Genomic DNA, 115,343 nt, shown 5'->3' with positions numbered 1-115,343 from the left:
GTTAAGAGTCACATTGGTCATGGTTTGGTTTCCTCCAGAATTAGATTAGTTGAGACAAAAAGCTTGTCCCGTACTGCGGCGCCTTCGCCCCGAAGTTATCGGCGATTGTGGCGGCCACATCCGAGAAGGTCTGGCGGATGCCCAGACTGCCTGGAGTCTTGAATCGCGGGCTGTAGACCAGGAGCGGCACATACTCGCGCGTGTGGTCCGTTCCGGCATGGATCGGGTCATTGCCATGGTCTGCGGAGATGATTAGCAGATCATCCTCACCGAGCGTACTGAGCAGCTCAGGCAACGCCTGATCGAATACCTCCAGCGCGCGGCCGTAGCCTTCCGGATCACGGCGGTGGCCGTAGAGGGAATCGAAGTCCACCAGATTGGTGAACAGGAATCCATTGAACGGTTTGCGCAACTCGTCGATCGTAATCTGGATGCCGTGTTCATTGCTTTTGGTCGGATAGGTTGCGGTTACCCCTTCGCCGGTAAAAATATCATTGATCTTACCCACAGCAATCACATCCTTGCCGATATCCTCCAGTGCATTCATCACCGTCGGCTCGGGCGGCTTCACCGCATAATCATGGCGGTTAGGTGTGCGCACGAAGTTGCCCGGCTCGCCCACATAAGGGCGGGCAATCACGCGGCCTACGGAGAACTCGGGAGCCATCGTCAGCTCACGGGCGATTTTACAAGCGCTGTACAGCTCCTCCAGAGGGATGATATCTTCATGCGCTGCAAGCTGGAACACGCTGTCCGCCGAAGTATAGACAATCCATGCGCCCGTCTTCATCTGCTCCTCGCCGTATTCCACAAGAATCTCCGTGCCGGAGGCCGGCTTGTTACCGATGACCTTGCGTCCGGTAGCCGCCTCGAATTTCTCGATCAGCTCCGCAGGGAAGCCGTCGAAATAGGTGTTAAAAGGAACCTCGATCTTCAGTCCCATCAGCTCCCAGTGGCCGGTCATGGTGTCCTTGCCTACGGATACCTCCTGCATTTTGCCGTAGTAGGCTGTAGGGGCCGTTACCGGTTCAAGCGGCGGCAGCGGGGCAATATTCGCCAGCCCGAGCTGCTGCAGATTCGGAAGCTTAAGACCCGGAACCCGTTCCAGAATATGGCCCAGCGTATGGGAGCCTGTATCTCCGAAATTAGCGGCATCCGGCGCTTCACCGATACCTACACTGTCCAGAACAATAAATCCGATGCGTTTAAATGAGGACATTGCCGTCTTCACTCCTTTTATAGTTTGCATAATCTTCTCGTCTGCTCTAAGCATGAAGAAACTCCGGGAGAACCTCTCCCGGGAGCGATTTCTTCAGTATGATTCCATCATAACTTTCTTACTCACAAAAAGCATCTTTTCGGCCTAATCCGATCCGCCCGCCCGTATTCCTAAGGTCCCTCATCCCTGTACAGCCGGCTATTTCGCCCGGGGATGATGATTCTCGTAGACCTCCTTCATATTCTTGCGGGCAATTCCGCTGTAGATCTGAGTGGTCGAACTATCGGAATGGCCCAGCATCTGCTGCACAGAGCGCAGGTCCGCCCCGCCTTCAAGCAGATGCGCAGCGAAGGAGTGGCGCAGAGTATGCGGTGTGATGTCCTGCTCAATCTGAGCTTCACGCGCGTATTTTTTGATGATTTTCCAAAAGCCCTGACGGGTCAGCCGTCCGCCCAGACTATTCAGGAACAGCGCAGGCTCCTCCCGACTCGCACGCAGCAGCTTGTCCCTCATCCCCGAGGTATAACGGGCTACGCAATCAGCCGCAATCACGCCGATCGGGACCACACGCTCCTTGCCGGAGGCGCCGCTGCAGCGTGCGAACCGCAAGGATGTGTTCACATCCTCCACATTCATCGAGATCAGCTCCGTCACACGGATACCCGTCGCATACAGCAGCTCCAGCATAGCCTTATCGCGCATCCCCTGGGGAGCAGCTTCATCCGGAGCCGCCAGCAGACGCTCGATCTCCGCAATGCTGAGAATGACCGGCGGCTTGTGACTCGGCTTAATGGCTTCCATATCCAGCGTAGGATCTTGGACAATCAGCCGTTCCTTCAGCAAAAAATGAAAATAGGCGCGCAGCGATACCGTATTCCGGTTCACCGTGGCTGCTGCCTTCCCTGCTCCGCGCAGGGCACCCAGATAGAGCATAATATGCGTTCTTCTAATATCTTCGGCCGCGTCCAGGCCCCGCTCTTCCGTAAACTCCAGAAACTGCGAAATATCCCGTCCATAGGATTCCAGCGTACTAGGAGACAATCCTTTGTCCCCGGACAAATACTGCATAAACGGCTGTAAGTATGACTTCATCAATTCACGCTCCTGTCAGACTCAGGCTGCTTCATGCGGCTTCGCAGCAGGTTGAGATCCAGCAGCCGGAACAGCGTTGTTCCATGACATGCTATAGATTGATTCGACATACTTCTCCCTTAATCCTGCAATCCGGCCCGTTACTCCCCGTACCAGTAAAAAAGGCGCAGGCGATCCCCCGCACTTATCCCCTGTTCCCCATACTGGACATCCTGAAACGCCCGGACGGCGGTTCCTTCCGGAATCTCAACATTGCGGGCCGGGCTGATCCATGCGCTGACCCAGCTCAAAACATAATACAGCACACAGCTTACCGCCACAAGCATCGTCATGAAATACAGCCGGCGCACCGTGCGGGGCAGAGAAATAATCATCCAGGCAGCCTCCTCAAAATGATATCAGCATCTGCATCATCATCCTGCATATGCTCCCCTTCTGCTGCACTTGGGTAAGCGCACGCAAGTGCGGCGGGTAGAAAGAATGCGGGCAGAAGGAATGTGAGCAGAACTCGTCCTTCACTTTATGCGCCGGAGGGCCGTGTTATGTATGTTAAGTAATATTTGGCTCCCTGGCCGCTCTCACTGAGACGGCTCTGCCGAAATCAGGTGCACTTTTACACCTTATTCCCCTGTTTAGTCCACGTTTGCCAAAATCAGGTGCACTAATGCTCTTCATTTGCTCAATATAGCGTACTTGGACTGGATTCAGGTGCACTTGTGCTCTTCATTTGCCCGTTTAGCCGACTTTGGCTGAATTCAGGGGTACTTGTGCTCTTCATTACTCTCCTTCAACTGCCCGTCCAGCACACTTTTAGTGAATTTAGTGGGATTTATCCCTTTCATTTCCTCATCCAGCCCACTTTCAGCGAATTCAAAGGGATTTATCCCTTTCTTTTCCTCGTCCTGTCCACTTTCATCCAATTCAAAGGGATTTATCCCTTTCTTTTCCTCATCCAGCTCACTTTCAGCCAATTCAAAGGGATTTATCCCTTTCATCCCGCTCTACAGCCCACTATCCTTGCTCTCCAGGCAATCAAAAAGCTCCCCTCCAGCCATTCAGCCGGGGGAGAGCTTGCGCGGTCATTCCTCATTTGAAGATGAGCTTAGGAATTTCGCAATGAAGCATTCTTAAGTCCACGTTCTATATACGCTTATTCGGGAGTATTATCCTCTGCCGGGTTCTTATCCTTGCAGCGGTGGCATATTCCGTGAAAATCAAGTCTATGATCAACCACCGTGAAGTTGTATTCCTGCTCCAGCCGCTCTTCCAGCGGTCCGAGCCAATCCTCACGAATCTCATCCATACTTCCGCACTGCACACAAATCAAATGATGATGATGATGCTTCGCCGTATCCGTACGCAGATCATAGCGGGCCACACCGTCTCCGAAATTGATCTTCTCCACGACATGAAGCTCGCTAAGCAGTTCCAGGGTACGATACACGGTGGCAAGACCGATCTCGGGCGCCTTTTCTTTCACAAGCATGAATACATCTTCCGCACTTAAATGATCATCCTCGTTCTCCAGGAGAACTCTTAAGGTCGCTTCCCGTTGAGGTGTAAGCTTGTATCCTTGGGATTGTAGTTGTTGCTTAATCTTGTCTATTCGGGCTTCCATTGTCTGCCTCCCCCTTGGAAAATTACCACACCGGGCTTCAAGCCACTTCTTCCATTATAGGGGGATTTCCTTTAAGAAGTCAAACGGTTTTAGCATCTCGACAGGGCTGGCCCATTCATTCACAGATCCTCCATATTTGAAAATTCTTCCTCATCCGGCTGACACCAGAAGAGGCGTCACCCAGCGCATCATCACCGGTGTCACCCAAGCCTCGAAGCCCGAGATTCCCATCACCAGCAGCGCCATCCCCAGCGAGAGCAGCGTATACATCATGAACGGATGAGTCACCTGCGTGCGGCGCTGCTGTCCCAGCACCCGGCTGCGGATCATTAGCAGAGAGAAACCGAGAGCCGCCGCACTGCATACCAGCAGCACCGGAATCAGCACCAGATTATGCGGAGCGACGGAGACCAGGGCAAACAGCATGCCGTGCCAGGAATATTGGCTGACGAGCGTGCCGACGGTGAAGCCGATCAGCACGCCTTTGAGGAAATCCAGAATCAGAATTCCCGGAAGTCCGATCACGGACAAGCCGAGCACCCAGATCAGGCCAACCCACTTCAGATGAAAGGCGGCGATGCTCCAGTATGAATCCTGCGCGGCAGGCAGTCCCTGCTGATCGACCGTCACGAAGAAATTGCTTAAGTAATCGCCCAGCTCCTGCTGCTGATCCAGCGTAAGCGCAGTGACGATAAGCGCTCCGAAGACCACCCCGACCAGAAATAATACCGCGACAAAAATATAAAGAGGCGTCTGTTCCTTCACCATCAGCTTTAAACTGCGCACCCTGACATTCCCCTTTCCGGTCACATGTTACACCATATGAGGGAATGTCCTGATCTATGACTTGTCCTTAGCTCTTGAGCACCTTGCCGTAGGTGCCTCCGCCTCCCGAGGAGAGGACGAGCTGCCCGCTGCGGGCCAGCACGATCAGCCCGGCCAGCTCTGCCCCCGCTACAGCGGCAAGCTCAGCTTCTCCAGCCCGGTGCAGAATGTTCATCTCTGTGCCAAAAGCCTCCAGCAGCAGGTTCAGCTTACGCTTGCCGAGGCCGGGAATGAACTCCAGCGGCACCTGGTAATGGTAAGGCGGCCGATATTCCGGAACCTGCGGCAGCGGACGGTCGGCAATGTGCAGGATGCGGTCCAGCACACCCTGGACCAGCTTCGGACTGCCGCAATACGGGCAGCGCTCCGAGGTGCTGTAGGCTTCATCGATGATGCTGCCGCAGCCGCCGCAGTAGGTCCGGTGATATTTGCCCAGCCGGGGATTCAGCCCGAAATTGGCGCTGACCCTGCGTCCTGCCGAGCGCTGGAGCGCCAGCTTCAGCTCCTCGAAGGAGGGCTCCCGCATCTCGATGACATTGTACTCGCGGCCGATTTTGCCGAGGGAATGGGCATCGGAATTGGTCAGGAAGCTGTAACGGTCAAGCTCCGAGATATACCCTGCCATCTCTGAATCCGCACTGAGGCCAAGCTCCACCGCCGCGATGCGGTCCAGATCGAATAACTCAGCCATCCGCTCGGCCGCACATCCATAGAGTCCCTTGTGAGGCGTGAAAATATGGGCCGGAATCAGCAGCCCGCCCCGCCCGGTAATCTCGTCCTGCAGCACCCTGGAAGGGGCGTACAGGCGCTGGGAGCTGAGATTCACATTACGCATATGGGCGCTCATCCAGGTGCTGAAATCCTCCATTGTCCCGAGGTCCGGCATGAAGGCCAAAACATGGCACTCCCGCCGCCCGGGCTCACGGATCTCAATCTCGGTTCCCAGCAGGATCGTTGTCCCCCGGTACGCAATTCCGCCGCCTGAGGCTATCGTCATTTCACCGGAATCCAGCGCGGTATGAATATCACGCAGCACGCCCGGTGAGTGGCTGTCGATGATGCCGATCAGGCCGATCCCCTTGCGCTCCGCCGCTTCCCGGGCAATTCCGGCGAAGGTCAGATCACGGCTGCCGCTGATTTTGACCGCCTGGCCCTCCGAGGTCCGTCCGATATGCACATGCAGATCGCAGTAGATGCTGCTGAGCTCCGCCGCTAGTGCCATTGGCCTGTCAGCGTGTAGAGATGCCAGGCATAGACCGCCATCATCGTTTTCGCATCGGCAATACGTCCGTCCGCAATGTACTGGTAGGCTTCCTCCAGCGTCAGCTCGGAGACCTCCAGGAACTCATCCTCATCCAGCGCCATCTCGCCCGGCTGGGCATCCTCGGTCACATAGAGGTGAATGATCTCGTCGGCGAAGCCGGGAGAGGTGTAGAACGACTTCAGCAGCTTCAGCCCCCCGCTATGAAATCCGGTCTCCTCCTGAAGCTCACGGCCCGCAGCCGCCAGCGGATCTTCACCCGGGTCCAGCTTCCCTGCCGGAATCTCCACCTCGGTACGGTGCATCGGCTGACGGTACTGCTCCACGACCAGCATTTTACCTTGATTCAAAGCCAGCACAGCTACAGCTCCAGGGTGCTTCACGACCTCACGGGTTGCAGTGTTGCCGTCTGGCAGTCTCACAATATCCACCTGAAGCGAAATAATGTGGCCTGCAAAAATCGGCTTCGTTGACAATGTTTCTTCATCCAATGCGGGGTTGCGGTTGATTTCATCTTTTTTCATAGATTTGTGGTCTCCTTTGGCATCGTTATGCATAGGGTGTATTATAGCAAACTTAAGAAGAAAGAAGGAATGCAGGCATGAATAACATCCTTGTCCAAGCAAGCTCATCCGCAGTTACAATGGTAGGTAAACCGGAACAGATTATGGCCGTAATGGCCGGGTGGATGAAGCAATACGGGCGCGATATGCCCCTCTCTTACATCCTGCTGCTCCAGGCAGATTCGCGGATCAAAGCTTCCAAGGCTGGATAATGCCGCTTCGTTCTTCCGGTCAGCGTCTATAATATTCCAGAGTATAAGAAGGAGCTGTCTCCCGGATCATCCCGGAAGCAGCTCCTGTTTATTATTTGTTATGCGGCAGCAGACCGCCTTGGTACTATCCTTGGCATGAACGGGTCCCTGCTGCACAGTGTCTTGATCGGCTCAACCCTTCTGGCTCTCGGCCACAATGGCTACAACCAGGCTGGCCACCTTGACGATGTCTGCGGCCTTGATCCGCTCCTTCGTGGTGTGGATATCCTCGTAGCCAACCGCCAGATTCACAACCGGAACGTTCAGCCCGTTGAACACATTGGCATCACTGCCGCCGCCGGAAGCGAACAGCCGGGTCGTCAGACCCAGCGAAGTGATCGCCCGGTCAGCCAATTGAACAACCGGATCATTCCCATTAAAGCTGAACGCCGGATAGATCATCTCGCTGCGGAATTCACTCTGCGCACCGTGGTCGCGTGCGGTAGTCTCCAGCGCCTCACGCATAGAGGCAATCTGCTTCTCTACCTTCTCCTGCACAATACTGCGGGCCTCCGCATCCAGCTGCACATGATCGCAGACCACATTCGTCGGTCCGCCGCCGGCGAACTTGCCGATATTCGCTGTCGTCTCGTTGTCGATCCGTCCAAGCTTCATAGCCGAGATCGCTTTGCTCGCTACCTGAATGGCGCTGATACCATCCTCCGGGTTCACGCCTGCATGGGCGGATTTGCCGAAGATCTGCATCGTTACCTTCGCCTGTGCCGGTGCTGCAATCGCGATGGCTCCCACTTCTCCGTTGGAATCCAGCGCGAAGCCCATATCTGCATCCAGATGCGCCGGGTCCATGGCGCGTGCGCCCATCAGCCCCGACTCTTCGCCTGCCGTAATGACGAACTGAATCTGGCCGTGCGGCAGCTTCTGCTCCTGAATGACCCGGATCGCTTCGAACAGGGCAGCCAGTCCCGCTTTGTCATCCGCTCCAAGAATGGTGCTGCCATCACTTCGAATCCAGCCGTCTTCCCCCAGGGCAGGCTTGATCTTCTGGCCGGGTACCACGGTATCCATATGGCACGTGAACAGCAGCTTCGGCGCGCTCACTCCGCTGTCCGCAGGCCAGGTCACGAACAGGTTGCCGGCTCCGTGCCCCGTTCTCTCCTGCGAATCGTCCTCCACCGCAGTCAGCCCCAGGCTGCTGAACTTCTCCTTGAGCACATCGGCAATCTGCCGTTCATTCCGGGTCTCACTGTCAATCTGGACAAGCTCCATGAACTCATGGATCAATCGGTCTTCTGATATCATATGGACTTCCCTCTCTTTCTCAGATACGTTACAATGGTTGTACTGCGTTCAATTGTGGGCTTATGCTCATAACTTAAACTAATCTCAAAGGAGTCACTCATGCAACGACAAAAATGGTTCCGCATTATCATCTACATCATGCTGTTCGCTATGATCGCCTCTACGGTGCTGTTCGTCATCGAACCGTTTATGGCCGGTTAATCACGCTTAGCGCTTAAGTAACAGCGTCCGGGTTCCCCGGGCGCTGTTTGGCTATACGGAAACTGCTCCAGGAAATAAGGCACCAGCTCTTCAGCGACCGTCCCGATGTCAAAAGCGCGCCCTGTACATTCCTCAAGCGAGGTCACTCCGTATTCCGCAATCCCGCAAGGGATAATGCCTGTGAAGCCGCTTTGCCCGATCCCGGCCGATACGTTGAAGGCAAAGCCATGACTGGTGACAAACCCACGGCGGAATTTACACTTGTTGAACTTTACGCCGATGGCACAGATTTTCTCATCACCGACCCACACCCCGGTATACCCCTGCTTGCGGGTTCCCGCAATGCCATAGGCCTCCAGATACGCAATAATCACCGACTCCAGCTTGCGCAGATAGCCGTGCAGATCAACCTTGCCGTGCTCGCCCAGCTTCAAAAGCGGGTACCCGACCAGCTGGCCGGGCCCGTGATATGTAATATCTCCCCCGCGGTCAATCTCAAACAGCGCAATGCCCTGCTGCCTGAGCTGTTCCCCGCTGAGGAGCAGATGCTCCGGATGATTCTGTGAACCGATGGTGTATGTGGGCGGATGCTGCAAAAGAATCAGCTGCTCGGAAGCAGTGCCCGCGTCAATCGCATGCACCGCTTCCTTTTGCAGCTCCCAGGCCGCCCCGTACTCCATCACCGGAAGAATGGTAACTGTAAGTTTGCTTAGGTTCAGGTTCTCCATCATCGTAAGTTCCCCTTTGCTTCTCATTCTCCCTGTCCCAGGAGTCCGCAGCCGCCTTACTTAGTAGAGCTTCGTCTCCGGGGTGTAGCCTTCCACATTATCCTTCACGCGCTGCAGGAACCGTCCGCTGATGACTCCGTCCAGAATCCGGTGATCCAGCGACAGACAGATATTCGCCATCGAACGTACGGCAATCATATCATTGATGACGACAGGCTTTTTGACAATGGATTCAAAAGTCAGAATTGCCGCCTGCGGATAGTTGATAATCGGGTAAGACAGAATCGAGCCGAACGAGCCGGTGTTGTTCACCGTGAACGTACCGCCCTGCATATCGTCCAGGCGCAGCTTGCCCTCCCGTGTCTTGAGTGCCAGTTCGTCGATCTCGCGGGCCAGCCCGGCGACATTCTTCTGATCGGCTTTTTTGATGACCGGCGTCATGACCGAATCCTCTGTGCCTACGGCCAGCGAGATGTTGATGTCGCGTTTGACGATGATTTTGTCAACGGCCCAGACCGAGTTCATGATCGGGTAATCCTTAATTGCACTGACCACAGCCTTCATCAGAAAAGCGAGATAGGTCAGGTTAATGCCCTCTTTGCGCTTGAACTCATCCTTCAGCTTGTTGCGCAGCACCACCAGATTGGTCACATCGACCTCGATCATCGTCCAGGCATGCGGGATCTCCGAGACGCTCTGGCGCATTCTGGTAGCAATCGTATTACGGATCGGCGTAACGTCGATCAGATATTCCGAGCTGCTGCCCCGTCCGCCTTCGATCTCAATCGTCGGAATCTTCGGCGATTCGCTGAGGTGCAGGCCGGAATTGCGCACCGGCTGAAATTCATCCTGCACCGGCTGGAACACAGGCTGCTGTGCAGCGGGTGCAGGGACGGCGTCAGGTACAGGCGCAGCAGCAGGGGCTGCTGCGGGTGCCGGCGGCTGCACGGAGGCGCCGTTCTCCAGGAACGTGAGCACATCCTTGCGTGTGATACGTCCGCCCAGGCCGGTGCCCGGCACGGCCGCCAGGTTGATGCCGTGCTCGGCGGCCAGCGTCTGCACAGCCGGAGAGTAACGGGCCCGCATTGGAGCTGCGGCGTCATAAGCCGCTGCGGGCACGGGCGGCCGTGCGGCGGCGTGGGCCGCCTGCGGGGCGTCACCGGAAGCTGCCGGTGACGGGGCCGCCGCGGCTGGCGCAGCGGAGCCAGCCACTGCGATGCGGGCAATGATCTCGCCGACACTGACCGTCTGGCCCTCTTCGGCCAGCAGCTCGGCCATGGTGCCATCTACCGTTGCAGGCAGCTCCGCGTTCACCTTATCCGTGATCAGCTCGCAGATCGGCTCATATTGCTCTATCGGATCGCCCGGCTGCTTCAGCCATTTCCCGATGGTCGCCGAGACCAGCGATTCAGCCAGCTGCGGCATAATTACATCCGTCAGCGTTGTATTGTCAGACATAATGTCACTCCTTAATGGTTTGTAAGCGTGGACTTCTTGAATTTACTTCGTACAGAACTGGCTTCGGAAGCATACGCTTAGTTTGGTAAGCATTAGCTTCCTGGCTCCCGAACGGATAGTCAGCCATGAAATCCTGCACTAAATGCAACATTCGCTCATAAAAATCTGCCCAAAATTAAAAATGTTGCATGAAATGCAGCATTCCTGTTCATACAGGCGGCAAAGCGGATATTTTGTTGTATTTCCTGCAGCATTCTGCCTAATCCACTATTTATTTCGTATCTAAAGCTGCACTTTCTGCAGGCGTGTTGATTACCCATATTATGGGATGACAAAAACACCTAAATGTTCTTTACGCCTGAGCAGATTAAACTGAACCTGCCACTCCAGCGGAAGATTAAATATACGCCAGTGCTGCATAAATTCCCAAAGAGTCAGCTCAGCAAAGACCGGTACCTTCGGGTGAATTTCATCAAAAATGTATTTCAAAAGCACATACGTGGCAAGGGCTACAAACAATTGGCTATATACTGCATTTTCGGTGGTTCCAAATAGACAAGGGACATTCAAATGCTGTTTCACCCAGCGGAAAAAGACTTCAATTTCCCAGCGTGCTTTGTACATTTCAGCAATCACATGAGCGGACTCTTTTCTCAAATCGGTCACAATTCGTACCACTTCACCCCGGTCATTTTCAAATTCAACGACGCGGTGGCGCTGGGCGGATTGGTGTTTGCCTTGACCAATATAACAGGTGATATCGCGTACAATTTTGGTGTCTCCCTCCGCCGGTCGCTGAAGCTTTCGCGGCATCACCAAATGGAGATTGTCTTTCAGACGAATCACAAAGGACTGACCTTGCTGCACATATTGATCCAATCGACCGATTTTTCCATACGCCCGATCCTGAACTAAAAGGTAGTCCTTATCGGCCAAAACTTCTCCAAATGGAGCGTCATTGCGCCTGGCAATCGATTCGACCACATTCACGGGTGAATGCTGTCCATGTGAAAGAGCGACATGCAGCTTGATGCCTCCTCTGAATTTTTTATACGGAGCCCAAGACATGCGGGAGTTTGCCGCCGTAACCGTCGTAGAGTCAATCAGTAGAAGATCTTTAGGCAGATTTAGGTGCCGACGGGTTTGCCGATTACATTTCTGGACGAGCAGTTGAAACAAACGCTTGAAGATATCGTAAGGCACTTCACCGGCTTTGCCCGAAAGGGTGGAGTAATGAACCTTGGGCAAATCGTAGTTCGAGCCCACCCGAGCACTTTGACGAAAGCCATCCCATTGGTGGTAGCAGGCTTGGATAAAGTAATCGAACAACACACCCACGGTCATTTTGGTTCCGGTATCCTCGTAGTCCTTGGTTTGCCCGGTCACCCTTTGGACTTCTTCTGAAGTTAATACTTGTTTGAACACGGCCAAGAATGGGGTATTATTATTCATGAGGTCGCCTCATTTCGGTTTGGTTTGGTCGTACTTACCATTACCCGAAATGGCGGCCTTTTTTGTCCCTTTTTTTGGGAAATCAACACGCTTACACTTTCTGCAACATTCTTGCCCGGGTCCGGGTCGCGGTGTCCAGGCAGGATGAATTATTGAACTTAGTACTGCGCCAGACGCAGCATCTCAGCCTTGACCTTGTCCTTGCTGAGCAGGAAGAATTTCTCCATCGGCGGTGAGATCGGCATCGCCGGGACATCGGGTCCGCACAGGCGGAAGATTGGCGCATCGAGGTCGAACAGACAATGCTCGGCGATGATCGCCGCCACTTCAGCGCCGATGCCTCCGGTCTTGTTGTCCTCATGGACAATCAGCACCTTGCCGGTCTGCCGGACAGCGGCAATAATCGCCTCACGGTCCAGCGGCTGGAGGGTGCGCAGATCCAGGATATGCGCGGTGAGGCCATGCTCCTTCTCCAGCTCCTCCGCAGCCTGCATCGCAAAATGCAGCGGCAGGCTATACCCGATCACCGTAATATCGCTGCCTTCACGCAGCAGATTCGCTTCACCAATCGGCACCGTGTAGTCGCCTTCCGGCACATCGCCCTTGATCAGCTTGTAGCACTTCTTGTTCTCGAAGAACAGCACCGGATCAGGATCGCGGACAGCGGCCTTGAGCAGGCCCTTGGCATCTGCAGCCGAATAAGGAGCCACAATCTTAAGTCCCGGCGTGCCGAAGAAGATCGATTCCGGACACTGCGAGTGGTACAGCCCGCCGAAGATGCCGCCGCCGATCGGCGCACGGATGACGACCGGACAGTTCCAGTCATTATTGGAACGGTAGCGGATTTTGGCGGCTTCACTTATAATCTGGTTCGTTGCGGGCAGCATGAAATCCGAGTACTGCATCTCAGCAATCGGCTTCATACCGTACATTGCAGCACCGATAGCCACCCCTGCAATAGCAGATTCCGCAAGCGGTGTGTCCAGCACCCGTTCTGCGCCGAACTGCTCCTGCAAGCCTTTGGTTGTTGTGAAGACGCCGCCCTTCACGCCGACATCCTCACCCAGTACGAACACCGACTCGTCACGTTCCATCTCTTCCTTCATTGCCAGCCGGATTGCATCGATATATTCCATCATCGCCATGGCTTAAGCGCCTCCCTTCAGGCCGGTTTCATCGTAGACATGCAGCAGCGTATCTTCCGGTTTCGGGAACGGCGCATTCTCCGCGTAGGTTATAGCCTCTTTCAGTTCAAGATTATATTCGGCAGCCAGATCACGCTCCTGCTCATCACTCCACAGACCGAGTCCGGTCAGATAGGTGCGGAATGCGGCGATGCCGTCTTTTGCCCAGTTCTCATCGACTTCCTCCTGGGTCCGGTAAGCCAGATCATTATCCGAAGTGGAGTGCGGCGACAAGCGGTACATCATCGCTTCAATCAAGGTCGGGCCTTCACCGGCAAGCGCGCGTTCACGGGCTTCCTTCACCACACGGTAGACCTCCAACGGATCATTGCCGTCCACCCGGACACCCGGGAAGCCGTAGCCCAGCGCCCGGTCGCTGACCTTGCCGCCAAGCTGCTTGTGGGCCGGAATCGAGATGGCATACTGATTGTTCTGGCAAAAAATAATCATAGGCAGCTTATTCACACCGGCAAAGTTACACGCTTCATGGAAATCCCCCTGGTTGCTGGAGCCTTCCCCGAAGGTAACGAAGGAGACGAACTTCTTCTTCTGCATCTTCGCCGCCAGCGCGAAGCCTGCCGCATGTGGTACCTGGGTCGTGACCGGGCTTGAGCCCGTTACAATCCGCAGGCGCTTGCTGCCGAAGTGACCCGGCATTTGCCGGCCGCCGCTGTTGGGATCTTCCGCCTTGGCGAAGACGGAGAGCATCAGCTCGCGTGTGGTCATTCCGACAGAGAGGACAAACGCATAGTCCCGGTAATAGGGCAGGAAATAGTCATTCTCCCGGTCCAGTGCAAATGCCGCCGCGACCTGTGCCGCCTCCTGCCCGATGCCGGATACATGGAAATTGATCTTGCCCGCACGCTGCAACAGCAGACTGCGCTCATCATATTTCCGTCCGAGCTGCATGAATCTGTACATATCGATAACCTGGCCGTCTGTGAGTCCAAGCTGCTTATGTCTGTTAACGGTGTCTACAGTACCTTGGGATTCCATATAAGAGGTACCTCCTAAAAAGTATTGCCGGCGCTCAGCTTCCAGCCCCGCTATCTCTAACAGGTTCAGGATGCATCCGCCAGGCGGGTTGACCCTAATACTAAATATATATGCCCTGATCCTATCACCAGGTACTAAATCCATTATAATCTTTTTCGCGGCAAAAAGAAAAGCCAAAATCCCTCCGCCAAGGCAAGGCTCTGGAACCGAACAAATATAGCCGGTATGGAGCGATATCGGCGCATTACGCGCCTTCCGCTCCCTCCGGCCTTCTTGTTAAGCTCTCTATCGCACGCTAGAATCCGATTGCTCTTCCATCCACCGCCAGCATCGCCTCGCCCAGCACCTCCGACAGTGTCGGATGAGCATGTACAGCCTCCCCGACCTCCCAAGGCGTAGCATCCAGGATCTGGGCCAGCGCCGCTTCGCCGATCAGATCGGTCACATGCGGGCCGATCATCTGCACGCCGAGGATATCCCCGTTCTTCGCGTCAGCCACCACCTTCACGAAGCCGTCCTTCATGCCGTAGACAATGGCTTTGCCGATGGCGGAGAACGGGAATTTGCCGGTCACCGTCTCACGGCCGAGCTCCTTCGCTTCCTTCTCTGTGTAACCGACACTTGCCACTTCCGGCCGTGTATAGACACAGCGGGGAACCAGATGCGCTTCATACGGATGGAGCGCTTCACCCGCCAGATGGTTAACGGCACGGATGCCCTCATGGCTGGCGGCATGAGCCAGCTGCAGACCGCCGATACAATCGCCAATCGCATAGATATGCGGTTCACCTGTCTGCATATTGGTATTCACCGCAATGACACCTGTATCGAAGCGGATGTCTGTATTTTCCAGTCCGAGATTCTCGATGTTCGCCACGCGTCCCACGGATACGAGCAGCTTATCCGCCGATAGACTCTGGCTCTGCTCCCCCTTGCGGGCTTCAATCGTAATCCCTGTCTCCGACACTGTACAGGTCTCTGCATCCACCGTTGTTCCGGTGAGCACCCGGACTCCGCGTTTCTTCAGCAGACGCAGCAGCTCGCGGGCCACTTCTTCATCCTCCTGCGGCAACAGCTGCCCGGCTGCCTCGACGACCGTCACCTGCACTCCGAAATCAGCCAGCATGGATGCCCACTCCACTCCGATTACCCCGCCGCCCACAATAATAATCGAGGCCGGCAGCTCCTCAAGCGTCAACGCTTCCTCACTGCTCAGAATTACCTTGCCGTCGGGCACCAGGCCCGGAAGAACACGCGGACGCGAGCCGGTAGCAATGATGAGATTCGTAGAGACCACAGTCTCCATCTCTCCATTCTCCAGTTCTACAGCCACTGCGCCGCTTCGCGGGGAGAAGATCGAAGGCCCGATGATCCGGCCTTTGCCCTTCAGCACCTGAATCTTGTGCTTGCGCATCAGATACTGCACCCCCTGATGAAGCTGCTCCACTACCGCTTCCTTGCGTTGCTGCACTTTGGGGAACACCAGCTTGGTGCCCGTAGTCTCTATACCGTAGCTTTCGCTCTCGTTGATTTCAGCCAATACCTCTGCACTGCGCAGCAGTGATTTGCTGGGAATACAGCCGCGGTGCAGGCAGGTTCCGCCCAGCTTGTCCATTTCAATAACGACAACGGATTTGCCCAGCTGCGCAGCGCGGATCGCTGCCACATAACCGCCGGTGCCTCCCCCAAGTATCGCCACATCACAGGTCATTGTCATGATATGTATCCTCCAGTCATTCCTCTTGAATTCAGTTCAATCTATTATATTGTACTCTCTTTCGGGAGTAATACAAAACTTACAAACGTCATGTATTCATGGACTTTTGCAGGTTAAAGCGTTATCATATGGGTGAATTCAAAGAGCTGCGAAGAGGAGCGACTGTGATGAAACTGCTGATTTCACGCTTCATTGCCATCCTTATTCTGGTGATCCCCGGCCTCCTGGCGATGACGGGCTTCCTGATGATGAAAGATGATCTGTTCAACTATTTCGCGATGCATGGAGACGATACTGCTGTGCCGGAGTTCGCCTGGCTGCATTTCGGCGGCGGTCTGCTCTTATTCCTGGCCGGAATGACCTTCCTCGGCGGCTGGATTCTGGCCCGTGACCGCAAAAAGAACTACGTCGGCCCCCGCTTCCGGGAGAAGCAGCAAACGCAGCAGCCCCCGTCCTCCGAAGCCCGCTCCTAATTATATTCCATTGAAACAGGGGATGCCTCAAGCCATGAACGAACCGGCTGCTGAGGCATCCCCTTGTTGTTAGCTATCGAACTTTTAACTGGAGGACTCCCGATTCACACCAGACGCCGCGTGAACCGCACGCTGTACTCTGTGAGAGTGCGCTAAGAGTCTATCGCTACAACCACTACGTGCCTGTCACTCAAGTGCTAAGTGCAGTTTGTACAACTAAAATGCTCGGATCAGGCCCATTGTGAGGTTTAGCTGCACTTCGTACACTTATAAATCTCTACATTGCGTTTAAAGACTAATGTGCCTGATCTTAGTTGTACGGAATACATCTATGCCAGCTTATTCGTTAATCCGCAGCATTATAGCTGCACGAAATACAACTATCCGCGAGATAAGAGATACGGTTCACAGTATGTGGTACGATATTAGAGCTTACCAACAGCGCAATTGCACAATGTACAACAGAAATGGGTAATCTCCAGCAGAATTCAATAGCTATTGCACTTCGTACAATAGAATTCGAACAAACCCCACTTTTCTGCTCAAATCAGCAAAATCTAATGTACCAAATACAGTAGAATACCATTTCCCACTCAAAAATCAGATTTCTATTGCACAATATACAGTTACCTTACCAATTCCACCGCCGTAGCCCCTACGTACAGCCTTCAACGCAAGGGTGAGCATTAGTGTGAGCTCCTGCGTCTGCGCCAGCATCAGCGCCAGCGTCACACTTCCTTGCCTCACCCTCACCATGCCTCAACCATCCCTCACCCTTACTCCCCGGCCGCTTCCTTACTTCCCCGCACCAGCTCACTGTAGAGGCCGCCCTGCCGGAGCAGCTCCTCATGCGAGCCCTGCTGAAGCAGGCGTCCGCCCTCAAGCACCAGAATGCGGTCGGCTGCGCGGATCGTGCCCAGCCGGTGGGCGATCACGAAGCTGGTCCGGCCGCGCATCAGTGCCTGGAGCCCCTCCTGAATCTTGATCTCGGTGACCGTATCGATGCTGCTCGTCGCTTCATCCAGCACCAGCATGGACGGATTCGCCAGAATTGCCCGGGCAATAGCCAAGAGCTGCTTCTGTCCCTGGCTGATGCCGCTGCCGTCCACAGACAGCATCCGGTCGTAGCCGTCCTGGAGTCTCATGATGAAGGCATGGGCATTGGCCAGCTTCGCAGCCTCCTCCACCTCTTCATCGGTTGCATCCAGCCGGCCGTAGCGGATATTATCGCGGATCGTACCTTTGAACAGGAAGGAGTCCTGCAGGACGAAGGCCATATGGCTGCGCAGACTCTCACGGGTGACCGTTGACAGCTCCCGCCCGTCAAGTGTAATGCTGCCCCGGCTCGGATCGTAGAAGCGGGACAGCAGGCCGATTAGCGTCGTTTTGCCCGCACCGGTAGGTCCGACCAGCGCAATCATCTCACCGGGCTTCGCTTCAAATGAAATATCCTGCAGCGTATCCGCCCCCCCATCATAGGAGAAGGAGACCTCCGAGAACTTCACAGCGCCCTCAACACGCGCAAGCTTCACCGCCGCGCCCTCATCCCGGGCTTCCGTCTCTTCATCCAGCACCTCGAAGACGCGCTCCGCACCGGCGATCGCCGACAGCAGGGTGTTCCACTGGTTCGCCAGATCATTCAGCGGCCGGGTGAACTGGCGGGCATATTCGGCAAAAGCGATAATAATCCCCACCGTCACCAGCCCGCGGATCGCAAGCAGCCCCCCGACTCCGGCCACGATGGCAAAGCTCAGATTGTTCAAACCATTCATCAGCTTGGGAATGAAGCCTGAAATCGCTTGCGCCCAATACCCCGACAGCATAATCCGTGTATTGCGCTCTCTGAAGCCGCTAATCACCCGCTCCTCCTGCGAGAAGGCTTTGATAATCCGCTGTCCGGACAAGGTCTCTTCGATGAACCCGTTCAGCTCACCCATATTCCGCTGCCGCTCCTTGAACAGCGGGCCGGTCCGCCGGGTAATCCAGCGCATCCCCAGCATCATCAGCGGCACCACAATGAAGGTTAGCAGCGTCAAGAGCGGGCTGAGCCACAGCATCACGCCAACCGTGCCCACCAGCGTCAGGATACTGGAAAAGATCTGAATCGCCGAGCTGTTCAGCGTCGAGCTGATATTCTCGATATCATTGGTCAGACGGCTCATAATCTCTCCCTGCTGCCTGCGGTTGAAGAAGGAGATCGGCAGGCGGTGCAGGTGTGAGAACAGATCCGTCCGCATCCGGTAGACCGTCTCCTGGGCCACTTCGATCATCCAGACATTTTGCAGCCAGGAGACCAGGGAATTCAGCAGGTAGACGAGCGCCAGCACCAGCAGGAAGACGCCCCACGTTCTGCCGCCCTCCCCGCCCAGATAATCGTCCACTGCCCGGCTGATCAGGTAGGGTCCAAGGAGCGACAAGGCTGAGCTTAGTAGAACCATGAACAGCACCAAGATCAGCTTTGTCCGGCGTTCGGCGAGATAAGTCCATATGCGGCCTAATGTGCCAGACCAGTTCTTGGCCTTCGCCTTCGGCTTCCGGCTGCCCATCGCCCCGAAGACCTTGGCTTCGCCGTGGCCTACATCCAGCTTCGGATAGCGGAACGGCTCAATGAGTGCTTTGAACATGCTGCCCCTCCCCTGTCTGCGATTGATAGATTTTGCGGTACAGCGCGGACTCATCCATTAGTTCCGAATGGGTACCCTGCGCAATGAGCCGGCCTTCGTCCAGCAGCAGAATCAGATCCGCCGAGGCGGTGGAGCTGATTTTCTGTGTGATCAGGAAGGTCGTGCAGGACAGCTTCTTCAACTCCGCCAGCAAAAGCCCCTCCGTCACCGCATCAAGCGCACTGGTGCTGTCATCCAGAATCAGGATCGCCGGTCTGCGCACCAGCGCCCGTGCAATGCTCAGACGCTGCTTCTGCCCGCCCGACAGATTAACTCCGCGTTGCCCAAGGGCAGTATCGTAGCCCTGTGGCAGCCGGGCAACTGTGTCATGAATCTGCGCTGCCGCTGCTGCCTGCTCAATCTCTGCCTGACTCGCCGCTGCATTTCCCCAGGCTATATTCTCCCGGATCGAGCCGGTGAATAGCAGTACCTCCTGAGGTACATAGCCAATCGAGCCCCGTAAGGTCTGCATATCCATCTCCGTATGCTTCTGTCCGTCCACCAGGATGCTCCCGCTGCCGCATTCATACAGCCTGGGAATCAGCGTGACCAGAGAGGATTTGCCTGAGCCGGTCGCGCCCATAATCGCCACGCGTTCCCCCGGCTGCACCGTGAAGGAGATATCGTCAAGCACCTTAATGTCACTGCCGGCATAACTGAAGCTGACCTGCTGGAATTCAACCTTGCCTTGAACAGCTGACGCAAGATCTTCTCCAGAAGTCATACCCAGCTCGCCCGGGCCATCGCTTGCCGCCATCACTTCAGTGACCCGTCCCGAAGACGCCCGTGCGCGCGAGAAGCTGACCATAATCCAGGATAGCGCTGACAGCGCTCCCATCGTCCGCAGCGAGTAGTTAATGACAGCAACCGTCTGCCCCAGCGTCGCATCCCCTGTAGAGATCTCTATCCGCCCAAACCATAACACGGCCAGAATCCCGGCGTTGACAATGATCATAATGAACGGGGTTGAGGTCTCGGTAAGCCGTAGCGCAGCAATAGTCGATCTCATCAGCTCTCCGCTGAAGGTTGCGAACCGTCCAATCTCATGGCCCATCCGCACAAATACACGGATCAGCCGGATTCCGGTCAAATTCTCCTGAATCACACCATTCACGCCGTCGAGCCGGCTCTGCACATTGCGGAACAGCTCGGACGCTCTGCGCATCAGCCAGATCATGAAAATCACCAAAAACGGCAGCGTCACGGTCAGCAGCAGCCCCAGCTTGATATGTACAACAAGCGCCATAATCACGCTTCCGATCACAACCAGCGGAATACGGGTCATGAACCGCAGTCCCATGAAGATCGTATCCTGCATCTGCGATACATCGCCGGTAAGGCGGGTGATCAGGGATGAGGTCGGGAAGCGGCTAAAAATATCGTAAGAGAACGACTGTACCTTTTCATACAGCTTGTCACGCAGGTCGAATGCGAACCCCTGACTGGCATGCGACGCAAAAAAGGAGCTGAGTATTCCCGCCAGAAACGCCACAGCGGCACTCCCTACCAGCACCCCGCCCCACAGCCAGACGACAGCCGTGTCCTGTTGCCGGATACCGTCATCAATGATTTTGGAGATCAGCAGCGGCTGCGACAGCTCCACGGCCAGCTCAATCAGCATCATGACCAGCGCGGCAATGGCGGCGACCCGGTATTTTTTAAGAAAAGTCAACATTAGCTTCATCGAAGATACCCCATTTGCTTATTCGTAGAGCGCATCCCGCAGGCGGGTAGACATGGCAGAGCCTTGCCCCGACTTCAAAATGACCCGGCGCAGCGCCTTGTTGCTGCGGTTCAGCTCGGTGAGCTCGGCCAGCATGTCTTCCAGTAAATTCTCCGTATCGGGGATGAGCTCCCCCTTCTCCTTCAGCGCATTGATCTGTTCCTTATATTGCTCCAATTTCTCTGTCACCTGACTAACTTCCCTTCTGTTCACTATATTACCCTGCTGAAGACACAATTGCGTTCATTATAGCACATCCCGGGCGGAAGCAATGTTTGCACTGGCTACTCCGGTCCCGAGTATGATACTCTAGTAAGGTCGATTTTTTGGTCGTGTAGCAGATTAGCTGAACAGTGAAAGGATAGATGGACGTGGCACAATTATTTTTCAGGTATGGAGCTATGAACAGCGGCAAATCCATTGAGATTCTCAAGGTTGCACATAATTATGAAGAGCAGGGCAAGTCGGTGCTTCTCTTCACACCTTCCATTGATAACCGGGATGAAGTGGGATATATCTCCTCCCGGATCGGACTGCGCAAGCAGGCCATTCCGATCGACGAACAGACCGATATCTACAGCATAGTCAGCAGCAGTCTGCCGAAGCCGCACTGTGTACTGATCGACGAGTGCCAGTTCCTGAGCAAGGACTGCATCCTGCAGCTGGTGCGTATTGTGGATGAGCTGGACATTCCGGTGATGGCCTTCGGCCTCAAAAATGATTTCCAGAACAATCTGTTCGAAGGCAGCAAATACATGCTGATCTACGCCGACAAGATTGAAGAAATGAAGACCATCTGCTGGTTCTGCGCACGGAAAGCCACCATGGCGCTGCGGGTCGAGAACGGCAAGCCGGTATACAGCGGCAAACAGATCCAGATCGGCGGCAATGAAGCCTATTATCCGGTCTGCCGTAAATGCCACAAGAATCCCCCATTGTAAAATACCCAGCCTGGGAATTGCAAAACGCATTTCGGCCCTAAGAAAGGCTGAAATGCGTTTTTTCATAACCTCTATCTTCAGATCAGTACAGAATCTCAATCTGTCTATATTCCTTCACAGGTTCAGTGCTTATGAATACATCCGGTTCCGTATGGCCGGTTACAAGCGCATTCAGCGTGTTCAGCTCATAATACCATTCTCCCGTATCCTGATAGAGATGTCTGCCGTTATAAGAGATTCTGCCAGATTCATTGGGACCCAGTCCAAAGGCCCGCTCGCTCAAAGGATTATACCGCTGGTCATACCGTACGGGCTTGCCGCAAGCCATGGAGTAGTGATAACTAAACAGGTATTCCCGTTCAAGCTTGTCCACTTTGACACAGCCTATAGTCCAAGACTCAGCCCCGGGATCCAGGATGACGCTCTTGTTTTGAACAAGCTCGAACCCTGTCTTGTTCTGCGCAATCACTAAATGATGGAAGGGAAGACCATAAGACAAATCGTAACTGAACAAGGTATCCGGCAGAGAAAAGTTAGCCCTGTAATTGTTGCGCGCAGTTGAAAAAGGAGCGCCCCTCACTTCCTTCTCCCACCTGATGGTCGTAAATTGTAAGAGCAATCTCACTTCGTTCCGGCGGCCTTTATGCCAGGTCTTGTACATTTCCTCCCACCTTTATTTAAGACTTGTGAATCGCTCCCAGCGCCCGGTGCTCATCCTCCTTGCGGACGAACAGGTCATACTGAACGTTAACCTTACCGCCGAAGTTAGCACGCTGGGTTGTCGCCTTCATTCCGCCGTTCATCCGGGAACGGTGCGGGATGCCCGCTACTGCAAGGCGGCTTTTGACCTGAAGATATTGTCCTTGATCGAAAGTAGTGTACACTAATGTGCGCTCCCTCGGGACGAAGAAATGCCAGATGCTTCTTAGTAAGCCCACATGCGTCACCTCCCTCTAGTTCAGATAACGTTCATGAAGAACCCGCAGATGATGCAGCTCATGTCCGATGATTAGACAAAGCTGAGCTCGCACAGACATGGCAGTCCCGCCAAAGTTACCTGTACGGGCATAGGTGTCCTCAGCAAGACTGTCTGCCAGCGCCAAGGTGGACTCCCGGACGATCCGGTAGTGTGCAATCATCTCTTGCAGGGTGAAGCGGTCAAACGCCCCGGCAGCCGCATAATCATTCTCCTCATAGCCCGGCAGCGGCGCCTGCTCCCCTCTCGCAAAACACAGCAAGCGGTAAGACATAATACGGTCATTATCCGTCAGATGCCCTAGCATTTCCTTGATACTCCACTTCCCGAGGGCATAGCGGTAGGCCCCTTGCTCCTCTGTCAGCCCGCCAAGCAAAGTCAGCACCTGCTGTGTCTGCTCTCTTAGAATGACGCGAAGTTCTCCCTCCGGCGGCACCAGTGAAATATATCTGGACTGAAATTCGGTATACTCTCCTTGCGCAGGACGCTGAATCATGGTAAAAACCCCTCTCCAAACCAATTTTTAAGAAATATTTGCCGGATTGTGTCAAAAGCTGTTGTTGTATCTTAGCCTATTATGTATAATATCACCAGGATTACAGATTAGTTAATCTATTTCCCGGGAGTGTAAGCATGCTGGATTTTGTGCTTTATATGGTATTTTCAGTATTAGAGAGTTCCGCTTTATTCTATATTGCATTTAAAATTTTTAAACTCGACATTTATCCGAAGGAAATTGTGTTTGCAGGCCTAATTATGGCATTCATTTCTTACACGCTCCGTAATAATTATGGGCTCTCTAAAACAGACGTTTTTCTCCAGTATACTTTAACCTTCCTTTTTATTTGGCTTTTGTTCCGGATTCATATATTTTTTGCTGTTATTGTAACAGGCGTTGCTTATCAAGCATATATGTTAATCCAATCAGTTCTATATTTATTTATGAATAGTACCGGTATTTATGAACTACAATTCCCTTCCATATCTATAGGAATATATATTTTGCAGATTTTAACTTCAGCAACAGCATTCATTGTTGCTTATAATATAGGCGTCAGAAGAAAAGGCTTTGACTTCATTCCTGATAAACCTGAGGGAAGAGTTACTATTAGCAAAAGTGATAAAATATTATTTGCTTTGTGTATCCCTTCTGTTCTCGTAGTAATACTGATGCTTTACCTTATTGAGTACTTACCTCACTTTTTCTTTGTTATACCTTTATTTTATGGTTTTCTATTATTCGGATATCTCTATTTATCAAGTCAAAAAAATCGTGGTGGAATCTATTGAATACTCTTGCTTTAAAAATTTCGACGGCTATTAAGAACGCAAATCCAGAAGAAACAGGTTCTATCGAGGTCTTGCAATACTCTCTTAATATTATTCTAAATACTTTTCTTATAATTACTTGTTCATTATTTTTTGGCTGGTTGCTGAACAATGCAACAGCTACGCTATTATTTTTCGCAAGCTTCTCTATACTAAGAATTTTTTCAGGCGGATTTCATTTAAGAACAGCTACTGCATGCAATGTAGTGACCACCCTGCTTTGTGTGCTTACCCCATACTTTTTTAATTTAAAGGGCACTTTACTTCTGACGGTCCTCAACATGATTAGCTTTATTATGATGTGCTTTTTTGCACCTAATCCAGATAAAAATGCCCGAATTCCATATCATTGGTTTCCTCATTTAAAAATAATATCTATTTTTTTAGTAGCATCTAATTTTTTTATTGGCTCATCGGTTTTAGGACTGGCTTTTTTTGTTCAATCATTAACCGTATTACCCTGGAAAAGGAGGTTAAAATTATGAAAGCCATGACAGCTAAATACGTTTCAAAAGCGTTAGAATCTTCCGCACGCTTCTTTGTTTCCATTATGAAGATTAGTCTGCACAGCCCTGAAGCTCCACAAGAACTGCGTAAGTAATCATACAAGGATGGGGACTACATGCGTGTTCTACTAAATGACGGTTCTTCCCGTGATATCCTGGAAGAAGATATATTGTATTTCTCTAATTATAAAAATACAATATTCGTCCATACGAAAGAAGGCGAATTTGTTTTCCCCACCACTCTTTCCGATCTCTTATCAGCTTATAGAGATGAAGGATTCGAACGGCTAGATCGCAGTAATGTAGTGAGTCTAAGCAACATTGAAGCTTATGATTCGGAGCGTAAGATCGTTCTGTTTAATCAAGGAAAACAGTTTGCCCATGTATCAGAGTCCAATGAATCCAGAATTAAGAAATACTTGATTAATCGCAAATTCGATGATTAATTCATCATAGAATGTAAAGAGAGCAGCGATTCCCTTTTCAAAGGGGGGCGCTGCTTTTTTTGTAGTCATGACAGGCTAAGAAAAACAAATTCAATCATTATCACATATTATCCAACTTATGTAAAGATAAATTCAGAGGGCGAATGACAGCAGACGGATTATATTCCAGATGGTACCATTTACATAGAAGCATTTCATTAATATCTTAATTATCTTGTCCACTACTCTCAACCATGATGGAGGAATACAATGGATACTTACTTTCATCCTTCTCCGCGCCCCTCATCACTTGAGCTATTGTCTGACGAACAATTAATGAACATCTACGAATTGGCGCTGGAAGCCAAGGCTTCACCGGATTTTATCCAGATTATCAGGAATGTACTCACCACGCGGAATCTTTCAGGTACCCAACATCATTAGAAGGCGAAGCTCTCCACCCATATGGTATACCTCCACAGATGCCAAAAAACCATCCTCCACAATGTGCGGGGATGGTTTTTGGTGTGTAAACAAACTTTTGTCTACTCGATAATTTCAGTCTTGAACACATTCTCCAGCTTCCCGCCAAGCCGCTTCTTGAGGGGAACCTTGATATCGCGTCCCAGCTCCTTGAAGAAGGTCTCGGCATCACATTTGACGTTCTGGGCCATAGCAATGACGGTTCCATCGGCAACGATATTCTGGTTCACTTCAAGCGGCACATCTACTTCAATATCGTATTTTTTGGTCAGTGTCTTGATGTATCTTGCAAAAATCTCCAACAGCTCTTCGTTGTTGAAATTCTCGATGGCCGCTTTCCCTTTGCTGGTGAACTTCATATTGATTCTCATGATTCTTATCCCCTTTTCTGTCTAACCATTTGTTGTTTGTTTATGGATCAAGATGAATAGATGGCTGCAAATAAGGGCAACATTATTCATTTTGCAAGCACGCTAAGCCGGGCCCTTCTTTACTTGTACACGCCCTTGATCTGTTGTACTTTGAACTGGGTGAATTCCTTCAAGGCCTGAATCACCTGGTCCTGTTCCTCTTCCTTCAGCTCAAAGATGCCTTCACGCAGCCATTCTCCGAATAAGTATGCCTGACGCCCTTGGCGCGGCTGCCTGCGGAGACTGTCCAGACTTCCCTCGAATATATCGTTCAGCACATCGGTCAGGTTGTACTTCTCGATCTTCTCTATAACCATTCCTGCCCCATATTCCGTCTCATAAACGATGACCTCGTCAGAATCAAAGGAAACATATGACGTTTCTTTGTCTTCCTTCGCCCGGAATTCCTTCAGCTTGTTGAACGCCGTCTCGTAAATGTAGTCCTGGGACTGATTATGCTTAGGCAGCTTGTAGCCCTGCTTCAGTGTCTTGATGTACTCAATATCAGGCATATAGTCGGCCAAATGATACATCCGGTTCTTGAGATCCCCTCCGAGTGCTTCAATGATCTTATCCAGGTTATCCTTAAGCGGGATACTCTCTCCCCGTTCAATCTTGCTGAGCTGTGAATAACTGATGCCGCTCTTCTCTTCCAGCCCCCTGAGCGTTAACCCGCGGGCCTTCCTGAAGTGCCGGATGAAATTCCCCAGCTCATCGGGGTAATTATCGAAATCGTTCATAAGAGCCACCTCTACCTATATCATAACACAAGACAACAATTTGTGTTTCATAATAACAATTGTTTGTGTAAATTCTTTGGATCAGAAGCGTAAAACCCTCCATATCCCCTTAATATATGGGGTTAATTCCCATAAATGAGAGGCGATCCATTCCGTTTTCCTTATTCTCTCAAAAACACCCCAATCTTATCCGATATACTCTAATGTAAACTTAATACCACAACTGGAGGAATGTTCATGTCTTACACAATGGAAGTCAATATTGCAAAAAACCAGGTGATCGTCAGAGCCTACGGCCTGACTGAGAGTGACGTACCCGCCTACATAGCAGATTTTGAGAACGCTCTGAAGCAGCTGAAGCCAGGCTTTACCGGAGTAACAGATGTGACAGGTTCCCCAAACGTGCTCTCTCCTGAAGTAGCCGCAATGCTCGCTCCCACCGGTGACCGCGCGATAGAAGCAGGGGTAGGCGGCTGGGTATACGTTGCAGACTCCCCGGTCTGGAAAATGCAAATGAAAAGACTGTTCGGCAAATTTGCCGTACATTATCCTACATATCAGGAAGCCGATGCTTACCTGAGCAGTCTGGGCAACCAGTCCGTTAACTGACCAGGAGGAGGGATTCCAACATCCTCAGGAACGACATATTCAGGTATGGCTGCACATGTCAAAACCGTTCCTTACCGGAACGGTTTTGTGTGTTGTTTGCGGATTCACCACGTATAATAACCCAAGTGTTTTTTGTTATTTAGCAAGATCTTCGTCAATGCTGCAACACACAATATAATATAGATTGCCAGGAAAACCGGCATGGAAAGGAACCCCTTCCTTTCAACAATTCCCATCCCGGTAAAAGTTATACTCAGTAAAAGGTATGGCAGGACCAGCCCTCTTTGATAAGAGGCTCGCCCATCCCTACTCAAAGTATTCATTACCGATTGCCGAAGAAGCACATTGAGTTTAAAAAAATGACAAACCGCTTGTACGAACATCCAGAGCCCTAAAATAATCTGAGCTATGATTTCTCCCACCTCCTTTGCTTATCCCTTCATTATAAACTAAAAAAAGCCACTCAATGAAGGAGTGACTTGATTTGTTACTTATTCAATTGACGCAGCTTCACTATCTTATATATATATATCCTGCTTCTCTTACCAACCGCTTGTATGGAGCCTCATTGTTGCATATTTTGCAGGATTCCACTCAAAAATATTAATGGCCACGGTACATTGTTGCATTAATTGCAGTAATTCCATTGTTTAGAGCAAGTTAGCGTTGGTTTTGTTGCATTTCATGCAGAATTTCAGCATCGGTTGCTTCTATTGGGCAGTATTGTTGCATTTCATGCAGGATTTCTCTACTACAAAGGTACAGGCTGTAGAGCATTAGGCGCACCAGTTTTTTTGCATACAGACGGATTGGCTTCAGTGAAACAAAATACCACTTGCTATTGGGGAATACAATTTCCCATTAGCAAGTGGTATTTATTTTTTATCCAGCCCCTAACCCTTTCAACCCACCTTATGCTCAATCCGCAGCTTATCGGCTACCATGGCAATAAATTCTGAGTTAGTTGGCTTGGATTTGGAGATATTAATGGTATAGCCAAACAGGTGGGAGATGCTGTCGATATTGCCACGGGTCCAGGCGACTTCAATCGCATGGCGGATGGCGCGTTCTACGCGGGAAGGCGTGGTCTTGAACTTCTCGGCTATAGCCGGATACAGTGTCTTGGTGATGGCACCAAGAATCTCAATGTTGTTATAGACCATGGTGATGGCTTCACGCAGGTACTGATAGCCTTTGATATGCGCAGGGACGCCGATTTCATGAATAATTGAGGTAATATTCGCATCCAGGTTCTTGCCCTTGGACAGCGGAACCACATTACTGGAAGATCTGGAAGAAGAATAGCCGGACATGCTTCCGGAAGTGCTCATACTGCCCTGCGTGCCGACCAGCTGGCGCACACGGTTCGCCAGAACCTCCATGTCAAACGGTTTCAGAATATAATAAGAGGCGCCCAGCTGAACGGCTCTCTGCGTAATATTCTCCTGGCCAAAAGCGGTCAGCATAATGATCTTGGGCTGCGGGTTCAAATCCATATCACGCAGGCGTTCCAGCACGCCGAGGCCGTCCAGATGCGGCATAATGATATCAAGGATAAGGACATCGGGGATCTTGCGTGCTCCGCTGAGCATCTGTAGTACCTCTTCCCCATTATAGGCAATGCCTGTCACGGTCATATCTTCTTGTTCAGTAATGTACTCGGCGAGCAAATTCGTGAACTCCCTGTTATCATCGGCCAACAACACTTCAATATTCTGCACTGGCTACTTCCTCCTTATATATCTGCTATTCAGAAAATAATGATCATCTTCTCTCCCTATAACTTTCGACATCAGGTTTTAATATCCTTCTGTCGAAAATTATTTTTCTTTATTTTTTTTCGGTGTTGATTTATAATTAAATATTTTGTTTCATGTTTCGAGGATAATCGCTGCCCTTCGACAAAAAAATCTTAAGGCTAAACCGCCTTAAGATTGTATTGAGGCTCCTGATCCTGTTGAACCACACCGGAGTCCCTAAGCATCCACTCAATGAAGCAGCCATACCCTGACTTGGGATCATTGACGAACACATGGGTCACTGCACCGATTAGACGGCCGTTCTGGACAATCGGGCTGCCGCTCATTCCCTGGACAATCCCTCCGGTCTTATCGAGCAGACGCGGATCGGTGATGCGCAGCACCATACCCTTAGTAGCAGGGGTCTGCTGACGGGCCACATGGATGATCTCTACGTTGAAGCGTTCGACCTGCTGACCATCGACAACGGTAAGAATTTGCGCCGGTCCTTCCTTCACATCAGTGCTCATGGCCACCGGAATCGGCTCCTGATATAGGCTGTGCTCAGGATTACGGGTCATTTTACCGAATATTCCGAAATCCGTGTTGCTCTCCACATTCCCGAGAACCTGGCTTTCCTTCAGAAAATGGGCCCGTTTCTCCCCAGGATCGCCATCCTGGCTCTTGGAGATTGAAGTGACGCTGGACTGCACGATATGGCCGCTGCCGACCACAATCGGCGTACCTGTGTTCATGTCGGTGATGACATGCCCAAGAGCCCCGTACACACCCTGCTTCGGGGCGTAGAAAGTGAGGGTCCCTACACCTGCTGCAGAATCACGGATGTAGAGCCCGAGCCGCCACACCTTGTCTGTGCGGTCATACGCGGGCTTTAGCTGAGCTGTGTGCTCTTTACCGCCGCGTTTGTAAACGATGCTTAAGGAATCATTGCTCCGGCCGGCTTGCTCGACCAGCCTTGCTACCTTCGATACCTCGTCCAGCTTCACCCCGTTGATGGAGATCATCAGATCGCCGGGCAGGATGCCGCTGTTCTCGCCTGGTGAAATCTTGGACTGCTCCGACACTTCAATCAGATGATGACCTACAACCAGCACGCCTGCCGACTTCACCTTCACGCCAATCGTCTGACCTCCGGGGATGACCTTAAGTTCATTCTCGGTTCCCTGTACCGCCCTAAGCGGCTGATGTTCAAGCGGTGCTGCGTGGATCTGTGAGGGTCCCGTTATGCCTGATAAACTGAGAAAGAAGGCAAATAAAAGGCCGGGCATTAACTTCCTGAGGTTAGGCTTCAATGGCTGTCACACTCCCTTTTGCTTCTTTCGCTTGACGAAAAAGGTGGTCGCCAATTGCGTACCTATAAGATAACCTTGCCCCCAGGCTTTTATTACTGTCAATCATTGTCCCGCTTAGCTTGCAGCTGCCTTGCTGGCCTCGGCCAGACCCAGCATCTCCTGCGCGTGATGCAATGTTTTTTCGGTAATTTCCACACCGCCCAGCATCCGGGCCAGCTCCATTACGCGGCCTTCGGCCGAGAGGGAGTCCACCTCAGTCATCGTGCGTCCGTCTTCGACTTTTTTGGCAATCAGGTATTGATGATCCGCCATACAGGCCACCTGCGGCAGGTGGGTAATGGAGAACACCTGGCAGGTGGAGGACAGCTTATACAGCTTGTCCGCGATGGACTGGGCCGCCCGTCCGCTGACCCCGGTATCCACCTCATCGAAGATAAGGACAGGAATCGCATCATGCCGCGCAAAAATACTCTTCATCGCCAGCATGATCCGCGACAGCTCTCCGCCGGAGGCAATCTTGCCCAGCGGACGCAGCGGCTCGCCGGGATTCGGGGAGATCATGAATTCAGCACTGTCGATCCCCTGCCGGGTCAGACGGTACCGCCGTCCCTGATACTCCATGCCGCGCGGATCTTCGAGCGTCTCCATCTTCACCTGAAGGGAGGTCCGCTCCATCTGCAGGTCCTTCAGCTCCCCTTCGACCTGTGAAGCAAGCTCCGTCGCACACTGCCGCCGCGCTCCGCTCAGCGATTCGGCTGACTCCATTAAGATATGAAGCAGGCCATCGCGTTTGGCCGTTAATTTCTCAATATATTCGTCCTTATTCTCCAGCAGATCCGTCTCCCGCTCAATCTGCTGATAATACTCCAGAATCTGCTCCACGCTATCCCCGTATTTGCGCTGCAGTCCGGTGATCAGATCCAGCCGGTTCTCAATATCCTCCAGCCGTGCCGGATTGAACTCGATCTCTTCACGGTAGTCGCGCAGCTGAAACGCCGCATCCTCCAGCTGGTAATAAGCCGACTGCAATTGCTCGAAGACGGCCCGCAGACCCTTCTCGTCATACCGCACCGCATCTTCAAGCCTGGAGATTACATTGCCAATGGACTCCAGCCCTTGCCTGTCATACAGCAGCTCGTATGCGCCGGATACTGAATCCATCATTTTCTCACTGTGGGATAGTTTTACCCGTTCTTCGGCAAGTAATTCATCTTCTCCCGGTTTTAGTCCCGCAGCAGAAATTTCCTCCAGCTGAAAACGGTACAAATCCAGCATCTGATACGCCTTTTGGCTGGATTCCTGAAGTTCCCGGAGTTCTTTTTCCACTTTGGCGAAGGCTGTATATTTCTCCTGATAATCCGCTTTGAGCGGTCCGATCACCGCTTCCCCATAGGTATCCAGCAGCCCCAGGTGACGTTCAGCCTTCAGCAGGTTCTGATGCTCATGCTGTCCATGAATATTGACCAGCTGCTCCCCGATTTCGCGCAGCATGCTCAGATTAACCATTTGGCCATTCACGCGCGAGGTGCTTTTGCCCTGGGAGGTAATCTCCCTGCGGATCACCAGATGCTCCTCACGCTGCGCACTGATGCCCAGCCGCTCCAGCGTATCCCAGACCGGATGGCTTCCCGGCAGACTGAAAAGCGCTTCCATTTCGGCTTTCTCGCACCCATACCGGATGGAGTCAGCGGAACCGCGTCCCCCGGCAATGAGTGCGAGTGCATCGATAATAATTGATTTCCCGGCACCGGTCTCCCCTGTAAGGACATGGAACCCCGGATAAAAATGCACATCCACCGCCTCAACCACGGCCAGATTGCGTATAGACAATGTCTCTAACACGAATACAGCACCTCCGACATGATGATTGCCTGTCTGCCCGTAAGCAGAACTACGATATATAACCCATAATTTGTGAAATAACGTCCTTGCTGTCCTCCGGCTGGCGGCAGATTATCAGAATGGTGTCGTCTCCTGAGATCGTACCCATAATTTGCGGCCAGTCAATATTATCGATCAGCGCAGCCACGGAATTGGCCGTTCCCGGCAGACATTTCATCACCACAAGATTCGCGGAATAGTCGATTTGCACAAAATTGTCCACCAGCACCCGCTTCAGCTTCTGGGTCGGGTTATAACGCTGGTCGGTGGGCAGGGAATACTTGTAACGCCCGTCATCCATCGGAACCTTGATCAGCAGCAGTTCCTTGATATCGCGGGATACGGTAGCCTGTGTTACTTGAAAACCCGATTCACGCAATGCCTCCACCAGATCATCCTGGGTTTCGATTTCCTTTTGCGAGATAATTTCTCTAATCTTGATATGCCTGTGTCCCTTCATTGTTGCCTCCCGTATTTATATAGTGCTTAACTGGATTCTCCGTCGTCCTTGCCGAAATTAATTACATGAATGTTGGAATTCACCGTATCCACATAGAGTACCCCGCTGCAATCCGGGTAGATCAGCAGATAGGGGAGGATGTGGTCCCGGAGTCCGCTGCCGGTGAATTCAAGCTCCTTGCGGGGGCGGGACAGGATGACCAGATAGTAATGCTCCTCATTCCTGCTGGCTACATAATCAATAAACAGCCTGCTGTACATCGGTGCCCCATTCACCTGAAAAGACAGCGGAATCTTCAGCTTGCCGCCGATGACCTCGTACCCCGCATCCTCCAGCAGAGCGATGGACGGATGGGACTGAATGACTTTGTTGAGCGGCACCCGGTCCTTCATGAAGGAACCCGGGGACCCCTGCAGCCAAATATAGATTCTATAAACGATAAAGACTGCCGCCGCCAGTCCCATAAGTGCCACTACAGCCTTGTCCGAGCTCGCCACTCCCATCACCTCGCTGAATCTATTCGCGTGCGGGCGGGTGAAATCCTGCTTCGGACTGACAATCTGCCGCTAATTTCCGGTTCGGGGAGACCAATAAATTCTTATATTAGGCAGCAAAAGAAACTCATCGCTTCGATGAGTTTCCTTGGCCCGCAGCGCTGAAGGTTGCATTCGCTTCCTTAATGACAGAGTCGGCAAGCGCGGCGAAATTATTCGGCTGTGCTTCAGCCGCAGAAGTCTGCTCCGCTGAAGGCTGCTCCGCAGCTTCTGCAGGCAGCAGCTTCCAGTGTGCCAGAAATTCGATATTACCTTCCCCGCCGGTAATGGGGGAATACGTTAGTCCTGCAAGCGTGTAGCCCAGCTCGGCTGCCATGGACAGTACGTTCACCAGCACCTCCCGGTGGACAGCCGGTTCGCGTACGACTCCAGACTTGCCCACCTTCTCGCGTCCAGCCTCGAACTGCGGCTTAATCAGCGCCGCGATATCAGCAGGACGGCTGAGCAGCGCCATAAGCGGCGGCAGGATGATTTTCAGTGAAATGAAGGAGACATCAATACTCGCAAAGTCTGGTACCGGTCCCTTCAAATCAGGCGGGGTCATGTAACGGAAGTTGGTCTGCTCCATTACAGTTACCCGGTCATCATTACGCAGGCTCCAGTCGAGCTGGTTATGTCCCACATCGATAGCGTACACATGGGCCGCGCCGTTCTGAAGTGCACAATCGGTGAAGCCTCCTGTAGAGGAGCCGATATCCAGCATGTTGCGGCCGGTCAGCTCGATGCCGAACTGCCGCAAGGCCTTCTCCAGCTTCAAGCCGCCGCGGCTGACATAGGGGTGCAGTGCTCCCTTGACTCTGAGGGCAGAGCTGCGGAGCACCTTCATCCCCGGCTTTTCAATCCGTTCTTCGTTCGCAAGCACAAGCCCCGCCATAATGGCAGCCTTGGCCTTCTCCCGGCTGTCGTAGAAGCCTTGCTCCACCAACAGCACATCAATTCGTTCCTTAGGGTGTTCCATGTTCATCTCCTGATCACTTCGGTCCGCCCTCCGCCCCTGTCTTACGAGGTGGAAGTTGACTTATAGGTATAAGTGCTAAGCCCCTTCATCGATCTTATGCGTGCGCACACGGCTTCAACGGTAAGGCCGGTTTCCTGGCGTTGCTCCTTAATCGACCCATGCTCGACGAAAATATCCGGCACTCCCATCAGGTGGACATGCGCATCATATATTTCATGCTCTGCAAAGAACTCCAGCACCGCACTGCCAAGGCTGCCGGCCTGGCTCGCTTCTTCCAGCACCACCATCCCTGTTCCGGCATGTGCCAGATCAAGCAGCATGGTGTTATCCAGCGGCTTCAGGAAGCGTGCATTCACCACACCGACCTGAATCCCTTCACGCTTCAGCACTTCAGCCGCCTCTTCAGCAACCTGAACCATCGGGCCGCAGGCAAGCACGGCATAATCCTCACCAGGACGCAGGCGTTCCCAGGTGCCGATAGGAAGACTGTGCAGCTCTGCATCCAGAGCCACACCGGTGCCGTTAATCCGCGGATAACGGTAAGCAATCGGTCCTTCATTATAGTCCAGCGCCGTCTTCATCATGTGGCGCAGCTCATTCTCATCCTTCGGCATCATAAGCACCATGTTCGGGATATGACGCATAAAAGCGATATCGTACACGCCCTGATGGGTCTCCCCGTCCGCGCCGACGAAGCCCGCACGGTCGATGGCGAACATAACATTGGCATTATGGCGGCAAATATCATGGACAATCTGATCATAAGCACGCTGCATGAAGGTGGAATAAACTGCATACACCGGCTTCATTCCTTCCATCGCCAGCGCCGCACACAGGGTGGCGGCATGCTGCTCAGCAATCCCGACGTCAATCATCCGGTCCGGGAATTCCTTGGCGAACGGGAAGAGCCCCGAGCCGCCCGGCATCGCCGGTGTGACGGCAATCAGTCTTTGATCCTGCCGTCCGAGCTCAATCAGCGTTTCCCCGAAAACTTCGGTATACATCGGGAGGCTGACCGCCTCCACGGCCTTAAGGGACTGGCTTGATTCAATTTTGTAGGGTGAGATTGCATGTGATTTATAGAAGTCAGTTTCAGCCGGTTTGTAGCCCTTGCCCTTCGTCGTCAGCACATGAACCAGCACAGGCCCTGATACATTATCTGCCTGATGGAAGGTGTCGATCATCTTCTCGAGATCATGACCGTCCACGGGTCCCAGATAGGTAAATCCGAGTTCTTCAAACAGAACACCGGGTACCAGCATGTTCTTCAAACCATCCTTCACATTCTGCGCAGTCTTCGCCAGACGGCCGCCGATGGCCGGAATTTTCTTCAACAGACCTTCGACCTCATCCTTAGCCCGCAGGTAATGGCGGTCCGAACGGATCTTACTTAAGTAGTTATGCATGGCTCCTACATTCGGCGCGATCGACATCTCATTATCATTCAGAATCACCATGAGCTTGCGGCGCTCATGGCCGATATGGTTCAGCGCTTCGAAGGCCATACCGCCGGTAAGGGCGCCGTCTCCGATCACCGCGATTACCTTATTGTCTTCCCCCTTGAGGTCACGGGCCATCGCCATGCCCATTGCGGCTGAGAGAGAGGTGCTGCTGTGTCCGGCTTCCCAGACATCATGCTCGCTCTCCGAACGCTTCACGAAGCCGCATAGTCCGCCCTGCTTGCGAAGTGTATCAAACCGATCTTGGCGGCCTGTCAGTATCTTGTGCACATAGGCCTGATGACCGACATCATATATCATCTTATCCCGGGGACTGTCATAACAGTAATGCAGGGCCAGCGTGAGCTCCACTACCCCGAGGTTAGATCCGAGATGCCCCCCTGTTACAGACAGCTTCTCGATCAGAAACTGACGAATTTCCTCCGCAAGTGCAGCCAATTCTCCGACTGAGTAAGACTTGAGTTGCTGAGGATCGTTTATTTGTGGAAGCAGCACGAGTATTCCCCGCTTTCCTAGATGTTGTAAAATATAAACCCCATTATAACACAAACGAAACGGCTGTCGAAACACAGCCGTTTGCGAAACTTCATTTAGTGGTCGCGTGACATCAAATATTCGGCAATTTCCAGCAGCCGGGACGGGTCGTTGAACCCGCCTTCCAGAATCGCATCTTGCGCTGCTGCGGTCAATTCCTTGACCTCTGCGCGCGAAGCCTCCAGGCCGATGAAATACGGATAGGTTACTTTTTGCTGCTTGATATCACTGCCGGTTTTTTTGCCCAGCTTGCTCTCATCGCCGATGAGGTCCAGAATATCATCCTGAATCTGGAAGGCCAGGCCAATCTGTGTGCCGAACCGGCGCAGAGCTTCCAGCTGTCCCTCATCCGCACCGGCGATTCTGCCGCCAGCAAGCAAGGAGAAGATCACCAGATCGCCAGTCTTGTGCAGATGAATGTACTGAAGCTGCTGCAGGTCGGTCATTCCCTGCTCGCCTTCCATATCGGCCACTTGGCCTCCGACCATCCCGCGCGGACCGGCCATCTCGGCCAGATCCTCCACGATGGACAGCACGCGCTCTGCCGGAACCCCATGCTTACGGGAGGCTTGTACCACACTGTAGAACGCATGAGTCAGCAGCGAATCCCCGGCCAGAATGGCCATGGCTTCCCCGAAGACCTTATGATTCGTCAGCTTGCCGCGCCGGTAGTCATCATTATCCATCGCCGGCAGATCGTCATGGATCAGGGAATAGGTATGGACCATTTCAATCGCTGCTGCCACTGGCAGCGCGGCTTCACGGCTGCCGCCCAGCGCTTCGCAGGCGGCGGTGACCAGCAGCGGCCGCAGGCGTTTGCCTCCGGCCTGCAGCGAGTATTCCATCGACTCCCTGAGCACTTGGGGAACGTCCCACTGCTCCGGTACGGTCCTGCTCAGAGCTGCGGTAACCCAGCGGCTGACATCTGCTATATACTGCTCCAGCGGTTCGCGGCCCTGCGCCGCTGCCGTACCGCCCGATGGCTCAAGCTCAGAATGACTCATCGCTATCGCCTTCCAGCCGGCTGCCGAACGGCTTCTTGCGCAGTTCGCCATCCTCCACGGTGATCATCTCAATCTTACGCTCCACCTGCTCCAGCTTGCTGCCGCATAGCTGCGAGAGCTTCATTCCCTGCTGGAATAAATCAATCGCCTTCTCCAGGGGAACGTCACCGTGTTCAAGCTCACGCACGATACCCTCCAGGCGCTCCATAGCTCCCTCAAAATCCAGTTCAGCTTCCTTCGCCATTCGCTGTGCCATCCTCCTTCATTCCCCATACGTGGCAGTTTAGTTGTCCGTCATTAAGCTTTATGTTGACCACATCGCCAAGCTCTACTTCCTTCAGCGATTTGATTAAATGCTGCTCCTTCTCGTCATACACGAGGCTGTAGCCCCGTGACATGACTTTAAGCGGGCTGAGCGCATCCAGATGGCGCAGCTCTGCCCCGAACCGCGCGCGCTTATCGGCAAGGCGCGCCTGCATGGCCGCCGTCAGCTCACGGGTGAGGCCATCCGTGCGCCGGCGGGCAGCGCTGACGCTGCTAAGCGGATGGAAGCGCTGCAGGCTCTGGTGCAGCAGCGCGCTGCGCCCCTGCGCGCGGCTGTGCCTTGCCTCTGCTGCGCGGAGCAGGGCCGCGCGCAGCATATCCAGCCGCTGCGCGTGCTGGGCCAGCTGCCGGCGGGGGCCGGCCAGCGCCAGCGAGCGCTGCAGTGCAGCGAGGCGTTCGCCGCCGCGCTGCGAGCGGCGCAGCAGCCCTTGGCGCAGCCGCTGCCGGGCCATGCGCAGCTGCCCGGCCAGCTCGGCTGCGCTCGGCACAGCGAGCTCCGCCGCTGCCGTAGGGGTGGCCGCCCGGAGATCGGCGGCGAAATCGGCGATCGTGAAGTCGGTCTCGTGGCCCACGGCCGAGATGACCGGAATCCCGGAGGCCGCAATCGCCCGCGCGACGGCCTCTTCATTGAAGGCCCACAGCTCCTCCAGGGAGCCGCCGCCGCGCCCGACAATCAGCACATCGGCCTCTCCCATGGCATTCAGGTTCTGTATGGCCTGTACAATGGACGGTCCAGCCCCCTTACCCTGCACTAGTACAGGGTGGAGTACAATCGCAACCTGCGGGTAGCGCCGCTGCAGGGTGATGATGATATCCCTCACAGCCGCTCCTGTCGGGGAGGTCACAACCCCGATGCAGCGCGGGAATTGCGGCAGCGGACGCTTGCGCTCCGCTGCGAACAGGCCCTCCTTCTCCAGCTTGCTCTTCAGCTGCTCGTAAGCCAGATACAGGCTGCCGATTCCGTCAGGCTGCATATGTGTCGCATAGAACTGGTATTGCCCGTCCCGTTCATATACAGTCACATTTCCCCTGGCGATTACCTTCGTGCCTTCCTTCGGCACGAAGGGCAGCCGCGAGTTATGCGAAGCGAACATGATGGCTTTGATCCGGCTGCTCTCATCCTTCAGCGTGAAGTACATATGCCCGCTTCCGTGATGGGTGAAATTCGAGATTTCACCGCGAATCCATACGTCGGACAGCAGCGCATCCGAATCCAGCTTCATACGGATATATTTGTTAAGCTCCTTGATGGAGTAGATCTGCCGCTCTGCCGTCATAAGTCCGGCCTACTTCAGGCCGCGGCGGCGTTTGGCGGCGATCAGTGTGTTGCTCATCAGCATGGTGATCGTCATCGGTCCTACGCCGCCCGGCACAGGCGTGATATGCCCAGCGACCTCCCGGGCACTCTCATAATCGACATCGCCGGCAAGCTTGCCGGTATCCAGGCGGTTCATGCCGACATCAATCACAATCGCACCCGGCTTCACGAACGAGGCGTCGATGAAGTTGGCCCGTCCAATCGCTACCACCAGGATATCGGCCTGACGGCTAAGCTCAGCCATATTCGCTGTGCGCGAGTGGCACATGGTTACAGTGGCATTCTCACGCTGTAACAGCAGGGATACAGGCTTGCCGACAATATTACTGCGGCCGATCACGACAGCATGCTTACCGGAGATCTCCGTACCGGTCCGCTTAATCAGTTCAATGACCCCGGCAGGCGTGCAGGGAAGCAGACTGTCATCCCCGATGACGAGATTCCCTACATTGACCGGGTGGAAGCCGTCCACATCCTTCTCTACAGAGATGGCGTCAATCACAGCCTTCTCTTCAATATGCTTCGGAAGCGGCAGCTGAACGAGGATGCCGTCAATATCGCTGCGGCCGTTCAGGTCCGCCACCAGTGCCAGCAGCTCCTGCTGGGTGGTAGCGGCATCCAGCCGGTGCACCTCGGAATGGAAGCCCAGTTCAATACAGGACTTCTCCTTGTTACGCACATAGACCTGGGAAGCCGGATCTTCACCGACCAGAACGACAGCCAGACCCGGCTTTACGCCGCGCTCCGCTAAGTCTGCAACCTCCCGGGCAATCCCGATCCGAATGTCGTCCGATACCTGTTTACCGCTGATAATCGCTGCTGTCATGTAAGTCTCTCCCCTATTGTCTATTGAAGGCTTATTAGCCTGTTACTGCCGCCTGCTGCTGAATCTGAATCGAATCTGAATCGAATTTAAATGGAAGCTGAACTACAGCTCAGCTCTAAGCGTGTCCACATCCTGAATCATTTTACCGAGGACACCATTCACGAATTTACCGGAATCTTCTGTGCCGAAATGCTTGGCCAGATCAATCGCCTCATTGACAGACACCTTGGCCGGCACATCGCTGGCGAAGATCATCTCGAAGGTAGCCAGACGCAGAATCTGACGGTCTACACGTGACAAGCGGCTCATCTGCCAGCCCTTAAGATAATGCTCCAGCATATCGTCAATCGCCATTTTGTGCTCCCACACGCCGTTGACATGCGTAACTACATAAGCCTTCAGTTCAATCTCATCGGTAATAACGCGCTCGGTTTCATTCTCATCTGCCGCTTCTTCAATCAGCATATCAACCGCTTCGGTAACCTCTACATCGTTCATTTCCATCTGGTACAGGCTTTGTACAATAATTTCTCTCGCTAAACGTCTCTTCATGTGTTCCTCCTACGAACTAGCCTCTTGTTTTGGTGTTACAGATTTCAACAATTACAACCGGACCAGCTTCTATCCTACATTTCCTCACATAAACGTCCGCATAGGCCGATTTAAGAGCATTTATACCCTTAATTTTCTCAAAAAGCCCACTCCGGGCCGATTCAGGTGTATTTATACCCTTAATTTTCTCAAAAAACCCACTCCGAGCCGATTCAGGTGTATTTATACCCTTAACTTTCTCAAAAAGCACACTCCGGGCATTTATACTGCCTTTTCAGCAAAAAACCGCGCAGCCTTTCTTCCGCAGGTCAGCAACTCAAAGTAACGGGTTCCAGGCTTCCGGGAGAAAGACTATCGCGGTTCATTTGAAGGGACGCCAGCGTCCGGACAGCCGCTCTGCGATCTCCTGCCATTGAAACAGGGGACCCTGCGCGGTATCCTTTCGTTTGCCGAACGTATATCCGATGAACACTACCAGTGCAAAGAACAGCATATCCCAAAAACCGCTAATCAGATAAATCAATCCGAGAAAGACACCGAAGGCAACTCCGGTAATTCTACCCCCGTGACTTTCCCATACTTCTCTCCAGGACATCAGGGAAACTCACCTCTATTCCACTCGACTTTTGAAGCTTGGTGCCTGTGTGAGGTTAGCAATGTATACAGACACATCTGCAACCGGAATTCCGGTTGTCTCCTGTACGAAATCATGCACCTGGCGCTGTACATCCGTAGTAAGCAGCGGCAGTGAATGCTCGCCGTCGACGACCGCCCGGATCATAATCTCAAGACCCGCCTGTGAGACACGGATGCGCGATTTCAGGTCGCGGATGCCCTTCACTTTGCCCGCAGCCTTCAGACTCAGGTTCTCAATGGTCTCCATTGAGATCTGAATATCCCCGTACTCTGTACGCTGATCCACAGACGGCAGGGAAGCGCGGTCGCGGCGCAGGGAGATGTAGAAGAAGCGGATGCTCAGCAGGAACAGAATGACCGCCACCGAGATCGCAGTGATATAGACCGCCGGTCCGTCCGAAATCTCATACTTGTCCGGAATGACACCGCTTAAGAGGAGGATGGCAGTTACAGATAGTATTCCAATGCTTAAGCTGTACAGGAACAGCAGAAGCCTGTCCAGAATTTTGGCCACGAGTCTCACAACCTCCTTAAATTAAGGTAAACCCTCGACGCACTGTCGGGGGTTTATGGAAGAACTGAACCCTTACTTCACGCGGATAACCGCATCCGTGTCCTCGCTCTTGTCAATGCTTGTATTGCTTTTGAACTGCACATCATGAATATGCACGTTCACTTCCACAACGGTCAGACCGGTCATGGTTTCGATGGAGCGCTTAACATTGCGCTGAATTTCAGCAGCCACTTCCGGAAGACGGTAGCCGTATTCGATAATTACGGACACATCCACCGCAGCCTCGCGCTGTCCAACCTCAACCTTAACCCCTTTGGACAGGTTCTTGCGTCCGAGAAGCTCCACGATTCCGCCGGCGAAACCGCCGCTCATTCCGGCCACACCTTTCACCTCAACGGTTGCCAAACCGGCGATAACCTCGATCACCTCTGGAGCGATCTGGATTTCACCGATTTCCGTACGTTCAAATTCTGTCGGCAATGTACTCATTTGGACTTCACACCTTTCCAGCAAAAAAAGTTGTAGGGGCACTTCAAGCGGGCAGTACACCTCTTATTAAACATACTATATCATTTGACGAACTTTATGACAAACCATGAGAAGCCGTCCTAAACTTCATACTCCTCAAGGAACTTGATATCGAAGTTCCCGTCCAAAAACACCGGATGCTCCAGCAGTCTCTGGTGGAATGAAATGGTGGTATGTATGCCTTCCACCGCAAATTCAGCCAGTGCACGCTTCATTTTGGCGACTGCCTCTTCCCGGGTCGGTGCCCAGACGATCAGCTTGGCAATCATGGAGTCATAAAAAGGTGAAATGGTATAGCCGGGGTACGCCGCGCTGTCCACCCGTACGCCGAGTCCGCCCGGAGGCAGATAGAAGCCGATTTTGCCGGGAGACGGCATGAAATTACGTTCAGGGTCCTCCGCATTGATCCGGCATTCGATCGACCAGCCGTTGATGACAATATCCTCTTGGGTGAAGGAGAGCGTATTGCCTTCCGCCACAGAGATCATTTCCTTGATCAGATCCACCCCGGTAACCATCTCTGTCACGGGATGCTCCACCTGGATACGGGTATTCATCTCCATGAAATAGAACTGGCCGTCAGGTCCAAGCAGGAATTCCAGCGTGCCCGCCCCCGAGTAATTAACCGCGAGCGCGGCCCGCACAGCGGCTTGGCCCATCGCTTCACGGGTCTCCGGTGTCAGGATGGAGCAAGGCGCTTCCTCCACCAGCTTCTGGCGGCGGCGCTGCACAGAGCAGTCACGTTCACCCAGATGGACTACGTTGCCGTGATTGTCGGCGATGATCTGAATCTCCACATGCTTCATGCCGGTCAGGAATTTCTCCAGATAGACCCCGGCATTGCCGAAGGCCTTCTGCGCCTCCTGCTGGGCAGCGGTAATCTGCTTCACCAGCGATTCCTCGTCCTCGGCGATGCGGATGCCCTTGCCTCCGCCGCCTGCTGTAGCCTTGACGATGATCGGATACCCGATATCCCGGCCCAGCATCACCGCTTCTTCTATGTCGCCGACAAGCCCGTCGGAGCCCGGAATAATCGGAACCCCCGCCTGCTTCATCGTCTCCTTGGCTACTGCCTTGTCGCCCATCCGCGTAATTGCATCCGGCGACGGGCCGATGAAGGTAATGTTACAGGATTCACAGATCTCGGCGAAATCCGCGTTCTCGGCCAGGAAGCCGTAGCCGGGGTGAATAGCATCGCATTCCGTCAGCGTGGCAACGCTCATAATATTAGTAAAGTTCAAATAGCTGTCCTTGGCGGGCATCGGTCCGATACAGTACGCCTCATCTGCAAGACGGACATGCAGGGAATCGCGGTCCGGCTCCGAATAGACAGCCACTGTGGCAATACCCAGCTCGCGGCAGGCCCGGATAATGCGGACCGCAATCTCGCCGCGGTTGGCAATCAACACTTTTTGAATGTTCATGCGTTTCCTCCCAAAGTTTAGCGAAGCTTGCAAGCTCCTCCTCATTCTCGCGGCAATTATTCCGCTCTCACCAGAAACAGCGGCTGGCCATATTCCACCAGTTGGCCGTTCTCAACCAGGACAGAGACAATCTCGCCCTTCACTTCGGCTTCCAGCTCATTCATCAGCTTCATTGCTTCAATGATGCAGACCGTGGATTTCTCATTTACCCGGTCCCCGACATTGACAAAGGAAGGCGTCTCCGGTGAAGCGGCACTATAGAAGGTCCCGACCATCGGCGAGACGATTTTATGTAATGCGCCTTCAGCGGAGGGTGCGGGCTGCTGCGCCGCAGCAGGAACTTCACTAACAGCCGGAGGGGCAATGATCTGCGGACTTTGCGGCTGCGGGGCTGGCGTAAAGGGGTAGGTATAAGGAGCCGCCTGAATTACTGTTCCTTCAGCTTCAGAGCGATCCGGTTTACGGATAGCCAGCTTCATACCTTCGCTTTCAATCTCCAGCTCGTGCACGGAGGAAGTCTGGTCCAGCAATTGAATCAATTCCTTAATCTCGCTTAACTTGAACATTGGGTAGTTCACTCCTTCAGCTTTCTCTCGAAGCCATTTTGGGACGCTGGCTGAGCAGGGTACGATATCCGTTCTGACAAGCATACCTGTAAGGCTGGGCTGCTCTGTTATTCTCTTGAATCGCTACCTGGTGTAACCGCTGCCTGCGTAATCTTCTTTTTGTATGCATCGATAACTTTATGTATTATATCACAAACGCTAGAAATGGAAAGAGCCTGGGACGCGCCCGGGCTCTTTCGGCATTTTATTCTATTTTCCCTGATTATATTCAGCTGGCTTACTGCTCCGAGACGTATTGGACCTTAATCTTATCCTGGGTAACGCTCAGTTCCTTCATTACAAAATCCACGATGCCAACCGCCTGCTTCACATCCAGCTTATCGCTGAGCACTACGATCGTATAGGCGTCTCCGGCTTCTTCTTTCACAATGGCCTCGCCGTATTTTTGTTGAAGCTTTTCTTCAATCCCGGTGATTTTGGATTCCTTCTCTTCCAGCTTGCTCAGTTGCTCCTGGGCTGCTGCATTCTCGGCCGGTGTCTTATCCATATCGTTAATCAGCGCCAGCAGATCATTATGATCCTTCAGGTTCTTCTGCTCGCGTTCGTACAGGTAGTTCGTGAACAGGCTGCTGGCCGATACGCTCTGCGAAGCCACCTCATCCAGAATAGCCTCGTCGTCCTTCGCCGGAGTCTTGTCTACAGCGGCTGACGTATCCTTGCTGTCTTTGCTGTCCTTAGTGTCCTTATTCTCCTTGCTGTCCTTGCTGCCAGCCGTATCCTTGCCGTTATCAGCCGTAGTAGTGGCCGCCTTGTCCGTTGCTGCAGTTGTATCCTTAGCAGTGTTACTGCTGTCTGCAACCACACTGCTGTCATCTATCACAGCCGGAGTCGTAATGTCCTCAGTTGCCACTGTCGATGCTGCTTCATCCTTGGAGGTCTTGCTGCTGTCATCCACGGTTCCTACTGCAATCCCTTTGTCCGTGCTGACCTCTTTGATGACAAGTCCGCTGTCCAGCGTAGTGGAGGTTCCGCCGCCCGTCCCGTCTTTGATAGTGTCCACCTGGATGCTGCCTGCGGTTTCTTTGGGGATGGGAGCCCCCGTATCTTCCGTGAACAGATAATATGCAGAGAGCACTACCATCAAACTGAGCATAGAAACCAGCCAAATCGTTTGTCTTTTGCCCTTCATTGTTTATACCTCCTATAATTTTGTTGCCAGCCCTCTTGTCGTGTGTGTCATGTGTATCGTACAAGCCTCTTCTGTTAAAGCATATGCCGGGGTTGCCGGAGACATGCCTATTCCTGCTTGCGCGGGACAACAGAAATCCGGTAGACCGGTACGTTAAGCCCTTTTTCAACCGCCTGCTCAATCAGACTGCGCACGACCTTGTTCTCTGCCCCTTTGGCAACCACCAGCACTCCCCGTACCTGAGGCTTCACCCGCTTGGTTATAATCGGAGCCTCGTTCCCTGACTGGCTGTAAGTGACGATCTGGCCGTCCCTGGTGTACTGGGTGGTATGGCGTTTACCGCCGCTGGCATCCGTTTCTTCACTTTGCTGCTGCGAGTCGTTCATATTGCGCTGCACGATAATCTCTTCTGTGGAATCTACGGTGACCATGATATCCACAGTACCGACCCCCACGATTTTCTCCAGAATCCCCTTCGTACGGTTCTCCATCGCCAGTTCGATGCTGTCAAAAGAATTCGCGCTCCCGGTCTCCTGCTGCAGGACCGTCTGTGAGGTCTCGCTGTCCGGCGGTTCACGCCCTGTGTTCTCGTTGTCCAGCTTCTTCACATTCACGAAGGAGTTGAACAGCATGATCGCAACGCCCAGCAGACCGATAATGATTAGCCAGCGGAAGGTGTGGCTGCGCTTCGGGCTGCCGCTGCCGCCTCCGGCCCACTGCTCCAGCTTTTTCAGCCAATTGCCCATTGATTTCCCTCCTTCAATTATGATTTCACGGTACCGCCCCCGCTGCTCTGCACCTTGATCAGAGCGGGGTCCAGGTTCCAGTTCTTCTCCAACAGATGGATAATTGTTCCAGCTTCTTCCGCCAGGGTCTCCTGCACTCCCTCTATGCCGCTCCCGGAAGAGGAGGAAGCCGGAGCCGAACCACCACCTGAGAAGGACGCTTCCTGCGCTTCACCATCCCCGCCGCTGCCTTCCAGACTGACCTGGACCGGTTCTACAGGGTTAATCTGTATCGGCCCGGCTGACGGGAGGGATGCTGTACCCTTGCCCGGGACAGCGCCTCCAGAGGCGCTCTGCTCCGGCGGAAGAGCTACCGTGACCGAGGAGATCAGCGGCACCTCCTCGCCGAGCGGCGCATTTGGATTCGGACCCATGGCCAGGGCCACCGTCACCTTCACCCCGCCGAGCCCGGTGCTCCCGGCAATCTGGTCGCGCATCTGGCCGGCGATTTCCTCGGCAGCCAGCTTCAGGCTCTGGTCACGCGCTCCGGCGGCAAGCATCCGGCCGTCTGCCAGAATCTTGTCCAGCGAATCCGGTGCGCCCTCCGCCTTGTTCAGCAGCCCCCCGCTTCTCTCCTGCTGCTGCATCGCCACGGTCAGCTCCTTGCTGGCATCGCCCTTCAGCAGAGAGATTATCGGGCTGAGCATCGTTAGCAGTACCAGCAGACTGAGCACCAGCCTGGCATAGCGTTCCATGGATTTACTGGGCAGCAGCATCTCCACGAATGCAGCCATCAGCACGACGAGAATCAGCTCATGGAGCCAACTGCTGAGCCAGGACATGGCGCACCTCCTTATCCTTTCGTTCTATCGCATCATCACGGTCACATTGCCCGCAGTCAGCATAATGGTTACAGCCAGGAAGAACATCAGCGAGACGGCAGCCAGCGCCGCGAAGACGTAAATCATGCTTTTGCCGATCGTCTGCAGGCAGGTCACAATCGGTGTCTCGCCCAGCGGCTGCATCACAGCTGCGGCCAGATTGTAGATCAGGGCGAGGATCAGTATTTTGATTGCCGGGAACGCGCACAGGAAGAGGATAATGATCACTCCCGACAGCCCGATGGCGTTCTTCACCAGCAGTGAGGCCGAGATGACCGTGTCCGTGGCATCCGCGAACATTTTACCGATCACCGGCACGAAATTTCCTGTAATATATTTGGCCGCGCGTATGGTCACTCCGTCTGTAACGGAGCTGGTAATCCCCCGGACGGAGATCACGCCCAGAAACACAGTCAGCAGCACCCCGAGCAGCCCGGCCCCTATATTGCGCAGCAGATTCGCCAGATGGGTCAGCTTGTATTTATCCGACATGGCGCTCACCAGATGCAGCACCGCCGAGAAGAACAGCAGCGGGAAGACCAGCGTATGAATCAGCGTGCCTACGGTATGGATCATGAATACGATCAGCGGATGGGTCACCGACACCGTGACGATATTGCCCATTGAAGCCAGCAGCGCGAACAGCAGCGGAATCATAGCCATCATGAAGTCGATCATCCGGTCGATGGCATCCTTGGCATAGCCGATAGCGACATTGAAGCTGTTAACGGCGATGACCAGCACCACCATGTAGCAGAGCATATAAGCAATCCTGCTGACTGATTTCCGTTCAAAAGCGGTCTGCAGCGTCTCCAGAATCATGCTCAGCACACTGATCATCACAATCGTGACCAGCAGCTTGCCGTTGTAGAGTACCTCATGCCACATGAAGTTCATCAGACCGGACAATACGCTTTTGAAGCTTAAGCCCTTATCTCCCGGCAGCAGCATATCCATCAAGGAAGGCGTCCGTCCCTCCGGGAAAAATCCGCCGTAATCCTTCATCAGCTGGTCCCAGTAAGACTCGACTTTGTCTTTTGGCAGATGCTCCACCTGCCCTTTCACCCACTGGTCAACAGGAGACGCAGGGCCTCCGCTGCCGCCTGTAGCCGGGGACGAAGGAACCGGAGCTGTGCTTGCCGCACTTGCAGAACTTGCATCACTTGCGGCGCTTGCCGTGCTTGCACACAGCATAAGCATGTGGAGCACCAGCAGCAGAGCTGGCAGAAGCAGGAGCGCTTTCACCCCTTTTGGCGGCCGAAAAATACTATGCTCCTGCATTCCCCTCACCTCCGCTTTCCTCCAACTTGTCCGGCATGTCCGCTGTATCAGGCTGGCAGCAGCTTCATGACCGTTTCAATAATAATGCTGATAATCGGAACAGCCAGCACCATGATCAGCACCTTGCCGGCCAGCTCAATCTTGGAAGCAATCGATTCCTGCCCGGCATCCCTCACGATCTGCGCCCCGAATTCCGCAATATAGGAGATGCCGATGATTTTGAACACGGTTTTGATGTGGATCATTTCCATCCCGGAAGACTCCGCCACCCGCTCCAGCGTACCTAGAATCGTTCCGATCTTGCCGATCAGGAACAGGAAGATCAGGATGCCGGCCGCCGTGGTCAGCAGGAAGGCGAATACCGGCTTTTGTTCCTTCAGGACGAGGATAAGGACCGTCGCCAAGATGCCAATTCCCACAATCTGAATGATTTCCATAACTTCAGCCTACTGAAAAAGAAAAATCGTTTTGATTTCCTGCAGCAGCCCATCCAGCATCCGGATGACCATGAACAGGACAATGATAAAGCCGACAATCGTTACCCAGTGGGCGATATCCTCTTTACCCATCTGCTTAAGCACCGTATGGATCATGGCGATAATGATGCCGATGCCGGCAATCTGAAAGATCGCGTTGACTTCAATATTCATTCCTGGCACCTCGCTAAAAGATCAAAATGACGATCAATGCTCCAAGCAGCAGACCCAGGCTTTTACTCACCTTCTCATACTTGCCCTGATCTTCTCTGGCCGCTGTCTCCTCCTGCTTCAATTGCTGTAAAGCCAGTGCAATATGCGTGCTCTGATTCGGCCGGTCACTGGTTCCGAGCGTGCAGCTTAGCTGCCGGATGATCTCCTTCTCCGTGCCCCGCAGCGATGCGCTGCTCCAGTGGGCTTCCATCGCCCGCCGGATGGCCTCTTCCGCACTGTAGTTATGCGGCGGGTTCATCTCCTCCGCCGCCGTAAGGAAAAAAGCTCTCAGCGGCTCCTTCGTCTGCATCCCGATCCGGCGCAGCGCCTCCGGCAGCGGCGTGTAGCCGTACTGGATCTCGGTCTCCAGCCGCTGGAGCGCGGCAATCAAGGCCCGGATGTGCCTCGGCCGGTCGGCATACTGGGCCGCCCGCTTGAAGCCGGCCAGGGTTCCCGCCAGCACGATCAGTACCGCGCCAAGCAGCTTAAGCATGGCGGTCACCCCCTGACACCGGCTGCTGCTCCGGCGAGACCAGCAGCAGCCCGCGCTTCTGGGCGTCCAGAACGCGGAAGGACAAGCCAGAGGCTCCACGGTGCAGTATCACATACCGCTCGAACATCCGGTGCTCCAGCAGCCCGCCAAGTCCGGGCCGCCGGGCAAGCTCGGACACTTCCTTGCCGTGCGCGGAAGCGACCACCGAGATCCCGGCGTGCAGCGCCTCTGTCACTGCCTCTGCGTCCTCCATGCGGCCGATTTCATCGGCGATCAGCACATCGGGCGACAGGGAGCGGATCATCATCATCATGCCCTCCGCCTTGGGGCAGCCGTCCAGAATATCCGTGCGCGGCCCGACATCGAAGGCCGGAATTCCCCGGCGGCTGCCCGCGATCTCAGAGCGTTCGTCGACGATGCCGACCTTCAGCCCCGGCCGGCTGCCTTCCCGGCCGCCGCTTGCGCCAGCCGACAGCTGCCTGGCCAGATCTCGCAGCAGTGTGGTCTTGCCATGCTGCGGCGGGGACAGAATCAGCGTATGCATCACACGCTGCCGCCCCCGGTCCAGCAGATAAGGCAGCACGCCGTCGGCGATGCCGTGCACCTCACGGGCAATCCGCACGTTGAAGCCGGTAATATCACGCAGATGCTCCACGCCGCCCCCGCTCAGCACCGTCCGGCCGCAGAGACCGATCCGGTGTCCGCCCGGAATCGTGATGAAGCCCTTGCGCAGCTCCTCTTCCATCGTATAGAGGGAATGATTGCTGATGAGGTCCAACAGCCGGTGCGTATCCTCCCGGTCCGGCCGGTAAGCCTCGCCGGGAAGCTGGGTCAGGGTGCCGCCGGCACCGATGAAATGATACTTGCCGGAATAGTTGATCTCCAGCGGCCGTCCCTCACGGACGCGAATCTCCTCCACCTTGTCCAGGAGCGCAGCGGGGAGGCCGCCGAGCAGCGCTCTTACTTTTTCGGGAAACAACAGAAGCCAGTCATTTGTCATACCAGGTACCCCCAAGCTGTCCTCTACTAAATAGCTTTATTTCATATTTATGCTTGTACTTATGCTTTATGCCTATCATCTATCATTTCTTGAGAATCCCGAATAAGAGAATAGCCACCCCACAGCCAATCCAGCCGAGCTTCCCCCAGGACAGCTGCTCTGCCATCCCTGTAAGGCCGACAGCCGTGGTCAGAATGAGGATCGTAGGGCCGACAAGCGCCAGTCCCGAATTGACAGCCAGCGCCTTATCCACCTGATTCAGCTTCAGCATAATCAAGGCCGCCGCAATCTCTACACTGCCGGACAGCAGCCGCAGGGCCGACATCCAGCTTACATACTTGTCCAAATATCCCAACTCCCTTTTTACAAATCTATGGGCCCGCCCGCCATTTCACTGCAAATCAAACAAGCTGTTATCCATGGATATGCGGAAGGGGGCGACTTTAGACAAGAAGAAATGGGGATACTAGCACAGATTTCAGGAGGTGTGAAAGATATCATAGTGCCGCACCCCATAAAAAAATATCATCGGTATGATAAAATTAATTTTGCCGTATTTAAAGATAACTGAGCAGAGAAGGGGATCATAGTCATGCAGGTTCGTAATTTCGTAGTACCGCTTGTATCAGGAACGATAACCAGACAGGTAAAAGAGGTAGCTATTATTATATTTTCAGCCTTCCTGGTAGCAGCCGGCCTGCGGTTATTCCTGATTCCGCACCAGCTCCTAAGCGGCGGGGTAGCCGGGACAGCTTCCATCATCGGGTATTTGACCCATCCAAAGTATATTTCGTTGTATTATTTCGCCATCAATCTGCCAATCCTGATCTGGGGCTTCGTCGCCGTGGGCAAAAAGTACATCTGCTACAGCATGCTGTCCGTCCTGTCCACTACCTGGTTCCTGACGGTGATTCCTGTAGTGAAGCTTACCAAGGACCCGATTCTGGCCAGTATCTTCGGCGGGGTGATTATTGCGGGAGGGGTGGGCTTCTCATTGCGGGCGGGCGGTTCTTCCGGGGGCTTCGACATTCTCGGCTCGATCATTACCCGCAAGCGGGATATTCCTATGGGCACCGTGCTGTTCGTCATGGACGGTCTGGTGATCTTAAGTCTCGGCTTCTTCAAAAGCTGGGATTCCGCGCTGTACGCAATGCTCTGTATCTTCGTCAAAAGCCGGGTGGTGGACATGATCCACATCCGCCATATCAAGCTGACCTGCTTCATCGTCACGAAAGAGCGCGAGAAAATGCTGAACCGGCTGACCAGTCTGCCGCACGGCATCACGGTTGTGAACGCCGAGGGCGGATACAGCCACGAAGGCAATACGATGCTGATGACCGTAACCACCCGCTATGAGCTGGCAGATCTGCGCAAAACGATTCTGGAGACCGATCCGAAATCCTTCGTTAACGTGCTGGAGACGGTAGAGATTATGGGCAGGTTCCGGCGGCTGAGCTAAGCAGGAGCGAACTTGCTGCCACCCGCCGGAGCGTCAGGCAAGTAACATATTTTGCGGCAAAAGAAAAGAGTGCTGTTCTCCGCTTTTGCGGGTAACAGCACTCTTTTTAACTTAGGATTAAGACTCGATTCTTAGCGGCGGTCCTGCGGACCTCCAACGAAGGCTTGCTCTTGTGTATCCAGGTTATAGGCGGTATGCAGCGCCTGGATGATCTGCTGCAGGTTGCCGGATTCAATCACACAGGATACCTTGATCTCGGAGGTGCTGACCATCTTGATGCTCACGCCTTCATTCGAGATCACCTCGAACATTTTGGCAGCAACCCCCGGGTGGCTGACCATTCCGGCGCCGACAATCGACACCTTGACCAGACTGTCCTCGGAAGTCACTTCACGGTAAGGCAATACGCTGTGCAGTTCCTCGATAACCTCCTTGGCCTTCACAAGATCTCCAAGCGCTACAGTGAAGGAGAAGTCAGCCGTCTTGTTCTGCACTCCGCTCTGCACGATAATATCAACATCCACACCTTCATCGGCCAGCTTGCCGAATACCTGAGCGAGTACCCCCGGCACATCAGGAACTCCCAGAATACTGATCCGGGCTACATTCTTGTCATAGGCAATTCCGCTAACCACTACACCCTGCTCCATGCTTGCTTCCTCCTTCACCACAGTACCTTCATTATGGTTAAAGCTTGATCTGACGACCAGCTTCACTTGATATCGTTTGGCATATTCCACGGCACGCGGATGCAGCACTGCTGCCCCGAGATTCGCCAGCTCCAGCATCTCGTCATAGGAGATTTCCTTCAGCTTGCGCGCCGTCTTCACAATCCGCGGGTCAGTCGAGTAGATTCCGTCTACATCGGTGTAAATCTCGCAGACATCCGCCTTGATGGCTGCTGCCAGCGCAACCGCTGTCGTATCTGAGCCTCCGCGGCCCAGCGTAGTGATCTCGCCATCCAGCGTCATGCCCTGGAAGCCGGCTACAATCACAATCTGCTCCCGCTCCAGCGACTCCAGCACCCGGCGCGGAACAATCTCACTGATCCGTGCCCGGCCGTGGGTCTCATCGGTACGGAACCCGGCCTGCCAGCCTGTATAGGATACGGCATTCCGGCCGATCCCGTGAAGTGCGATCGACAGAAGCGCTACGGAGATCTGCTCCCCGGTAGTCATCAGCATATCCATCTCGCGTGCGGGGGGCTGACCGTTCAGCTGATTCGCCTGATCGATCAGATCATCTGTGGTATCTCCCATAGCGGAGACCACCACCACGCAGCGATGTCCTTCATCCTGCTTGGCTGCGATCCGCCCGGCAACCCGCTTCATACGTTCAATGTCGCCGACGGAGCTGCCCCCGAATTTCATGACATAAAGTGACAAAGTTCCATTCACTCCCTATTTCGCTCTAAAGTAGCTTAAATTTTGGTTAATGCTTTAACACAGTATAATACGAAAATCATAACATGCGTTAATGGTTTCACAAAATAAAATGCCCATTTTTGATGAACCCGGCCATAACCCCGAACCTTCACGACCTAAATCAGGGGCACTAATGCTCCTCATTCGCTCATCCAGCCCACTTCGGCCCAATTCAGGTGCAATAGTGCACCTCATTCGCTCGTCCAGCCTACTTCGGCCCAATTCAGGTGTACTAGTGCACCTCAATCGCTCATCCAGCCCGCTTTAGCCCAATTCTGGTGCACTAATGCTCCTTATTACTCCACTCCATATTCTGCCCACCTGAGACGCCTGCCAGAGGGATTTATCCCTTTTATTCCTAATGTGCCGCCCGCTTTCTGCAAATCTGAGGGATTTATCCCTTTGATTTCCCCTTCATGTCCACTTTTAGCTTAATCTGAGGGATTTATCCCTTTAATCCCTCCGTTCAGCTAACATTCCACTAAATCAGAGGGATTTATCCCTTTTATCCTTTTAATCCCCTTTCCCTCCACTTATTCCCTCTCGCCCAGCCTGACACAGCAAAAAGACCTCCGCCGCATCAAGCGGGGAGGCCCTCAAGTTACATCTGAAATCCAAAAAGGCTCTTACGCGCGGGAGATATATTTACCTTCGCGGGTATCGACCAGGAGAACATCTCCTTCATTGATGAACAGCGGTACCTGGACCGTATGACCGGTCTCCAGAACAGCCGCTTTGGTTGCGCCTTGAGCCGTGTTACCCTTAACGCCAGGTTCGGTCTCGGTAACCTTCAGCTCTACGCTGGTCGGCAGGTTGATCCCGAGGATTTCGCCCTGGTAGCTGACGATATTTACCGTCATGTTCTCTCTAAGGAAGTTAAGCTCCCATTCGAGCTGCTTGGCTGTCAATTCGAACTGGTCGTAAGTCTCGTTGTCCATGAACACATGCTCAGAGCCGCTTGCATACAGATACTGTACGCCACGGTTCTCGATGATGGCGCGGCCAATCGTTTCACCGGCACGGAACGTGCGTTCAACCGTATTGCCGTTACGCAGGTTCTTCAGCTTGGAGCGGACGAAGGCTGCGCCTTTACCCGGCTTCACGTGCTGGAAATCTAGGACGGTGAAGATGTCCCCTTCTACTTCTACGGTCAGGCCTGTCTTGAAATCGTTAACTGAAATCACAAAAAATCCCTCCTGGAATCCATAAATGAACTGAATAATAGTGTCTTACAGTACCAAATAATCCTTCGATGAATCTGTCAGCAGCGTGATGCCGCTCTCGGTAATGACAATATCATCTTCAATCCGTACGCCGCCAAGACCTGAGAGATAGATTCCCGGCTCCACAGTGACAACCATCCCCGGCTGGATGACTTCATCCGCCAGCTTGGACAAGCGCGGCCATTCATGTACTTCCATTCCGAGACCATGGCCTGTGCTGTGGCCGAAGTATTCACCATACCCGTAGCGGGTGATGATATCTCGGGCCAGGGCATCACATTCACGGCCGGTCATGCCGGGCTTGATATGCGCCAGCGTATGAAGCTGCGCTTCAAGCACAATATCGTAGATCTCCTTCAGCTTAGGGTCCGGTGATCCCAGAGCAATCGTACGGGTCACATCGGAGCAATAACCGTCCAGGAGCGCGCCGAAATCGAAGGTGACGAATTCGTTGTTCCCGATAACCTTGCTGCTCGCTACACCATGCGGCATAGCTGAACGCTCACCGGAAGCGACGATTGTATCGAACGAAGACGAAGTTGCACCATGCGTACGCATGTAGAATTCCATTTCCAGATCGACATCGCGTTCCGTCATGCCCGGCTTGATCACATTCAGGATATGACTGAAGGTGGCGTCTGCCAGATCGGCAGCCCGCTGCATCACAGCCAGCTCTTCCTCGTCCTTGAACATGCGCAGGTTCTCAACAGCCTTAGATACCGGTACCATAGCTGCCGGGGCAAGAGCCTCCGCATAAGCGGTGTACGCACTGAAGGTCACATCATCCTGCTCGAAGCCGACACGGACTTGTCCGCCCTTCGGCAGCAGTTCCCGCACGGTGTCAATGAATTTCGAGTCATGCTGTACCACCTTGAGGCCATTCACCTGTTCCGAGGCCTGTGTCATATACCGGAAATCCGTCAGCAGATAACTGTCATCACCGGTAACCAGTACAACCCCGGAGGAGCCGGTGAACCCACTCAAATAGCGGCGGTTATATCCGCTGGTAATTAACATCGCATCCAGTCCCAGTTCCTGCAGAACCTTACGCAGCTTGGAGACGCGCTTGTTGCCCATTTTCATTCTCCTCTCGAAATAGCCACATTGTATTTTACCATAGCGGCAGGCCAACTGAGAAGTTTTTTCGAAGGGCCTAGGCCAGCTTCGTCTGCTGTTCGCGTTTGCGTTCATCCGTATACTCGATTGCCGCCGTATATCCGATGAATAATCCCCATAGCAGGAAGAGACAGAATTCGCTGATCACCGTGATCCAAGGCAGCTTGAACGGCGGCTGGAGCAGGAATAAGCGCGAGCAGGCCAGGAACAGGACCGACCACCACAGCACCCCGTAGAACATCCCGGGCCAAGGTCCGTTAAGCTTCCGGAACACCAGCACATAGATTAAGGACGAGAGTACCGACAGAATGATAAAAAATAAATATCCGAGCAAATGCCCGGCAGGCGTCACCAAAAACTCATGCTTGAAAAAAGGCTCCGCCAAAAATCCCGGAATGACCTTAGTGAAGTGCAGAACATACATCAGCCAGTGCAACCCTCCCCAGATTAAACCGGCGAAATAACCCAGTTCAATGGAGAAATAAAAAGGATTCGTCTGGACGCTTTTGTGCTTGCTTGAAGAACTCATAGAGCTCCCTCTCTTTCGGTATGGGGTTAATCCGGTTTCCACTCCGCTCTCTACAGCTAGTATGTACAGCTAACGGCAATCCAACTAGTAATGTGCTTAAAAATTAGTTACAATGTATTATATAAATCATATCAATATACGGGAAGGTGAATTGGTTGTCCCAGGAAACTCCCAGTTACGGCGGCCAAGCCGTCATCGAAGGCGTCATGTTCGGCGGCAAGCATGTCAACGTAACAGCCGTAAGACGAAAGAATCAGGAGATTACATTTTTGGAGGTGCCGAAGAGCGATAAGAGCTGGGTCCTTAAACTGCGCAAGATTCCGCTGCTTCGCGGCATTGTCAGTATTATAGATTCCAGCGCCAAAGGCTCGAAGCACTTGAACTATTCGGCAGAATCCTATGCCGAGGATGAGACGGAGCCGGAAGAGCTTGCCAAGCAGCAAGCGAAGAACAAGAAGAAGGACGAAGGCTGGAGCCTCGGAATGATCTTCGGCGTAGCTATAATGGGGATTCTTTCTTTCCTGTTCGGCAAGCTGATTTTCACGCTGGTCCCGGTATTCGTAGAAGATTTTTTGTTCAAAAATGTATTTGACAACTATATTCTGCACAACCTTGTGGAAGGCGGCATCAAGCTGATTCTCCTGCTCGTCTATCTCTGGGCGATCTCGCAGACGCCAGTGATCAAGCGGCTCTTCCAATATCACGGAGCTGAGCACAAGGTCATCAGCGCCTTTGAAGCTGGTGAAGAGCTGACCGTAGCGAACGTACAGAAATACAGCCGTCTGCATTACCGCTGCGGAAGCAGCTTCATGATGCTGACGATTATCCTCGGTGTAATTATCTACTCGGTCGTCCCGTGGAATTCCCTGATGGAACGGGTGCTGCAGCGTATCGTTCTTTTGCCGGTGGTCATCGGAATCTCGTTCGAGGTACTGAAGGGCACGAATGCGGTAAGAGATATTCCCGGCCTTAAGTATCTGGGGTACCCGGGCCTGTGGCTGCAGCTGCTGACTACCAAGGAACCGAAAGACGATATGGTAGAGGTGTCGATCGCTTCCTTCAACCGGATGCGGGAGCTGGACGCTGCAATTGAAGCAAAAGGATATTCGGAGGCAAGTGTGTCAGGCGGCATTTTGGATCCTGCGAAAGGATGATTAGCCAATGATCAGACATGCTTTGATATTTTGGATTACGACAGCTCTTGCCGTATGGGGCCTGATGATAGATATTATGGCACGCGGCCTGATGGCCTTGTCCATCTTCATCTTACCCCTGATTCTGCTGGGACTGTTGTATTACGCCTACAAAGTGGCCCCCGGCAGAATGGGAGGCGGACCCGGTCGTCCGCGCACCAAGGTTAAGCCTTCAGCCAAAACGATGTCCAAGGTTGCCGGCATCCGCAAGACCACTGGCTCACCCGGTAAGCGCAAAAGCTATCCCTTCCAGGTCATCGAAGGCAGCAAGGGGAAGAATGATGATCAGCTGCCCAAATATCACTGAATACTAAATTTAACGAAGCAGAGCTGCAAAAGGCATCCCCACTTGAGGAAATCTCGTGGGGATGCCTTTTTTCTGGAAAGATAAGAATTTATAGGTTTTGGTTTAGTTACCGCCTTGGAGCAGCGGGATGAAGGGTTGCCCTCCAGGTATAGGAAGGCGGTGCCGGACGATAGTTAGCAAAGAACTCTTCTCCGGCTGCGATGCCCGCCGTATACAAGGCGTCCGTCTGTGCCTGCGTGATATGAAACGCGGTGGTGGAGATACCCAGCGTAGGGATTTTGACCGTACGAATGAATTTATCCGTCTCAATATACCGTTCATCATGCGCGGAGAGCATCGTCTCCACCATCGCCTCCAGCATGCTGAACGGCCCCGTAATATGATGCGGCTGCGGAGCCGTCTTCCCGATCAGCTGGTAGCCTATGGTTGGTGTTCTGCGCCCGGGGGACTGGAAGCCGTCCTTCTTCTCATCGAACAGCCAGAGCGGGAAATTACTCAGCACCCCGCCGTCTACCATATAGACCAGCTGCCCGCTGAACGGCTTCCCCCTTGCCGCCTCTCCGGCCAGCCGCAGGATCACCGGATCGAAGAAATACGGAATGCTGCAGCTCATCCGCACCGCCTTGGCGACTTCGAAGCTGTCAGGCTCTATCCCGTACAGCACCAGATCGTCGGGCAACACCACAATCCGCCCGTTGGTGATGTCTGATGTAATTACCCGCAGCTTGCCGCGCGGCAGGTCCCGGAATCTTACTACCCCCTTATCCAGCAGCAGGCCGCGAATCCACGCTTCCAGCGCCTGGCCCGAGTACAGCCCCTTCTTGAGGAGCACGCGCAAGGCCGGTCCAATGTAGGCAGTATTGTATAAGGCTCCCCGTTTCAGGAACGCGGTGAACGGCGTATGCCGGATAATCCGGCTCATCGCCTCCCCGCTGTACCCCGCTGCCAGCAGTGAGGCAATGATCGAACCGGAAGACGTCCCTGCCACCCTACCGAAGGTGCGGCCTGCGCGTTCCGTCGCCTCCACCGCACCTGCCAGGGCAATCCCTTTGACTCCCCCGCCTTCAAATACTGCGTTAATCTCCATACATGGCAAACCCCCGTTCCATAGAATGTATTGTTATCTATGAGCACGGGGGACTATTCATGACTTAACTCTTGAAATAGAAGCTGAGCAGGCTGGCCAGCCCATACGGGTCACGGACGACAATATCATTCGCCCGGAACAGGATGCTGCCTCCCACCTCATCGTACTTCTCATTATATTTGAGCTGGTTGATAATCTGATTCCCGCTCTGCCATTCCGCTGTCTGCTTGGTATCCCCTACCTTGTAGGAGGCCAGGCCGATGTACAGCTTAACCTTCGTTCCCTTAACCTCGTTCACCCACCAGTCCACCAGCTTATCATAACGGGCGGCGCTGAAGGAGAGGCTCCAATAGACCTGCGGGGCAACATAATCGATCCAGCCGCTCTGAATCCAGGTGCGCACATCTGCATACATGTCATCGTAGGCTGACACCCCTGCTGTAGTATCTGAGCCGGTGCTGTCCGCTTTTTTGTTGCGCCATACCCCGAACGGGCTGACCCCGTAAGAAACGGACGGCTTCGCTGCATGAATCTCCTGCCCCAGCTGGCGGATGAACTGGTTGATATTATCCCGCCGCCAGTTGCCTTTGCTGCTAATTCCTTGTGTATTGAAGGTCTTGAAGGCCGTATCATCGGCAAAAGCTACATTTGAAGGATAAAAGTAATCATCCAGATGTACTCCATCGATATCATACCCTCTGACCACCTCCATCACCGTGTCAATGATATGCTGCCGCGCATCTGGAATCCCCGGATTTATGTACAGCTTGTTCTCGGCCTTGACGATCCAGTCCGGATGAAGCTTGGCGACATGGTTAGAGGCTAGACTGCTGGTAGATGCGTCTGTCGTAGCCCGGAACGGATTGAACCAGGCGTGCAGCTGCATTCCCCGGCTGTGGGCACTGCTAACCATATAGGCCAGCGGGTCGTAGCCGGGCTCCTTCCCCTGAGTTCCGCTAAGCACCTTGGACCAGGGCACGATCTGTGAAGGATAAAGTGCATCCCCAGACGGTCTGACCTGGACGAATACACTATTGAATCCGGCCGCCTTCAGCTTGTCCAGCAGGCTGTCGAACTCTTTCTTCTGCTTGTCGGGATTGCCTGCCGAAGACGTCGAGGGCCAATCCAGATTATACACAGTGGATACCCAGGCGCCCTTCATCGCCTTACTGGTCTTGGCACCAGGAATAGAAGGTACGGTTGGTGACGGTACCGTTGGTATTGGCACAGACGGCGTAGGTGGTACAGTTGGTGTAGGCACTGACGGAACTGACGGCACCGCAGGCGTCGAAGGCGCGCCGATCTCCTTGCCGGAATATAAGGAAATATGCTTCGTCGCCTGATCCCAGAGTACCTGAAGCCCAAGCTGCTCGCTTACAAACCGCAGCGGAACCATGACCCGGCCCTGCGTGATCTGCACAGAAGTATCCAGACGGACAGACGCCCCGTTAACGATGGCGCTTGTTTTGCCGCTGGTCAGCTGCAGTATATTATTATCCTTGCTGATAGTTGCTGTCTTACTGGCCTGATCCCATTTCACACCGGCCCCCAGTCCCTGGCTAATCACACCGGCAGGCACCATCGTAACGTTGGTACGTGTAATATACGGCGGCACATCCGGATTCAGCGTCTCCCCATCCAGTTCAATGGTAATTTGCACAGAAGCTGCGCGCACACCCGGCGTCCACGCGGGCAGACATAACATAACGACGAGCAGTCCTACGATCCATTTTCGGTAATTCATAATTCCTCCCAGGTCTTGAAGTTGTATATATAAAAAATGACCCTCTCATCCTTAAGTAAGGGAGAAGGCCGCTCTTTGGTGTAAACGGAATCCTTCCTGAAGTGAAAAAGGAACGGTACCCGTTTTGACGTAAAAAAACTGGAAAGGTTGCGCTAATCAAACAAAAAAAGCCACGTTTATGAATCGCTGGCCATCTCATGGTGAATATCATACAAGGTCTGCACACGCGCTTCATCCCGGCGGAAATACTCCACCAGCGTTTCGATCCGGGTGATGGAATCCCAGCTCAAGTGATGCTCAATGCCTTCAACATCCTTATAAATATGCTCTTGCTGCACCCCAATAATCCCGAGGAACTCCTCCAGCAGCTGATGGCGGTCCACAAGACGTTTCCCCACTTTTTTTCCTTTGCTTGTTAGGACAAGCCCACGATATTTCTCATAGATGAGATATTCGTCCTTATCCAGTTTTTGGATCATCTTGGTCACAGAGGAGGGATGGACTTCCAGCCCCTCGGCAATATCCGAGACCCGCGCATAACCCTTCTCGTCGATGAGCTTATATATGCGCTCCAAATAATCCTCCATGCTGGGTGTTGGCATTCTAGCTTACCTCTTTTCTATAATGAGCGTAACGGTGGGACCGGGCCTTGCTCTAACAATGATACATGCTTCTGCCGCTCCTTGGCAAGTCCTGCCGGTCATCCGCTTCCCCGGTTAGTGATGTTTACCATGATTCCATTCGCCTGCGGATTGGCACAATAACGGTATCCTCATCCCGAAGGAGCGTGAAATAATGACCTTAATCACACCCGAACGCCCTCCTGCCAAAAGACAGCGCAAGCCCACCGGACTGTTCATCCCGGAGCTGGTTTTCTTCGAGCCCGATGCGCTCAATTATCCCAAAGGGGAGCGGATTATGGAATGGGTCAAGTCCCGGAATATTCCCTACCGTATGACCACCTCGCATAACCGGATTACCAACCTGCCCGGCGAGACGGAAACCGAGCAATACAAAATCGCCAAACGGACGCTTGTGGTCGGCTTGCGCAAGACGCTAACTTTTGACCAGTCGAAGCCGTCTGCCGATTATGCGATTCCGATTGCCACCGGGTGCATGGGCCACTGCCATTATTGTTACCTGCAGACTACGCTGGGAGCGAAGCCCTACATCCGCGTCTATGTCAATACCGGGGACATCATCGATGCAGCCAAAAAATATATCACCGAGCGTTCCCCGGAAATTACGACGTTCGAAGCGGCCTGCACTTCAGACCCGCTCGGCCTTGAGCATATTACCGGCTCGCTGACGGAGCTGATCGAATTCATGGCGGAAGAGCCGCTCGGGCGGCTGCGCTTCGTAACCAAATACCAGCATGTCGAGCCGCTGCTTAAGCTGAAGCATAACGGCCATACCCGTGTACGCTTTAGCGTGAACGCCGACTATGTAATTAAAAACTTCGAGCCGGCCACCTCACGCTTCGAGGAACGCATTGAGGCCGCCGGACAGATCGCCCGTGCCGGGTATCCGCTGGGCTTCATCATTGCCCCTATTATCTGGCATGACGGCTGGGAAGACGGCTACAGCGAGCTGCTGGAGAAGCTGGCGCATGCCCTGCCATCGGGCATTGGCAAGGGGCTGACCTTCGAGATGATCCAGCACCGCTTCACCAAGACGGCCAAGACCGTCATCGAGAAGCGTTATCCGAAGTCAAAGCTGGAGATGGACATCGAGAAGCGCAAGAAGAAATGGGGCAAATGGGGACAGAACAAATATGTCTACCCGGACGAACAGCAAACCGCCCTGCGCGAATTCATCACAGAGCGGATTTTTGAGCATTTTCCGGAAGCGGCTATTGATTACTTCACTTAAAGCTTCATTTAGAAAATCAGCCAGCGCGGCGTAATGCCCTGCAGCCAGATCGTAATGCGGAACATCTGGTCGGTGAACAGCAGGATGCCCATGAATACCATCAGACCGCCGCCCAGCTTCATCAGCAGGTTGGAGTATTTCAGGATCTTGCGCGCCCCGCCCAGGAAAAAGGCCAGTCCGAAGAACGGCAGTGCAAAGCCGATACTGTACGCCGTAATCATCGTAAACCACGTTCCCGGATCACTGGCCGATAGCGCGATAATGGCTGTTAGAATCGGTCCGATACACGGTGACCAGCCTGCCGAGAATCCGATGCCAAAGATGAAGGAGCCCAGGTACCCGGCAGGCTTCCATCTCAGCTCCAGCTTGCGTTCCCGGAGCAGGAACTGCGGCTGGAAGACACCCAGCAGGAAAAGCCCCATGACAATAATAAGGATCGCCGATAATTGACGGATCAGATCCCGCTGGCCGTTGAAGAATTCACCGAACAAGCCGGCTCCAAAGCCAAGCGTATAGAACACTGCCGAGAAGCCCAGAATAAACGCCAGTGTATGCGAGAGGGTCCGGAGACGGACCTCTTTGCTGTTGCTGCCGCTCTTCAGCTCCTGCACCGATAAGCCAGTAATATAAGATAGATAAGAAGGATAGAGCGGCAGGCAGCATGGCGATATGAATGACGCCACTCCGGCGGCAAAAGCGATTCCTGCATTCAGGTTGGACACGGGCGCATCTCCTTCCATAGTCGGGGTCACTCGGGTCACTTCATGTAGCAGCAGTACAGATACAATTATGTAGTTGGTGCTGAGGGCGGCCGGTTATCCATCTGTTTGTTAGGCTGGCAGCCCTTTTTTGCCGATGAGGGTCAGGGTTAATAGTGCAATTAACAGCAGAACAATCGTTGCTCCAGGAGCCAGATTCCATACTCCAGCAATGACCAGTCCGCCAATAACGGCAATCTCGGCAATCGCCACGGACAGAATAACCGAAGACTTGAAGCTCCGTGACAGCAGCAGACTAATGGCTACAGGAATGGTCAGCAGCGCAGAGACCAGCAGCGAGCCGACAATCTTGATCGCCGTACTGATCACCAGAGCCGTTAATACCGTAATCAGCATATTGAGCAGCTTCACCGGAAGTCCGCTGACACTTGCCGCGTCCTCTTCGAAGCTGAGCAGGAAGAATTCCTTGAAGAATAAGGTTACGACGACCACAACGGCAATCGTTACGATTCCCACCACGATAAGATCCGTAGTATTGAGCGTATAGATGCTGCCGAACAAATAGCTCATTACATCTGCATTATACCCTTTGCCCAGGGTGAAAAAAAGGGAGGCCAGCGCTACACCGCCCGACATGATGATGGCAATGGACAGCTCGGCGTAGCTTTTGTAGGCTTTGCGCAGCTTCTCAATCGCAAATGAGGCCACAACCGCAAAGATCAGCCCCGCACCCAGCGGATAAAAGCCTGTCAGAAAGCCCAGCGCTACACCGGCAATCGTAACATGTGCCAGCGTATCTCCGATCATGGACAGACGCCGCAGCACCAGAAAAACGCCGATCAGCGGCGCGGTAATGCCAATCATCAGCCCGCCGGCCAGCGCCCGCTGGAAAAAATCACTAAACAGGATTTCCAAGATGATGTTCTCTCCTACTTTCAAATATGAAACCTTTCATTGCAAAAGCTTTTAGCCATCCCTCCCAAACCCTCCCTTCCCGAAGGGAGGGCCCCAAGGGCTCCGCCCTCTGGACACCCGCTGAGTGCAATTGGCGTGGGAGGAACGACTTGCGGCGCTTAGAGGCGTTGGTGGAAGGATCGCTTTACCTCCCTGCGGGATACGCTTCACAGGGGGCGGGATCTACATACGTTACAAGACTAAGATCAAAAGACTAAGATCAAAAAATTAAGATCAAAAGATTAAGGGATCGTCCTATGTTGTACAATGGACGATCCGAAAACTGACTTGAGCGTTCTATGTTGTACAATGGACGATCCAACTGATGAGATCCTGACAACATCTCATCCTCCGATTGCAGAACGTACAACAGAATCTTAACTTTTGAGCGGTTAATCGGGTTCTGTTGTATTTCGTACAATGGATATTGGCAGAAGGGCTGGAAAACGGCCGATATCAAAAAATCTAATGTACAAACTGCAACAGAACAGCAAAAAGGGCAGAAATTCGGGCAATCTACTGTACAAAATACAAAAGGCTGCATTTCGAGCAATTGGACCGTTTAATAATCAGGGTAACTATTCTCTTGTCAGCCAATGTCAACGATCAGGACAACGTATGCTGCAAATTATCAACAGCGCAGTCCTGCACATCATGCGAGTGGCGGCAGTAGAAGTTGATTTTACCGTTCTTCTGGACGGGCTCGCTGCCCAGGTAATTCTTCATCATGTCGATATCATGCGAGACCATCAGGAAGGTCATATGGTGATGGGCATGCATGTGCATGATCAGCTCGAAGAATCCGGCCTGGGTCTCGGCGTCAATGCCGACGGTAGGCTCATCCAGAATCAGCAGATCCGGGTGGTTGATCAGCGCCCGGGCCAGGAAGACACGCTGCTGCTGGCCGCCGGACAGCTGGCCGACTCGTTTCTCGGCAATATCCTGAATCCGCATCACTTCAAGCGCATCCTCACACTGCCGGTGCTGGGCCTTGGATACGCGGCGGATCAGATTCTTGTTGTTATACAGGCCGGACAATACGACCTCACGGACGGTCGCCGGGAACAGCGGGTTGAACGCATTCTTCTGCGGCACATAGCCGATCCGCTCCCAGTCCTTGAACCTCCGCACCGGCTGGCCGAATAATTTGATTTCTCCGCTGGTGGCAGGCAGCAGGCCGACGATCATTTTAAGCAGCGTAGTCTTGCCCGCACCGTTAGAACCGAGGATACCGAGGAAATCACGTTCTTTTACCGTATAATTCAGATTCGAGATCACCTTCTGTTCCCCGTAGGAGAAGGACAAATCCTGTATTTCGATCATATGCTGATGGCAGTCCAGGGATACCGGTTGCATGTGAAGTACCGCCTTTCACTTATACTTTCCTTATTATTGTAAGGCCAGAATGAGATTTTGCAAATTTTTCTCCATTAAGGTGAAATAGTTGTCCCCGTTCTTCTGCTGGGCCTCGGTCAGCCCTTCTACCGGATTCAGCACCATCGTGGATACCCCGGTCTCACTTGCCAGGGTCTTAGCCAGCTTATCGGATACAAGCTCCTCGAAGAAAATATAACGGATGCCCTCTGCCTTAACCAGCGCCGCCAGCTTCACAAGATCCTGCCCGCGCGGCTCAGCATCCGGGGATAGCCCCATGATAGCATGCTGGGACAGGCCGTAGTCACGCGCCAGATACGAGAAGGCCTGATGAGATACGACAATCTCCTTGCCGGGCAGCTTGCCCAGCTCTTCGGTGAACTTCAGATCCAATGCGCTCAGGCGGTCGGCCAGCTTCTGGTAGCGCTCCTCATAGCCTTCAGTATGCGCAGGATCAACGGATTGAAGACTATCCTTGATATTCTTGGCCATCACAAGCGCCGACTTCGGGCTTACCCAGGTATGCGGGTCGGTGTGCAGGCTGTCGCCATGCCCGTCTGCTTCCGCTTCTTCACCTTCATGCTCATGGCCGTGATCATGCCCGTCTTCTTCATCCGTAGTAATCAGCTTCACCCCTTGGCTAACCTCTACAGCCTTGGTCTTACTGTCACTATCGAGGCTCTTGAGGAAATTGGGTACCCAACCCTCCAGTCCGGCTCCGTTATACAGGAACAGCTGCGCCTTGGAGGTTGCGATGATATCCTGGCTGCGCGGGGTCCAGTCATGCGGCTCTACCCCTACAGGAAGCAGGTTGATAACATTGGCATCTCCGCCGCCGATTTCGGCAGTGAATTCATATATAGGATAAAAAGTAGTCATCACGTTCACTTTTCCTTGGGCAATGCTTCCGTTGCTCTTCGGTCCGCATGCGGCCAGTGACAGCGTAAGCAGCAGGACAGCGGCGAGCAGCAGCCCTTTTTGCAAGCTTTTTGTAACCATTTCTCTATCGACCCCTTAAATCGTAAAATTTACTATCAGAATTATAATAGTAATCGTTACGATAAGTCAACTCCGATCTGCATTTCGTAGTCTGCAAGCTGCCTTCTACCCGGTTATCTTGGAGCAAAAAGAAGCAATCCCCGCTGCCTGTGGCCTGCGGAGATTGCTGTACGGTCATTATGCGGATGCTCTTGGCAACCTTATTTCACAATTGCTCCGTTCGGCATGCTGTCCGGCACGGTAGCAATGGTCAGCTGCTCGCCCTTGGAGGCGGCCAGGATCATGCCCTGCGACAGCTCACCGCGCAGCTTCACCGGCTTCAGGTTCACAATGCAGATCACCTTGCACCCCACCAGCTCCTCCGGTGTGTAGAACTTCGCAATGCCGGATACCACCTGGCGCTGCTCATAACCAAGATCCAGCTGCAGCTTCAGCAGCTTATCCGCCTTCTTCACTGGCTCGCAGGCGATTACCTGGGCTACGCGCAGCTCCGCCTTGGCGAAATCGTCGATGCCGATTTCTTCCTTATGTTCCTCTTCCTCCGGATCAGCAGCCGCCGCCTCCGGAGTCACAGCAGCCCCTACAGGCGCAGCTTCAGCAGCTGCTTCTGCAGGCTTCCCGGCTCCCATCGCTTCGGCGATGTACGCGACTTCCTGCGCCACATCCAGGCGCGGGAAGATCGGGTCGCCCTTCACCAGCCGGGTACCCGCTGGAATCAGGCCGAAGGATCTGCCGCTCTCCCAGGTGGTCAGCTCGCCCGGCTGAATGCCCAGCTGCTCCCAGATCTTCGCCGGAGCGCCGGTCAGGAACGGCTGAAGCAGGATGGACGCGGTGCGCAGTCCCTCGACCAGATGTCTCATCACCGAAGCCAGCTCCCCGCTGCGGCTCTCGTCCTTGGCGAGCACCCAAGGCTGGGTCTCGTCAATATACTTGTTCGTCCGGCTGATCAGCGCGCCGATGGCAGTCAGGGCTACGGAGAATTCCATCTTCTCCATCGCTTCTTCTACCTTAGCGTAAGTGCTCTGCACCATCGCCTCAAGCTCACCATCAAATGCGGTAACCTGCCCGGCATAAGCCGGAAGCTCGCCGCCGAAGTATTTCTCCACCATCGCCCCCGTCCGGTTCAGCAGGTTGCCAAGGTCATTGGCCAGATCGTAGTTAATCCGGTCCACGAAGCTCTCCGGCGTGAAGGTTCCATCCGAGCCGAAGGGAACCTCGCGCAGCAGATAATAGCGCAGGGCATCCAGGCCATAGCGGTCAATCAGCGTCACCGGGTCAACCACATTGCCCTTGGATTTGGACATCTTGCCGTCCTTCATCAGCAGCCAGCCATGGGCGAAGACCTTCTTCGGCAGCGGTTCGCCGAGCGCCATCAGAATGATCGGCCAGTAGATGGTATGGAAGCGGACGATTTCCTTCCCGACGATGTGCACATCCGCAGGCCAGTACTTGTCATACAGGCTGCGGTCCTCCGAGCCATAGCCGAGAGCCGTAATGTAGTTAGTAAGGGCATCAATCCACACATACACTACATGCTTCTCGTCGCCTTTTACCTTAACGCCCCAGTCAAAAGTCGTACGGGATACAGCGAGATCCTCCAGACCCGGCTTGATGAAGTTGTTAATCATCTCATTCTTGCGGGATTCCGGCAGGATAAACTCCGGGTTCTCCTCGTAGAACTTCAGCAGGCGGTCAGCATACTTGCTCATGCGGAAGAAGTAGCTCTCCTCCTTGACCAGCTCCACCGGATGTCCGCTGTCCGGACTTTTTCCTCCGGTAATCTTCCCGTCAGCATCACGTTCAATATCCACCAGCTGGGTCTCCGTGTAGAAGGTCTCATCCGAAATACAGTACCAGCCTTCGTACTCCCCTTTGTAGATATCCCCCTGCTTCAGCAGGCGGTCAAAAATATCCGCAACCACCTTCTTATGGCGCTCCTCCGTTGTACGGATGAAATCATCATTCGAGATGTCCAGCTTCTTCCACAGATCCTTAATGCCGACTACAATCCCGTCCACGAACTCCTGAGGGGTCTTTCCGGCCTTCCCGGCCTTCTCTTCAATCTTCTGCCCATGCTCGTCCGTTCCGGTCAGATAGCGCACCTCATAGCCGCGCAGCCGCTTGTAGCGGGCCATCGCATCACCGGCTACCGTAGAATACGCATGCCCGATATGCAGCTTGTCGCTCGGATAATAGATCGGTGTTGTCAGATAAAAGGTTTTGTTCTCACTCATTACTTCATCATCCCTTCGTTATCCCTAGTCGTCCATTTCACACAAAAAACTCCCGCCCCTCTATGGGGCGAGAGTAAACTCACGCGATACCACCCAACATTCCCCGGCTCCTCACAGAGCGCAGGCTTCGTCAGTTCCTTAACGGAACTGTCCATTAACGCTGGAACACGCCGTGCGCTTACGCAGACCCCGGCTTCAGGCCTTCCGCTCGAACACAGTTCCTCCCGGACCATATTCAATCTGGCATCCCATACCGGCTCCCAGCAGTCCCGGCTCTCTGTAATGGTGTCCACATCTACTTATCCGTTCCTCGGAATATCACTTATTATTCAAAATATACCCATCCCGGCGGCCCGTGTCAAGTCGTATGCAGCGGCTTGTCCCCGGATGGCTGCTCTTTGCGCGGCGGCACCGGGTCAAGTCCTCCCGGATGGAAGGGATGGCAGCGGGCAATCCGCCGGGCAGCCAGCCATGAGCCCTTGAGCGGTCCATGGACCTCAATGGCCTCCAGTGCATAAGCCGAACAAGTCGGGTAGAACCGGCAGGTAGCGGGCTTGAGCGGCGAAATGAACTTGCGGTAGACCCGGATAGGGGCCTGTACCGTTCTTCGTAAGCTAGCCATACTCAGCGTCCCTCTTTGCTGCGCACGGCCCCAGACGGCTCTTCTTCTCTTCCCTGCTCACAATCCTTGCAGTAGCCGAACACCTCGAATTTATGCTTGACCACCCGGAACTGATCCGGCGGATCGGTTAGATTCATCGGGCAGAATTGAATCGGGTACGTCTTCATGCACTGCAGGCAAATCATATGGTGATGATGGTGATCCTGACTGCAGCTTGCCTTGAATTTGACGCCTTCTTCAAATACAATCTGCTCCAGTACCCCCAGCTCCTCCATAACGCGCAGGTTACGGTAGACGGTATCGAAGCTCAGTCCGCTATACTTGCGGCCCATATGCTCATATACATCCTTCGCAGACAAATATCCCGTATTCTCGCCGAATAATTTGGCAAGCGTCTTGCGCTGATCGGTGATTCGCAGCCCCTGCCCCGACATGGCTTCCAGGATTTGATCTGTCGACAGCATTCGCTCATCTCCCATAACATTAGATCGTTTGTGTTGCACTCTCTTTATAATGCCCCAAAAGCACTGCCCCGTCAATAAAAGTGCCCGTTGCCTCCCCGCATCCAGATACTTGCGGCAGATTACAAAACGGCAGCCGCCCCATCAGGAGCGCTGCCGTTTTGTATTGTAGAAGAAATTATTTTTTCGCCGGAAGCGGCGTGAAGACAAAGTTCACAGGCAGGTTACTGCCTGAGGCGACGGAGAACACAATCTCCACACGCCCTTCATATTCTCCGGTGCGGTAGATGACAGCATTCGTGTCTGAGGATAAGCCTAATACGCCCTTATTGGGCAGGTTCACCATCGAACCGTTTACGATCAACGGCCCCAGATAAGGACCCCCGCGCGGATTGAAGGTGATCAGCGTGTTTGCTGCAACACGATCCAATACGATTTTGTACAGTACCCCGAAGTTACCGGCGTTGGAAACATATGTTCCATTCATTGGATCAAGGCCGTCCAGGTTTTTGTCCATTTTATTGTCGCCCAGAAGCAGCTTGCTTTGCGTGGTACCTACCAGCTCGGTCACGTTCATGACGCGGGTAGAATCGGGGAATGTTCCCCGGGTATGCACGCCGTCAATGTCAAGAACCGGCAGATAAGGCAGCTCGGCGACAGGATCTTTGCTCTGCTCCACCATAACTACGTTATACTGAATCGGCAGATCACTGAACAGGTCTGCGCTCAGCGACATTACGTCTTTGGGCTTCATAGCGATTTTGTTCAGGTCTGTCATAATCGGAAGACTTTGCCCAGGCTGCAGGGTAATTTGCGATTGCGCCAAGCCGGTAACCATGGAATTGAAGTATTTCTCCATCGATACTTTTCCAGTATATTCCGGTGAGGTCACCGGTCCGGCAATTCCTAGATATTGGATGTTAATGGTTGTCGGATACAGGTTGTTATTGGTTGCAATCACATAGAGCTTCTGTCTGGTAGCCATATTGTTCATATGATGCACCAGGAAGCGCGTATTGCCCACTGAACTCTCCCGGTACAGTACACCTTCCGTCTGAACGGTCTCCGGGCTGTTACTGCGGATCAGGGTGTAGCCTTCGGACGACAGCGTATACGGCAGGTTAGGGAGCGCCGGGATCATCCCGCCGTCCATACTGATGATATCCCCCGGAATGGTGAACAGCTTCGTTACTTCATCCTGTGTATACAGTTGTTCATTGGTGATTGTAATCATCTTCTCAAAAGTACTGCTAAGACCGTGCTTGTCCGTAACCGTCAGCTGAATGGACAGCGGTCCCGGGGTGAAGTACGCCAGGGAACGATTGTTCCAGGTTGCGGTCAGCTCTTCATTCTCAGGATCATAGCTGGTATCGGTCAGGACTACCGGCTCACCCATTTTGTATTCTTCTTTATCTGTTGTGAATTGGGCTACTGGCGGCTGATTAGGCTGCAGTACCTGAATGGTTACCGGATAAGGGTCACTCCACATGTTATTGGCATCGCGTACCGAATACATAACCGTATAGAAGCCCGGCTGATCATAGATATCCAGCTTGTTGTCGCTCCAGCGTTCTTCAACAATCGGCGTACCGTTCGGGGAAGAGCTGTAGGTTACATAATTCACAGTAGTCTCACCAGCATAGATTTCTTTGGGCTGAACTGTGAAGGAGACAGTCGGCTTTGTATTCAGCGTAAGAATAACCCGCTTCTGCACATTGTCTACGGTATAAGGAATATTAAGTGCATAGGTAATGGACGTTAACGGAATCATGAAGGTGCCTTTGAACTGGTAAGCCGGTCCCTTCATAGTGAACTTGGTGCCATTAACAGTATAGATTTTGCTGTCGGTCTTGAACCGCATAATGCTGGTACCCTTGGTCACAATGACCTCTTTGGTTTTGGCGTCATAGGTGAAAGCAACGCCGACCATTTCCACCATTGCGCGGATCGATACGTAGGAGACGCCGTTCTTGACTGCCATCGGCTGATTGGCGGTGTAAGGCGTTCCGTTTCTGAACATCTTGTTGCTGTTCATCATCAGAATAAGCTGGCCTGCCCCTGCAGCAGAGGTAGTAGTCATGCTTGGGGTTACAGGCGTATCCGTTAACGGAGTAGCCGTAGGCATAACGGCATCCGTCGGCACAGTACCGTCCACAGGAGCAGCTGTTGCACCTGGAACCTCAGTAGCGGCCGGAGCCGGAGTCTCTGTTACTGCCGGAATGCCTTGAACCGGTGATGCTGTAGGTACCGGTGTTGGTGTGGGTACCACTGTACCTGCAGGCGGTTCAGTCATTAACGGAGGCAACGGGTCTGTTGACTCAGGCTGAAGCTGTGTTTCAGAAGTATTCACCGCTGCGGCAACATGGCCTGTTACGGTCTGTGTGCTGACTGGAGCTGCAAAAGCCGGAACGGCTGCTGCTAATTGCGATACAGCTAATACTGTTACCAAGAACATTTTCCTAAAATTCATTGTACGACTCCTTCTGCTCCCATTGTAGTGTATAAGGCAGTATATTCAATGCTTTCTGTCCACCTTATAATCCCCGCAAAAACGCAACCGCCCTCTTCAGGACGGCAGCATATTTTGCCACGTTCATTTTACAAAACATAGTATTAGACGCAAGCAACGGAGAAAAGTTTCATTTTGTGTAAAGAAAGATCTATATAAATCCAATTAGCTCCATTATTAATCGGGTGCCCCCACCTGTCACCAGGAGAGTATAATAGTAGCAGACTTCATGTGAAAGGAGTATTTAAGCTGAAATGAATCCATCTGAAGGGTTATACAAACTTATCGACGCCCGCTGCTGTGTTAATCCGGCTGGATCTGAATCTGAAATACATAAGTCAGACAGGCATACCCTCCTCATAGGAATTAAAGGCAGCGGCGAAGTTGAAGCTAAAGGCTATTGCTCTGAATTTGGTTCTTGCGATGTACTGCTGCTGCTCCCTGATACACCGTGGCGCTTGTTAGTGAAGGAGAAGAACTCTCTGGAATACTGCTGTTTTACCTTTGATGTGTATACTATGGACGGACAGCATACGCTTCAGCGCGGAGAACTGGAGGCCGATATTTTCCCGCCTGCCCATTGGTCTGAAGCGTTAGCTAAGACTGACCTGATCTGCTCTTGCTGGCAGGGCAGCAGCTGGGAAAGAATGGAGTCATCTATCCGTTTTCAGGAATTGCTGCTTCAGTTATGGAGACCAGACAGTTCGGAGACTAAGCATCGCACTCCCTCAACTGCAATGATTGACCAGTCCAAAGCCTATATAGACAGTCATTTCGGGCAGCCCATGACCAGAGAAAAGCTTGCCGAAATGACAGGAATGAGCGTCGCCCATTATTCCCGGCTGTTCAAAAAACAGGTGGGCCGGAGCCCGATGGAATATCTGAATTCTGTCCGCATTCGTCATGCGGGTGATTTGTTGCTCCGCTCTGAAATGACGCTCCGTGACACGGCGCACCGTGTAGGCTATCAGGATGAGTTCTATTTCAGCCGTAAATTCAAATCAGCCATTGGCATTTCACCATCTGTATATGTTAAAAAACACCGTATGTCCACTCGTATTGCCTCCATGGCCCATCCCTACACCTCTCATTTGCTGGCATTAGGTTTAACGCCTTATGCGGCATTAATTAATAATTCACGGGGATCTGCCTATAGCTTGAATAACGTTATCAGCTTGGGGCATGATCAGCCCGACCTCGGCAGACTGGCAAGTGCCCGGCCGGAGCTGATTATCAGCTTCGAACATTCAGATTATGCGGAACCGGACAAAGCAGGCTTGTTCCCCCATTTTGCCCCAACGTGTACCGTGCCATTTGAAGGGGATTGGCGTGAGCATCTCCGGATAATTGCGAGAGCGGTGAACCGTCTGGAGATCGCCCGGCAGTGGCTTGAGGCGTACGAAGAGCTGGCTGAGAGTCTTCGGCTCAGTGTCAGAGAAAAGCTGGAGGACGGAAAAATTGCTGTGGCGCAATATGAGAACGGGTGCTTCCGCCTGTTCGGCAACCGTAACTTGGGTACCGTGCTGTATAAAGATCTGCAGCTTGAGAGACCCCGGCAATTACTGAATGTAGAGCATTCCATTCTTCTTACTCCAGATCAGCTTTCGGAATGCAGCATTGACCATCTGATTCTGTTTACATCGGGTAACTCCGCACAGCGTGATTTGATCCATCGTTCGCTAGCTTCACAAGAAGCATGGAGGGAGTTAAATGCCGTACGAAAAGGAAACGTCTACGATGCCGCTGATTCAAGTCTCTATTCCTGTTACACCTCGCTGGCCCACGATTTATTTCTGCGCCGTTCAAGCGATTTGCTCCTGAGCCATATGTCCAGGCGATGAGCATTTTTGTCCATGGCACCCGCCTATACCACTCCTTATAATTAAGTTATGATAATGATTATCAAAATCAATTACGAAAGGTGTGTGGCTTGTGTTTCCTTATACTCGAAAGTTCAAACACAAATTTAGCCGTGGAGTCATCGGCCTGCTTGGAGTAATGATGCTGGGGCTAGTCGTTGGATGCAGCAACAGCGGGAATAATGGAGGTTCAGCGGTTGCCGGTTCCACTTCTCCAATACATGCCAAGACGGCTGAAAATACGGATACCCGTATCATCTCAACCATTAAGGGAGATATAGAAATTCCGGCACATCCGAAAAAGGTTGCGGGCATGCTTTATGTTTTTGCTGACCATCTGCTGGCACTTGGAATTGAACCTCATGCAATGGTTACATACAACGATCTGGGATTCCCCCAATACCTGTCAGACCAAATGAAGGATACTATCGTTATTGGCTCAGGAGAAGCACCTAACTTAGAAGCACTGCTCGAAGCGGAGCCGGATCTCATTCTTGCTTCTAAGACACTGAATGAAGCCAACTATGAGCAGCTATCAAGGATTGCGCCAACGATACTTTTCGACAATGAAAATGAAGATGATTGGACCCGCTTCCGGCAAACGGCAGAAATTTTCGGAAAAGAAAATGTGGCTGATCAGGTCCACGCCGATTATGAATCAAAGATAGCTGCGGTCAGGAACGAATTGGCTGCCACTGCTGCCACTGAGACTGTCGCCTATATGCGGATACAGGACAAGCAATTGCAGCTGATTCAACCGGGAGATAATTTTACGCTCTTCGGCCCTCTGGGACTAACCCCCGCTTCCACAGAAGGTATAGACTTCAAGGACTCATGGAATGTAGCCATCTCCGAAGAAGTACTTCCCGAGCTGAATCCTGACCGTATGTTCATCATTCTTCGCCCAGGCGACAGTAATCAGACGGCTCTGGATAATATTATGAGCACTTCAATCTGGGCCAACCTTACAGCTGTCAAGAACAAACATGTGTATATCGGTGATGCAAATCTGTGGTTTGCCGGCTATGGCCCAATCGGACTAAGCAAGGTGATCGACGAAATCTCGAATGCCTACCTGCCGGAATCGTGAGGGACGAGCCATGACTCCTACTCCTGACAGCCTGCTCATACGAACGATACGCGACAGAAGAACCATTCAGGAATTTAATGGAATGCCCATTGCCCGGAGCACACTGCTCAACTTGCTGGACAATGCGGTATGGGCACCTTTTCATTCCAAAAAAGAGCCTTGGCGGTTCATCCTGTTCACAGGGGAGGGCCGGACAATATTTGCCGACGCTATTCTGAAGACACGCCCGGAAGCATTCGTTCAACAATTCGGTGCACAGATACATGATACGTATTGCAGGCGGATTCCGGTCCACCTCATCGTGATCATGCATAGCGCCCTTCCTCCAAAAGCCTGGGAGGAGGCCCTGGCAGCAACTGCCGCTCTGATTCAGAACATTCAGCTGCTGGCCTGGGAACAAGGAATCGGCGTGGTATGGAAGACCACTGCTTTTAATGAAGATTCCTCATTTCGGTCAGCAGCTGGTGTAACTCCTGACGAGAAAATCGTTGGCACCTTGCATATGGGATATTTCGATCCCCAAGACAAGCCTGCTCCAAAACCGCGTACTGCTGCTGTAGACTTGCTGACAGTTATAGACGGCAATCATTCGGATAATTGTTGACAAGAGATCGTGGTCGGTTCCTGCTTTAAAAAAACAGAGGGCTGTCCCGCAAAAGCCATTTCACGGCTTTCTGGGACAGCCCTAATTACTGGAAAGGCAGACTTACTGTGCTTCAGCCGTCCCGAACCTGCTGCGGTATTCCTTGGGTGTCATTCCCGTCTGCTTCTGGAACACCTTGGTGAAATAACGGCGTTCCTGATAGCCGACGCCCAAGCTGATGGCCGTGATGCTCTTATCGCTGCTGGCGAGCATGAATTTGGCAGCATCAATCCGCTGCTGCGTGACATATTCCACGAAGGTCACCCCGAAGCGGTTCTTGAACAGCAGGCAGAAATAGCTGCTGCTGATGCCAATCGTATTCGCCACCTCATCAATGCCGAGATCCGCATGGAGGCGCTCCGTAATGAACTGTGCGGCCTGATTCATCAGCTGCTCCGGTGTTTTTTTGACAGGATCGTCAGCCATAGGCACTTCCTGAAACAACGGGATGCTGTTGTACAACTTATCCTTATACTGCCTGCTGCGTATCCGGGACCCGATCTCCCGCACCTTGTCGCCAAGCTCCCCATAATGAATCGGCTTGCAGATATATTCCTTCACACCCAGCCGGATCGCTTCGCGCGCATAATCGAATTCCTGATAGCCGCTGAGCAGCAGCACTTCGCTCTCCAGCCCCATCTCGCGCAGCTTGCCGATGAACGTCAGTCCGTCCATTACCGGCATACGGATGTCACATAGCACCAGATCGGGCGGCTGCTCCTCAGCAAGGCGCAGTGCCTCCATTCCGCTGCGGGCCATCCCCGCAACCTCCATCCCCATGTCCTGCCAGGGCAGCACAGTATTGAGATTGCTCAGAATAGGCGCTTCATCGTCAACCAATAATACTTTTAGCATAATGGCCTTCCCCCTGCCCGTATTTCGGAATGACGCACTGGATGATCGTTCCTTCCCCAGGACTTGCACATATGAAAATCCCATATCTGTCGCCGTATTCGATCCGTATCCGGTCTGCGACACTGCGTACACCCAGCCCCCGCCGCTCCAGATGAATGCCCTGCCCGGGCTTGCCTGCCGGCTGCTGCTCAGCCGGATCATTCACCATGTATTGAAACATCGATAGCTGGGACGGGGTCATTCCGATTCCGTTATCCGTTATCCGCAGTATCAGATTGCCTTGGTTCTCCCACACCTTGACACTCACCAGACCCTTATACCCGATCCCCTCAAAACCATGCTGAATGCTGTTCTCCACCAGCGGCTGGAGCGTAAGCTTCGGAATTCCGCAGCCCAGCAGCTCTGGCGGAATCTCAAGCTCATAATCAAACAGGTCCTCGAACCGGAACTTCTGGATATCCAGATAATTGCGCAGATGCTTAACCTCTTCCTCCAGCGTAATCTCATCCCGGTCCTGAATGCTGATCCGCAGAATACTCGCCAGCCGGTAGACCATCTCACTGACCTTGCGTCCTTCATTCTGCACCGCCAGCACATTGATTGATTCTAAGGTATTGAACAGAAAATGCGGCTTGATCTGGGCTTGCAGCACACGCATTTCCGCCTGATTCTTGCGCTGTTGCTCCACATGAACCCGGCTGAACAGCGTGTTGATTTTGTCCATAAGATCATTGAAGCCTCTGGCCAGCAGCGTCATCTCATCGTTACCCTTCTCCTCGACGCGGGTAGTGAGGTCTCCGTCCTCCACCCGGCGCATGAAGCGCACGATCACAGCAATCCCGCCTGTAATCCGGTTCATGAAGAACAGATTGAAGATGACAGCGCCCAGGAGGCACAGGAACATCACTACGACGAACCAGCGGGCGAACACCGTCACCTCATGAGACAAAGTATCCCAGGAAGTGATGGAGACCAGACTCCAGGGATACTCCTTGAGATGGTAGACCGACAGAATGCTTTTCTCGCCGCCGAACTGTGTCTTGAAGCTCTGAAAGCCGGGCTTAAACATAATCTCCTTCGTGGTGAAGCCGCGGAAATCCTGCCCGTCCAGTTGCCTATCCGGGTCCAGCAGAATCATCCCGTCATCATTAACCAGCATGAAAGACACCTTCTGGTCGGTGCCGCCAATCTTAAGATTGCGGAAAATCGACTCGAACTCCCAGTTCTTGATCTGCACTACCAGAATGCCGATATTCTGAAAGAAGCTAAGCTCCTTAACCAGCCGGATTTGCGTGAATACAGCCTCCGTCCCGGTCAGCTCAGGGTACTCATGCGGGGCCAGCCATTTCGGAACCCCGTTCAGCTTCATGACCTCCTGGTACAGCTCGCTGCCTTTGAACTTATCATAGGGCAGGGTGCGGAAGTTCTCCTTGTTGAAGACCGAGACGATCTCCGAGCTGCCTTTCCCGTTGAAATTATACAGGAAGGCATAGCTGATCGACGGATGATTATAGAGCAAACTGCGGAAATTACGCTGGCTGGCATTCAGGCTGAGCTGCTCGGCATCGGTTAAATCCTGCTTGGAGGGATCATCCGCGCTGAGCGCCATATGAAAGACCGAGGTGGCAATTCCGTTGTCAGTCACATTGTCCATATCCTTGAACACATTAGAAATGCTGTAGCTGATCGCTTTGAGCGAATATTCGGATTGCTGGCTGTACTTCTTCTCAATGGAATTATAAGTCACGAAGAACATAATCATGCCAAGAATGAACAGCGGAATGATAATCAGGCCTAAGAATGCCGTAAACAATTTGTAGCGCAGATTCATCGGCTGTTGCTCCTGACATGATTGATGTTATCCTTTTACACTGCCTGCGGTGACGCCTTCAATAATCTTCTCTTGCAGAACCGCATAAATCACGATGACCGGAACCACACTGTAGACAATTCCCGCAGACATCTGTGCGTAATTCATCTGATACTGATCGCGGAACTGGACCATCCCCACCGGGAGCGTACGCAGCTCGTCATTGGAGAGAAAATAGTTGGCCAGCAGGAACTCATTCCAATTTCCCAGGAAATTAACAATGAATACAGTAACCATCGCCGGAACTGTCAAAGGTACAATAATTCTAGCAAATATACCCGGGGCCTTCAAGCCATCCATGACCGCCGCTTCTTCGATTTCACTGGGCAGCGAACGCATGAAGGCCGCCAGAATAATGATCGTGAACGGGATCGCATTGGCAATGTAAGGAATAATCAGCGCCCAGTGGGTATTGAGGATATGCAGCTTGCGGACAATCGTATAGATGGGCAGCATCAGCGCATTGTTCGGAATCAGCATCCCGATCAGAACCAGCGAGAAGAGAATGGTGTTCCACTTCCCCTGGCGCATCCGCGTGACCGCGAAGGCGAACATAGACGCGAGCAGAATAGACACTACAGAAGCCAGAACCGAAATATATAAGCTGTTGAAAAAATAAGTGCTGATCTTGGCATTCACCCAGGCTTCCACATAGTTGGACCATTCGAAGCTCTTCGGAATGCCGAAGGGGTTGAGGGCAATCGCATTATTATCCTTCTTCACCGAAGAGAAAAGGACGAAGAGGAACGGAAACAGCACAATCACCAGATACCCCAGCAGAGCGATGTGCGGCAGACTTTTTTTCAGCGGGCGCGGCATCAGTATTCAATCCTTTCCGTACGGCGGGCAAACACCAGCTGGTAGAGGGCGGTTACCACGAGCGTGAACAAGAAGATCAGAACGGCGATCGTATTGCCGTACCCGTATTTGAAGTTGGTAATCGCATACTTAATCATATAGGTGGCCATCACCTCGGTTGAACCCGCCGGTCCCCCCTTAGTCATTACAATGACGATATCGGCAGCCTTCATCGCTCCGGCAATGGAGAGCATAATCACCACCGAGATGATGGGTACGATCAGCGGCAGGGTAATGCGTGTAGCCCGCTGGAACCCCGTAGCGCCGTCGATAGCCGCTGCTTCATCTAATTCACCGGGAATGGAGAGAATGGCCGCCAGCACCATGACAATATAGAATCCGGTCCACTGCCAGGCATTCGTGATCAGAATCGACAGCATGGCGAACCGTTCGTCCGACAGCCAGTAGACCGGCTCAATGCCGACCAGACCCAGTACTTTATTGAACAATCCAATGTTCGGCTCGTAGATGAAGCCCCAGAGAATCCCGATAACCGCTGTAGACATAATGGATGGCATGAATACCGCCGTCTTGTACAGTCCCTTCAGCTTCTTCACATTCGCAATCAGTAAGGAGAAGAACACAATCAGCGGCACCTGTATGCCTACGGAGAACAGAATGAACCAGCCGTTATTTTTCACGGAAATCCAGAAGCGTTCATCTCCCAGAGCTTTCTTGAAGTTATCCACTCCGGCGTATTTGACCGTCTCGGATACACCGTTCCAGCTGGTAAAGCTATAGTAGATCGAACTGAAGATCGGATAGATGAAGAACATAATGAACAGCACCAGTGCCGGAATAACGAACAGAATGAACACCAGAGGATTTCTCAGTGCCTTATTCATAGCTACCTCCATATTGCTTTTCTTTTGAAAAATGCACCCTGGAGCAAGCACCAGGGCACATGAATATACGACACACTTAAGATTTGAACTCGAAGCATGGTCGTCACTGCGGTGAACATTTGGACTTCCGGCCGCTGTTGTCCCCAGATTTCTTTATTTTTACCGCTGTTCGCGGTAGAAATCCGGTGACAAAGGCGGACGCTACCGCTCCTCCAGCTCCAAATTTCCCCTCCGTTTCTTTTTGCCTTTTGTTAATTTCTTTAGTGCCTTTTTATACAGTTTACCGCTTCTTCTTATTCCACTGCCGCGTTGGCCTCTTCCTGAATCTTCTGGAGTGCTTCGCCCATCTTCTCAGGAGTCGTCTGCCCGCCGATCAGGCTCTGAATCTGGATATTACTGATTTCAGTGGTGACATCCGCCTGAACCAGCGAGTCAAAGGCCGGGAAGGACGACTTGGAGCTGTTCAATACGGCAACAATCTCACTCATCAGATCATCCGTAATGTTCTTGTTCAGCACAGCCTGATCAATCTTCATGGCAGGCAGGACTCCGTCCTCTACCAGGCCGCGCAGCTGCATCTCTTCATTGAACATATTCTTAATGAAGGATTTCACTGCTGCAAGCTGCCGCTCATCTTCACCCGCCGAAGCCGAGAAGCCATAACCATTGTTCACATCGCGCATCAGCGCCGTCTGATCCCCCACTCCGCCTTCAACCGCCGGAATATTGAAGAAGCCTACCTTGCCGATTAGACCTTCGCCGGATTGGCCGGCTTTGAACACGGAAGACTTCCAGGTCCCGTCATACATCAGGATGGCTTCACCGCTGGTGAACTGGGTAGTATATTCAGCATATTCGAAGCCCAGCTCTCCCTTCTTGAAGTAGCCTTTATCCACCCATTCCTTATATTTCGCCAAGCCCTTGATAACATTCGGATCATTCCACTTCGCTTCACCGGTAGCGAACTTCGCGGTCACATCCGGCCCGGCATAACGGGACCAGAGATGGTTGGCCAGCATCAGCGGTACCCAGCCTGCTTTGGAGGCACCGGCCATCGGCACTTTACCATCCGCTTTAATATCGGCCAGCTGCTTCTCCAGTTCGGCGAAGGTCGTTGGAGCCTTCCAGCCCTTACCGGTATAGTATTCTTTATTATAGAAGAAGCCTTCTCCAGAGCCGCCGATCGGCAGGCCGTAGATTTTGCCTTCATAGGTGAACGGGTCCAGATTGGAGAACTTGTCTTTGATCCCTAATTCATCAAGGATCGGGGTCAGGTCCAGCAGCTTGCCTTCTTTGGCATAGATCTTGGAGTCTGGGCTGCCGAACAGGTCAAAGATCTCCGGAGGGTTACCGGCCGCCATTTCACCGCGCAGCTTCTCCTTACGGTTCACATCCGAATCTACTCCATCAAGCTTGAAGGTCAGTCCAGGCACATCCGCCTGCACCTTGCCCACCACATCCTCCAGAATAGCCAGTCGTTTCTGTTTGTCCGCTCCAACCTGGGTATGACGGATCGTCATTTCAAAAGGCTCAGCATTAGCCGGTTCTTCCGTTGCGGCAGCATTGGTAGCAGCAGCCTCTTCCGTCGCAGCAGGCTCTGTCGTCGGAGACGCATTATTCTTGTTACCTCCACAGCCAGCCAGCAGCGCCGAGCTGACGAACATCAGGGACAACAGCAGTGTTAGACTTTTTCTCATTACGGGTGACCCTCCCTATTTAATGATTTCCCTTACAACTCTTATTATAGAAAACCAGATTTGTTACCGTAAGGTTAAGATTCATCTTCAATAGGGATAAAATCCTCTACTGGAAGCGGATTCAGTCAGATTTCCTGACATACAAAAAAGCGAAACTCCTCAAAATAGAAGCTCCGCTTTCGAAATTATTATATGCAATTAGACCAATGCAGACTCTTTACGGCCCTCTTCGATCAGCCGGTACGCACGCTGCACTTCTTCATCCGAAGGTGACTCCACCCCTTCAAGCTCATAGGGACGGCCGAGTTCTTTCCATTTGTAGATCCCCATTACGTGATAAGGCAGGATTTCGAACTTCTCTACTCCATTTAAAGTGCCAATGAACCGTCCAAGATTCTGTAAATCCTCTTCCTTGTTGTGAATGCCGGGAACATAGACATGGCGAATCCACATTTTACGGTTATTATCAGATAACCAGCGGGCCAGCTTCAAGGTACGGTCATTGGATTTGCCGGTCAGCTTGATATGCGCTTCATCATCAATATGCTTCAGATCCAAGAGCACCAAGTCAGTAACATCCAGCAGATCGCTGATTTTCGATCCATCATTATAGCCGTTGGTATCAAGCGTGGTATGCAGATTCCAGCGTTTCTTCACCTCGGTGAACAGCTGCTTCACGAAATGCGCCTGGAGGGTTGGTTCACCGCCGGATACGGTCAGACCGCCACCGGACGTTTTATAATAATTCAGGTAAGGCTCAATTTCCGCCAGCACTTGCTCGACGGTCATTTCCTTGCCTTCATTCAATTCCCATGTATCCGGGTTGTGGCAATACTGACACTTGAGCAGGCAGCCCTGCATAAAAAGCACGAAGCGGATACCCGGGCCATCCACCGTTCCAAACGTCTCCAAAGAGTGGATATGTCCTTTAAGCATGAGATGTCATCCTTTCGAAAAAAACTTAAAATTTTAACCACTTTCAGACAAGAGTGTACCGCCCTCTTGCAAGGGCGGCAGCTCTTTGATTGATTTCAGTTCTTATAGAACAAGAATGCTTCTTACATGGAATCGTGGAATGTACGGTTGATAACATCCATCTGTTGTTCACGGGTCAGCTTGATGAAGTTAACAGCATAGCCGGATACGCGAATGGTCAACTGTGGATAGTTCTCAGGGTGATCCATAGCGTCGAGCAGCTGTTCACGGTTAAATACGTTAACGTTCAAGTGCTGAGCGTTATTGTGGAAATATCCGTCCATCATGAAGACCAGGTTGGACTTACGGGAATCTTCGTCTTTACCCAGCGCCTTAGGAACGATGGAGAAGGTATTCGAGATACCATCCTGTGCATCGGAGTAAGGAAGTTTGGCAACAGAGTTCAGGGATGCCAGTGCGCCCTTCTTGTCGCGTCCGTGCATTGGGTTAGCACCAGGAGCGAAAGGTTCGCCTTTTTTACGTCCGTCAGGAGTAGTACCAGTCTTTTTACCATATACAACGTTTGAAGTGATAGTCAGTACCGATTGAGTCGGCACAGCATCACGATACGTTTTGTTTTTGCGGATCATCGACATGAAGGTTTCAACCAGTTCAACAGCAATGCCATCAACAGCGTCGTCGTTGTTACCGTAGCAAGGGAATTCACCCTCAGTTTCAAAGTCGATAGCAATGCCTTCTTCGTTGCGGATTGGCTTAACCTTAGCGTATTTGATTGCGCTCAGGGAGTCAGCAGCAACGGACAGTCCGGCAATACCGCAAGCCATAGTACGCAGAATGTCGCGGTCATGCAGCGCCATTTCGATACGTTCGTAGGAATATTTGTCATGCATATAGTGAATGATGTTCAGCGTATTGACATAAGTCTTAGCCAGCCATTCCATCATTGGTTTGAAGCGTTTCATTACTTCATCATAATCCAGGTATTCAGAAGTGATCGCAGGATATTCAGGACCTACCTGAGCACCGGATTTCTCATCTTTACCGCCATTGATCGCATACAGCAGAGCCTTAGCCAGGTTGGCACGGGCACCGAAGAACTGCATTTGCTTACCGATACGCATTGGGGATACGCAGCAGGCAATCGCATAATCTTCACCCCAGTATGGACGCATTACATCATCGTTCTCATATTGGATAGCGCTGGTCTCAATAGATACCTTGGCACAATATTTCTTGAAGCCTTCAGGCAGCTTCTCGGACCACAGTACAGTCAGGTTCGGTTCTGGAGCCGGTCCCAGATTGTACAGGGTATGCAGGAAGCGGAAGCTATTCTTGGTTACGCGGGTTGTGCCGTCTTCAGCCATACCACCGATGGATTCTGTTACCCAAGTAGGGTCGCCAGAGAACAGGTCGTTATAGTCAGGCGTACGCAGGAACTTCACGATACGCAGCTTCATTACGAAATGGTCAACGATTTCTTGAGCTTGCTCTTCAGTCAGAGTACCTTCTTCAATGTCACGTTGAACATAGATATCAAGGAAGGAAGATACGCGTCCCAGAGACATTGCCGCACCATTCTGTTCTTTAACAGCTGCCAGATATCCGAAGTATACCCATTGTGTAGCTTCTTTGAAGTTCATTGCCGGCTTGGAAATATCCATGCCATGAGCTGCGGCCATTTGTTTCAGTTCGCCCAGAGCACGCATTTGCTCGGACAGCTCTTCACGCAGACGGATAACATCTTCTGTCATAGAGTCTACTTCAAGCTCAGCCAGTTGCTGCTTCTTGTCTTTAATCAGGAAATCAATACCATACAGAGCAATACGGCGATAGTCGCCGATGATACGTCCGCGGCCATAAGCATCAGGAAGGCCTGTGATTACGCCGGATTTACGCACAGCTCTCATATCTGGTGTGTATGCATCAAATACGCCCTGGTTATGCGTTTTGCGGATGTTCGTGAACATGTCAACGATATTCTGCGGAAGCTCGAAGCCGTAAGCCTTAGTAGCATCGATCATCATCTTGATACCGCCGAACGGTTGGATGGAACGTCTGAAAGGCGCATCAGTCTGAACGCCGACAATCTGTTCCTTGTCCTTGTCAATGTAACCAGGAGCATGGGAAGTGATAGTGGAGACAGTATCGAGGGAAACGTCCCATACGCCGCCTCTTTCTCTTTCTTCCTTACTCAGCTGGGAGATAATCTTCCACAGTTCAGTTGTGTTGCTGGTAGGACCTACAAGGAAATCTTCAGTTCCTTCATAAGGCTTGATGTTCTTGGCAATAAAGTTATTAACGTCAACTTTCTTGGACCATGTACCCTTTGTGAAATTTCTCCAGCCAGACTTAACCTCTTGTACTTCTTTTTCAATCACCGACATGCTAAATCCCTCCATTTATATTTAGTATATTTGTAGAGATCGCGGGCTTGAAGGTTAATCCCGTGTCTCGTGATCCCGTAGCTGACAGTTGTTATAAAATTCACAATCACATCTTTATATCAGGGATCGTTGTCTATATAAACATTTTAGTTTATTTTCTGAAAAAGGACTGTGACAAATATCACTCTTTCGGTGATATTTGTCACTTCCATCCAGTCCCATATTAACCTTTAACCTTATTCTTTGCCAGGCAACCGTTAATTAGTTATCGAATTTGCCGTAGAATGCGTTGCGGTATACATCAGCAAGCTCGGATACCAGCGGCATTTTAGGGTTGGCAGTTGTACATTGGTCTTCAAATGCACGGTCAGCCAGATAGTCTACACGGGATTCGAAGTCCTTAGGATCGAAACCAAGCGCCGAGAAGGATTCTTCGATGCCGAGTTTTTTGTTCATGTCGCGGATCGCATTGATCAGGCTTGTTACGCCTTCTTCGGTAGTGCGTGCCGGCAATCCCAGAATACGGGCGATTTCAGCATACCGTTCGTCTGCTACAAAGTGCGAATATTTAGGGAACGAAGCGAACTTCGTAGGCTTCTTGGCATTGTAGCGAATAACATGCGGCATCAGGATCGCATTAGTGCGGCCATGTGCGGTGTGATACTGTCCGCCCCATTTGTGCGCCAAGCTGTGGTTAATCCCCAGGAATGCATTAGCAAAGGCCATACCGGCAAGTGTCGAAGCGTTGTGCATTTTCTCACGGGCCAGCTTGTCGCCTTGCAGTGCGGATTTCTCCAGCCACTGGAATACCAGTTGAATGGCTTTGATTGCCAGACCATCGGTATAGTCACTGGCCATTACGGATACATAAGCTTCGATTGCATGTGTCAATACGTCCATCCCTGTATCGGCAACTGCAGTTCTTGGCAAGCTGTATACAAACTCAGGATCGATAATAGCTACGTCTGGAGTCAGCTCATAGTCGGCCAGCGGATATTTAGTATTATTACCCGTAGTCTTATCTGTGATAACTGCGAACGAGGTTACTTCGGAACCTGTACCGGAAGTTGTAGGAATCGCAACGAATTTCGCTTTGTTGCCGAGCTTAGGGAATTTGTATACCCGTTTGCGGATATCCATGAACTTCTGCTTCAGACCGTTGAAGTCAGCATCCGGATGTTCGTAGAACAGCCACATGCCCTTGGCAGCATCCATTGGGGAACCGCCGCCGAGTGCGATAATGCAGTCCGGCTGGAATCTGTTCATCATTGCCGCGCCTTTTTCTACAGTAGTTGTCGATGGATCCGGTTCAACTTCCGAGAACACTTCAATGGCTACAGGAGTCTGACGTTGACGCAGATAGTGCTCCACTCTTTCAACATATCCCAGTTTCACCATCATAGGGTCAGTGATAATGGCTACACGTGTAATGTCAGGCATTTTAGCCAGATACTGAGTGGCTCCCTTTTCGAAGTAAATCTTGTCAGGTACTTTAAACCATTGCATATTCACGGTACGACGGTTCACCCTTTTCACGTTGATCAGATTGATGGCAGTCACGTTCTGCGATACCGAGTTGCGTCCGTAAGATCCGCAGCCCAGTGTCAATGAAGGGATATTAGTGTTGTAAATATCGCCGATTGCGCCGTGTGTGGATGGCGAGTTGACGAGAATACGTCCGGTCTGCAGACGGTTGGAGAACTTCATGATTACTTCTTCGTTGTTGGAATGGATAGCCGAGCTGTGGCCCATGCCGCCAAATTCAACGATTTGAGCTGCGCGTTCGATACCCTGGTCAGCATTCTTCACTTTGTAGCAAGCCAGAACCGGGCTCAGCTTCTCAGCGGACAATGGATATTTAGTACCTACACCTTCAAGCTCAGCTACCAGGATCTTCGTTCCGGCAGGAACCTGAATACCGCACATTTCAGCGATCTTCACAGCGGATTGGCCAACGATAGCCGGGTTAACCGCACATTTCTCTACATTCATTGCGCCGCTGGTCAGCTTAGCTGCTTCTTCTTTGTTCACAAAGTAACAGCCGTTTGCAATCATTTTCTTCTTCACTTGATCGAAGATAGCTTCTTCAATGATAACTGCCTGCTCGGAAGCACAGATCATACCATTATCAAAAGTCTTCGACAGGATAAGGTCTGTTACAGCCTGATCAATATCAGCACTCTTCTCAATGAAGGCAGGCACGTTACCAGGACCTACGCCGAGTGCCGGTTTGCCGCAGCTGTAAGCTGCCTTGACCATTGCCGATCCGCCGGTTGCCAGAATCAGTGCAACGTCCGGATTGTTCATCAGTGCGTTTGTTTTGTCCATCGTAGGAAGCTCAATCCATTGGATGAAGTTCTCAGGTGCGCCTGCTGCTACGCCTGCATCATGCAGAATTTTGGCTGCTGCCGCACTGCACTCTTGCGCTGACGGGTGGAAACCGAATATAATAGGGTTACGTGTCTTAGCGGAAATCAAAGCCTTAAACATCGTGGTGGATGTTGGATTGGTTACCGGTGTGATACCCATAATGATTCCGACTGGTTCGGCAATCTTCTGGAAGCTGTCATAAGCGTTATCCTCAATAACGCCTACAGTCTTGTCGTACTTAATACCGTGCCAGATATATTCAGTGGAGAAGATGTTCTTTGTAATTTTGTCTTCGTATACTCCGCGTCCTGTTTCTTCAACAGCCAGTTTTGCCAGGTACATATGCTTGTCGAGTCCGGCCAGCGCCATTGCATGAACGATTGTGTTTGTCTGCTCTTGATCCAGGCCCATGAACGCTTCGTGGGCTTTCTTTGCTTTATCCACCAAAACCTGAATGTACTCTTCAGCGGTGGTTTGTTTCACTTGGGCGGCGACTTCGTTTTTAACTGCCATCTCCCTCGTCCTCCTGTCAATTTTTAGGTTGTTTCTTTCTATACATTTATCTTAGCACATCCTTTTCACCTTGTATAGTGAAATCTTTCACAAAGTTTAAAGTTTTTTTTGAGTTGTTTTCAAAGCGCTTTCATTCGATCATATACTAGCGTTTTTTCCATATTATATGTAATATTTAATTGATATTTGTCTATTCTGCGAACGCAATACGACAGACTACAGTGTTGATGGCCCACTTTGCCTTGCTATGCCGGGTGAGCCTCAGGAATTCTGTTCATCTATGCCAAGAAGTCACCTCGGTTCATCCATTGCTCTTCTATAGACTTACTCTGAGGGTGAATATAAATATAAATCTCTGCTTAGAAGTGGAGACGGCTTTGTCGTCCTTTTAAAGGGTGGTACCGTTTCAGCGAGAATGATCAGGATGCTGTATAGCGCGAAGCACATAAATTCTTATCTTTGAACAAAATTACCCTGCGGGTGAACAATGCTAATGCATCTCTCACCGGCCGCTTTGAAGGAGCAGTAAGGAGCAGTAATGTTGCAGTTTTTGCAGGATTTCTATATACCTTTTACGGGTTGCAAGTACAATGTTGCATTATTTGCACAAATTCCGGTGTTTAGAGCACGTTAGCGCTGAATTTGTTGCAGTTCGTGCAGGATTTCAGCATAGAACGCTTCTTTGGGGCATTAATGTTGCACTTTTGGCAGGATTCCTCTTAAAAGGTTACTGGCATAATTTCCTGAAAGGAAAAAAAGGAGACAGCATCTCCGCTGTCCCCCCTTATTCATCTCTTCCCCCAAGTCTAGAAAGAGACATCCCAGGCTACTCCACCTTAATGGTATCGAAGAATTTCTTCTGTACAGTTGCGGCGGCTGCATCAAGCTGGGCCTTGGAGTCCGTGCCTTCCTTGGCAAACAGCTCCTGGATGACATTGGACATGGTTGCATAGTAGTCCTGGGTATTGTACTGCGCCTCAGGTTTGCCGTCGAGCAGAGCCATAATATCTGTATTGTATTGATATACGATATCAGAGTATTTGTCATACACTGCTTTGGTTTTCTTGCCGAACTCGGAATCAGCGGCATAGTAATCAAGAAGCGGCGGAATGAAGTATTTGCCGTCTGCCTTGCGCTGCTGCAGAATGGCATCGAGCGCTTCCAGGCCTTTATCCGAGAAATAGTCGAAGGTAATATAACGGAAGGCCATCTCCTGCTCATCCTTGCTGGCGTTAGGGTTGATGACCAGATAGTCGCCGCCGAGAACACCGGTATGCTTGCCGCCTTTCTCAGCCGCAGGCATTGGATAGGTCAGCACATCCTCAGGCTTGAACCCGCCCTGATTAAGCGCCTGTTCAATGACACCGTCAGATCCGGCCATCACCATCGCGGTGCGCCCCTGCTGGAAGGCACCTACCGCATCGCCCCAGCCGAGCGCCCAATCCTGGGGAACGGCCCCAGCTTCCCATCTCAGCTTCTTATAGAAGTCCAGCGCTTTGATCCCGGCTTCGGAATTGAAGGTTGCCACTACCTTGCCGCCTTCAATCTTCTGAATCTCCCCGCCTGCTTCAAACAGGAAGTTGGTCCAATTCCAGCCTGCTTCGTTGCCCTTGCCCATTGGCGCAATCCCGGAGATGCCTTTCTTGGGATCGGCGACTCCTTTGGCTGTGTTCAGCATGTCGTCCCAGGTCCAATCCATTGGAGGTACGGCTACACCTTTGTTATCCAGCATCTTCTTGTTGATCATTGTTGTAGTGACGTAACCCTTCTGGGTAACCCCATACACCTTGCCGTCGATAATGAACTGGCTCTGCAGCACAGGGTTGATCTGATCCTTGAACTCATAGTTGTTCCACAGATCGGTGATGTCGGCTACCCAGCCCTTCTCAATCAGGAATTTGGCTTCGGTGGCATACGTGTTGAAGAAGGTCGGCGCTTCATTCGCTGCCATCTTCACCCCGATCTCGCTTACATTATACTGCCAGTCGTCCTTGACGATCTCCACGTTCGGATAGACTTCCTGGAACCGCTTGATTTTGTCATCCTCCTGCGCTCTCACCTCGGTCAGGTCCGGCGTTGGATAGTGGATTTTGATTGTTACCTTTCTCTGGGTGATATCGTCAGCCGGTGCTGCAGACGGAGCGACTGACTCTTCGGCCGCCTGGGTTGCTGCTGGTGCAGGTGTCGCTTTTCCCCCGTCAGCCGCCGGCTTGTTGCCGTTATTATTGCCGCCGCAAGCAGACAATAACGTCCCCGTGACCAGGAGGCAGGCGAATACGCTGGAAACTTTACGCATGGTAACTCCCCTTTTCCATATCATAATGAGCTTACAAATTCATCTTAAAAGAGAAACCGTTTACAAACGAGGTGTATTTATATCCCCTTCATGTGCAGGTTTACGATCTCAACCGGACCTCTTCCTTCCTGCTTAGCCTTTGACCGCAGACAATGAAACTCCGCGCATAATGAACTTCTGGAAGACCAGGAACACGAGGATCGGCGGCAGAGAGACGATGAACAGAATTGCGAATTTGATGTTCGTGTTCAGTGCTTTTACATTAATAACGTACTTATAGATAGCGGTAGCGAGCGTATACTTCTCCTCACTATGCATGACCAGCGACGGCCAGAACCAGTCATTCCAGGCTGTGGAGAAGATGAAGATCGCCAGTGTTGCAAAAATCGGAACCGACAGCGGCACCGCGATGGTGAAGAAGCTTCTCGGCTCCGAAGCCCCGTCCATCCGTGCGGCTTCCAGAATCTCGGGATGAATCCCGTCGAAGAAATTCTTAAGCAGCAGGAAGAAGAACGTGTTCGCGCCTGCCGGCAGCCAGAAGGCCGCATATTGATTGAGCAGGCCCAGCTCCTTCAGATTGACAAAGTTCGGAATCATATAGCTCGTGGCCGGAATGAACAGCGTCATCAGGAAGAAGAAATAGAAGGCCTTGCGGTAAGGCACATTCATCCGTGAGATACTGAAGGACGCGAGTCCCAGTACAATTAGAGTGACGACCATATTCCCTGCAAAAATATACAGGGTGTTCCGCAGAAACATGGCCAGATCGATGTAATCCAGCGCATCCTTCAGGTTACCGAAATGCCATTCCTGCGGAAAAAAATGCGGCGGAAAGGAATTGACCTCGATATTCGACTTTAGCCCGTTGAACATCGTCATGAGGATGGGATACAGCATGCTGAATATCATCAGGACAATGAACAGCACCATAATTCCGTAGACCACCCTGTTGCTGGTCTTTTTCAGGTCATGCTCCGAGAGAATACCTCTGTCTGCGCTCTTCATCCTAGTTGTCCTCCTTGTTAAGCTTGAACTGAAGAATGCCCAAACCGCCCAGAACAACAAACATCAGCATCCCCAGCGCAGTCGCCGTACCATAATCCAGTCTGGTAAAAGCATACTTCACAATAAGCAGCGCATACGTCAGGGTAGCATTGTTCGGCCCCCCGTCCAGCAAGGCCATCTGTGACTGGTAGCCCTGAGAGGTGGCGATGACCTGAAGAATCAGCATCAGCAGAATCAGATTGCGCAGCGAAGGCAGGGTGATGTGGCGGATACGCGCCCAGACTCCGGCTCCGTCAATCTCGGCGGCTTCATACCAGTCCCTGGGAATACTAAGCACCGCAGCAAGATAGATCAGCATCCCCGAGCCGAACTGCTGCCAGGTCTCCATGAAGACCAGCGAGATCATCGACCACCGGGTATCGGTCAGGAAGGCGATCTGCTCCGCTCCGGTGCTGCCGATTACCGCATTGATCGGTCCAACGGGATCATACAGCCAACGCCACAGCCCGTATAGGACTACAGCAGGCATGACATATGGCAAATACGCAGCAACGCGCACGAATCCGCCGAATTTCCGCAGCTCGGAAATGGCAACGGCAAAAGCAATCGGAACCCAGAAGCCGATCACCAGGCAGAGCAGCATATAATACAAGGTGTTTTTGACAGCAATCAGCACATCGGGGTCAGTAAGTGCCCTGGCATAATTGTCCAGGCCGACGAAGGTATTCCCTTTGACGAAATCAACGGTGTAGAAGCTGTACAGGAACCCTTTGAAGATAGGCACCCACATAAACATAATGAAGATAATCAATGCGGGGACAAGAAACATCACGCCCCAATAATTCTTTTTCCAGCGGTTCTGCTTGTACGGCTTGCTCTCCAGCTCCGCTGGAAGGTGATCATGTAACGCAGCAGACTGATTCATTCCGGCTCCCTCATTCCTGTCGTCTTTCAGCACTTTTCGGGAAAGCGCCTCCTGTCTTCATTGTAGGAAATGAGGGAGAGACTTAACATGTCTATATCTATGGCAATCGTAAGCGTTCTTACTTCTTCAGTTCGCTGGGGCTGAGCCCGTAGTATTTTTTGAAAATTTTGCTGAAATGCTCCGGCGACTCGTATCCTACCCGCTCCGCAATCTCATACCGCCGCAGATCGGTGTTCAGAATCATCTCCCGGCTGTCCTCCATTCGCAGCTTAATGACATATTCCCACAGGTTATAGCCTGTATTCTTCTTGAACAGATAGCTCAGATAATTAGGGCTGACATGATTCTTTTTGGCTACTTCATGGATCGTCAGACCCTTCTGGGCGTAATTCCCGTCAATGTATTCCTTTGCCTTCTGCACGATCAGATTACTGTGCGTGTGCAGTTCCTCGGGTGACGGATCAGCAGCATAGTTGTTCCAGTTGAAATCCCCATAATAGAACACATAATGATCGGCATGCTCGTTGTTCCAGAGGATCGCCTTCGAGGCTTGCCGGTTCAGCACATCCATGAAGCTCAGCCCCTTCAGAATCTGGCTGATGCCGATGACAGCCCGGAGCTGCAAATAGCGGTTAATATTGTAATGGAGGCTGCGACCCAGCACCTCCAGCCGGCTCAGCTGGCCGGTGGATGGTTCCTCGTAGCTATGCTCATCCCACTGGATGATGACCGTAATCTCCTGGTCCGGCGAATAGAAGGCTGTGGAATTCCACTCCTGATCCAGCAGCTCCTTGGCAATATTCAAGGCGGCGTAACGCAGCAGGCTATGATCGCGGGTACTGTACCTCTGCTCAGGCCGGTCATGCGGCAGGGGAAGCTTGATTTTGATCACCGCAAAATACGGACCCTGCAGCCTCAGCTCATCCAGCTTGCGCCGCTTCTCCTCTGCCCCCAGCACCGCCGCAGTCTCTGTAAGCAGACTGTTCAGCAGCTCACTGTACTCGGGAAGCGGCTCCTCCAGGCGGAAGCGTTCTCCATTCCCATCCATATAAATGGCCAGCTCCGGCGACGGTCTATTCATCTTCAGGACGACACTGCGTACCGAATCCAGGAACTGCTCACTGTTCAGCGGCTTGATCAGATAATCTCTCGCCCCCAACCGGACGGCCATCTGGGCGTACTGAAAGGTCTCATGCGCAGAGATGACGATCGTCTGCATCCAGGGCCTGGTCATTTTGGCATGCTGCATCAGTTCGATCCCGCTCATCGCCCCCATCTGGATATCGGTCACAAGCAGATCGATCTCCTCCATGCGGATACAATCCAGTGCCTCATACCCGCTGCCGGCCGTATAGATATGGTCAATATCCAGCCCGGAAGCAGCCAGCAGACTGCTCAGTCCTTTGCAAATGAGCGGCTCATCATCAACAACCAGTATATTGAACACCGTATTCTCTCCTCTACTCTATAGTCTCTGACTTCGGAAGGATCACACTTACTATCGTGCCTCCGCGCTCGCGCGCACTATAGCTGATCCCATAATCACCGCCGAAGTGCAGCTGCACACGCTGATGGATATTGCGGATACCGTAGCCGTTAACCGGGTTCGGGCTGTCATCATTGAGTATCTGTTCGATAGCCTTATAATCGACCTGCTTATAGCCGTTATCCTCAATGGTAATCCGAATCCGGCCATCCTCCAGCACAGAGGTAATAATGATTTCGCCGTCCTCCTCCATATGCTTAACCCCGTGGATAATCGCATTCTCGATCAGGGGCTGCAGAGTGATCTTGGGAATCAGATTCCTGGTCGTCCCGGGAGCGATATTCCAGATAACGGCGAACACATAATCATGCCGGTGCTGCTGGAGCTTGATGTAGGCACCGGCATGTTCCAGCTCCTCTTCGAGCGTGATCAGCTCCCGGCCCCGGCTTAAGCTGATCTTCATCAGCTTGGATAATTCCTTGATCATTTCCGCGGATTCCACGTTGCCTTCGAGCGAGCTTTTCCAATAAATACTCTCCAGAGTGTTGTACAGCAGATGCGGGTTGATCTGCTGATAGAGCAGCTGCAGCTGCGATTCCTTCTGCTTCAGCTCCATCTGGTATTTGTACATAATCAGGCTGTTGAGCCTGCGGGCCATATCATATGTGGCGTTAATCAGCACACTGACCTCATCGTTGCTTCCTCTGCGGGGAGTCTCGGGCACACGGTTGCCCGGCTCATACTTGCGCACAAAAAAAGCCAGCTTCTGCAAAGGGGTCATCAGCGAACGCCAGAAGTAGGTAATGATGATCAGTCCGAAGAGCGCGTAAGCCACCGTTATGTATTGAATGACGCGTTTCATTTCATTCTGCTGCTGGAGCAGGGATTTGACGGGTACCTTGTAGACCAGCTTTTGCTCAAAGGCATGATTGTTGTTCACCACATAGATGAAGTCATCAGTGATAATATCCTCGGTTCCCTCAGGATCTCCCCCCTCCGAGCCGTCCGGCAGGACGATCACTTCTCCGGTTGAATTCGTGGTAGAGGCCAGTACACGGTTGCTCATATCCGTCAGATAGATTTCTCCGTCCGGCAGAGAGATGGATCTCAGCGATTCACCGATCTTCGATTCCATCTTGGTCACCACCAGCACGCCGAGCGTCCCTTCCCCCCGGTAGATATTATTGACAGCCCTGACATAAGTAAGTGTCTTCAGATCTTCGGCCTGCGGACTCAGCTTCTCCACGAACATCAGGTAGCCGCGCCCCCGCTGCTGCACCACTTGATCGAACCAGAACGGCCTCTCCTCCTTGGAGAAAAAATACACTCCTGCCTTCTTCACCTGCGGAAAATTGGGAGCGAAAAAGTAGTAGTTATCGGGATCATATACATACAGCGAGTAGTAAATCCCGTCACCCCGCTCCGCTCCCTGCGAATAGCTGCCGAGCAGCTTCTCTATCGTCTCATAGCGCTTCACGCGCTCCATCACCGTGTCGTCCCCGCGCATATTGAGCTGCTGGAGGACCGGATTCTGGATGACGGTGGTCGTGATTTTGTTCACCGTATCGATGTCCCTGTTAATAATGGCGAAATTCTGCTTGTTCAGCTCCACGTAGGCATTGGTCACATGACGCTTCAGAATCTCCTCTGCCTTGTAGTTGCCGTAGCTGTTCAGAATCAGAATAGGCGTAATCATGATCAGGAACAGCAGAATCAACTGCTGCTTCACACTGAGCCGGACAATGGGTTTTACAAGCGTGGACAACATCTGGATTCACCTCCAGTTCCAATAATACAAGTGGAAACGGCGTTCCCTTCCTTTTAAAGGACGGTACCCTTTCAGCGAGAAATAGAAGGATAAGTTATCGTGTGAAACAAATGAGTTCTTATATTTTAACAAACCTACAAGCGCTTACACAGGTTTATTTCAAAGTTGTTTATGTCTATTTGTATGGAGTTTTTCAGCCAAGTGAAAACCAGCCCACACACGAACACCCCGTGTTGGACTGGTTTTATAGTGTTTCATCCTGAGCACATTGAGCCGGACGGCTTATACTAGCTGTAATTCTTCCTTTACTGTTCTCAAAAAAGCAAGCACAGCAGCAATCATCTGCTCCAGCCCCTGTTGTTCAATCGGAAAATGACCTGCACCCTCTAAAATCACAGATTCTTTTCTGCTTTTAAGATGGTCATAAAATGGTCTGCTGAAGCGGTAAGGAGTCATAGGGTCTAATTGAGGATGAACAAGTAATACCGGACAAAGGTCAAACTGCTGAGGTTTCAGGACCGGTTTCATATTTAGAAAGGTTCTTAATAAGCGTAAAGGGATTTTTGTTCCTGCCGCATGAGGATCATTCATAATGAGTCTGGTCAGTTCAGCGTTGTTCGTGATCCATTTCATCCGGGATACTTTATTCACAGAGATATGCAAGGAATCTAACACCAAAGGGAATTTGTTCATTAAAAATCCCCCTAACCGGCTAATGAGTTTGTTGGGAGCTAACTGATCACGAACCTTCACATCACTCGTATCCACAAATGTCGTTGCAATCAACCCTTTGACCTGCTTACTTTGTACTGCGGTGTGATAAGCCAACATGCCGCCAATACTGGAGCCCAGCAGAATAATAGGCTTGCCGTCCCGTTTCAGCTCCTGTTCGATCAGTTCATTCAGGATGTCAATCCAGAGTTGATAATCCAATGATTCCGCTGAATCGGTATAGCTTAGACCATAGGGCGGCAGATCCGGAGAGACGACTTCATAACCATAGGTTTGCAGCATGCGCGCATAAGGCGCGAGCAATCTTCCATTGCCTCCAGCGCCATGAATGAAAATAATTTTTAATGGTGCATCTGGAGCAGGCATACGGTCCAGATGAATATGGGCATTATTCCAGATCATCAATTCCTCTGTCGGCAGATATCCTGCATGGACCTGCATTTCTTCAGGGAAAAATCTTTGGTATTGTTTCCAATAAGTCACCGATTGGTTATAGGATGAATCCTTGTTCATGAATAAGCTGTTCCTCTCTCAGGGGACCGGGATTTCTTTTTCCATAATGTAATCATCCATGACGAATCCGTTCCCGATATCTGCCACTTGTTCCCTAAGGGTCCGAAAGCCCTTTCTTGTATAGACCGCAATACTTGATTCATTATCACGATTGACCGTTAGCCAAATATGAGTCAGGTTCCGCTCCTGACACAGCTTCTCCAGGAAGACCAACGCCTGGCTGGCATAGCTGCGCCCCCTGTACTCCTTGCCTATATAGAACTTGCTCAGGAAGAGCTTCCCTTCCACTTGTCTGGCCGACATATACCCCACCGTGGAGCCTTCCCCGCTATGGATTAAGTAATATTCGTAACCCTGCTTATGGATCTGCTGCGTAATCGCTGGAACCGACTGGTACTTGCCAAGCATATACTCGATCTGCTCGGAAGTAATAAGGGTGATATAATATTCGCGCCATATCTCTGCCGCCAACAAGGCAACCTCAGCGGTCTCTTCCGCTGTATTCACTTGTTGAAATCTAAGCTCCATAATATGTACCTGCCTTTCCTGAGTCTCTCGTATCACCCTATCCTTGGACACGGACATTGAAGCAGAAGTTCACGCTCTGGTATACCCGTTCAAATGCAGCCAGGAGGCACAGGCATCCGTCCATGTCTTGGTGTGCGGCTCTTCAGGGGCTAAGCCCAGACCGTGTACACCGTGCGCATAGATATGCAGATCGAACGGAACCTTATGACGGCTAAGACCTGCGGCGAACAGCAGGCTGTTCTCCACCGGGACATAATCATCATCAGAGGTATGCCAGAGGAACGTTGGCGGCGTGTCCGGGGTCACCTGGAACTCGCTGCTGAGCTTAAGCGACAGCTCTGCATCGGGAACGGCTCCCAGCAGATTCTCCTTCGAGCCCTGATGTGTCACCCCTTCGGTCATCGAGATAACCGGGTAGCATAGAATGAGGCGGTCAGGACGGCTGGACAGCCGCTCCAATGGCTCCGGGTGATCAGGATTGCCCGGATCATAAGATACCCCGGCGGTAGAAGCGAGATGTCCGCCCGCCGAGAAGCCCAGAATACCGAGACGGTCCGGGTCGATGCCGAATTCGTCCGCCCGGAAGCGAATTGTGCGCAGCGCTCTCTGAGCATCCAGCAGCGCACTCGGGTATTGGTAAGGCGCAACACGGTAGCGCAGCACGAAGGCGGAGATGCCCAGCGTATTCAGCCACTCCGCAACCGGACCGCCTTCATGGTCGGCACGCATCGCATACCCGCCTCCCGGACAGACCAGAACAGCGGCATTCCCCTTGCCTTCAACTAAATAAGGTGTAATCGCAGGCTGATCCTCTTCACTGGCTCCCAGCGCTCCAGGCGCACCTTCAGGCCATAGCAACAACGTTTCCATCATCATCCCTCAAGCTTTCCTTCTATAATAGAATAGATAATAGAGGCCAACAGCTGAACCCTCTAGCGCCATTCTATCAAGCTCTTACAGTTCATGCAATCCGGATACGACAAGGTCCGCCGCCTTCAGCAGCTCCGGCCGTCCGATCCCGACCACGTACATGCCGGCAGCCTTGCCGGCGGCTACTCCGGCCTCGGCATCCTCGAACACCACGCAGTCCTGCGCCTGCAGCCCCAGCTCCCGGCAGGCGGTCAGGAACACCTCAGGGTCCGGCTTCGCCCGCGAGACCTTATTGCCGTCTACCACCGTATCAAACAGCCCCGCGATATTCAGCTTATCCAGTATGAATTCCGCATTCTTACTTGCAGAGCCAAGGGCAATACCCACGCCGCGTGCTCTGAGCGCACTTAGATAGGCTCTGACACCGGGCAGCAGCTCTGATTCATCCAGGCCTGAGATATATTCTACATAGAGGCGGTTCTTCTTCTCCGCCATCGCCAGCTTCTCTGCTTCTCCGAAGCTCAGACCGCCGATCTGAAGCAGAATATCCAGCGACCGCATCCGGCTGACGCCCTTCAGCCGCTCATTGTCCTCCTCGGTGAACGGGAATCCCAGCTGCCCGGCGAGCGAACGCCAAGCCAGATAGTGATATTTAGCCGTGTCTACAATCACGCCATCCAGATCGAAGATAGCACCCTTCATATGCTCCAGCATCATTTCATAATCCTCTCTGGTTGGACTCAGACGCTAACTCCAGGATTGCACCGGGCGGGCACGGCACAGACTCACCGCCGAATCCGGCGAAGCTTACCGCTTCGCGGTTGCCGGGCGCTGCCGTAACCGTGATCTCTTCGCGGCCGATCCGCAGCCGGAAGCTGCCTCCGCGCAGAATCACCGGCAGCTCAATGGAACTCCAGGTCTCCGGCAGAGACGGCTTAAGGGTGACGGTCTGTCCATCAAAGCGCACAGCCGCGAAGCCAAGAACCACAGCCATCCATGCGCCTCCATTCGCCGCCGGATGCGTCCCTCCAATATAGAGATCGCCAACATACTGCTTCGACTCCCCGGTAAGATCTACGGTGGCCGTGCGCATGAAATAAGGATATCCCCAGTCCGGCAAGCCGATTTCCGCTGCAGCCAGTGCGTAGATACACGCACTGAGGCTGGAACCATGCTCGGTTCGCGGCTCATAGAATTCCCAGTTGGCCAGCTTCACTTCCCTGCTGTATCTGTCCCGGAACAGGTGCAACATCAGCACCACATCGGCCTGCTTCAGGATTCTTGTGGTAGCAGCCAGCCCATTGCCTCCGCCCCAGTACTCATTCGGGTGAATGACCCGTGCCTTCAGCTCAGCCAGAGACACATCCTCCAGTTGCAGATAACGGTCGAATTGTTCAATCAACAGCGTATCCGGGTCCGGCTGCGGAACATAGAGCTGTGCCAGCATGGCTCTGAATTCATCCAGGAACGGCCCGTCTGCATAAGATTCAGCAAGACCGTTATACACGGCCGGATATTTGTCCTGCAACCTTTCTGCTGTCTGCAAGGCAATCTTCAGTGTCTCCTGAACCATAGCGCTCGTAAATGCGTTATTATTCACGCGCTCGTGATATTCATCCGGGCCGGTAACATCCAGCAGCTCATACCGCTGCTTCACGGGATTATAATAAGCATAGGAATAGAAGAAACGCGCACATTCCCAGATGACCTCCGCCCCGCCGTCCGCCAGGATGCTGTCATCTCCCGTGAAGATCACGTATTGCCAGAGGCCGTGCACGACATCTGCACTGATATGAATCTGCTTATCGCGGAAATAGGTCCGCATGGGTCGTCCGGTAAATACATCGTTCACATTGAACAGGGTACAGGCATCATCCCCTGTATCCTGACTCTCCCACGCATAAAAAGCGCCCAAATATCCATACTCCGCCGCCTTCCGCCGTGCACCGTCCAGCGTGTGGATGCGGTACATCATCAGGTTACGGGCGGTGCCCGGGTCGCTGTGCAGGAAAAAGGGCAGCATGAACATTTCTGTATCCCAGAATACCGCGCCCTTATAGACCTGGCCCGACAGCCCGCGTGCCGGAATGGATACTCTCGCAGATAGCGTAGGTGCAATGATCAGCAGCTGATACATACTGTACCGCAGCGCGAACTGCGCCGCTTCATCGCCTTCAATGACACAATCACTGCGTGACCATCGCTCCGCCCACTTCCGGCTGTGAGCCTCCAGCAGTCCGGCATACCCTGTCTCAGCGGCGGCCTGGACGGTCTGCACCGCCCGCTCATCAGGTCCGTCTTCTGCAGGATCGCCTTCGCCATCCAGACCGGTGAACACGGCTGCATATTTGCACCATGTATAAGTCTCACCTGCCTTAGCTTCTATAGAAATATGGCGCAGTGCGGTTCCTCCATCCAGCCCGATAACACCGTCAACCCGCTTCGCCTGTTCAGCCGTACCGAACGTTATAAGCTCCGCCACCGCCACCTGCTGCCCCAGCTCCCCGGTAACTGCTGTTGACAGCAGCACCCCACCGGCAGAGCTGCTCTGCTGCTCGAACAGATGGGGGCCGTTAATATCCCACACCGCGCCATCGATTCCTGTAGTAATCTCTATCCGGCAATCGGTTGTGCTGTGAACGGTCCAACGGGCGGCCATCACATGCTGCTGATCCATACTAACGAACCGCTCTGCGGTCAGGGTCAGCTTCCCGCCGCTGCGAATAGTGAACACCGTCTCCCTCGAGTGGACTGCTGTGCGTAGGTTCAGGCTCTGTGTATGAGCCAGCGGTTCTGTTTCCAATACGCTTAGTTGTATCCCGTCACAGGTGACTATCGTATACAATCCATTCGGGGCGTTCACCGGCTCGCGCCATTTGTCGCCCGCCCGGTCATATACTCCGGCCAATGTAACCGCCGCAAGCTGCTCCTTCCCGAACTCCTCAAGGACTCCCCGGAAGCCCATATAGCCATTGCCGGTCATAAATTTGTTGCCGTTCGCCGTAATCCGCCCGGGCCCGAAGCTGCGCTCACTTACCGTCCAGTCCATTACACAGCCATCCCTTCAGCAAGAGGAAGCTCGATTCCTGCTTCATCTACGGTCACCCGCTGATCATAGATCAGCACCTCTGTGCTTCCCCCATCGACTGCTCTGAAGGAAACCGACTCTGCATTTACCGTAATACCGAGCAGTACGCCCCTGCACATCACCTGGAAACTGTAAGCGGTCCACCGCTGCGGCAGCACCGGCCGGAAGGACAGACAATCTCCATCCGAGCGCATTCCGCCGAAGCCGTAGACGATGTTCATCCACGCTGCGGCGATCGATGTGGTGTGCAGCCCTTCCCGGGTATTGCGGTTATAGTTGTCCAGATCCAGGCGCGTGGCGAACTCGAAGAACCGGTACGCTTCCTCCGATTTGCCCAGCTCACTGGCCAGAATCGAGTGAATGGACGGCGAGAGCGAGGACTCATGAATACATCTCGGTTCATAATAATCATAATTAGCCAGCTTGGTCTCGCGGGAGAACTGCCCGTTGTAGAGGAACAGGAACATCAGCACATCCGGCTGCTTGATCATATCGTAACGGTACAGGCGGTCATACGACCAATTCGAGTACAGCGGGAATTCCGTAACCGGAATCGAATGAATGTCGATATGCGGCATATCAAAAAATCCGTCATGCTCCTCGTAGATGCCGCTGCCGGGATCGAACGGGATTTTCATATGGGCACGCTTGTGGTCCCAGTCGGCCAATTCCTCCTCGCGGAGCGCAGTAACCGCTATAACCGCCGTATATGCTTCAGGCGCCTCCGCCTTCATGAGGGCTACTGTTTCGAGCGTATATTCTAATAACTTCTGGGCCATCAGATTGATATAGCAGTTATTGTTAACCATAAGCTGGAATTCATCCGGCCCCATCACGCCGAAATATCCGTATTCCCCGGTGCGTTGACCCCACTGGCCGCGGGCTGCATAGAAACGGCTGATCTGAATCAGCATCTCGGCGCCTTTGCTGTAGAGGAATTCCAGGTCGCCGGTGTTCTTCACATAATGCCAGATGCCGTAGGCGACCGCCGTCCCGACATGAAGCTGCAGATTGGAATGCTGCCACAGGTCACAGCTCTCTGTCCCGTCAATCGTGGCAATCGGATAGAATGCGCCCTCGCAATCTACATCCTTCCCGCGCTGGAGCGCCTGAGGCAGTGTCTTGTAGCGGAATTCCAGCAGACTGCGGGCCGCCTTCGGGTTATTGAACAGATAGAACGGCAGACAGTAGGACTCGGTATCCCAGAAGGCCAGCCCCCGGTAAGCTTCGCCGGTTAACCCTTTGGCACCGATGTTGTACCCGGGATGGTCCCCGTGATACGTCTGGTACAGCTGAAAAATACAAAAACGGATGCCCTGCTGATTCTCCGGGTCGCCCTCAATCCGGATATCGCTGGTTGCCCAGATACTGCTCCAATAGGAGGCCTGGTCAGCAACCACCTCTTCCTCCACCAGCCGGTCCGCCGCTGCTGCAAGCTCCATGCCTTTTGTCCAGAGACGGTCTGTAGCTGGGGCAGCATCCGTGCCTGTCACATTGACCACAAGCTTCGTGAAGGAAGCAGGCTCCCCTTCAGCCAGCATAAGCGGGAATTGCCGCCCGATATACCGGTCATCTTCCACAAGCTCCGTATGCAGCACCTGCGAAGACTTCAGGACAAAGCCCGAGAACAGCTGATTTCCGGTTGTCAGCGTACGGGCCATAATGGCAGTTATTGCTCCTTCCCCGCCGCGCTTCTGCTCTTTCCACATACTCTGGCCGTGTTCCTCATGAATCATGCCGAAGTCAAGGCCAGTACAAATATCCACCTTCCCCGTGAAATTAAGCGCGGTGAAGCTAATCTGCTGCAGTCCCAGATGGGACAGAGTCATGCTGACCAGGCGTGTGAAGCAGAGCTTCAGCTTTTTCCCGTCTGCCAGCAGCCAGATGAACTCCCGTGTATAGGTTCCCGCCTGGAAATCCAGTCTGCGCGTATACGCCTCAATGCGGGAGTGCGCCAGATCCAGAGTTTCACCGTCCACCGAGATCCGGGTATGCAGCCAGTCCACGGCATTGACCATGTAGCGCAGCGACCGGATAATGCCTTTATAATGATTGCCAACCTCCATCTGCTCATTCAGCCCGTTGAAATAGCTGCCCGGCAAGGAATCACCGCTGTAACCCTCGTCCGCATACCCCCGTACCCCCATATACTCATTGCCCAGTGAAAAAATAGATTCCGAAGTCCGGTTGCGTTCCGGATCAAAGCCTTCCTCAATAATTGCCCAGGGATCGACCTTCAGATAGGGATCTGCTACTTTTGCCATAATTGAAACTCTCCTTCGCTAAGTGAGGCTTGGTCCGCTCCTCCGCTCACAACGGAAACAACGGACACTTTAGTTCCAGAGTATCGCTAAGCCCGCCCGTGACCAAGGTCCGCCTGTAAGCGAGTTATGTGCATTTGTACGGATCATATGGAATGCGGACGACAAACGCAAAAAAGCCGCTCCCCCTCTGCATCTATCCAGAACAGGTGGCAACTGATATAATATCGTGTGAAACACATAAGTTCTTTATTTTAAAAAAGCCTATCATGCGCCCAAAAACATAACCTTGCTCACACAATTGAAGTGAAATTTATCACAATGTTAAAAATTCGACACTTTTATACGAAAATACTTACCCATAAAGAGGAATTTCAAGGTATAATTAATTTAAAATTTACTGAAAAACTGAGGGAATAAAGGGGATGTCGATTATGATAAAGGAACATTATAATGTTATCGAAGCCCGCGGCAATACAAACTGTTTCTCCGAACAGAATTTTAACCGCCTGTTGGTCACCATGAAGGAACGTGTAGTCCCTGAAGGATCACACCTGTTCTGGGAAGGCGATTTCTCGGATAAACTGTTTTATATCAAGCGTGGACGTGTGAAATTGACCAAATCTACAGACGAAGGCAAGGAACTGATTCTGTATATGTATCAGGCCGGCGATATGGTAGGTCAGGCTGATCCGTTCTTCAGCACGAAGCACAGCTTCACGGCCGAAGTGATTGAAGAGAGTGAAGTAGGCGTGATCGAGCAGAAGGATCTGGAGATCTTGATCTGCCAGCACTGCGACTTCGCCATCGACTTCATGAAATGGATGGGCATTCATCACCGTCTCACCCAGACGAAATTCCGCGATCTGATGATGTACGGCAAACCGGGCGCACTCTGCTCCACACTAATCCGTCTTGGCAATACCTATGGTGAGAAGACTGGCGACAGCATTCTGATCAACAAAAAAATCACGCATACAGATCTGTCCAACATGATCGGCGCTACCCGTGAGAGCGTTAACCGCATGCTAAGTGATCTGCGCAAAAAAGATGCAGTGGAGTATGAGAATGGCATGATTGTCATCAAGGATCTGGCGATGCTTCAGGAAATCTGCCACTGCGAATTATGTCCCAATGAAATTTGCCGAATTTAATTTCCTATCAATAATACCCTCTATTCACCTCATTGAAACATATCTGACCCAAAAAATTTAATAGAGTGGTCATGACGCCCTGACCGGCGTCTTTTTTTCTGCTCACTTCCCTTATCAGTAAGCTATACCCACACGGGCTCTTATGAAATCGCTAGCATCAATTTGACTATAAGTGAATTCCGCTGTATCTGCTACAGATATTTCAGTACCGCCTTGGGGCAGAATGTCTTGTCTCACACGATAGGTTCCCAAGCGTTCGCCGTTCTGCAGAGCGGTTGGGCACACAATGGTCCATTTAAGGTTCGACCGCTCCAGCAAGCGATAGGCTTGCTCATGTTCTTCTGCGGCACGGGTGGACCTGCGTTTAGATTCGCTGGATTGGTAACGCAGGAGTTCAGGTGAAAGCTCACTTTGGAGAATACCCGCAGTTCCTACGGTAATAATGCGCTCTATCCCTTCCTGATACATGGCTTCAATGATAAAAGGCGTACTGTCTGTAAGCGTGGTTGTCCCATCAGTGTTCAATGCACTAATAACTACATCATTTCCCTGCACTGCCCGGGCAACATCTTCTTGATTAAGAACATTACCTTCGATGATCGTCAGGTTGGCATGGATCGGCTGAACCTTCTCCGGCTTACGGACCAACACTGTCACGTGATGTCCATCCTGAAGAGCATAGGTAACAATGTGGCTCCCCACCCGGCCGGTGGCACCAAGAATCAATATATTCATATGAAAATAACCTCCTGGTAAGAATTATCCCTATTATAGCAGGGATAGAGCGACAAAAAAGCCCCGCAGCCATGTAGCAGCTGCAGGGCTTTATATGGAAGTTAGCTTGCTTTCTTAGTCTGAGGAGGAGCAGATAGTTTACGCGGAGTTCGCACAGGCGAGATCAGCCAGTAAGCCATGCCGACGAATACACCGCCGCCGATGATATTGCCGAGCGTGACAGGAATCATATTATGCAGCCAACCGGCGATGCTGACGGTCTCCGGGTGATTCGGCAGCAGCACGGCTACGCTGAGCAGCGTCATGTTCGCTACACTATGTTCATAGCCGCTCGCGATGAAGGCGAACAGACACCACCAGATCAGGACCAGCTTCGCTGCTTCACTCTTGGCGCGGGAGGACATCCACAGTGCCAGGCAGACCAGCCAGTTACAGAGAATACCGCGGAAGAACAGCTCTGAGAACGGCAGGCTCATCTTTTTGGCGGCAGCTGCGAAGATCAGATGCTCGGCAGGCGCTGCCTTGAAGAGGCCCGACCCCTGAATCAGCAGCGCCAGCACCACAGCACCGGTCACATTGCCGAGGAATACCAGGACCCAGTTCTTCACCGTATCCCAGACTGTTGTTCTCCCGGCAAGCGTGCTTACTGTGAAGAACATATTATTACCTGTAAACAGCTCTGAGCCTGCGAATACAACCAAGGTCAAGGCAATCCCGAAGGATGCCCCCATAATCAGCGGCTGGAACGGTGACTTGATCGCCGCCAGCGGTGCCCCCAGGGAGAAGATCAGAATAATACCAATACCCACATATGCTCCTGCCAGGAGGGCCGCCAAAAAATATTTGGGCAGACTCTCATTCATTTTGTCGCGCTTCCCTACGGCTGTCTCAACGATATTCTCTACGCTCTGCGTAAACATATCCGCACCTGCTCTTCCTTTAATTTAGGTTTGTTACTGCCGCAGGCAGAGTGACCTTGACCACTCCGCCCTCTACTGTAACCGGATAGACTTCTGCCTGCCCCCGGTCCGGTGCCTGAACCTCTCCGGTGCGAAGGTCGATCTTCCAGTCATGCAGCGGATCATATAAATAATAGCCTGATACAATGCCTTCCGCGAGCGGACCGCCCTTCGGGTGGGGACTGTGGTTGCGGACCGCATAGACTGCGCCGTCCGATGTGCGGAATATCGCTAATTCGACGTCTCCTGCATGAATTACCCGGCCGATCTGCAGCATGAAATCTTCCACTGTGCCTATCGTATATTCCCGATTACTCCGTTCCATTATGCTCTCTCCCTCTCCCTTTGAACTATACCTGTGTCTCTTCAAACAGCGCGGTGCGGGTGTTTTTGTCGTCCAGCATTTTCCGCCAAGGATCTCTCACCTGGGCCAGGGCAAAGTCAATACGTGCCGCCAGCTCTTTACGGTTGTCGTCATTGCCCATAACCACTGTCTGGATATGCTCAAGACCCATACGCTCAACCCATTCGGAGGTTCTCTCCAGGTAGTTGCCGGTCTCACGGTAGTACTGGATGACTGCGGAGCAGACCTCAACCAGCTCCTCGTCGGTCTTCACCTTGCAGAAGGCATCTGCGATCCGTGGCTTAATCCCGCCATTGCCGCCGATGAATACTTCCCAGCCGCCGTCATTGCCGACAATCCCGATATCCTTCGTGCAGGACTCTGCACAGTTACGCGGACAGCCGTTAACCGCCATCTTGAATTTGGCCGGCATATCCAGCCGCTCATATTTACGCTCAAGCATAGCGCCCATGCCCATCGAATCCTGTGTGCCAAAGCGGCAGAACTGCGAACCCACACATGTTTTTACCGTACGCAGCGACTTCGCATAACCATAGCCGGACGGCATATCCAGCTCCTCCCACACCTTAGGCACATCTTCTTTTTTGACACCGATCAGGTCCAGGCGTTGTCCGCCCGTCACCTTCACAACCTTCACATCATACTTCAGGGACACATCGGCAATCCGCTTCAAATCCTCAGGAGTGGTCACCCCGCCATACATCCGCGGTATAACTGTATACGTTCCGTCCTTCTGAATATTGGCGCTCATCCGTTCATTTACGAACCGGGATTCCTTCTCATCCTCATGAGTGTCCGGATAGATCATGCCCAGATAATAGTTCACTGCAGGGCGGCATTTGGAACAGCCTTCTGCCTGCTTCCAGTCCAGGACATGCATGACTTCCTTGGTGGTCCGGAGGCCTTTCGCCGTAATCTCGGCAACGATCTCATCCCGGCTAAGCGGGGTGCAGCTGCAGATTCCCTGCTTGGCGCTCTGCTGGAAGCTGTCTCCGAGAACGAATTGCAGAATCTGCTCCACCACCGGCTTACAGCCGCCGCAGGAGCGGGTTGCACCCGTACAGGCTTTGATCTCATCCACCGTAGTGAAGCCGTTCTCCGTAACAGCATCCACAATCGCTTTTTTGGTTACGCCGTTACAGCCGCAGACGATTTCTTCGTCGGCCATCGCTTCGACGGACATGCCTTTCTTGGCTCCGCCTCCGCCGCAGCAGCTTGTGCCCATAACCTCATCATAGATTTCATTGGTCATCTCTGTGCTGTTTTTCACAAGCTTCTGCAGGTTGGCAGATTCCGTTACATCACCGAATAGAACGGCACCGACAATCACATTATCCTTAAGCAAAATCTTCTTGTAGGTTCGCTTCCATTCATCCTTGGCAGAAATGACGGTATGCTCCGGCGTTTCGGTGAATTCACCAGCGGAGAATACATCTACCCCGGAAATTTTGAGCTTGGTTGCTACAACTGAACCTTCATAGCCTGGAGTCTGACTACCTGACAGATGCTTGGCGAGAACCATGCCCTGCTCGAATAACGGTGCGACGAGTCCGTAGCAGGTTCCCCGGTGCTCTGTACATTCGCCGACAGAATACACATCAGCCATAGAAGTCTGCATATAATCGTCAACTACAATCCCGCGGTTAACGGTGATTCCGCTGTCCTTCGCAAGCTGGACATTCGGCTTGATTCCAACAGCCATCACTACAAACTCTGCGGGCAGTTCACTGCCGTCACTGAAGCGCAGACCGGTCACCCTTTCTTCGCCGGTCAGTTCGACCGTCTGCTTGCCCATGGCGAATTTCACACCTTGACGCGTAAGCTCTGCCTGTAGCATGGAAGAAGCGGTACGGTCCAGCTGACGCTCCATCAGATCCTCCAGCAGATGCACAACGGTAACATCCATGCCCAGATTGACCAGGCCCTTCGCAGCTTCAAGACCTAGCAATCCTCCGCCGATTACAGCCGCCGTGCGGTACTGCTTCGCTGCTGCCAGCATCGCATCACAGTCCGCGATATCGCGGAAGCCGACTACCCCATCCTTGGTGCTGCCGGGTACGGGTAGAATGAAAGAATTCGAGCCTGTGGCAATAATTGCTTTATCGTAAGGAACCGCCAGTCCGTTATCGGTCAATATTAGTTTGTTCTGTTCATCGATCCGGGTAACCGTCGTACCGGTATGCAGTGTAATATGATTATCCTCATACCACCCGAGATCATTGAGAATGATGTCTTCCATCGTTTTGCTGCCTTCAAGTACATAGGACAACATAATCCGGTTATAGTTGGGATGCGGCTCACTGCCGAAGACAGTAATATCATAAGCGCCGCCCAGCTTCAGAATCTGCTCAATAGTGCCTACTCCCGCCATGCCATTCCCAATCAGCACTAACTTTTCTCTTTCCGCTGCCACTGGTAGACCCTCCTTCAGAAACTCTGATTTCTTCAATAACTTTACCTGATAGAGAAATTATACTGTCCCCAATTCCCTCGCAAGTGTGACCACAGTCACACCTTATGTGAATTTTTTCACACAAGTGGAGATGACTTCTCCCGTTCTTACATAGGACAACTTATGGCGTGAAGCACAGAGATATATTATTCAAAAAAAATGGATACCCGTGCAGTTTCGCACAGATATCCATTCATTCACTTATTTCAGTACCAGAGAGATCTCCAGCTTGTCCTGCGGACTGAGCTTCATGTCCACTCCATTACCGAGCAGACCTTTATCGTTGACTTTCAGTCTCCATTCCTCGCTGCTAAGCGGGGTATATTCCATCACGGTGAGCACCGTCCGGTTATCCTCGGCAAGCCGGACCATACCGCTGTTCTTGAGCAGTCCCTTGACCGACATATCCTGCATAAAAGAAAGCACATGCGAATGGGTCAGCTCCGGCTGCTCGCTCCCCCCGTTCACAGTGATGATAACAGGCTGAAACATCTTTCCGGTTCCGGCAGGACCTGCTGTCATTGTAATGGCCGAACCCGGCTCCAAGGTCGTATTCAGCTCTTGAACCTTCTTGCCGTTCACCTGAACCTCCCAGCTCATATCCGGACCCAGGGAGACCTTATTCACCTCAAGAATATTAGCTCCATCTGCTGAAAATGTAACAACGCCGCTCTTCTTGAACAGCTCTATCATTGAATTTCCGGGCACGTAAGCTTCGTTAAGCAATCTGGCCGAGCTCCCGGCCATTTCGCTGTCACCTACCTTGACCGAAAAGGTTAATCCCTGTCCCCCGTTACTGCTGCCGCCATTCCCTGATCCCAAGCCACAACCGCTTGCCGCGGCCAGCAAGAGAAGGCACAGCATGAAGCGCATCCATTTCGTGGACATCCCGCGGCACCGCCTTCATATGTATTTTCCCGGACTCTTTAAGGATAACGCATAGAGGAAGGGTTCTCAAATCATTTTTCATCGGCATAATCTTCCAAATTATTAGGTCTCATGCTATAATCGCAGAAGCAATAGAAGGCTTACAAGGGCGGTCGGCTAATCTCCCAGAAGGGAGGTGAGGCCAATGGAGGTTTATCAAGCGTTGTCACTGATGTTCATGTTCGGCATGTTCATTATTGCTCTGCTGAACTACCTCAATAAGAAATAGACCGCCCTGGTCAAAGGTAGCGGTCTATTTCTGCTAAACCATATTCCAAGCCTCCGCCCTTAAAAGCGGCTGTTGCAAACGGAGAGTCGTGTTGGTAGCACGGCTCTCTTTGCATTGTTCGCTGTTTCTGAATCGAGTATACCACATACATTGATGAAAGTTAACCCAGTTAACCCGGTTAACTGGGTTAACTAGTTGAACTTTGTAACCCTATTGATATCGCAGGAACAGAATATTGTTCTCCAGATGTACATGCTCGAAGGTCATGCCTTCCAGTTCTTCAAGACGGGCATAGGTTAAGCGATAGGTCGTGCAGGCATGCGTGGGCGGCGTGTAATCATTAGTTACTCTGCGAAGCTCACGCAGAATCTCTCCGGCTCCGTCATGCTCGGCTTCCAGATTATGCAGCAATCCGCGCAGCTCAGTAAGTCCTTCTTCGGTTGGGTTCTGAGTGTAGGCCAGCATCTTAGGGAATTCACTCTCTTCTTCCTTCGCCGTATGCTGCAGCAGCTCTTCACGCAGCATATTGAACAGACGATGCATCTCTCCCAGGTGCGGTGAATCCTCACCGTGAACGCGGAACACCTTGGTTACATTTTGGCTGATTAGCGGAAGCTCTTCACGCAGGTAGCGGTGATGCTTGTTCACAATATAATCCACCAGTTCCTCTGACGAAGCCTCGTTCCAGGCGGTATCCTCTTCCAGAACCGGATGCTGCTGCTGCAGCGTGTTCAGCTCCTGAACCATTGCTTCCGGGTCAAGACCCTTCTCGGCAGCGGCTTCAGCCAGCGGCTTTGCACCTCCGCAGCAGAAATCAATCCGTTGTGCCTTGAAATAATCAGCTGCTTTGGGGAACTGCAGAACAATATCTCTGACCATTGCTTCCGGGGTGAACCCGGGATGAATTGTTGTATCGTTTAATTGATTGGACGCCATGTTGGCCCCTCCTCAGGTTAGATGTAGGTTTGTGCTTCTTTTCACTTCTACACCTTATCACTGGCCTTAGGCGGAACTTGTGATTGTACGCACTGAATATAACAAATTTTAATGAACGCGAACTTTTTGTATTTAAAATGTTAAGTATACTAGACATTTTGTTTTATATATTTTACAATATACGGGAGGTGAGGGAATGGGGAAAAATCTGAGGCTCAAAGCCTCCAGAGCGGCAAAGGACATGTCGCAAAAACAGCTCGCAGATGCCGTGGGGGTCACAAGGCAGACAATTATTGCGATTGAGAACGGTGATTATAACCCCACTCTGAGGTTGTGCATAGACATTTGTGTAACACTTGGGAAGACGCTGGATCAATTATTTTGGGAGGGAACGAAGGATGAACAGAACGAACCTGGATGAGAGACAATTGCAGAAGCGGCACAAGGCGGGGAATCAGGCATTTCTTTTGGTGGCATTCTTATTGCTGGCAGACATGGGGCTGCACAACTACGGAATGAAGTGGCTGGAATATCCGCTTAGTAATTACGCAATTTTCATGCTGGGTGTGGGTTCCTATCTCGTACGGCTGATCTGGAGCGGTGCATATGTGGGACCGGGTGGCGGGCAAAGCGGAGTGAACGGGAGAAGCATAGCGGGTGCAGTTCTGGCGATTGTGGTGGCGGCCTGCATCCTTATCATTACTTTCGTGAATCCAGCCGCCCAATCAGCAGCTACCAGCGGCGCGAACGGGAAGGTGATTCTGATCATTTCCGTTACAGCAGGACTGGTCATCTTAAGCACAGTGTACTTGATCCGGCGGAGGAATAACCGGGCGGACTAGAGCCGCTTTTGCTGTTGTGAGTCACTAGAAGTAGAAATAAAGAATTTAAACAAAAAAGCAAAAGAAGCGGAGGGGAAATTTGGAACTGGAGGAGCGGAGCGATCGCCTTTGTGTTTGGATTTCTACCGCAAAGAGCGGTTTGTATCGGGGAATCCAAACACAACAGCGGCCGGAAGTCCAAATGTTCACCGCAGCGACGACCTGGCTTCAAGTTCAAATCTTTTTTCGAGTTTACCTTTTTTATTGAACCGTCGCCTGCATATAAGTCCGCTTGCCCTGCGCATCCTTCAGGTAGGGGCCAAGTCCGGCGAACCGTGAATGATCCACATAGACACCCGTCATCCATCTGCCTTCGGTCAGGCCGCCGTTCCACTGCAGCACCAGATCGGGGGCAGAGATCCATTCCTGATACACTCTGATGTTCTTATCCTTATATTCTTTGGCCGGTTTGTTCAATTCGCTCAGCGGTGCCGGGGTAAGATAGGTGGGCACGAAATATACAGAGATCAGCTCCATATCCTCCTCACTCAGAAAAGCCTCCTCCCCCAGGTAAGGCTGGAGCAGCCGGGTATTCTCATACATGGACCATATCACAGCTTGAAGTACCATGCTCTGGCTAATTCCATTATGAAAAGTAAAGCGGCGCTGAACATTTGGGCCACTCCCTTCGTTAACCGCTACCGGCTCCAGACAATGCCGTTCACAGCCGATACATTTCCAGCCGGACGGGCCTTGAATCCATTTCTGAAACACGCTCCCGCTGTCATTGTCCCCTTTATATAGAGAAGAAATGATCTCATAGGGCACACCGATCCACGCATCCCACAGAGAATCCGGGAGATGGTTATGAAGCATGAACAGCACCTTGTCATAGATCAGCTGTACTTTAATCGAAGCAGTCTCCAGTTCGGCGACATCCTTTTTTCCATAGGTTATTTCCCGGGAAAACAAGGTGATGGTCATGGTCCTCGCCTCCTAAAAGTTGTGTGAGCCCTCCGCTTCCTTCCCTCAGCATCGTCCAAAACACATCTCGTAAGCATCCGCCTGCCGCATAACCCTGGGCTTTTCCACCTTTTGTTAACGCTTCCACGCATCCGTAATATTTAGTATGTTCTATTATATTACACAGGTAGGGCCTAAGTGCAAGGTTTATTTGGGCAAAATCTGCATAAACAAGCAGAACAGCATATGAAAAGCCCCTTACCCGCATACCCGGCAAGAGGCTGTCATCAAAAATATATTACGCTACTGCTACTCCACCCAGCTCTCGGCCCAGGACTGGATTTGCTGCATGACCGGCTCAAGTGCACGGCCCTTCACTGTCAATTCATATTCAATGCGCACCGGTGTCTCCGGGTACACATGACGTACCAGAATGCCCTCGCATTCCAGATCCTTCATGCGCTCGGACAGCATCTTATCGCTCATTGACGGAATCAGTCCGGAAATATCCTTGAACCGCTTGGGGCCGCTCATCAAGGTCTGAATAATGAGTCCGTTCCAACGCTTGCCCAGAAACGAAAAAGCCGTCTCAAATCTCGGGCACATCGTCAATTGATGTTCTTCCATGGTTATCACCTCTCACTTATGAAGCTTACAATTAGTTAGTATATATAATTTTACCACATTTATTCTGGAATGAACATCGTTTGCCAAAAAAAAGTTCATTAACCCCAATTATTATATTTACGCTCTCAATCCTTGGTGTCTTCTGCCCTGCGTCTTAGCTGGATAGCCTCTGTAACCACATAGGCAAGATCATCGTTGCTATATAGGGAGAGTACGCCCAGCACCGTATCATCGGAGATGAAGCCGGCCTCCTCCTCAGATACCGTCAGGGCCAGCGCATTGGCCAGCGCCTGATTGCCCTCCTGCTGCGGATAAGCCTGCAGATACAGGGCATGCGGGTCCAGCTTATTATTCACACACCACTGGGCAAATACGAGAATCATCATTTCCTCGTCCCGCTTATAGCTCTCGATAATCCTCTCTTCCATCGACTTGTTGTCATAATCCTCCATGTTGTTCTCCTCTCTGCTGCGAATCTGACCGCTCAGCGGCTTAGTCTTGCTGCTAATTCATGGCTCGGCAATACGGCCGAAGCGGAAATACCGCATTGCTCCGGTGTCGCTATATTGCTGAGATAATGGCTGACCGCGCCGCTGAAGCCTCTGCGCTCCAGTACTGTATCCCAGCTGCCGAAGTTCTGAGTGCGCGGCAACGAGCCCTGTTCATATAATATAACCCGTTCCATGTCGGTCACCTCAACCGATCTGCCATGTCCGTGCAGCTCCAGCTTCTCCAGATCGGCCCCGGCATCCCGGACCATGCTGTAATGGCCGGTGGTCCCGTTCTCCCAGCCAAGCATTCCTGAGGCGTGCAGAAGCCGCCCCTCCGTATCCGCCTTCAGGCTGGTGTGCAGCAGCTCATAATCCCCACCGGACAGCCAGAGCAGCAGATCCAGCATATGGATTAGATCATCATGGATCGTCTCATGGCTGCTGCCCTGCTGCAGCTTCGTCCGGTGTTTGACAGCAGTGGATTGGCTGATGCCTCCGGCCTTATGCAGCCAGGATTTGGCGGCGGCATACATCGGGGCATAGCGGCGGTTGAAGCCCACTCCCAGCAGCAGCCCCTTGTTCTCAGCAAGCTCTGCCATCCGGCGGGATTCCTCCAGATCATAGGAGAGCGGCTTGTCCACATACACGGACACCCCATGCTCCAGACAAGAGGTAACCAGCTCATAGTGCGTAGTTGTAGGACTATGTATGAACACAGCATCCAGATCCCAGGACAGCAGCTCCGTAAGCTCGGTTGTCCCCCGCTGAAGGCGATAAGCCTGGACTGCCCGCTCGACCGTAGCAAAGGAATGGCTGAGCACTCCCACCACCTCGGCCTGATCATGCCGGGAGAGCAGCGGCAAATAGACTTTACGGGCAATATCGCCTATGCCGATCATTGCCACTCTTTTGCGGACAGGTAGTTTCATTAACAGCATCTCCCTTACATATTGGGGGAATTTCTATTCCCTTATAGATGTATTATACCGTGACATGCTGCGGGAACAATGATCTTTGCTTCAATAATTGCTTTAATTGCTTTTTTTTCAGTATGATGAAATGGATGGAGTGAAGAAGGGGCATAGTATAATGAGAAAATGGCTAACGGTTGTTCTGTATGTTTCGTGCATAATCCTCGCGTTTATCTACAGGTATGAACTCCTGGCCTGGCTTAGAGAGGATCATCCTTTGTATTTGTCCATGCTCGCCGCTACAGTGCTGGCCTTATTTCCGGTCCTGCCCTACAAGCTGATTATCGGATTGTTCGGGTATGCTTATGGAAGCTTCGCAGGAGCGTTAATCTGCTGGAGTGCTACTACGATCGCGGCAGCCCTTGTCTATGGAGTCGTTACATCCATGTTCCGGAGCAAATCGATGGCCTATCTAAGCAGCTTTTCGGCGCTGGACAGATTTGTGTCTGCTGTGCAGCAGCGTCCTTTTGCATCTGTAGTGATCGCCCGCCTGGCACCGTTCATTCCGCAGATGGCTGTGAATATCTACGCCGGTGCCGCCGGA

Annotated in this window: 116 protein-coding genes (2 of these 116 only partly in view); 21 read left to right on the top strand and 95 right to left on the bottom strand. The window is 52.4% G+C overall.

Features of this window, described 5'->3' with window-relative positions; translation table 11 throughout:
- The 9 genes from NSS64_RS07650 to NSS64_RS07610 form a co-directional block, all read right to left on the bottom strand.
- A protein-coding gene (locus NSS64_RS07650; RefSeq protein ID WP_341139748.1) for a purine-nucleoside phosphorylase crosses the window boundary here: on the bottom strand, positions 1 to 21 show its beginning. 804 nt of this gene lie to the left of the window's left edge; 21 of the gene's 825 nt are visible here — the first part of the coding sequence; the start codon lies at positions 19 to 21; the stop codon falls past the left edge of the window.
- A gap of 19 nt (positions 22 to 40) precedes the next feature.
- The gene (gene deoB / locus NSS64_RS07645) at positions 41 to 1,219 is read right to left on the bottom strand and encodes a phosphopentomutase (protein ID WP_341139747.1); all 1,179 of its coding nucleotides are present in this window, start codon (positions 1,217 to 1,219) and stop codon (positions 41 to 43) included.
- 198 nt (positions 1,220 to 1,417) lie between these two features.
- The gene (xerD, locus tag NSS64_RS07640) at positions 1,418 to 2,311 is read right to left on the bottom strand and encodes a site-specific tyrosine recombinase XerD (protein ID WP_341139746.1); all 894 of its coding nucleotides are present in this window, start codon (positions 2,309 to 2,311) and stop codon (positions 1,418 to 1,420) included.
- 140 nt (positions 2,312 to 2,451) lie between these two features.
- Positions 2,452 to 2,685, bottom strand: coding sequence for a DUF4227 family protein (locus tag NSS64_RS07635; RefSeq protein ID WP_076086452.1), 234 nt, complete (start codon positions 2,683 to 2,685; stop codon positions 2,452 to 2,454).
- Between the two features lie 381 nt (positions 2,686 to 3,066).
- Positions 3,067 to 3,306: a hypothetical protein gene (locus tag NSS64_RS07630; protein WP_341139745.1), complete on the bottom strand. Its 240-nt coding sequence runs from the start codon at positions 3,304 to 3,306 to the stop codon at positions 3,067 to 3,069.
- Between the two features lie 155 nt (positions 3,307 to 3,461).
- Positions 3,462 to 3,929 (bottom strand): ferric iron uptake transcriptional regulator, encoded by a 468-nt coding sequence (gene fur, locus NSS64_RS07625; protein WP_036732017.1) that lies wholly within the window; start codon positions 3,927 to 3,929, stop codon positions 3,462 to 3,464.
- A 150-nt stretch (positions 3,930 to 4,079) separates the two neighbouring features.
- Complete coding sequence (gene spoIIM, locus NSS64_RS07620) at positions 4,080 to 4,715, bottom strand: stage II sporulation protein M (RefSeq protein WP_339249478.1); 636 nt, start codon at positions 4,713 to 4,715, stop codon at positions 4,080 to 4,082.
- Between the two features lie 67 nt (positions 4,716 to 4,782).
- A complete protein-coding gene (locus tag NSS64_RS07615) occupies positions 4,783 to 5,976 on the bottom strand; it encodes an endonuclease Q family protein (RefSeq protein ID WP_341139744.1) in 1,194 nt (397 codons plus the stop codon).
- Positions 5,967 to 6,539, bottom strand: a complete 573-nt coding sequence (locus NSS64_RS07610; RefSeq protein WP_340939525.1) for an NUDIX hydrolase — start codon at positions 6,537 to 6,539, stop codon at positions 5,967 to 5,969. The genes NSS64_RS07615 and NSS64_RS07610 overlap by 10 nt, the downstream gene beginning before the upstream one ends.
- A 77-nt stretch (positions 6,540 to 6,616) precedes the next feature.
- On the opposite strand from NSS64_RS07610, the gene NSS64_RS07605 reads away from it, so the two are divergent.
- Positions 6,617 to 6,790: a hypothetical protein gene (locus NSS64_RS07605; protein WP_340827352.1), complete on the top strand. Its 174-nt coding sequence runs from the start codon at positions 6,617 to 6,619 to the stop codon at positions 6,788 to 6,790.
- A 171-nt stretch (positions 6,791 to 6,961) separates the two neighbouring features.
- Here the strand turns inward: NSS64_RS07605 and NSS64_RS07600 are convergent, their stop codons facing one another.
- Positions 6,962 to 8,089: a M20/M25/M40 family metallo-hydrolase gene (locus NSS64_RS07600; RefSeq protein ID WP_341139743.1), complete on the bottom strand. Its 1,128-nt coding sequence runs from the start codon at positions 8,087 to 8,089 to the stop codon at positions 6,962 to 6,964.
- Between the two features lie 99 nt (positions 8,090 to 8,188).
- On the opposite strand from NSS64_RS07600, the gene prli42 reads away from it, so the two are divergent.
- Positions 8,189 to 8,290 (top strand): stressosome-associated protein Prli42, encoded by a 102-nt coding sequence (prli42, locus tag NSS64_RS07595; RefSeq protein WP_155991680.1) that lies wholly within the window; start codon positions 8,189 to 8,191, stop codon positions 8,288 to 8,290.
- Here the strand turns inward: prli42 and lipB are convergent.
- The 6 genes from lipB to lpdA form a co-directional block, all read right to left on the bottom strand.
- Positions 8,287 to 9,018 (bottom strand): lipoyl(octanoyl) transferase LipB, encoded by a 732-nt coding sequence (lipB, locus tag NSS64_RS07590; protein ID WP_341142784.1) that lies wholly within the window; start codon positions 9,016 to 9,018, stop codon positions 8,287 to 8,289. The two genes, prli42 and lipB, sit on opposite strands and share 4 nt — an antisense overlap.
- 60 nt (positions 9,019 to 9,078) lie before the next feature.
- Entirely contained in the window at positions 9,079 to 10,476 is a 1,398-nt protein-coding gene (locus NSS64_RS07585) for a dihydrolipoamide acetyltransferase family protein (RefSeq protein ID WP_341139742.1), read from the bottom strand.
- 321 nt (positions 10,477 to 10,797) lie between these two features.
- The gene (locus tag NSS64_RS07580) at positions 10,798 to 11,928 is read right to left on the bottom strand and encodes an IS4 family transposase (protein ID WP_341139054.1); all 1,131 of its coding nucleotides are present in this window, start codon (positions 11,926 to 11,928) and stop codon (positions 10,798 to 10,800) included.
- Positions 11,929 to 12,086: 158 nt separating this feature from the next.
- Entirely contained in the window at positions 12,087 to 13,073 is a 987-nt protein-coding gene (locus NSS64_RS07575; RefSeq protein ID WP_340993563.1) for an alpha-ketoacid dehydrogenase subunit beta, read from the bottom strand.
- 3 nt (positions 13,074 to 13,076) lie between these two features.
- A complete protein-coding gene (locus NSS64_RS07570) occupies positions 13,077 to 14,108 on the bottom strand; it encodes a thiamine pyrophosphate-dependent dehydrogenase E1 component subunit alpha (RefSeq protein ID WP_341139741.1) in 1,032 nt (343 codons plus the stop codon).
- Positions 14,109 to 14,403: 295 nt separating this feature from the next.
- Positions 14,404 to 15,825, bottom strand: a complete 1,422-nt coding sequence (lpdA, locus tag NSS64_RS07565; RefSeq protein WP_341139740.1) for a dihydrolipoyl dehydrogenase — start codon at positions 15,823 to 15,825, stop codon at positions 14,404 to 14,406.
- A 167-nt stretch (positions 15,826 to 15,992) separates the two neighbouring features.
- Between lpdA and NSS64_RS07560 the strand changes: the two genes are divergently transcribed.
- Positions 15,993 to 16,298, top strand: a complete 306-nt coding sequence (locus tag NSS64_RS07560) for a DUF2627 domain-containing protein (protein ID WP_340993566.1) — start codon at positions 15,993 to 15,995, stop codon at positions 16,296 to 16,298.
- 600 nt (positions 16,299 to 16,898) lie between these two features.
- Here NSS64_RS07560 and NSS64_RS07555 read toward each other — a convergent pair.
- The 4 genes from NSS64_RS07555 to NSS64_RS07540 are packed head-to-tail and all read right to left on the bottom strand — an operon-like array spanning position 16,899 to position 20,873.
- Positions 16,899 to 17,054 (bottom strand): hypothetical protein, encoded by a 156-nt coding sequence (locus tag NSS64_RS07555; RefSeq protein WP_340993567.1) that lies wholly within the window; start codon positions 17,052 to 17,054, stop codon positions 16,899 to 16,901.
- Between the two features lie 20 nt (positions 17,055 to 17,074).
- A complete protein-coding gene (locus tag NSS64_RS07550; RefSeq protein ID WP_341139739.1) occupies positions 17,075 to 18,922 on the bottom strand; it encodes an ABC transporter ATP-binding protein in 1,848 nt (615 codons plus the stop codon).
- Positions 18,903 to 20,645 carry an ABC transporter ATP-binding protein gene (locus tag NSS64_RS07545; RefSeq protein ID WP_341139738.1) on the bottom strand — a complete coding sequence of 581 codons (1,743 nt, stop codon included), beginning with the start codon at positions 20,643 to 20,645 and terminating at the stop codon, positions 18,903 to 18,905. The genes NSS64_RS07550 and NSS64_RS07545 overlap by 20 nt, the downstream gene beginning before the upstream one ends.
- 18 nt (positions 20,646 to 20,663) lie before the next feature.
- Positions 20,664 to 20,873, bottom strand: a complete 210-nt coding sequence (locus NSS64_RS07540; protein WP_340993570.1) for a hypothetical protein — start codon at positions 20,871 to 20,873, stop codon at positions 20,664 to 20,666.
- 182 nt (positions 20,874 to 21,055) lie between these two features.
- Between NSS64_RS07540 and NSS64_RS07535 the strand changes: the two genes are divergently transcribed.
- Positions 21,056 to 21,625: a thymidine kinase gene (locus NSS64_RS07535; RefSeq protein ID WP_036731981.1), complete on the top strand. Its 570-nt coding sequence runs from the start codon at positions 21,056 to 21,058 to the stop codon at positions 21,623 to 21,625.
- Between the two features lie 82 nt (positions 21,626 to 21,707).
- Here NSS64_RS07535 and NSS64_RS07530 read toward each other — a convergent pair whose 3' ends face one another.
- The 3 genes from NSS64_RS07530 to NSS64_RS07520 are packed head-to-tail and all read right to left on the bottom strand — an operon-like array spanning position 21,708 to position 23,097.
- A complete protein-coding gene (locus tag NSS64_RS07530; RefSeq protein ID WP_341139737.1) occupies positions 21,708 to 22,286 on the bottom strand; it encodes a hypothetical protein in 579 nt (192 codons plus the stop codon).
- 16 nt (positions 22,287 to 22,302) lie between these two features.
- Positions 22,303 to 22,563 carry a hypothetical protein gene (locus tag NSS64_RS07525; RefSeq protein WP_341139736.1) on the bottom strand — a complete coding sequence of 87 codons (261 nt, stop codon included), beginning with the start codon at positions 22,561 to 22,563 and terminating at the stop codon, positions 22,303 to 22,305.
- A gap of 15 nt (positions 22,564 to 22,578) precedes the next feature.
- Positions 22,579 to 23,097, bottom strand: a complete 519-nt coding sequence (locus NSS64_RS07520; protein WP_341139735.1) for a DinB family protein — start codon at positions 23,095 to 23,097, stop codon at positions 22,579 to 22,581.
- Positions 23,098 to 23,234: 137 nt separating this feature from the next.
- Here NSS64_RS07520 and NSS64_RS07515 point away from each other — a divergent pair, with 137 nt between their 5' ends.
- From NSS64_RS07515 to NSS64_RS07500, 4 genes are all read left to right on the top strand, one after another.
- The gene (locus tag NSS64_RS07515) at positions 23,235 to 23,891 is read left to right on the top strand and encodes a hypothetical protein (RefSeq protein WP_341139734.1); all 657 of its coding nucleotides are present in this window, start codon (positions 23,235 to 23,237) and stop codon (positions 23,889 to 23,891) included.
- Entirely contained in the window at positions 23,888 to 24,415 is a 528-nt protein-coding gene (locus NSS64_RS07510) for an accessory gene regulator ArgB-like protein (RefSeq protein WP_341139733.1), read from the top strand. The genes NSS64_RS07515 and NSS64_RS07510 overlap by 4 nt, the downstream gene beginning before the upstream one ends.
- Positions 24,416 to 24,552: 137 nt before the next feature.
- Positions 24,553 to 24,882, top strand: coding sequence for a LytTR family DNA-binding domain-containing protein (locus tag NSS64_RS07505; RefSeq protein WP_341139732.1), 330 nt, complete (start codon positions 24,553 to 24,555; stop codon positions 24,880 to 24,882).
- A 249-nt stretch (positions 24,883 to 25,131) separates the two neighbouring features.
- The gene (locus NSS64_RS07500; protein ID WP_083685839.1) at positions 25,132 to 25,305 is read left to right on the top strand and encodes a sporulation histidine kinase inhibitor Sda; all 174 of its coding nucleotides are present in this window, start codon (positions 25,132 to 25,134) and stop codon (positions 25,303 to 25,305) included.
- A gap of 101 nt (positions 25,306 to 25,406) precedes the next feature.
- Here NSS64_RS07500 and NSS64_RS07495 read toward each other — a convergent pair whose 3' ends face one another.
- Together NSS64_RS07495 and NSS64_RS07490 are read right to left on the bottom strand one after the other, a co-directional pair.
- Positions 25,407 to 25,715, bottom strand: a complete 309-nt coding sequence (locus NSS64_RS07495; RefSeq protein WP_036698353.1) for a hypothetical protein — start codon at positions 25,713 to 25,715, stop codon at positions 25,407 to 25,409.
- Between the two features lie 119 nt (positions 25,716 to 25,834).
- The gene (locus NSS64_RS07490; protein ID WP_036731967.1) at positions 25,835 to 26,494 is read right to left on the bottom strand and encodes a helix-turn-helix domain-containing protein; all 660 of its coding nucleotides are present in this window, start codon (positions 26,492 to 26,494) and stop codon (positions 25,835 to 25,837) included.
- Positions 26,495 to 26,731: 237 nt separating this feature from the next.
- Between NSS64_RS07490 and NSS64_RS07485 the strand changes: the two genes are divergently transcribed.
- A complete protein-coding gene (locus NSS64_RS07485) occupies positions 26,732 to 27,103 on the top strand; it encodes a hypothetical protein (RefSeq protein ID WP_341139731.1) in 372 nt (123 codons plus the stop codon).
- 902 nt (positions 27,104 to 28,005) lie between these two features.
- On the opposite strand, the gene spo0A is transcribed toward NSS64_RS07485, so the two are convergent.
- The 26 genes from spo0A to NSS64_RS07355 all read right to left on the bottom strand — a co-directional run bounded on the left by spo0A (position 28,006) and on the right by NSS64_RS07355 (position 50,298).
- Positions 28,006 to 28,824, bottom strand: a complete 819-nt coding sequence (spo0A, locus tag NSS64_RS07480; protein WP_340827354.1) for a sporulation transcription factor Spo0A — start codon at positions 28,822 to 28,824, stop codon at positions 28,006 to 28,008.
- A gap of 197 nt (positions 28,825 to 29,021) precedes the next feature.
- Complete coding sequence (gene spoIVB / locus NSS64_RS07475; RefSeq protein WP_340939503.1) at positions 29,022 to 30,131, bottom strand: SpoIVB peptidase; 1,110 nt, start codon at positions 30,129 to 30,131, stop codon at positions 29,022 to 29,024.
- A 138-nt stretch (positions 30,132 to 30,269) separates the two neighbouring features.
- Positions 30,270 to 31,997 (bottom strand): DNA repair protein RecN, encoded by a 1,728-nt coding sequence (recN, locus tag NSS64_RS07470; protein WP_341139729.1) that lies wholly within the window; start codon positions 31,995 to 31,997, stop codon positions 30,270 to 30,272.
- A gap of 49 nt (positions 31,998 to 32,046) precedes the next feature.
- On the bottom strand, positions 32,047 to 32,496 hold the full coding sequence (gene ahrC, locus NSS64_RS07465) for a transcriptional regulator AhrC/ArgR (RefSeq protein ID WP_036698370.1): 450 nt from the start codon (positions 32,494 to 32,496) through the stop codon (positions 32,047 to 32,049).
- Positions 32,497 to 32,522: 26 nt separating this feature from the next.
- Positions 32,523 to 32,993, bottom strand: a complete 471-nt coding sequence (locus NSS64_RS07460; protein ID WP_340993578.1) for a hypothetical protein — start codon at positions 32,991 to 32,993, stop codon at positions 32,523 to 32,525.
- 124 nt (positions 32,994 to 33,117) lie between these two features.
- On the bottom strand, positions 33,118 to 34,008 hold the full coding sequence (locus NSS64_RS07455; protein WP_341139728.1) for a TlyA family RNA methyltransferase: 891 nt from the start codon (positions 34,006 to 34,008) through the stop codon (positions 33,118 to 33,120).
- A 41-nt stretch (positions 34,009 to 34,049) separates the two neighbouring features.
- Complete coding sequence (gene dxs, locus NSS64_RS07450; protein ID WP_341139727.1) at positions 34,050 to 35,963, bottom strand: 1-deoxy-D-xylulose-5-phosphate synthase; 1,914 nt, start codon at positions 35,961 to 35,963, stop codon at positions 34,050 to 34,052.
- A 95-nt stretch (positions 35,964 to 36,058) separates the two neighbouring features.
- Positions 36,059 to 37,006 carry a polyprenyl synthetase family protein gene (locus tag NSS64_RS07445; protein ID WP_341139726.1) on the bottom strand — a complete coding sequence of 316 codons (948 nt, stop codon included), beginning with the start codon at positions 37,004 to 37,006 and terminating at the stop codon, positions 36,059 to 36,061.
- Positions 36,993 to 37,250 carry an exodeoxyribonuclease VII small subunit gene (xseB, locus tag NSS64_RS07440; RefSeq protein WP_036698378.1) on the bottom strand — a complete coding sequence of 86 codons (258 nt, stop codon included), beginning with the start codon at positions 37,248 to 37,250 and terminating at the stop codon, positions 36,993 to 36,995. Before xseB ends, NSS64_RS07445 begins: the two co-directional genes overlap by 14 nt.
- The gene (gene xseA / locus NSS64_RS07435) at positions 37,234 to 38,607 is read right to left on the bottom strand and encodes an exodeoxyribonuclease VII large subunit (RefSeq protein WP_341139725.1); all 1,374 of its coding nucleotides are present in this window, start codon (positions 38,605 to 38,607) and stop codon (positions 37,234 to 37,236) included. Before xseA ends, xseB begins: the two co-directional genes overlap by 17 nt.
- A gap of 9 nt (positions 38,608 to 38,616) precedes the next feature.
- A complete protein-coding gene (gene folD, locus NSS64_RS07430; RefSeq protein ID WP_341139724.1) occupies positions 38,617 to 39,474 on the bottom strand; it encodes a bifunctional methylenetetrahydrofolate dehydrogenase/methenyltetrahydrofolate cyclohydrolase FolD in 858 nt (285 codons plus the stop codon).
- Positions 39,475 to 39,576: 102 nt separating this feature from the next.
- Positions 39,577 to 40,026 carry a transcription antitermination factor NusB gene (nusB, locus tag NSS64_RS07425; protein WP_036698385.1) on the bottom strand — a complete coding sequence of 150 codons (450 nt, stop codon included), beginning with the start codon at positions 40,024 to 40,026 and terminating at the stop codon, positions 39,577 to 39,579.
- 361 nt (positions 40,027 to 40,387) lie between these two features.
- Positions 40,388 to 40,621, bottom strand: a complete 234-nt coding sequence (locus NSS64_RS07420) for a DUF2273 domain-containing protein (RefSeq protein ID WP_036698387.1) — start codon at positions 40,619 to 40,621, stop codon at positions 40,388 to 40,390.
- A 15-nt stretch (positions 40,622 to 40,636) separates the two neighbouring features.
- Positions 40,637 to 41,176 carry an alkaline shock response membrane anchor protein AmaP gene (gene amaP / locus NSS64_RS07415; protein WP_340939491.1) on the bottom strand — a complete coding sequence of 180 codons (540 nt, stop codon included), beginning with the start codon at positions 41,174 to 41,176 and terminating at the stop codon, positions 40,637 to 40,639.
- Positions 41,177 to 41,248: 72 nt separating this feature from the next.
- Positions 41,249 to 41,665 (bottom strand): Asp23/Gls24 family envelope stress response protein, encoded by a 417-nt coding sequence (locus tag NSS64_RS07410; protein ID WP_036698392.1) that lies wholly within the window; start codon positions 41,663 to 41,665, stop codon positions 41,249 to 41,251.
- A gap of 119 nt (positions 41,666 to 41,784) precedes the next feature.
- Positions 41,785 to 43,128, bottom strand: a complete 1,344-nt coding sequence (gene accC / locus NSS64_RS07405) for an acetyl-CoA carboxylase biotin carboxylase subunit (protein ID WP_340993582.1) — start codon at positions 43,126 to 43,128, stop codon at positions 41,785 to 41,787.
- A 56-nt stretch (positions 43,129 to 43,184) separates the two neighbouring features.
- Positions 43,185 to 43,694 carry an acetyl-CoA carboxylase biotin carboxyl carrier protein gene (gene accB, locus NSS64_RS07400; protein WP_340939489.1) on the bottom strand — a complete coding sequence of 170 codons (510 nt, stop codon included), beginning with the start codon at positions 43,692 to 43,694 and terminating at the stop codon, positions 43,185 to 43,187.
- Between the two features lie 277 nt (positions 43,695 to 43,971).
- A complete protein-coding gene (locus tag NSS64_RS07395; protein ID WP_340993583.1) occupies positions 43,972 to 44,883 on the bottom strand; it encodes a SpoIIIAH-like family protein in 912 nt (303 codons plus the stop codon).
- A gap of 107 nt (positions 44,884 to 44,990) precedes the next feature.
- A complete protein-coding gene (spoIIIAG, locus tag NSS64_RS07390; RefSeq protein ID WP_341139723.1) occupies positions 44,991 to 45,629 on the bottom strand; it encodes a stage III sporulation protein AG in 639 nt (212 codons plus the stop codon).
- Between the two features lie 17 nt (positions 45,630 to 45,646).
- Complete coding sequence (gene spoIIIAF, locus NSS64_RS07385) at positions 45,647 to 46,450, bottom strand: stage III sporulation protein AF (protein ID WP_341139722.1); 804 nt, start codon at positions 46,448 to 46,450, stop codon at positions 45,647 to 45,649.
- A 24-nt stretch (positions 46,451 to 46,474) separates the two neighbouring features.
- Positions 46,475 to 47,770: a stage III sporulation protein AE gene (spoIIIAE, locus tag NSS64_RS07380; RefSeq protein WP_341139721.1), complete on the bottom strand. Its 1,296-nt coding sequence runs from the start codon at positions 47,768 to 47,770 to the stop codon at positions 46,475 to 46,477.
- A gap of 47 nt (positions 47,771 to 47,817) precedes the next feature.
- Positions 47,818 to 48,207, bottom strand: a complete 390-nt coding sequence (gene spoIIIAD / locus NSS64_RS07375) for a stage III sporulation protein AD (protein ID WP_036698407.1) — start codon at positions 48,205 to 48,207, stop codon at positions 47,818 to 47,820.
- Between the two features lie 9 nt (positions 48,208 to 48,216).
- A complete protein-coding gene (gene spoIIIAC, locus NSS64_RS07370; RefSeq protein WP_020426549.1) occupies positions 48,217 to 48,420 on the bottom strand; it encodes a stage III sporulation protein AC in 204 nt (67 codons plus the stop codon).
- 13 nt (positions 48,421 to 48,433) lie between these two features.
- Positions 48,434 to 48,952: a stage III sporulation protein SpoIIIAB gene (spoIIIAB, locus tag NSS64_RS07365; RefSeq protein WP_339249529.1), complete on the bottom strand. Its 519-nt coding sequence runs from the start codon at positions 48,950 to 48,952 to the stop codon at positions 48,434 to 48,436.
- Positions 48,945 to 49,952: a stage III sporulation protein AA gene (gene spoIIIAA / locus NSS64_RS07360; protein ID WP_341139720.1), complete on the bottom strand. Its 1,008-nt coding sequence runs from the start codon at positions 49,950 to 49,952 to the stop codon at positions 48,945 to 48,947. Before spoIIIAA ends, spoIIIAB begins: the two co-directional genes overlap by 8 nt.
- Positions 49,953 to 50,034: 82 nt before the next feature.
- Complete coding sequence (locus NSS64_RS07355; protein WP_425355101.1) at positions 50,035 to 50,298, bottom strand: YqhV family protein; 264 nt, start codon at positions 50,296 to 50,298, stop codon at positions 50,035 to 50,037.
- A 246-nt stretch (positions 50,299 to 50,544) separates the two neighbouring features.
- Between NSS64_RS07355 and NSS64_RS07350 the strand changes: the two genes are divergently transcribed.
- A complete protein-coding gene (locus NSS64_RS07350; protein ID WP_340939481.1) occupies positions 50,545 to 51,411 on the top strand; it encodes a YitT family protein in 867 nt (288 codons plus the stop codon).
- A gap of 131 nt (positions 51,412 to 51,542) precedes the next feature.
- Here the strand turns inward: NSS64_RS07350 and NSS64_RS07345 are convergent, their stop codons facing one another.
- The 4 genes from NSS64_RS07345 to NSS64_RS07330 form a co-directional block, all read right to left on the bottom strand.
- Positions 51,543 to 52,796, bottom strand: coding sequence for an aspartate kinase (locus NSS64_RS07345; protein WP_340939480.1), 1,254 nt, complete (start codon positions 52,794 to 52,796; stop codon positions 51,543 to 51,545).
- 665 nt (positions 52,797 to 53,461) lie between these two features.
- On the bottom strand, positions 53,462 to 54,019 hold the full coding sequence (gene efp, locus NSS64_RS07340; protein ID WP_036731916.1) for an elongation factor P: 558 nt from the start codon (positions 54,017 to 54,019) through the stop codon (positions 53,462 to 53,464).
- 45 nt (positions 54,020 to 54,064) lie between these two features.
- Positions 54,065 to 55,135, bottom strand: coding sequence for a M24 family metallopeptidase (locus NSS64_RS07335; RefSeq protein WP_341139719.1), 1,071 nt, complete (start codon positions 55,133 to 55,135; stop codon positions 54,065 to 54,067).
- Positions 55,136 to 55,211: 76 nt separating this feature from the next.
- Complete coding sequence (locus tag NSS64_RS07330; protein ID WP_341139718.1) at positions 55,212 to 55,703, bottom strand: YqhR family membrane protein; 492 nt, start codon at positions 55,701 to 55,703, stop codon at positions 55,212 to 55,214.
- A gap of 206 nt (positions 55,704 to 55,909) precedes the next feature.
- On the opposite strand from NSS64_RS07330, the gene NSS64_RS07325 reads away from it, so the two are divergent.
- Positions 55,910 to 56,857, top strand: a complete 948-nt coding sequence (locus NSS64_RS07325; protein WP_445253495.1) for a DUF1385 domain-containing protein — start codon at positions 55,910 to 55,912, stop codon at positions 56,855 to 56,857.
- Positions 56,858 to 56,864: 7 nt separating this feature from the next.
- The gene (locus NSS64_RS07320) at positions 56,865 to 57,203 is read left to right on the top strand and encodes a hypothetical protein (RefSeq protein WP_341139717.1); all 339 of its coding nucleotides are present in this window, start codon (positions 56,865 to 56,867) and stop codon (positions 57,201 to 57,203) included.
- Positions 57,204 to 57,309: 106 nt separating this feature from the next.
- Here the strand turns inward: NSS64_RS07320 and NSS64_RS07315 are convergent, their stop codons facing one another.
- The 3 genes from NSS64_RS07315 to mntR form a co-directional block, all read right to left on the bottom strand.
- Positions 57,310 to 58,290: a patatin-like phospholipase family protein gene (locus NSS64_RS07315; protein WP_341139716.1), complete on the bottom strand. Its 981-nt coding sequence runs from the start codon at positions 58,288 to 58,290 to the stop codon at positions 57,310 to 57,312.
- A 64-nt stretch (positions 58,291 to 58,354) separates the two neighbouring features.
- Positions 58,355 to 60,034 (bottom strand): family 10 glycosylhydrolase, encoded by a 1,680-nt coding sequence (locus NSS64_RS07310; RefSeq protein WP_341139715.1) that lies wholly within the window; start codon positions 60,032 to 60,034, stop codon positions 58,355 to 58,357.
- A 176-nt stretch (positions 60,035 to 60,210) separates the two neighbouring features.
- A complete protein-coding gene (gene mntR / locus NSS64_RS07305) occupies positions 60,211 to 60,636 on the bottom strand; it encodes a transcriptional regulator MntR (RefSeq protein WP_340939475.1) in 426 nt (141 codons plus the stop codon).
- Positions 60,637 to 60,829: 193 nt separating this feature from the next.
- Between mntR and splB the strand changes: the two genes are divergently transcribed.
- Positions 60,830 to 61,906, top strand: coding sequence for a spore photoproduct lyase (gene splB, locus NSS64_RS07300; protein ID WP_341139714.1), 1,077 nt, complete (start codon positions 60,830 to 60,832; stop codon positions 61,904 to 61,906).
- 8 nt (positions 61,907 to 61,914) lie between these two features.
- Here splB and NSS64_RS07295 read toward each other — a convergent pair whose 3' ends face one another.
- From NSS64_RS07295 to NSS64_RS07260, 8 genes are all read right to left on the bottom strand, one after another.
- Entirely contained in the window at positions 61,915 to 62,646 is a 732-nt protein-coding gene (locus NSS64_RS07295) for a cytochrome c biogenesis CcdA family protein (protein WP_445667833.1), read from the bottom strand.
- A gap of 90 nt (positions 62,647 to 62,736) precedes the next feature.
- Complete coding sequence (locus NSS64_RS07290) at positions 62,737 to 63,540, bottom strand: metal ABC transporter permease (RefSeq protein WP_340752718.1); 804 nt, start codon at positions 63,538 to 63,540, stop codon at positions 62,737 to 62,739.
- A 645-nt stretch (positions 63,541 to 64,185) separates the two neighbouring features.
- Positions 64,186 to 64,935, bottom strand: a complete 750-nt coding sequence (locus tag NSS64_RS07285; RefSeq protein ID WP_036731897.1) for a metal ABC transporter ATP-binding protein — start codon at positions 64,933 to 64,935, stop codon at positions 64,186 to 64,188.
- Positions 64,936 to 64,968: 33 nt separating this feature from the next.
- Positions 64,969 to 65,952 carry a metal ABC transporter solute-binding protein, Zn/Mn family gene (locus tag NSS64_RS07280; RefSeq protein ID WP_341139713.1) on the bottom strand — a complete coding sequence of 328 codons (984 nt, stop codon included), beginning with the start codon at positions 65,950 to 65,952 and terminating at the stop codon, positions 64,969 to 64,971.
- A 200-nt stretch (positions 65,953 to 66,152) separates the two neighbouring features.
- A complete protein-coding gene (gene metG / locus NSS64_RS07275) occupies positions 66,153 to 68,186 on the bottom strand; it encodes a methionine--tRNA ligase (protein ID WP_341139712.1) in 2,034 nt (677 codons plus the stop codon).
- A gap of 358 nt (positions 68,187 to 68,544) precedes the next feature.
- Entirely contained in the window at positions 68,545 to 68,808 is a 264-nt protein-coding gene (yidD, locus tag NSS64_RS07270; protein ID WP_339249555.1) for a membrane protein insertion efficiency factor YidD, read from the bottom strand.
- A gap of 2 nt (positions 68,809 to 68,810) precedes the next feature.
- Entirely contained in the window at positions 68,811 to 69,272 is a 462-nt protein-coding gene (locus tag NSS64_RS07265) for a Fur family transcriptional regulator (RefSeq protein WP_340939469.1), read from the bottom strand.
- A 175-nt stretch (positions 69,273 to 69,447) separates the two neighbouring features.
- Positions 69,448 to 71,739, bottom strand: coding sequence for a copper amine oxidase N-terminal domain-containing protein (locus NSS64_RS07260; protein WP_341139711.1), 2,292 nt, complete (start codon positions 71,737 to 71,739; stop codon positions 69,448 to 69,450).
- Between the two features lie 293 nt (positions 71,740 to 72,032).
- Between NSS64_RS07260 and NSS64_RS07255 the strand changes: the two genes are divergently transcribed.
- The 3 genes from NSS64_RS07255 (at position 72,033) to NSS64_RS07245 (ending at position 75,331) form a co-directional block, all read left to right on the top strand.
- Entirely contained in the window at positions 72,033 to 73,619 is a 1,587-nt protein-coding gene (locus NSS64_RS07255) for a helix-turn-helix domain-containing protein (protein ID WP_341139710.1), read from the top strand.
- 91 nt (positions 73,620 to 73,710) lie between these two features.
- Positions 73,711 to 74,727 (top strand): iron-siderophore ABC transporter substrate-binding protein, encoded by a 1,017-nt coding sequence (locus NSS64_RS07250; protein ID WP_341139709.1) that lies wholly within the window; start codon positions 73,711 to 73,713, stop codon positions 74,725 to 74,727.
- Positions 74,728 to 74,737: 10 nt separating this feature from the next.
- The gene (locus NSS64_RS07245; RefSeq protein WP_341139708.1) at positions 74,738 to 75,331 is read left to right on the top strand and encodes a nitroreductase family protein; all 594 of its coding nucleotides are present in this window, start codon (positions 74,738 to 74,740) and stop codon (positions 75,329 to 75,331) included.
- Positions 75,332 to 75,433: 102 nt separating this feature from the next.
- On the opposite strand, the gene NSS64_RS07240 is transcribed toward NSS64_RS07245, so the two are convergent.
- The 19 genes from NSS64_RS07240 to NSS64_RS07150 form a co-directional block, all read right to left on the bottom strand.
- Entirely contained in the window at positions 75,434 to 76,225 is a 792-nt protein-coding gene (locus tag NSS64_RS07240; RefSeq protein ID WP_340939458.1) for a response regulator transcription factor, read from the bottom strand.
- Complete coding sequence (locus NSS64_RS07235) at positions 76,203 to 78,056, bottom strand: cache domain-containing sensor histidine kinase (RefSeq protein WP_341139707.1); 1,854 nt, start codon at positions 78,054 to 78,056, stop codon at positions 76,203 to 76,205. Before NSS64_RS07235 ends, NSS64_RS07240 begins: the two co-directional genes overlap by 23 nt.
- Before the next feature lie 27 nt (positions 78,057 to 78,083).
- A complete protein-coding gene (locus NSS64_RS07230; protein ID WP_341139706.1) occupies positions 78,084 to 78,914 on the bottom strand; it encodes a carbohydrate ABC transporter permease in 831 nt (276 codons plus the stop codon).
- Positions 78,914 to 79,798: a carbohydrate ABC transporter permease gene (locus NSS64_RS07225; RefSeq protein ID WP_076079921.1), complete on the bottom strand. Its 885-nt coding sequence runs from the start codon at positions 79,796 to 79,798 to the stop codon at positions 78,914 to 78,916. The genes NSS64_RS07230 and NSS64_RS07225 overlap by 1 nt, the downstream gene beginning before the upstream one ends.
- A 293-nt stretch (positions 79,799 to 80,091) precedes the next feature.
- Positions 80,092 to 81,495 carry an ABC transporter substrate-binding protein gene (locus NSS64_RS07220; RefSeq protein WP_340939454.1) on the bottom strand — a complete coding sequence of 468 codons (1,404 nt, stop codon included), beginning with the start codon at positions 81,493 to 81,495 and terminating at the stop codon, positions 80,092 to 80,094.
- 198 nt (positions 81,496 to 81,693) lie between these two features.
- Entirely contained in the window at positions 81,694 to 82,431 is a 738-nt protein-coding gene (pflA, locus tag NSS64_RS07215; RefSeq protein ID WP_340939452.1) for a pyruvate formate-lyase-activating protein, read from the bottom strand.
- Between the two features lie 122 nt (positions 82,432 to 82,553).
- Positions 82,554 to 84,815 (bottom strand): formate C-acetyltransferase, encoded by a 2,262-nt coding sequence (gene pflB / locus NSS64_RS07210; protein ID WP_341139705.1) that lies wholly within the window; start codon positions 84,813 to 84,815, stop codon positions 82,554 to 82,556.
- 261 nt (positions 84,816 to 85,076) lie between these two features.
- Entirely contained in the window at positions 85,077 to 87,698 is a 2,622-nt protein-coding gene (gene adhE, locus NSS64_RS07205; RefSeq protein ID WP_340939449.1) for a bifunctional acetaldehyde-CoA/alcohol dehydrogenase, read from the bottom strand.
- A gap of 826 nt (positions 87,699 to 88,524) precedes the next feature.
- On the bottom strand, positions 88,525 to 89,994 hold the full coding sequence (locus tag NSS64_RS07200) for an ABC transporter substrate-binding protein (RefSeq protein WP_341139704.1): 1,470 nt from the start codon (positions 89,992 to 89,994) through the stop codon (positions 88,525 to 88,527).
- A 132-nt stretch (positions 89,995 to 90,126) separates the two neighbouring features.
- Positions 90,127 to 90,999 carry a carbohydrate ABC transporter permease gene (locus NSS64_RS07195; RefSeq protein WP_341139703.1) on the bottom strand — a complete coding sequence of 291 codons (873 nt, stop codon included), beginning with the start codon at positions 90,997 to 90,999 and terminating at the stop codon, positions 90,127 to 90,129.
- 1 nt (position 91,000) lies between these two features.
- Complete coding sequence (locus NSS64_RS07190) at positions 91,001 to 91,828, bottom strand: carbohydrate ABC transporter permease (RefSeq protein ID WP_341142783.1); 828 nt, start codon at positions 91,826 to 91,828, stop codon at positions 91,001 to 91,003.
- A gap of 214 nt (positions 91,829 to 92,042) precedes the next feature.
- The gene (locus tag NSS64_RS07185; protein ID WP_341139702.1) at positions 92,043 to 93,371 is read right to left on the bottom strand and encodes a response regulator; all 1,329 of its coding nucleotides are present in this window, start codon (positions 93,369 to 93,371) and stop codon (positions 92,043 to 92,045) included.
- A 13-nt stretch (positions 93,372 to 93,384) separates the two neighbouring features.
- A complete protein-coding gene (locus tag NSS64_RS07180; RefSeq protein ID WP_341139701.1) occupies positions 93,385 to 95,178 on the bottom strand; it encodes a cache domain-containing sensor histidine kinase in 1,794 nt (597 codons plus the stop codon).
- 282 nt (positions 95,179 to 95,460) lie between these two features.
- Positions 95,461 to 96,423, bottom strand: coding sequence for an alpha/beta hydrolase (locus tag NSS64_RS07175; protein WP_341139700.1), 963 nt, complete (start codon positions 96,421 to 96,423; stop codon positions 95,461 to 95,463).
- Between the two features lie 18 nt (positions 96,424 to 96,441).
- Complete coding sequence (locus NSS64_RS07170) at positions 96,442 to 96,951, bottom strand: GNAT family N-acetyltransferase (protein ID WP_341139699.1); 510 nt, start codon at positions 96,949 to 96,951, stop codon at positions 96,442 to 96,444.
- Between the two features lie 69 nt (positions 96,952 to 97,020).
- Positions 97,021 to 97,821 (bottom strand): alpha/beta hydrolase, encoded by an 801-nt coding sequence (locus NSS64_RS07165; protein WP_341142782.1) that lies wholly within the window; start codon positions 97,819 to 97,821, stop codon positions 97,021 to 97,023.
- 84 nt (positions 97,822 to 97,905) lie between these two features.
- Complete coding sequence (pgmB, locus tag NSS64_RS07160; RefSeq protein ID WP_341142781.1) at positions 97,906 to 98,535, bottom strand: beta-phosphoglucomutase; 630 nt, start codon at positions 98,533 to 98,535, stop codon at positions 97,906 to 97,908.
- 4 nt (positions 98,536 to 98,539) lie between these two features.
- On the bottom strand, positions 98,540 to 100,870 hold the full coding sequence (locus tag NSS64_RS07155; protein ID WP_341139698.1) for a glycosyl hydrolase family 65 protein: 2,331 nt from the start codon (positions 100,868 to 100,870) through the stop codon (positions 98,540 to 98,542).
- The gene (locus tag NSS64_RS07150; protein WP_341139697.1) at positions 100,870 to 103,173 is read right to left on the bottom strand and encodes a glycoside hydrolase family 65 protein; all 2,304 of its coding nucleotides are present in this window, start codon (positions 103,171 to 103,173) and stop codon (positions 100,870 to 100,872) included. The genes NSS64_RS07155 and NSS64_RS07150 overlap by 1 nt, the downstream gene beginning before the upstream one ends.
- Positions 103,174 to 103,604: 431 nt before the next feature.
- Here NSS64_RS07150 and NSS64_RS07145 point away from each other — a divergent pair, with 431 nt between their 5' ends.
- Positions 103,605 to 104,324, top strand: a complete 720-nt coding sequence (locus NSS64_RS07145) for a Crp/Fnr family transcriptional regulator (RefSeq protein ID WP_405115098.1) — start codon at positions 103,605 to 103,607, stop codon at positions 104,322 to 104,324.
- Between the two features lie 114 nt (positions 104,325 to 104,438).
- Here NSS64_RS07145 and NSS64_RS07140 read toward each other — a convergent pair whose 3' ends face one another.
- The 5 genes from NSS64_RS07140 to NSS64_RS07120 form a co-directional block, all read right to left on the bottom strand.
- Positions 104,439 to 105,059, bottom strand: a complete 621-nt coding sequence (locus tag NSS64_RS07140; RefSeq protein WP_340993607.1) for an NAD(P)-dependent oxidoreductase — start codon at positions 105,057 to 105,059, stop codon at positions 104,439 to 104,441.
- Between the two features lie 101 nt (positions 105,060 to 105,160).
- A complete protein-coding gene (locus tag NSS64_RS07135) occupies positions 105,161 to 105,979 on the bottom strand; it encodes a formate/nitrite transporter family protein (protein WP_341139696.1) in 819 nt (272 codons plus the stop codon).
- A 19-nt stretch (positions 105,980 to 105,998) separates the two neighbouring features.
- Positions 105,999 to 106,343: a nitrite reductase small subunit NirD gene (nirD, locus tag NSS64_RS07130; RefSeq protein WP_341139695.1), complete on the bottom strand. Its 345-nt coding sequence runs from the start codon at positions 106,341 to 106,343 to the stop codon at positions 105,999 to 106,001.
- A gap of 25 nt (positions 106,344 to 106,368) precedes the next feature.
- A complete protein-coding gene (gene nirB, locus NSS64_RS07125) occupies positions 106,369 to 108,795 on the bottom strand; it encodes a nitrite reductase large subunit NirB (RefSeq protein ID WP_341139694.1) in 2,427 nt (808 codons plus the stop codon).
- A gap of 240 nt (positions 108,796 to 109,035) precedes the next feature.
- The gene (locus tag NSS64_RS07120; RefSeq protein ID WP_340939428.1) at positions 109,036 to 109,722 is read right to left on the bottom strand and encodes a hypothetical protein; all 687 of its coding nucleotides are present in this window, start codon (positions 109,720 to 109,722) and stop codon (positions 109,036 to 109,038) included.
- Between the two features lie 184 nt (positions 109,723 to 109,906).
- On the opposite strand from NSS64_RS07120, the gene NSS64_RS07115 reads away from it, so the two are divergent.
- Positions 109,907 to 109,990, top strand: coding sequence for a putative holin-like toxin (locus tag NSS64_RS07115; RefSeq protein ID WP_269079210.1), 84 nt, complete (start codon positions 109,907 to 109,909; stop codon positions 109,988 to 109,990).
- A gap of 210 nt (positions 109,991 to 110,200) precedes the next feature.
- Here NSS64_RS07115 and ric read toward each other — a convergent pair whose 3' ends face one another.
- Positions 110,201 to 110,926, bottom strand: a complete 726-nt coding sequence (gene ric, locus NSS64_RS07110) for an iron-sulfur cluster repair di-iron protein (protein ID WP_445667779.1) — start codon at positions 110,924 to 110,926, stop codon at positions 110,201 to 110,203.
- A 196-nt stretch (positions 110,927 to 111,122) separates the two neighbouring features.
- On the opposite strand from ric, the gene NSS64_RS07105 reads away from it, so the two are divergent.
- On the top strand, positions 111,123 to 111,347 hold the full coding sequence (locus NSS64_RS07105) for a helix-turn-helix transcriptional regulator (RefSeq protein WP_036698494.1): 225 nt from the start codon (positions 111,123 to 111,125) through the stop codon (positions 111,345 to 111,347).
- Positions 111,325 to 111,768 (top strand): DUF6773 family protein, encoded by a 444-nt coding sequence (locus NSS64_RS07100; protein WP_341139693.1) that lies wholly within the window; start codon positions 111,325 to 111,327, stop codon positions 111,766 to 111,768. Before NSS64_RS07105 ends, NSS64_RS07100 begins: the two co-directional genes overlap by 23 nt.
- 240 nt (positions 111,769 to 112,008) lie before the next feature.
- Here the strand turns inward: NSS64_RS07100 and NSS64_RS07095 are convergent, their stop codons facing one another.
- From NSS64_RS07095 to NSS64_RS07080, 4 genes are all read right to left on the bottom strand, one after another.
- Positions 112,009 to 112,731 (bottom strand): hypothetical protein, encoded by a 723-nt coding sequence (locus NSS64_RS07095; RefSeq protein WP_341139692.1) that lies wholly within the window; start codon positions 112,729 to 112,731, stop codon positions 112,009 to 112,011.
- Positions 112,732 to 113,019: 288 nt separating this feature from the next.
- Positions 113,020 to 113,337: a winged helix-turn-helix transcriptional regulator gene (locus NSS64_RS07090; protein WP_036698497.1), complete on the bottom strand. Its 318-nt coding sequence runs from the start codon at positions 113,335 to 113,337 to the stop codon at positions 113,020 to 113,022.
- 125 nt (positions 113,338 to 113,462) lie between these two features.
- Positions 113,463 to 113,789 carry a hypothetical protein gene (locus NSS64_RS07085; protein WP_341139691.1) on the bottom strand — a complete coding sequence of 109 codons (327 nt, stop codon included), beginning with the start codon at positions 113,787 to 113,789 and terminating at the stop codon, positions 113,463 to 113,465.
- 32 nt (positions 113,790 to 113,821) lie between these two features.
- Positions 113,822 to 114,757, bottom strand: a complete 936-nt coding sequence (locus NSS64_RS07080) for a Gfo/Idh/MocA family protein (protein ID WP_341139690.1) — start codon at positions 114,755 to 114,757, stop codon at positions 113,822 to 113,824.
- A 160-nt stretch (positions 114,758 to 114,917) separates the two neighbouring features.
- On the opposite strand from NSS64_RS07080, the gene NSS64_RS07075 reads away from it, so the two are divergent.
- Positions 114,918 to 115,343 carry the 5' portion of a TVP38/TMEM64 family protein gene (locus NSS64_RS07075; RefSeq protein ID WP_341139689.1) on the top strand. Its footprint extends 186 nt past the window's final position, so the window shows 426 of its 612 coding nt (coding positions 1-426); it begins with the start codon at positions 114,918 to 114,920; its stop codon lies beyond the right edge, outside the window.

This window comes from Paenibacillus sp. FSL H8-0122 (assembly GCF_038005345.1).
In the GTDB taxonomy this organism is placed as follows: Bacteria; Bacillota; Bacilli; order Paenibacillales; family Paenibacillaceae; genus Paenibacillus_AQ.
This window is presented reverse-complemented; position numbering and strand designations above follow the sequence as displayed.

Coding starts and splice junctions, on each gene's coding strand:
- NSS64_RS07225 (WP_076079921.1), bottom strand. CDS start 79,798: ATGAATAAGGCACTGAGAAATCCTCTGGTGTTCATTCTGTTCGTTATT.
- mntR (WP_340939475.1), bottom strand. CDS start 60,636: ATGCCAACACCCAGCATGGAGGATTATTTGGAGCGCATATATAAGCTC.
- NSS64_RS07180 (WP_341139701.1), bottom strand. CDS start 95,178: ATGTTGTCCACGCTTGTAAAACCCATTGTCCGGCTCAGTGTGAAGCAG.
- spoIIIAA (WP_341139720.1), bottom strand. CDS start 49,952: ATGACAAATGACTGGCTTCTGTTGTTTCCCGAAAAAGTAAGAGCGCTG.
- pgmB (WP_341142781.1), bottom strand. CDS start 98,535: ATGCTGGAGCATATGAAGGGTGCTATCTTCGATCTGGATGGCGTGATT.
- NSS64_RS07105 (WP_036698494.1), top strand. CDS start 111,123: ATGGGGAAAAATCTGAGGCTCAAAGCCTCCAGAGCGGCAAAGGACATG.
- NSS64_RS07570 (WP_341139741.1), bottom strand. CDS start 14,108: ATGGAATCCCAAGGTACTGTAGACACCGTTAACAGACATAAGCAGCTT.
- NSS64_RS07500 (WP_083685839.1), top strand. CDS start 25,132: ATGGATACTTACTTTCATCCTTCTCCGCGCCCCTCATCACTTGAGCTA.
- NSS64_RS07100 (WP_341139693.1), top strand. CDS start 111,325: ATGAACAGAACGAACCTGGATGAGAGACAATTGCAGAAGCGGCACAAG.
- NSS64_RS07455 (WP_341139728.1), bottom strand. CDS start 34,008: ATGGAACACCCTAAGGAACGAATTGATGTGCTGTTGGTGGAGCAAGGC.
- NSS64_RS07585 (WP_341139742.1), bottom strand. CDS start 10,476: ATGTCTGACAATACAACGCTGACGGATGTAATTATGCCGCAGCTGGCT.
- NSS64_RS07190 (WP_341142783.1), bottom strand. CDS start 91,828: ATGTTTCTTGTCCCCGCATTGATTATCTTCATTATGTTTATGTGGGTG.
- NSS64_RS07245 (WP_341139708.1), top strand. CDS start 74,738: ATGACTCCTACTCCTGACAGCCTGCTCATACGAACGATACGCGACAGA.
- NSS64_RS07545 (WP_341139738.1), bottom strand. CDS start 20,645: ATGAAGCTAATGTTGACTTTTCTTAAAAAATACCGGGTCGCCGCCATT.
- NSS64_RS07260 (WP_341139711.1), bottom strand. CDS start 71,739: ATGAATTTTAGGAAAATGTTCTTGGTAACAGTATTAGCTGTATCGCAA.
- spoIIIAE (WP_341139721.1), bottom strand. CDS start 47,770: ATGCAGGAGCATAGTATTTTTCGGCCGCCAAAAGGGGTGAAAGCGCTC.
- NSS64_RS07150 (WP_341139697.1), bottom strand. CDS start 103,173: ATGGCAAAAGTAGCAGATCCCTATCTGAAGGTCGATCCCTGGGCAATT.
- NSS64_RS07320 (WP_341139717.1), top strand. CDS start 56,865: ATGATCAGACATGCTTTGATATTTTGGATTACGACAGCTCTTGCCGTA.
- prli42 (WP_155991680.1), top strand. CDS start 8,189: ATGCAACGACAAAAATGGTTCCGCATTATCATCTACATCATGCTGTTC.
- NSS64_RS07580 (WP_341139054.1), bottom strand. CDS start 11,928: ATGAATAATAATACCCCATTCTTGGCCGTGTTCAAACAAGTATTAACT.
- NSS64_RS07555 (WP_340993567.1), bottom strand. CDS start 17,054: ATGGTGAGGGTGAGGCAAGGAAGTGTGACGCTGGCGCTGATGCTGGCG.
- pflA (WP_340939452.1), bottom strand. CDS start 82,431: ATGCTTAAAGGACATATCCACTCTTTGGAGACGTTTGGAACGGTGGAT.
- lpdA (WP_341139740.1), bottom strand. CDS start 15,825: ATGACAATGACCTGTGATGTGGCGATACTTGGGGGAGGCACCGGCGGT.
- xseB (WP_036698378.1), bottom strand. CDS start 37,250: ATGGCGAAGGAAGCTGAACTGGATTTTGAGGGAGCTATGGAGCGCCTG.
- NSS64_RS07120 (WP_340939428.1), bottom strand. CDS start 109,722: ATGTCCACGAAATGGATGCGCTTCATGCTGTGCCTTCTCTTGCTGGCC.
- NSS64_RS07280 (WP_341139713.1), bottom strand. CDS start 65,952: ATGGTTACAAAAAGCTTGCAAAAAGGGCTGCTGCTCGCCGCTGTCCTG.
- NSS64_RS07490 (WP_036731967.1), bottom strand. CDS start 26,494: ATGAACGATTTCGATAATTACCCCGATGAGCTGGGGAATTTCATCCGG.
- ahrC (WP_036698370.1), bottom strand. CDS start 32,496: ATGAAGGGACACAGGCATATCAAGATTAGAGAAATTATCTCGCAAAAG.
- NSS64_RS07530 (WP_341139737.1), bottom strand. CDS start 22,286: ATGTACAAGACCTGGCATAAAGGCCGCCGGAACGAAGTGAGATTGCTC.
- nusB (WP_036698385.1), bottom strand. CDS start 40,026: ATGAAGAGACGTTTAGCGAGAGAAATTATTGTACAAAGCCTGTACCAG.
- NSS64_RS07330 (WP_341139718.1), bottom strand. CDS start 55,703: ATGAGTTCTTCAAGCAAGCACAAAAGCGTCCAGACGAATCCTTTTTAT.
- NSS64_RS07220 (WP_340939454.1), bottom strand. CDS start 81,495: ATGAGAAAAAGTCTAACACTGCTGTTGTCCCTGATGTTCGTCAGCTCG.
- deoB (WP_341139747.1), bottom strand. CDS start 1,219: ATGTCCTCATTTAAACGCATCGGATTTATTGTTCTGGACAGTGTAGGT.
- xseA (WP_341139725.1), bottom strand. CDS start 38,607: ATGACGGCAGAGCGGCAGATCTACTCCATCAAGGAGCTTAACAAATAT.
- NSS64_RS07285 (WP_036731897.1), bottom strand. CDS start 64,935: ATGCAACCGGTATCCCTGGACTGCCATCAGCATATGATCGAAATACAG.
- NSS64_RS07350 (WP_340939481.1), top strand. CDS start 50,545: ATGCAGGTTCGTAATTTCGTAGTACCGCTTGTATCAGGAACGATAACC.
- NSS64_RS07295 (WP_445667833.1), bottom strand. CDS start 62,646: ATGGAAGGAGATGCGCCCGTGTCCAACCTGAATGCAGGAATCGCTTTT.
- NSS64_RS07145 (WP_405115098.1), top strand. CDS start 103,605: ATGATAAAGGAACATTATAATGTTATCGAAGCCCGCGGCAATACAAAC.
- metG (WP_341139712.1), bottom strand. CDS start 68,186: ATGAGTGAGAACAAAACCTTTTATCTGACAACACCGATCTATTATCCG.
- spoIIIAC (WP_020426549.1), bottom strand. CDS start 48,420: ATGAATATTGAAGTCAACGCGATCTTTCAGATTGCCGGCATCGGCATC.
- NSS64_RS07610 (WP_340939525.1), bottom strand. CDS start 6,539: ATGAAAAAAGATGAAATCAACCGCAACCCCGCATTGGATGAAGAAACA.
- NSS64_RS07135 (WP_341139696.1), bottom strand. CDS start 105,979: ATGTTTACGCAGAGCGTAGAGAATATCGTTGAGACAGCCGTAGGGAAG.
- NSS64_RS07315 (WP_341139716.1), bottom strand. CDS start 58,290: ATGGAGATTAACGCAGTATTTGAAGGCGGGGGAGTCAAAGGGATTGCC.
- NSS64_RS07325 (WP_445253495.1), top strand. CDS start 55,910: ATGTTCGGCGGCAAGCATGTCAACGTAACAGCCGTAAGACGAAAGAAT.
- NSS64_RS07080 (WP_341139690.1), bottom strand. CDS start 114,757: ATGAAACTACCTGTCCGCAAAAGAGTGGCAATGATCGGCATAGGCGAT.
- nirD (WP_341139695.1), bottom strand. CDS start 106,343: ATGGAACGGAGTAATCGGGAATATACGATAGGCACAGTGGAAGATTTC.
- NSS64_RS07615 (WP_341139744.1), bottom strand. CDS start 5,976: ATGGCACTAGCGGCGGAGCTCAGCAGCATCTACTGCGATCTGCATGTG.
- NSS64_RS07335 (WP_341139719.1), bottom strand. CDS start 55,135: ATGGGCAACAAGCGCGTCTCCAAGCTGCGTAAGGTTCTGCAGGAACTG.
- NSS64_RS07230 (WP_341139706.1), bottom strand. CDS start 78,914: ATGCCGCGCCCGCTGAAAAAAAGTCTGCCGCACATCGCTCTGCTGGGG.
- NSS64_RS07630 (WP_341139745.1), bottom strand. CDS start 3,306: ATGAAAGGGATAAATCCCTTTGAATTGGCTGAAAGTGAGCTGGATGAG.
- NSS64_RS07420 (WP_036698387.1), bottom strand. CDS start 40,621: ATGTCCTGGAGAGAAGTATGGGAAAGTCACGGGGGTAGAATTACCGGA.
- xerD (WP_341139746.1), bottom strand. CDS start 2,311: ATGAAGTCATACTTACAGCCGTTTATGCAGTATTTGTCCGGGGACAAA.
- NSS64_RS07255 (WP_341139710.1), top strand. CDS start 72,033: ATGAATCCATCTGAAGGGTTATACAAACTTATCGACGCCCGCTGCTGT.
- NSS64_RS07165 (WP_341142782.1), bottom strand. CDS start 97,821: ATGGAAACGTTGTTGCTATGGCCTGAAGGTGCGCCTGGAGCGCTGGGA.
- NSS64_RS07575 (WP_340993563.1), bottom strand. CDS start 13,073: ATGGCGATGATGGAATATATCGATGCAATCCGGCTGGCAATGAAGGAA.
- pflB (WP_341139705.1), bottom strand. CDS start 84,815: ATGTCGGTGATTGAAAAAGAAGTACAAGAGGTTAAGTCTGGCTGGAGA.
- yidD (WP_339249555.1), bottom strand. CDS start 68,808: ATGGCTAGCTTACGAAGAACGGTACAGGCCCCTATCCGGGTCTACCGC.
- NSS64_RS07495 (WP_036698353.1), bottom strand. CDS start 25,715: ATGAGAATCAATATGAAGTTCACCAGCAAAGGGAAAGCGGCCATCGAG.
- NSS64_RS07445 (WP_341139726.1), bottom strand. CDS start 37,006: ATGAGTCATTCTGAGCTTGAGCCATCGGGCGGTACGGCAGCGGCGCAG.
- NSS64_RS07505 (WP_341139732.1), top strand. CDS start 24,553: ATGCGTGTTCTACTAAATGACGGTTCTTCCCGTGATATCCTGGAAGAA.
- NSS64_RS07170 (WP_341139699.1), bottom strand. CDS start 96,951: ATGGAGCTTAGATTTCAACAAGTGAATACAGCGGAAGAGACCGCTGAG.
- NSS64_RS07140 (WP_340993607.1), bottom strand. CDS start 105,059: ATGAATATATTGATTCTTGGTGCCACCGGCCGGGTGGGGAGCCACATT.
- NSS64_RS07395 (WP_340993583.1), bottom strand. CDS start 44,883: ATGAAGGGCAAAAGACAAACGATTTGGCTGGTTTCTATGCTCAGTTTG.
- NSS64_RS07240 (WP_340939458.1), bottom strand. CDS start 76,225: ATGCTAAAAGTATTATTGGTTGACGATGAAGCGCCTATTCTGAGCAAT.
- spoIVB (WP_340939503.1), bottom strand. CDS start 30,131: ATGCCCGGCCTTTTATTTGCCTTCTTTCTCAGTTTATCAGGCATAACG.
- NSS64_RS07175 (WP_341139700.1), bottom strand. CDS start 96,423: ATGAACAAGGATTCATCCTATAACCAATCGGTGACTTATTGGAAACAA.
- NSS64_RS07520 (WP_341139735.1), bottom strand. CDS start 23,097: ATGATTCAGCGTCCTGCGCAAGGAGAGTATACCGAATTTCAGTCCAGA.
- ric (WP_445667779.1), bottom strand. CDS start 110,926: ATGGCGTCCAATCAATTAAACGATACAACAATTCATCCCGGGTTCACC.
- NSS64_RS07235 (WP_341139707.1), bottom strand. CDS start 78,056: ATGAATCTGCGCTACAAATTGTTTACGGCATTCTTAGGCCTGATTATC.
- spoIIIAG (WP_341139723.1), bottom strand. CDS start 45,629: ATGGGCAATTGGCTGAAAAAGCTGGAGCAGTGGGCCGGAGGCGGCAGC.
- NSS64_RS07115 (WP_269079210.1), top strand. CDS start 109,907: ATGGAGGTTTATCAAGCGTTGTCACTGATGTTCATGTTCGGCATGTTC.
- NSS64_RS07265 (WP_340939469.1), bottom strand. CDS start 69,272: ATGCTGTCGACAGATCAAATCCTGGAAGCCATGTCGGGGCAGGGGCTG.
- NSS64_RS07515 (WP_341139734.1), top strand. CDS start 23,235: ATGCTGGATTTTGTGCTTTATATGGTATTTTCAGTATTAGAGAGTTCC.
- folD (WP_341139724.1), bottom strand. CDS start 39,474: ATGACAGCAGCGATTATCAGCGGTAAACAGGTATCGGACGACATTCGG.
- NSS64_RS07155 (WP_341139698.1), bottom strand. CDS start 100,870: ATGGACTGGACGGTAAGTGAGCGCAGCTTCGGGCCCGGGCGGATTACG.
- spoIIIAB (WP_339249529.1), bottom strand. CDS start 48,952: ATGCTTAAGCTGCTTGGCGCGGTACTGATCGTGCTGGCGGGAACCCTG.
- NSS64_RS07550 (WP_341139739.1), bottom strand. CDS start 18,922: ATGTTCAAAGCACTCATTGAGCCGTTCCGCTATCCGAAGCTGGATGTA.
- accB (WP_340939489.1), bottom strand. CDS start 43,694: ATGTTCAAGTTAAGCGAGATTAAGGAATTGATTCAATTGCTGGACCAG.
- adhE (WP_340939449.1), bottom strand. CDS start 87,698: ATGGCAGTTAAAAACGAAGTCGCCGCCCAAGTGAAACAAACCACCGCT.
- NSS64_RS07095 (WP_341139692.1), bottom strand. CDS start 112,731: ATGACCATCACCTTGTTTTCCCGGGAAATAACCTATGGAAAAAAGGAT.
- NSS64_RS07560 (WP_340993566.1), top strand. CDS start 15,993: ATGAAACTGCTGATTTCACGCTTCATTGCCATCCTTATTCTGGTGATC.
- NSS64_RS07085 (WP_341139691.1), bottom strand. CDS start 113,789: ATGGAGGATTATGACAACAAGTCGATGGAAGAGAGGATTATCGAGAGC.
- NSS64_RS07310 (WP_341139715.1), bottom strand. CDS start 60,034: ATGAATTACCGAAAATGGATCGTAGGACTGCTCGTCGTTATGTTATGT.
- NSS64_RS07410 (WP_036698392.1), bottom strand. CDS start 41,665: ATGAGTACATTGCCGACAGAATTTGAACGTACGGAAATCGGTGAAATC.
- NSS64_RS07485 (WP_341139731.1), top strand. CDS start 26,732: ATGTCTTACACAATGGAAGTCAATATTGCAAAAAACCAGGTGATCGTC.
- NSS64_RS07635 (WP_076086452.1), bottom strand. CDS start 2,685: ATGATTATTTCTCTGCCCCGCACGGTGCGCCGGCTGTATTTCATGACG.
- spoIIIAF (WP_341139722.1), bottom strand. CDS start 46,450: ATGTCCTGGCTCAGCAGTTGGCTCCATGAGCTGATTCTCGTCGTGCTG.
- NSS64_RS07195 (WP_341139703.1), bottom strand. CDS start 90,999: ATGAAGAGCGCAGACAGAGGTATTCTCTCGGAGCATGACCTGAAAAAG.
- NSS64_RS07605 (WP_340827352.1), top strand. CDS start 6,617: ATGAATAACATCCTTGTCCAAGCAAGCTCATCCGCAGTTACAATGGTA.
- NSS64_RS07600 (WP_341139743.1), bottom strand. CDS start 8,089: ATGATATCAGAAGACCGATTGATCCATGAGTTCATGGAGCTTGTCCAG.
- splB (WP_341139714.1), top strand. CDS start 60,830: ATGACCTTAATCACACCCGAACGCCCTCCTGCCAAAAGACAGCGCAAG.
- NSS64_RS07200 (WP_341139704.1), bottom strand. CDS start 89,994: ATGCGTAAAGTTTCCAGCGTATTCGCCTGCCTCCTGGTCACGGGGACG.
- accC (WP_340993582.1), bottom strand. CDS start 43,128: ATGAACATTCAAAAAGTGTTGATTGCCAACCGCGGCGAGATTGCGGTC.
- fur (WP_036732017.1), bottom strand. CDS start 3,929: ATGGAAGCCCGAATAGACAAGATTAAGCAACAACTACAATCCCAAGGA.
- spoIIIAD (WP_036698407.1), bottom strand. CDS start 48,207: ATGGAAATCATTCAGATTGTGGGAATTGGCATCTTGGCGACGGTCCTT.
- NSS64_RS07090 (WP_036698497.1), bottom strand. CDS start 113,337: ATGGAAGAACATCAATTGACGATGTGCCCGAGATTTGAGACGGCTTTT.
- lipB (WP_341142784.1), bottom strand. CDS start 9,018: ATGGAGAACCTGAACCTAAGCAAACTTACAGTTACCATTCTTCCGGTG.